The 85,272-nt window shown below is 73.4% G+C and carries 78 protein-coding genes; 68 read left to right on the top strand and 10 right to left on the bottom strand.

Annotated features, from left to right (window positions below):
- Window positions 1-2,768: hypothetical protein (locus VG276_08325; protein HEV8649397.1), on the bottom strand; the 2,768-nt coding region annotated here is incomplete at its 3' end.
- Between the two features lie 332 nt (window positions 2,769-3,100).
- Here VG276_08325 and VG276_08330 point away from each other — a divergent pair.
- The 8 genes from VG276_08330 to ruvB all read left to right on the top strand — a co-directional run bounded on the left by VG276_08330 (window position 3,101) and on the right by ruvB (window position 9,465).
- The gene (locus VG276_08330; protein ID HEV8649398.1) at window positions 3,101-3,553 is read left to right on the top strand and encodes a hypothetical protein; all 453 of its coding nucleotides are present in this window, start codon (window positions 3,101-3,103) and stop codon (window positions 3,551-3,553) included.
- On the top strand, window positions 3,553-4,416 hold the full coding sequence (locus VG276_08335; protein HEV8649399.1) for a M48 family metalloprotease: 864 nt from the start codon (window positions 3,553-3,555) through the stop codon (window positions 4,414-4,416). The genes VG276_08330 and VG276_08335 overlap by 1 nt, the downstream gene beginning before the upstream one ends.
- A 127-nt stretch (window positions 4,417-4,543) precedes the next feature.
- Window positions 4,544-5,434 (top strand): pyridoxal 5'-phosphate synthase lyase subunit PdxS, encoded by an 891-nt coding sequence (gene pdxS, locus VG276_08340; GenBank protein HEV8649400.1) that lies wholly within the window; start codon window positions 4,544-4,546, stop codon window positions 5,432-5,434.
- A gap of 3 nt (window positions 5,435-5,437) precedes the next feature.
- The gene (pdxT, locus tag VG276_08345; protein ID HEV8649401.1) at window positions 5,438-6,028 is read left to right on the top strand and encodes a pyridoxal 5'-phosphate synthase glutaminase subunit PdxT; all 591 of its coding nucleotides are present in this window, start codon (window positions 5,438-5,440) and stop codon (window positions 6,026-6,028) included.
- Between the two features lie 50 nt (window positions 6,029-6,078).
- Entirely contained in the window at window positions 6,079-6,822 is a 744-nt protein-coding gene (locus tag VG276_08350) for a YebC/PmpR family DNA-binding transcriptional regulator (GenBank protein HEV8649402.1), read from the top strand.
- Between the two features lie 271 nt (window positions 6,823-7,093).
- Entirely contained in the window at window positions 7,094-7,771 is a 678-nt protein-coding gene (gene ruvC, locus VG276_08355; protein ID HEV8649403.1) for a crossover junction endodeoxyribonuclease RuvC, read from the top strand.
- Window positions 7,768-8,364, top strand: coding sequence for a Holliday junction branch migration protein RuvA (ruvA, locus tag VG276_08360; GenBank protein ID HEV8649404.1), 597 nt, complete (start codon window positions 7,768-7,770; stop codon window positions 8,362-8,364). The genes ruvC and ruvA overlap by 4 nt, the downstream gene beginning before the upstream one ends.
- A 45-nt stretch (window positions 8,365-8,409) precedes the next feature.
- Window positions 8,410-9,465, top strand: a complete 1,056-nt coding sequence (ruvB, locus tag VG276_08365) for a Holliday junction branch migration DNA helicase RuvB (GenBank protein HEV8649405.1) — start codon at window positions 8,410-8,412, stop codon at window positions 9,463-9,465.
- A 115-nt stretch (window positions 9,466-9,580) separates the two neighbouring features.
- Here ruvB and VG276_08370 read toward each other — a convergent pair whose 3' ends face one another.
- Entirely contained in the window at window positions 9,581-9,727 is a 147-nt protein-coding gene (locus tag VG276_08370; protein HEV8649406.1) for a hypothetical protein, read from the bottom strand.
- A 325-nt stretch (window positions 9,728-10,052) separates the two neighbouring features.
- Between VG276_08370 and yajC the strand changes: the two genes are divergently transcribed.
- The 7 genes from yajC (at window position 10,053) to VG276_08405 (ending at window position 18,880) form a co-directional block, all read left to right on the top strand.
- Complete coding sequence (yajC, locus tag VG276_08375) at window positions 10,053-10,430, top strand: preprotein translocase subunit YajC (GenBank protein HEV8649407.1); 378 nt, start codon at window positions 10,053-10,055, stop codon at window positions 10,428-10,430.
- 28 nt (window positions 10,431-10,458) lie between these two features.
- Window positions 10,459-11,154: an HD domain-containing protein gene (locus VG276_08380; GenBank protein HEV8649408.1), complete on the top strand. Its 696-nt coding sequence runs from the start codon at window positions 10,459-10,461 to the stop codon at window positions 11,152-11,154.
- Between the two features lie 125 nt (window positions 11,155-11,279).
- A complete protein-coding gene (gene secD, locus VG276_08385) occupies window positions 11,280-12,731 on the top strand; it encodes a protein translocase subunit SecD (protein ID HEV8649409.1) in 1,452 nt (483 codons plus the stop codon).
- A 16-nt stretch (window positions 12,732-12,747) separates the two neighbouring features.
- Window positions 12,748-14,007: a protein translocase subunit SecF gene (secF, locus tag VG276_08390; protein ID HEV8649410.1), complete on the top strand. Its 1,260-nt coding sequence runs from the start codon at window positions 12,748-12,750 to the stop codon at window positions 14,005-14,007.
- Between the two features lie 173 nt (window positions 14,008-14,180).
- On the top strand, window positions 14,181-14,702 hold the full coding sequence (locus tag VG276_08395) for an adenine phosphoribosyltransferase (protein ID HEV8649411.1): 522 nt from the start codon (window positions 14,181-14,183) through the stop codon (window positions 14,700-14,702).
- A 580-nt stretch (window positions 14,703-15,282) separates the two neighbouring features.
- On the top strand, window positions 15,283-16,818 hold the full coding sequence (locus tag VG276_08400) for an ATP-binding protein (GenBank protein HEV8649412.1): 1,536 nt from the start codon (window positions 15,283-15,285) through the stop codon (window positions 16,816-16,818).
- An 88-nt stretch (window positions 16,819-16,906) separates the two neighbouring features.
- The gene (locus VG276_08405) at window positions 16,907-18,880 is read left to right on the top strand and encodes an APC family permease (GenBank protein ID HEV8649413.1); all 1,974 of its coding nucleotides are present in this window, start codon (window positions 16,907-16,909) and stop codon (window positions 18,878-18,880) included.
- A gap of 93 nt (window positions 18,881-18,973) precedes the next feature.
- Here the strand turns inward: VG276_08405 and VG276_08410 are convergent, their stop codons facing one another.
- On the bottom strand, window positions 18,974-19,465 hold the full coding sequence (locus tag VG276_08410; GenBank protein ID HEV8649414.1) for an inorganic diphosphatase: 492 nt from the start codon (window positions 19,463-19,465) through the stop codon (window positions 18,974-18,976).
- A gap of 328 nt (window positions 19,466-19,793) precedes the next feature.
- Here VG276_08410 and VG276_08415 point away from each other — a divergent pair, with 328 nt between their 5' ends.
- The 3 genes from VG276_08415 (at window position 19,794) to VG276_08425 (ending at window position 23,457) form a co-directional block, all read left to right on the top strand.
- Window positions 19,794-22,121 carry a bifunctional (p)ppGpp synthetase/guanosine-3',5'-bis(diphosphate) 3'-pyrophosphohydrolase gene (locus VG276_08415; GenBank protein HEV8649415.1) on the top strand — a complete coding sequence of 776 codons (2,328 nt, stop codon included), beginning with the start codon at window positions 19,794-19,796 and terminating at the stop codon, window positions 22,119-22,121.
- A gap of 1 nt (window position 22,122) precedes the next feature.
- The gene (gene dtd / locus VG276_08420; protein ID HEV8649416.1) at window positions 22,123-22,572 is read left to right on the top strand and encodes a D-aminoacyl-tRNA deacylase; all 450 of its coding nucleotides are present in this window, start codon (window positions 22,123-22,125) and stop codon (window positions 22,570-22,572) included.
- A gap of 105 nt (window positions 22,573-22,677) precedes the next feature.
- A complete protein-coding gene (locus VG276_08425; protein HEV8649417.1) occupies window positions 22,678-23,457 on the top strand; it encodes a class I SAM-dependent methyltransferase in 780 nt (259 codons plus the stop codon).
- On the opposite strand, the gene VG276_08430 is transcribed toward VG276_08425, so the two are convergent.
- On the bottom strand, window positions 23,450-24,247 hold the full coding sequence (locus tag VG276_08430) for a peptidylprolyl isomerase (GenBank protein HEV8649418.1): 798 nt from the start codon (window positions 24,245-24,247) through the stop codon (window positions 23,450-23,452). The genes VG276_08425 and VG276_08430 overlap by 8 nt on opposite strands.
- A gap of 423 nt (window positions 24,248-24,670) precedes the next feature.
- Between VG276_08430 and VG276_08435 the strand changes: the two genes are divergently transcribed.
- Both VG276_08435 and aspS read left to right on the top strand, forming a co-directional pair.
- Entirely contained in the window at window positions 24,671-25,342 is a 672-nt protein-coding gene (locus tag VG276_08435) for an MBL fold metallo-hydrolase (GenBank protein HEV8649419.1), read from the top strand.
- 336 nt (window positions 25,343-25,678) lie between these two features.
- Window positions 25,679-27,439, top strand: a complete 1,761-nt coding sequence (gene aspS / locus VG276_08440; GenBank protein HEV8649420.1) for an aspartate--tRNA ligase — start codon at window positions 25,679-25,681, stop codon at window positions 27,437-27,439.
- Between the two features lie 360 nt (window positions 27,440-27,799).
- On the opposite strand, the gene VG276_08445 is transcribed toward aspS, so the two are convergent.
- Entirely contained in the window at window positions 27,800-28,078 is a 279-nt protein-coding gene (locus tag VG276_08445) for a hypothetical protein (protein ID HEV8649421.1), read from the bottom strand.
- A 106-nt stretch (window positions 28,079-28,184) separates the two neighbouring features.
- Between VG276_08445 and VG276_08450 the strand changes: the two genes are divergently transcribed.
- From VG276_08450 to VG276_08505, 12 genes are all read left to right on the top strand, one after another.
- The gene (locus VG276_08450; protein ID HEV8649422.1) at window positions 28,185-29,624 is read left to right on the top strand and encodes a replication-associated recombination protein A; all 1,440 of its coding nucleotides are present in this window, start codon (window positions 28,185-28,187) and stop codon (window positions 29,622-29,624) included.
- Window positions 29,621-30,013 (top strand): DUF948 domain-containing protein, encoded by a 393-nt coding sequence (locus tag VG276_08455; protein ID HEV8649423.1) that lies wholly within the window; start codon window positions 29,621-29,623, stop codon window positions 30,011-30,013. Before VG276_08450 ends, VG276_08455 begins: the two co-directional genes overlap by 4 nt.
- Before the next feature lie 169 nt (window positions 30,014-30,182).
- Entirely contained in the window at window positions 30,183-30,431 is a 249-nt protein-coding gene (locus tag VG276_08460) for a hypothetical protein (protein HEV8649424.1), read from the top strand.
- Window positions 30,432-30,492: 61 nt separating this feature from the next.
- Entirely contained in the window at window positions 30,493-33,165 is a 2,673-nt protein-coding gene (gene alaS / locus VG276_08465) for an alanine--tRNA ligase (protein HEV8649425.1), read from the top strand.
- Between the two features lie 22 nt (window positions 33,166-33,187).
- Window positions 33,188-33,658, top strand: a complete 471-nt coding sequence (ruvX, locus tag VG276_08470) for a Holliday junction resolvase RuvX (GenBank protein ID HEV8649426.1) — start codon at window positions 33,188-33,190, stop codon at window positions 33,656-33,658.
- Complete coding sequence (gene mltG, locus VG276_08475; protein ID HEV8649427.1) at window positions 33,655-34,713, top strand: endolytic transglycosylase MltG; 1,059 nt, start codon at window positions 33,655-33,657, stop codon at window positions 34,711-34,713. The genes ruvX and mltG overlap by 4 nt, the downstream gene beginning before the upstream one ends.
- 2 nt (window positions 34,714-34,715) lie before the next feature.
- Window positions 34,716-35,699 carry a hypothetical protein gene (locus tag VG276_08480; protein ID HEV8649428.1) on the top strand — a complete coding sequence of 328 codons (984 nt, stop codon included), beginning with the start codon at window positions 34,716-34,718 and terminating at the stop codon, window positions 35,697-35,699.
- A 230-nt stretch (window positions 35,700-35,929) separates the two neighbouring features.
- Complete coding sequence (locus VG276_08485; protein HEV8649429.1) at window positions 35,930-37,009, top strand: NYN domain-containing protein; 1,080 nt, start codon at window positions 35,930-35,932, stop codon at window positions 37,007-37,009.
- Window positions 37,000-39,672 carry a DUF1156 domain-containing protein gene (locus VG276_08490; protein HEV8649430.1) on the top strand — a complete coding sequence of 891 codons (2,673 nt, stop codon included), beginning with the start codon at window positions 37,000-37,002 and terminating at the stop codon, window positions 39,670-39,672. The genes VG276_08485 and VG276_08490 overlap by 10 nt, the downstream gene beginning before the upstream one ends.
- A 132-nt stretch (window positions 39,673-39,804) precedes the next feature.
- The gene (locus VG276_08495) at window positions 39,805-42,612 is read left to right on the top strand and encodes a DUF499 domain-containing protein (GenBank protein HEV8649431.1); all 2,808 of its coding nucleotides are present in this window, start codon (window positions 39,805-39,807) and stop codon (window positions 42,610-42,612) included.
- 337 nt (window positions 42,613-42,949) lie between these two features.
- Window positions 42,950-44,401, top strand: a complete 1,452-nt coding sequence (locus VG276_08500; protein HEV8649432.1) for a PilT/PilU family type 4a pilus ATPase — start codon at window positions 42,950-42,952, stop codon at window positions 44,399-44,401.
- 10 nt (window positions 44,402-44,411) lie between these two features.
- Window positions 44,412-45,632 carry a type II secretion system F family protein gene (locus tag VG276_08505; protein ID HEV8649433.1) on the top strand — a complete coding sequence of 407 codons (1,221 nt, stop codon included), beginning with the start codon at window positions 44,412-44,414 and terminating at the stop codon, window positions 45,630-45,632.
- A 210-nt stretch (window positions 45,633-45,842) separates the two neighbouring features.
- On the opposite strand, the gene VG276_08510 is transcribed toward VG276_08505, so the two are convergent.
- Genes VG276_08510 through VG276_08525 form a run of 4 tightly spaced genes read right to left on the bottom strand, consistent with a single transcriptional unit; the run spans window position 45,843 to window position 49,539 of the window.
- Window positions 45,843-46,751, bottom strand: coding sequence for an ABC transporter permease subunit (locus VG276_08510; protein ID HEV8649434.1), 909 nt, complete (start codon window positions 46,749-46,751; stop codon window positions 45,843-45,845).
- Window positions 46,748-47,716 carry an ABC transporter ATP-binding protein gene (locus VG276_08515; protein ID HEV8649435.1) on the bottom strand — a complete coding sequence of 323 codons (969 nt, stop codon included), beginning with the start codon at window positions 47,714-47,716 and terminating at the stop codon, window positions 46,748-46,750. Before VG276_08515 ends, VG276_08510 begins: the two co-directional genes overlap by 4 nt.
- On the bottom strand, window positions 47,694-48,971 hold the full coding sequence (locus VG276_08520; protein HEV8649436.1) for a hypothetical protein: 1,278 nt from the start codon (window positions 48,969-48,971) through the stop codon (window positions 47,694-47,696). The genes VG276_08515 and VG276_08520 overlap by 23 nt, the downstream gene beginning before the upstream one ends.
- Window positions 48,958-49,539 carry a sigma-70 family RNA polymerase sigma factor gene (locus VG276_08525; protein HEV8649437.1) on the bottom strand — a complete coding sequence of 194 codons (582 nt, stop codon included), beginning with the start codon at window positions 49,537-49,539 and terminating at the stop codon, window positions 48,958-48,960. Before VG276_08525 ends, VG276_08520 begins: the two co-directional genes overlap by 14 nt.
- Before the next feature lie 491 nt (window positions 49,540-50,030).
- Between VG276_08525 and VG276_08530 the strand changes: the two genes are divergently transcribed.
- The 18 genes from VG276_08530 (at window position 50,031) to VG276_08615 (ending at window position 66,148) form a co-directional block, all read left to right on the top strand.
- Window positions 50,031-50,522 (top strand): prepilin-type N-terminal cleavage/methylation domain-containing protein, encoded by a 492-nt coding sequence (locus VG276_08530; protein ID HEV8649438.1) that lies wholly within the window; start codon window positions 50,031-50,033, stop codon window positions 50,520-50,522.
- Between the two features lie 167 nt (window positions 50,523-50,689).
- Window positions 50,690-52,075, top strand: coding sequence for a fibronectin type III domain-containing protein (locus VG276_08535; GenBank protein ID HEV8649439.1), 1,386 nt, complete (start codon window positions 50,690-50,692; stop codon window positions 52,073-52,075).
- A 1-nt stretch (window position 52,076) separates the two neighbouring features.
- Window positions 52,077-52,712, top strand: a complete 636-nt coding sequence (locus tag VG276_08540) for a hypothetical protein (GenBank protein ID HEV8649440.1) — start codon at window positions 52,077-52,079, stop codon at window positions 52,710-52,712.
- A 67-nt stretch (window positions 52,713-52,779) separates the two neighbouring features.
- Window positions 52,780-54,306: a pilus assembly PilX N-terminal domain-containing protein gene (locus VG276_08545; protein ID HEV8649441.1), complete on the top strand. Its 1,527-nt coding sequence runs from the start codon at window positions 52,780-52,782 to the stop codon at window positions 54,304-54,306.
- Window positions 54,307-54,348: 42 nt separating this feature from the next.
- On the top strand, window positions 54,349-55,146 hold the full coding sequence (locus VG276_08550; GenBank protein ID HEV8649442.1) for a prepilin peptidase: 798 nt from the start codon (window positions 54,349-54,351) through the stop codon (window positions 55,144-55,146).
- 177 nt (window positions 55,147-55,323) lie between these two features.
- Window positions 55,324-56,373, top strand: a complete 1,050-nt coding sequence (gene pilM / locus VG276_08555) for a type IV pilus assembly protein PilM (GenBank protein HEV8649443.1) — start codon at window positions 55,324-55,326, stop codon at window positions 56,371-56,373.
- Window positions 56,374-57,132, top strand: a complete 759-nt coding sequence (locus VG276_08560; GenBank protein ID HEV8649444.1) for a hypothetical protein — start codon at window positions 56,374-56,376, stop codon at window positions 57,130-57,132.
- A 1-nt stretch (window position 57,133) separates the two neighbouring features.
- Entirely contained in the window at window positions 57,134-57,877 is a 744-nt protein-coding gene (pilO, locus tag VG276_08565) for a type 4a pilus biogenesis protein PilO (GenBank protein HEV8649445.1), read from the top strand.
- Between the two features lie 6 nt (window positions 57,878-57,883).
- Window positions 57,884-58,552 (top strand): hypothetical protein, encoded by a 669-nt coding sequence (locus VG276_08570; protein ID HEV8649446.1) that lies wholly within the window; start codon window positions 57,884-57,886, stop codon window positions 58,550-58,552.
- 131 nt (window positions 58,553-58,683) lie between these two features.
- Window positions 58,684-59,883, top strand: coding sequence for a chorismate synthase (gene aroC / locus VG276_08575; protein HEV8649447.1), 1,200 nt, complete (start codon window positions 58,684-58,686; stop codon window positions 59,881-59,883).
- A 186-nt stretch (window positions 59,884-60,069) separates the two neighbouring features.
- A complete protein-coding gene (locus VG276_08580; protein HEV8649448.1) occupies window positions 60,070-60,615 on the top strand; it encodes a shikimate kinase in 546 nt (181 codons plus the stop codon).
- Window positions 60,616-60,692: 77 nt separating this feature from the next.
- Complete coding sequence (aroB, locus tag VG276_08585) at window positions 60,693-61,913, top strand: 3-dehydroquinate synthase (protein HEV8649449.1); 1,221 nt, start codon at window positions 60,693-60,695, stop codon at window positions 61,911-61,913.
- Window positions 61,914-62,006: 93 nt separating this feature from the next.
- Window positions 62,007-62,480, top strand: a complete 474-nt coding sequence (locus VG276_08590) for a type II 3-dehydroquinate dehydratase (GenBank protein HEV8649450.1) — start codon at window positions 62,007-62,009, stop codon at window positions 62,478-62,480.
- 54 nt (window positions 62,481-62,534) lie between these two features.
- Window positions 62,535-63,662, top strand: a complete 1,128-nt coding sequence (locus tag VG276_08595) for an aminopeptidase P family protein (protein HEV8649451.1) — start codon at window positions 62,535-62,537, stop codon at window positions 63,660-63,662.
- Window positions 63,663-63,717: 55 nt separating this feature from the next.
- Entirely contained in the window at window positions 63,718-64,278 is a 561-nt protein-coding gene (efp, locus tag VG276_08600; protein HEV8649452.1) for an elongation factor P, read from the top strand.
- A gap of 23 nt (window positions 64,279-64,301) precedes the next feature.
- Window positions 64,302-64,715 carry a transcription antitermination factor NusB gene (gene nusB / locus VG276_08605; GenBank protein ID HEV8649453.1) on the top strand — a complete coding sequence of 138 codons (414 nt, stop codon included), beginning with the start codon at window positions 64,302-64,304 and terminating at the stop codon, window positions 64,713-64,715.
- A gap of 190 nt (window positions 64,716-64,905) precedes the next feature.
- A complete protein-coding gene (locus tag VG276_08610) occupies window positions 64,906-65,412 on the top strand; it encodes a hypothetical protein (GenBank protein ID HEV8649454.1) in 507 nt (168 codons plus the stop codon).
- Window positions 65,413-65,425: 13 nt separating this feature from the next.
- Window positions 65,426-66,148, top strand: a complete 723-nt coding sequence (locus VG276_08615) for a hypothetical protein (protein HEV8649455.1) — start codon at window positions 65,426-65,428, stop codon at window positions 66,146-66,148.
- A 94-nt stretch (window positions 66,149-66,242) separates the two neighbouring features.
- Here the strand turns inward: VG276_08615 and VG276_08620 are convergent, their stop codons facing one another.
- A complete protein-coding gene (locus tag VG276_08620) occupies window positions 66,243-66,599 on the bottom strand; it encodes a hypothetical protein (GenBank protein HEV8649456.1) in 357 nt (118 codons plus the stop codon).
- Window positions 66,600-66,741: 142 nt separating this feature from the next.
- On the opposite strand from VG276_08620, the gene VG276_08625 reads away from it, so the two are divergent.
- The 18 genes from VG276_08625 to metK all read left to right on the top strand — a co-directional run.
- Window positions 66,742-67,587: a ThuA domain-containing protein gene (locus VG276_08625; GenBank protein HEV8649457.1), complete on the top strand. Its 846-nt coding sequence runs from the start codon at window positions 66,742-66,744 to the stop codon at window positions 67,585-67,587.
- Window positions 67,588-67,940: 353 nt separating this feature from the next.
- Complete coding sequence (locus VG276_08630; GenBank protein HEV8649458.1) at window positions 67,941-68,570, top strand: LysE family translocator; 630 nt, start codon at window positions 67,941-67,943, stop codon at window positions 68,568-68,570.
- Between the two features lie 170 nt (window positions 68,571-68,740).
- The gene (gene pyrR, locus VG276_08635) at window positions 68,741-69,388 is read left to right on the top strand and encodes a bifunctional pyr operon transcriptional regulator/uracil phosphoribosyltransferase PyrR (GenBank protein ID HEV8649459.1); all 648 of its coding nucleotides are present in this window, start codon (window positions 68,741-68,743) and stop codon (window positions 69,386-69,388) included.
- Window positions 69,385-70,323 carry an aspartate carbamoyltransferase catalytic subunit gene (locus tag VG276_08640; protein HEV8649460.1) on the top strand — a complete coding sequence of 313 codons (939 nt, stop codon included), beginning with the start codon at window positions 69,385-69,387 and terminating at the stop codon, window positions 70,321-70,323. The genes pyrR and VG276_08640 overlap by 4 nt, the downstream gene beginning before the upstream one ends.
- 95 nt (window positions 70,324-70,418) lie before the next feature.
- On the top strand, window positions 70,419-71,693 hold the full coding sequence (locus tag VG276_08645) for a dihydroorotase (protein ID HEV8649461.1): 1,275 nt from the start codon (window positions 70,419-70,421) through the stop codon (window positions 71,691-71,693).
- Between the two features lie 28 nt (window positions 71,694-71,721).
- Entirely contained in the window at window positions 71,722-72,321 is a 600-nt protein-coding gene (locus VG276_08650) for a hypothetical protein (GenBank protein HEV8649462.1), read from the top strand.
- Window positions 72,318-73,469, top strand: a complete 1,152-nt coding sequence (gene carA / locus VG276_08655) for a glutamine-hydrolyzing carbamoyl-phosphate synthase small subunit (GenBank protein ID HEV8649463.1) — start codon at window positions 72,318-72,320, stop codon at window positions 73,467-73,469. Before VG276_08650 ends, carA begins: the two co-directional genes overlap by 4 nt.
- 14 nt (window positions 73,470-73,483) lie before the next feature.
- A complete protein-coding gene (locus VG276_08660) occupies window positions 73,484-73,966 on the top strand; it encodes a hypothetical protein (protein ID HEV8649464.1) in 483 nt (160 codons plus the stop codon).
- The gene (gene carB / locus VG276_08665; GenBank protein ID HEV8649465.1) at window positions 73,966-77,652 is read left to right on the top strand and encodes a carbamoyl-phosphate synthase large subunit; all 3,687 of its coding nucleotides are present in this window, start codon (window positions 73,966-73,968) and stop codon (window positions 77,650-77,652) included. The genes VG276_08660 and carB overlap by 1 nt, the downstream gene beginning before the upstream one ends.
- The gene (locus VG276_08670; GenBank protein HEV8649466.1) at window positions 77,649-78,692 is read left to right on the top strand and encodes a dihydroorotate dehydrogenase electron transfer subunit; all 1,044 of its coding nucleotides are present in this window, start codon (window positions 77,649-77,651) and stop codon (window positions 78,690-78,692) included. Before carB ends, VG276_08670 begins: the two co-directional genes overlap by 4 nt.
- Window positions 78,689-79,651 carry a dihydroorotate dehydrogenase gene (locus VG276_08675; GenBank protein HEV8649467.1) on the top strand — a complete coding sequence of 321 codons (963 nt, stop codon included), beginning with the start codon at window positions 78,689-78,691 and terminating at the stop codon, window positions 79,649-79,651. Before VG276_08670 ends, VG276_08675 begins: the two co-directional genes overlap by 4 nt.
- 2 nt (window positions 79,652-79,653) lie before the next feature.
- A complete protein-coding gene (pyrF, locus tag VG276_08680; GenBank protein ID HEV8649468.1) occupies window positions 79,654-80,424 on the top strand; it encodes an orotidine-5'-phosphate decarboxylase in 771 nt (256 codons plus the stop codon).
- Entirely contained in the window at window positions 80,421-81,071 is a 651-nt protein-coding gene (pyrE, locus tag VG276_08685; GenBank protein HEV8649469.1) for an orotate phosphoribosyltransferase, read from the top strand. The genes pyrF and pyrE overlap by 4 nt, the downstream gene beginning before the upstream one ends.
- A 180-nt stretch (window positions 81,072-81,251) precedes the next feature.
- On the top strand, window positions 81,252-81,569 hold the full coding sequence (gene mihF / locus VG276_08690) for an integration host factor, actinobacterial type (GenBank protein ID HEV8649470.1): 318 nt from the start codon (window positions 81,252-81,254) through the stop codon (window positions 81,567-81,569).
- Window positions 81,570-81,625: 56 nt separating this feature from the next.
- Window positions 81,626-82,177, top strand: a complete 552-nt coding sequence (gene gmk, locus VG276_08695) for a guanylate kinase (GenBank protein ID HEV8649471.1) — start codon at window positions 81,626-81,628, stop codon at window positions 82,175-82,177.
- Window positions 82,178-82,231: 54 nt separating this feature from the next.
- On the top strand, window positions 82,232-82,510 hold the full coding sequence (gene rpoZ, locus VG276_08700; GenBank protein ID HEV8649472.1) for a DNA-directed RNA polymerase subunit omega: 279 nt from the start codon (window positions 82,232-82,234) through the stop codon (window positions 82,508-82,510).
- Between the two features lie 90 nt (window positions 82,511-82,600).
- The gene (locus tag VG276_08705; GenBank protein ID HEV8649473.1) at window positions 82,601-83,926 is read left to right on the top strand and encodes a bifunctional phosphopantothenoylcysteine decarboxylase/phosphopantothenate synthase; all 1,326 of its coding nucleotides are present in this window, start codon (window positions 82,601-82,603) and stop codon (window positions 83,924-83,926) included.
- A gap of 265 nt (window positions 83,927-84,191) precedes the next feature.
- Window positions 84,192-85,272, top strand: a 1,081-nt coding sequence (metK, locus tag VG276_08710) for a methionine adenosyltransferase (GenBank protein ID HEV8649474.1), incomplete at its 3' end; no start/stop codon positions are given.

An 85,272-nucleotide genomic window follows, 5' to 3' on the forward strand; every position in this document is an offset into this window, starting at 1 on the left:
AGGACGACTCCCAGCACGCCTTCGTCGCGAAGCAGCCCTCGGTACCGCTGGCAGAAGAACTTGTAGAGGTCGGGATCCCCGGGCATAGGCTCGTACTCCCCGGTCGGAAAGTACTGCCGTTCGAGCACGGCGCGGGCCTGCTCGATGGTCAAACGGTCGACGAGGTCGGGTCGTTCCCGGATCAGCCGGTCGGTCGCCACAGTTCGCTCCGACTCGGGAAGGCTGCGCAGCCCTGGGGCGAACAGGCCGTAGAAGCCGAGGGCTTCGACCGTCACCTCCTCCCAGGGTGGGTTGCCGATGACCGCGTCGAACCCGGGACGGGCCCGCGCGAAGACCTTGGGGAAGGCCAGCGGCCAGTGCAGGAAGCTGTGCTGCCGGCGGGCGGCGGTCGCGCTCCCTACGAGCCCGTTCGTCCTTCCTTCGAGAACCTCCGGGCCGTGTAGCTCGACCTCGTTGCGGGCTCCTGGGACACCGAGCGGCTCGGCGGTCCACAGGTCGAACAGGCGCTCCAGGGCAGCCGTCACCCGGTGCCCCTCGGTGTCGGCGGCCTCGCTCGCATCGACTTCGTCGGGCGTGCGGTCGTCGCTCTCTGCAACGCGGGCGACGGCCTCGGCGGCGTCGGCCAGTCCCTCGGCCAGCGCTTCGTCCAGATAGGACACCTGACCGGTCGTGCCCGAGCGACGAAGGGCCTCCGGCCGCATGACGCCCACCAACGAGTTGCCCACGACCACGTTGCGGCCCAGGTAGGCGAGTGACAGGCCGGGGACGAAGGAGGCGAGCCACAGCGAGAGCTTGGCGACCTCCGCGCCCATGGCGCTCACGTCCACCCCGAACACGCAGCGCTTGAGCACCAGCCGGCGCAGCAGCGCGGCGTCCTCGATGGGCACGCCACGGGTCGCGCCGGCGCGGAGCCGCTCGATCGCCGCCCGAACCGCGGGAAGGGGGGTGTCGGCCAGGAAGCGGATCACGAGGTCGGCCAGCTCGTTCACCACCACGACGAGGAAGTGCGCGCTGCCGCAGGCCGGGTCCAGCACGGCGAAGTCGAACAGCTCGGCTGCCGCCGCAAGGGGGTCGGTCGCCGCCGTCCGTCTCACCTGGTTCAGGTGTGCCTGGTAGGCGGGCACGACGGTCTGGCGGACCAGGTGGCGGACCAGCTCGGAGCGGGTGTAGTAGACGCCGCCGCCCTTGCGCCCGCCCTCGTGCGTCTGCCAGAGCAGGTCGCCTGCTTCGACGTCGACCGTCTCCCCCTCGGCTGCTCTGACGTAGCGGTCGGTTCGCGGGTCGTAGCGGAGCGGTGCGTCGGCCAGCGAGAGTCGGAGCGAGAGCAGGCCCTCGTAGATGTGACCGAGATGCCCGATGTCCAGCGTCGAGTAGTCGACGCCCGTGCCGGACTCCGGCTCGAGCCCGATCCCGGTCAGGACCGCGCTCGTGTCGGGATCGGCGAGCGCCGCCCGCTCGAGGGTGGCCGCGCCGTCAAGCCCGTCGGCGGCGAAGAGCGCGCCGTTGTAGGCCGGGACGCCCCACGCCGGGTTCCCGTTCCGCATGGCCTTGATCAGCAGCGTGAACTGGTCCCACAGCGCCGTGGAGCGGCCACTGAGGCGGTCTCGTGTCTCGGCCGCCTCCTCGACGAGGTGGGAGAGCGACGCCAGCCGGTAGGAGCGGTTGTCCATGGGGAGATAGCCGGCACCCTCCGCGTACAACAGGAAGAGCGCCCGGAACACGGCCGTCAGCGCGGCATGCTCCAGCTCTTGTCGGGTGTCGTCGTCCGCCAGGTCCTGGCCTTGCCGCACCGCCCAGCGCCCGAGCGCGCGTCCCAGCGTCGGCAGCACGCTCTGCCGGATCGTCTCGTCGAGGCGGCGCCGGAGCCGGGCGCCGAAGGCCCGAGCCTCCTCCTGCAGGGCGGCGAAACCGTCTTCGGCGAGGAACTCGGGCCCGAGCAGGGCCAGGAAGGGCCGGTCCTCCTCCCGAAGGGCCCCGGCGTCGACATCGAGGTAGCGGGCGACGGCGGAGCCCAGCGCGGGATCAGCCTCGAAGAGCCGGAGCCGGCCTCCGCTCCCGTGGGCAAGGACTCCGAACGGTGCGCCGTCGGACCGGCAGTCGTTGAGCAGCAGGCCTTCGGGAGGACGTCCGTCCTCGTCCAAACGGCCGAACTCGGCCGGATCTGCCTTGAGGTGAACGACGATGACCGGCCGTCCCTCGAACCGGGCGAGATAGCCTCGATGCCGACGGCGCTCCAGGTCGTACCCGAGGCTGGTCAGTACTGTCCTCCAGTCGGCGTCCCGGCCGATCGCCTTGGTGGTCTCGGTGGCTCGGGCCCAGCGGGCAGGGTCGCGGCGTAGGCGGACGTCGAGGGTGTGCAGCGTGAGCAGCTCGCGGAGCTTGAGCCCGGGAATGCCGCCCTGGTCGAGCCGGTCCAGCGCGGTGGCCAGCTCGCGGATCGCCTCGAGGCGGGGGCGGGTGGAGATGCGCTGGACGACGTCGGCCAGCGCGCTCGTCTCGATGGACCGGACCGGCCCGGTGGCGTCGACCACGCCGAGCGCGAGCAGGGAGTCCGGACGTTCGGGATCTGCGGCGACGAGGAGCAACGGGGTCGCGCCGGTTCCGCGGCGCGCACGCCACGTCCTTCGCAACGCCTGCTCCGATGTGGTTCCTGTCGCCGCCATCTCGATGCCGGCGACCATCGCAGCGCTGGTCAGAGGCGGGTTGGCTGGAAGAGGACGGGCGCCGGGTAGTGCGGCGACGAACGAGAGCAGCTCATCGACGGTCATGGGTACCAGGATGGGTCGCGCATGCTGGCACCATAGCAGCGGCGGGCGGTGAGATACGAGCATGCAGAGACGCTCCTGCGAGCGGTAGCGGTCGAGTCGAGGTTCGGCCAGCGAACACCTGGCCGGGCAAACTTGACAGAGATGGAGGGCTCGGCGCCTGGGCTGTCCACAGCCCTCCGGTTGCCGTGAGGTCGCGCCGGCCGGAGGCGGTTGGTCCGGTACACTCGCGGGCGGCGTGACGGGGTGGGTGCGGGTGGCTCGAGGCGGGCTCCCCGGTTCAGGAGTGGAGAGGCGTGCGGCCGGCCCGGGCTGCACCTGTGAGGAGGCAAGTGGTGGACGTGGCAACGGCCCTGTGGGGTGGGATCGCCGGGGCGATCGTGATGGTCACCGTGTACGCCGGGTTCCTCGGCCTGCGGCTGACCAGGCTGGACCTGCTCCGGTTCGAGGGAGGCCTGCTGGTGCAGGACCGCTCCCCGATGGTCTACATCTACGGCGTCGCGGTCCAGGTGGCCCTCGGCGCGCTGCTCGCCCTGGCCTACCGGCTGGTGTTCCAGCAGATCGAGTCGGCCACCTTCGTCGGCTGGGGCGCGCTGCTCGGCCTGGTCCAGGGCGTCCTGTTCCTGTTCCTGCTGCCACTGCTCGGGCTGGTGAACCGTAACGTGCGGGCCGAGCACGAGCCGCGGCCGGGCCTGGCCGGCCTCGGCTACGGACGCTTCACCCCCCTCGCCCTCCTCGTCGCCTCCGTGGTGTTCGGGGTCTGGGTCGGCATCTTCCTCATCCCTTGATGGCCGGCACGTACGTCCCGTCGACCGGGCTGCCCCTGAGCGAGCAGATCCGGCGCAACCGGCGCGCCTACCGCCAGGTGGTCGCCGCCTTCACCGCCGCCCTGGGCCTGCTCGGCCTGGTCCTGGGCCTGCTCGCCGGCCAGCCTGGCCTCGGCCTCGGCCTTGGGCTCGCCCTCGCCGTGCTCCTGGTCGGGTTCGCGCCCGGGCTCGGCGAGCGCATCGCCCTCTCCCGGTCGCGTGCGGTGCCAGCCGACCCCGACCGCGACCCCCGCTACCACAACCTGGTGCAAGGGCTGTCCGAGACGGCCGGCCTGCCCGTGCCCCGGCTCTATGTGGTCGACGCGCGGGCCGCCAACGCCTTCGCGGTCGGGCGCGGCCCCGCCCACAGCGCCCTCGTGGTCACCCGCGGGCTCCTGGCCACGCTGAACCGGGTCGAGCTGGAAGGGGTGCTCGCCCACGAGCTCGCGCACGTCCACAGCGGCGCGGCCAGGCTCGGCACGGTGGCGGTCGTGCTCGGCGGGGCGCCCGGCCTGCTGCGGGAGTCGCGCCGGCGCGGGGGCAGCCCCCTGCTCGGGGCCGCCGCCGTCGCGCTCGCCCCGCTCGCCCTGCTCATGCGGCTGGCCGCCCCGGCCCGGCGCGAGCTCGACGCCGACGAGACCGGCGCCTACCTCACCCGCTACCCGCCCGGCCTGATCGGCGCCCTGGGCAAGCTGGGCTCGGGGCCGGACCGGCCCGGCACCCAGCCGGGCCTGGACCACCTGTGGATCGTGGCGCCCGAGCCGGCCGGCGACCAGTGGCTCCAGCGCATGTACCGGACCCACCCGCCGGTCGAGGAGCGCGTCGCGGCCCTCCGCGAGCTGTAGCCACCAGGGTCCCGCCGCCGGCGCGTTGATGAGCCCGGCGCCCTTGGCGTAGCCTGGACCGACGGCCCCCCTGAGCAGAGAAAACAGCCCTGCCCGCCCGGCGGCGGCACCGAAGGAGCGCCCCAGCATGGACTCGACGAACCACGTCACCGGGACCGCCCGGGTCAAGCGCGGCCTGGCCGAGATGCTGAAGGGCGGCGTCATCATGGACGTCGTCACCGCCGACCACGCGAGGATCGCCGAGGACGCTGGAGCCGTCGCCGTCATGGCGCTGGAACGGGTGCCGGCCGACATCCGGGCCCAGGGCGGCGTCGCCCGCATGAGCGACCCCGAGCTGATCGACCAGATCATGCGGGCGGTCACGGTCCCGGTGATGGCCAAGGCCCGCATCGGCCACTTCGTCGAGGCCCAGGTCCTGCAGGCGCTCGGGGTCGACTACGTCGACGAGTCGGAGGTGCTCTCCCCGGCCGACGAGGCCCACCACGTGGACAAGTGGGGCTTCAAGGTGCCGTTCGTGTGCGGCGCGACCAACCTGGGCGAGGCGCTGCGCCGGCTCGCCGAGGGGGCGGCCATGATCCGCTCCAAGGGGGAGGCGGGCACCGGCAACGTCATCGAGGCGGTGCGGCACATGCGCGCCATCACCGGCGGCATCCGCCGCCTGGCCGGCCTTGCAGCTGAGGAGCTGTACGCCGCCGCCAAGGAGCTGCAGGCCCCCTACGAGCTGGTCGCCGAGGTCGCCCGCGAGGGCCGGCTGCCGGTGGTGCTGTTCACCGCAGGGGGGATCGCCACCCCGGCCGACGCCGCGCTGATGATGCAGCTCGGTGCGGACGGCGTGTTCGTCGGCTCGGGCATCTTCAAGTCCGGCGACCCGGCCAGGCGCGCCCGGGCGATCGTGGAGGCCACCACCTTCTTCAACGACCCGGAGGTCGTCGCCAAGGTGTCGCGCGGGCTGGGGGAGCCGATGGTGGGCATCTCGAGCCTGTCCGAGGGCGAGCGGCTGGCCGGCCGCGGCTGGTAGGCCATGGCGCGGCGGCCCGTGATCGGCGTCCTGGCCTTCCAGGGCGACGTCCGCGAGCACCTCGCCGCCCTGGCCGCGGTCGGGGCCGCGGCGCGCGAGGTCCGCACGCCGGACGAGCTGGAGCAGGTCGACGGGCTGGTCGTGCCCGGGGGCGAGTCCACCGTGATCGGCAAGCTGGCCCGCCGCTACGGGCTGCTCGAGCCGCTGCGGGAGCGGGCCCGGGCCGGCTTCCCGGTGTTCGGCACCTGCGCCGGCATGATCTTCCTGGCCCGCGAGGTCGAGGGGCCGCCCCAGCACCTGCTCGGGGTGATGGACGTGCGCGTGCGCCGCAACGCGTTCGGGCGCCAGGTCGCCTCGTTCGAGACCGAGTTCGACGTCAAGGGCCTGGACGGTGGCCCGGTGGCGGCCGTGTTCATCCGTGCGCCCTGGATCTCCGAGCTAGGCCCGGAGGTGGAGGTGCTGGCCGAGGTGGACGGCCGTGTCGTCGCTGCGCGCCAGGGCAACCTGCTGGTGACCGCGTTCCATCCCGAGCTGGCCGGCGAACACCGGTTCCACCGCTGGTTCGCCGAGCTGGTCAGGGGCGCGCAGGAATAGCTGCCGGCCCGATCCACGGCCAGGCGCTGGACGATCTGAAGGGAGCGGGCATGTCCGGGCACTCGAAGTGGTCGACGATCAAGCACCAGAAGGGTGCCAAGGACGCCAAGCGGGGCAGGCTGTTCGCGAGGCTGATCCGCGGCATCGAGGTGGCCGCCCGCAGCGGCGGCGCCAGCCCTGACGGCAACCCGACCCTGGCCGATGCCATCCAGAAGGCCAAGGACAGCTCGGTGCCCAACGACACCATCGACCGGGCGGTCAAGCGGGGCGCCGGCGAGCTTGAGGGCCCACCCCCCGACCTGGTCACCTACGAGGGCTACGCCGCAGGCGGGGTGGCGGTGCTGGTGGAGGCGCTCACCGACAACCGCAACCGCACCGCGGCCGACGTCCGCCACGTCTTCTCCAAGGCCGGCGGCAACCTCGCGGAGGCAGGCAGCGTGGCCTACCTGTTCACCCGCAAGGGGGAGCTGTACGTGCCCGGCGACGTGGGCGAGGAGCGGGTCATGGAGGTCGCCCTCGAGTCCGGGGCCGAGGACGTGGAGTCAAGCGAGGACGGGTTCAGGGTGATCACCGCCGCCGGGGACCTCCGCGGCGTGCGCGCCGCCTTCGACCAGGCCGGGATCGCTTACGACTCGGCCGAGGTCACGATGGTGCCGAGTGTGTCGGTGCCCCTCGAGCGCGACGCGGCAGTGAAGGTGCTGCGGCTGCTGGACGCGCTCGAGGACCTCGACGACGTGCAGGACGTGTACGCGAACTTCGACATCCCCGACGCCGTCATGGCCGAGGTGAGCTGACCGCGGCGGAGGGGCTGCTCCCTGGTGCTCAGGTGCGGCGGCGGCCCAGGATGAACATCACCAGGGCGATGATGGCGAGCACGATCAGGACGAGGATCAGAGTCCTCACAGGTGCCTCCCTTCGCGGGTCGGGGGGTCATGCCATACCCGAGCACGATACCCGACGACGGCGACGCGTAACGGTCGCTTCGCTGGCAGATGGCCGCTGGTTGAGCCCGGTCCCGGGAACCGGTAGGCTGCCGCCAAACACCTGTTCGAGGAGGCCTGCCGGATGCGGGTGGTCGGGGTCGACCCTGGGCTCGGCCGCTGCGGGTACGCCGTGCTCGAGCGGGGCGCCGGCCCGCTCGCGGCGGTCGCCTACGGCACCATCGCCACCCGCGGCACCGAGGTCGCGCCGAGGCTCGCCCACCTGGCCGAGCGGCTCCGGGCCGTGGTGGCCGAGACGCGTCCCGACTGCCTGGCCATCGAGCGCCTGTTCGTCAACGCCAACGTGCGCACGGCGATGACCGTGGGCCAGGCGTCGGGCGTGGTGCTGCTGGTGGCCGCCGAGCACGGACTTCCGGTCGCCTCCTATACCCCGTCGCAGGTGAAGCGGGCCGTCACCGGCATCGGCTCGGCCCCCAAGGAGCAGGTCGGCTACATGGTCCGGGTCACCCTGGGGCTGGCGACCACGCCCACGCCGGCCGACACCGCCGACGCGCTCGCGGTCGCCCTCTGCCACCTCCAGCACCTGGGCGTGGCCGGCCACCTGGGTGCGGCCGGCCAGTCGGGCGACCGGGCCAGCGGCACGATCGGCTCGGCGCCGGCCGCCGCGTGGCTCGCCCGGGCCGCACCCACCTCCCCCGGGCTCCGGAGTGGCCCGGGGAACCCCGAGGGGCGGCCCCGCTCGACAGGGCTGGGGGGCGCGCAAGGGCTGCCCCGCTCGACAGGGCTGGGGGGTGCGCGGTGATCGCGAGCCTGCGCGGGCGGCTGGCCGAGCTGCTGCCCGACGGCGCGGTGGTCGAGGTCGGGGGCGTCGGCTACAAGGTCTTCCTCACCCCCAAGGCGCTCGCTTCGATGCCCCGGGGCGCCGAGGTGCTGGTGCACACCGTCACCTACGTGCGCGAGGACACCCTCGCCCTCTACGGGTTCACCAGCGCCGACGAGCGGCGCGCGTTCGAGCAGCTCCTGGGGGCCAGCGGGGTCGGCCCCAAGCTGGCCCTGGCGATCTTGTCGGTGCACTCCCCGGACGCGCTCCGCCGCGCGGTCAGCGCCGGGGACGCCGACGCCCTCACCCTGGTGTCGGGGGTCGGCCGCAAGGGCGCCGCCCGGCTCATCCTCGAGCTCAAGGACAAGCTCGGCGGCGGCGGCAGCGAGGTCGGGCTCCCGGCCGACGAGGGTACCCGGCCCGCCTATGCCGAGGTCCGCGAGGCGCTCGGCACCCTGGGCTACGGGCCCGCCGAGGTCAAGGTCGCCCTCGAGTCGCTGCCCGAGGACGCCGGCGAGCTGCCCACCGAGGAGCTGCTCCGCCAGGCGCTGCGCGCCCTGGCCGGGCCACGATGACCACGGCGGGCGCCACCCCGCGGCCCCGCGGGCGGGAGCGCGCCGATGACCGACATCCTCGCGCCGCAGGCCATGCCTGGGGAGGGGGCCGGCGAGGGCAGCCTGCGGCCGCGCCGGCTGGCCGAGTTCGTCGGCCAGGCCCGTACCCGCGAGCAGCTCGGGGTGGTGCTGGAGTCGGCCCGCCGACGTGGGCTCCCCCCCGACCACCTGCTGTTCTCGGGACCGCCCGGGCTCGGCAAGACGAGCCTGGCCGCGATCGTGGCCGCCGAGCTGGAGGTCGGCTTCCGCATCACCTCCGGCCCGGCCCTGGAGCGGGCAGGCGACCTCGCCGCCATCCTCACCGGGCTGGAAGCGGGCGACGTGCTCTTCGTCGACGAGATCCACCGGCTGCCGCGCGCGGTCGAGGAGGTCCTCTACCCGGCCATGGAGGACTTCCAGATCGACGTCGTGCTCGGCAAGGGCCCCGGGGCGCGCAGCCTCCGCCTGGACCTTCCCAGGTTCACGCTGGTCGGGGCGACCACCAGGACCGGGCTGATCACCTCGCCGCTGCGGGACCGGTTCGGCTTCTCCGCCCGCCTCGACCTCTACCGGCCGGAGGAGCTGCAGGCCATCGTGACCCGCTCGGCCGGCATCCTCGGGGTCCGGATCGACCCGGTGGGCGCCGCCGTGCTGGCCCGCCGTTCGCGGGGCACCCCCCGGATCGCCAACCGGCTGCTGCGCCGGGTCCGCGACTTCGCCGAGGTGAAGGGGGACGGTCACGTCGACGAGGAGATCGCGACCCGGGCCCTCGAGCTGTTCGAGGTCGACCCGCTCGGGCTGGACAAGCTCGACCTGGCGCTGCTGCGCATGCTGTGCGAGCGCTTCACGGGCACGCCGGTCGGCCTGGCCACCCTGGCCGTGTCGGTGGGGGAGGAGCCGGACACGATCGAGGACGTGGCCGAGCCGTTCCTGCTGCAGCTCGGGTTCCTACAGCGGACGCCGCGGGGCAGGCTGGCCACGGCGGCCGCGTTCGCCCACCTCGGCCTGGCCGCGCCGACCGGCGCCCAGCCGGCCCCCTCCGGCTCGCTGTTCGACGAGGACGGCGGCACGCCGGGGGAGTGAGCCCCGGCCGCACGCCGGGGGAGTGAGCCCCGGCGGCACGCCGGGGGAGTGAGCCCCGGCCGTGCGGTGAGGGGTGAGCCCCGGCGCCAGTTCCGGCCTGGCAAACCGTGACCGTCTAGCCCAGTACCCCGTCGATCTCGGCGAGCATGGCCTCCGCGCACTCGAGCAGGCACGACTCGTCGCTGATGGTCGCGGTGACGTCCGGGTTCTCGGGTCTTGTGGCGCGCCGACGGCGAGCCGTGAGCTGGATCCGCACCGCCATCGTGACCCTCCCGTTCTCGGTCCGTCCGCCTCGCCCTCTGTTCGGCGAAAGCCTCCGGACGTAAAGGAAGTCAAGGGACCATCTTGGACATAGTTCTATCGGGCTAGACCCGGTGAATGCAAGAGGAAGCTGAACAGGCAGCGAAGTGCCTGCTCAGACCGGCTGTCCTCGAGTCTCGGTCAGTTGACCGCTGCCAGGGGCGCGCCTAGGATGGCCGCTGTACCGCGGCCTGGATGGCTGCGGCATGTTGTCGTGCCGCGCCACGAGCTCAGCCGGCGGCGCGTCGGCCCGGGAACGGCCCGGGCTCTCCGGAGGTCCTCACGCTATGGGAAACGGTAGTGCGCAGTTCATCATCCTTGCGTTGATGTTCGCGTTCTTCTACTTCGTCATCATCCGGCCCCAGCGCAGGCGGCTCCAGGCCCAGCAGAGCCTGCAGCGCTCGCTCCAGCTCGGGGACGAGATCGTCACGATCGGCGGCTTCCACGGGGTCATCCGGCGCTTCGACGGCGACGTCATCACCATCGAGCTGTCACCCGGTGCCGAGGCGCGGATCAACCGAGGCGCGGTCGCCCGGCGGGTCGAGCCGGACCTGCCCGAAGCGATCGACGAGCCCGACGAGGACGAGATCGAGTCCATCGACGAGATTGAGGCCGTGGAGGCCGACAGGGCGGACGACGGGCGCGACGGGCGCCCGGAGCGATGAGCACCGCGGGCGCGGGAAAGGCCCGCCGGTGAGCGTAGCCGACCGCCGACCGGCGAGCGTCGAACTGCCGCTCCTCGACCAGGTGGCCGGCAACAAGGTCATCCAGACCTACATCGCGCTGGCCGACCAGTTCACCGGCCAGCTCGGCTTCACCGAGCACGGCTTCCGCCACGCCAACCTGGTCGCCCGCATCGCCCACAACATCCTGGCCCGGCTCGGCTTCGACCCGCACCTGGCCGAGCTGGCCGCGGTCGCGGGCTACCTCCACGACGTCGGCAACGTGATCAGCCGCCACAACCACCCGCAGACCTCCGCCCTGATCGCCATGCCCGTGCTCGCCGAGATGGGCATGGCGACCGAGGACATCGGCCTGGTGATCAGCGCGATCGGCAACCACGAGGAGGAGCTCGGCCACGCCGTCTCGCCGGTGTCGGCCGCGGTCAACATCGCCGACAAGTCCGACGTGCACCGCTCCCGTGTGCGCAAGGACGCGCAGGTCGAGTTCGACATCCACGACCGTGTCAACTTCTCGGCCCGGCACTCGTTCGTCCGGGCCGACGCCGCTCAGAAGACGGTGACGCTGGAGCTTGACATCGACACCGGGGTATCCGACATCCTCGAGTACTTCGAGATCTTCCTGACCCGCATGATGATGTGCCGGCGGGCCGCGGAGGGTCTCGGCTGCAAGTTCCGCATGACCGTCAACGGCAGCTCGTTGCTCTAGGGTTGCTCTAGGCTGGAGCGTGCGTCCCGCCGGCGCCCACCGAAGCCAGGGCGCCCGGGCGCGCGAGTCCCAGCTACCGGCGTGAAGGCGCCGCCCACAGGCTTGAAAAGGAGAACCGCTCCCCAATGTCAGGAACCCGTCGACTGGTGCTCCCCCTCGTCATCGTGATCGTGCTGGCCGCCGCGATCTGGGGCGTGGTCGCCGCCCAGGACATCCGTCCCCGCCTCGGGCTCGACCTTCGCGGCGGCACGAGCGTGACCTTCAAGCCGGTCAGCCCCAACGGCAGCACGCCCACCAAGGAGCAGCTCGACACCACGATCGACATCGTCCGCAACCGGGTGAACTCCAAGGGCGTGGCCGAGTCCGAGGTCAACCTCGAGGCCGGCAACATCGTCGTGTCGATCCCGGACGTGCAGAACCCCGACGAGGTCATCAAGGCGGTCGGCACCACCGCCCAGCTCCGGTTCCGGCCCGTGCTCGAGGTGGTCGGCTCCAGCCAGCCCGAGTACAAGCAGGGGCCCTTCGCCTCGGTGGACTGCGCCAAGCCGCAGACCTGGGTCGACCAGATCGACAAGGACGCCGTGCTCTGCCTGCGCGACCCCGGCCAGGACGCGCCCGAGCCCACCGCGGCCAAGCTGCGCATGGGCCCGGTCGCGCTCGGCGGCACCGACATCTCCTCGGCCCGGGCCGAGCTTGAGACCTCCGGGCAGAACGGCGTCACCACCGGCCAGTGGCAGACCGCGCTCAAGCTGTCGGGCGCCGGCGGCAAGAAGTTCGCCGCCATCACCGGCAAGCTCGCCTGCAACCCGCAGGGCGACCCCAAGCGGCAGCTCGGCATCACCCTGGACGGGGTGGTCATCAACAACCCGCCGATGGCCGACAGCGTCCAGTGCAACGTCGGCATCCCCGGCGGCGAGGCGGTCATCTCGGGCCAGACCGAGGCCGAGGCCAAGGCGCTCGCCCCGCTGATCTCCACCGGCGCCCTGCCGCTCTCCCTGACCGTGCTCACCCGCGACACCGTGAGCGCCACGCTCGGGGCCGACTCGCTGCATGCCGGCCTGGTCGCCGGCGGGCTCGGGCTCGCCGCCGTCCTGCTCTACGTGCTGCTGTTCTACCGCGGGCTGGGGCTCGTGGCCTGGGTCGGCCTGGGCCTGGCCGCCGCCCTGAACGTCGGCATCGTGTTCCTCATGGGCAAGATGATCGGCTTCACCCTGACCCTGGCCGGGATCGCCGGCCTGATCGTGGCCGTCGGCATCTCCGCCGACTCCTACGTGGTCTTCTTCGAGCGCCTCAAGGACGAGGTGCGCGAGGGCAAGACCCTGCGCGCGTCGGTCGACCGCGGCTGGCAGCGGTCGTTCCACACGCTGGTCTCGGCCAACACGGTCTCGTTCGCCGCCGCGGTCGTGCTCTACCTGCTCGCCATCGGCCCGGTGCGGGGGTTCGCGTTCACCCTCGGCCTGGCCACCGCCGTCGACTTCTTCTGCGCCTGGATGTTCGGCCGGCCGGCGGTGAGCCTGCTCGCCCGGACCCGGCTGTTCCGGGAAGGGCGGTTCCTCGGCATCCGAGCCGCCGTCTAAAGGAGGATCCGTTCCCGTGTCGTCCCTTGCCAGTCGCCTGTACCACGGCGAGACCAGCATCGACTTCGTCGGCCAGTGGCGCCGCTGGCTCCTCGTCTCGAGCGTGGCCATGCTGGTCTCGGTCGTCGCCCTGTTCGTCCCCGGCCTGAAGTTCGGCATCGACTTCAAGGGCGGCGCGGTGTTCCGGGCCCGGGCGGCCAAGCCGGTGACCGTCGCCCAGGTGCGCGAGGCGGTCGGCCCGTCGGTGGCCAAGGTCGTCCAGGTCACCAGGGACAACCCGCGGCAGGTCATCGTGCAGACCGAGTCGCTGCCCCAGGACCACGTGGCCAAGGTCCGCAGCGACCTCTCCCGGGTGACCGGCGACCCGCAGGTCTCGGCCGCCGTGGTCGGCTCCAAGTGGGGGAGCACCGTCTCCACCAAGGCGCTCATCGCCCTGTTCGTGTTCCTCGGCGTGATCATCGTCTACGTGTCGTTCCGCTTCGAGTTCAAGATGGCGGTGGCCGCGCTCGTCGCGCTCGTCCACGACCTGGTGATCACCGCCGGGGTGTACGCCCTGGCCAGGTTCGAGGTCACCCCGGCCACGGTCATCGGCCTGCTCACCATCCTCGGGTACTCGCTCTACGACACCGTGGTGGTGTTCGACAAGGTGCGCGAGAACACCGGCGCGCTCACCTCGATGTCGCGGGTCACCTACTCCGACGCCGCCAACCGGGCGGTGAACCAGACCCTGATCCGCTCCCTCAACACGAGCCTGGCGACGCTGCTGCCGATCGCCGCCCTGCTGTTCGTGGGCGCGTTCCTGCTCGGCGCCGAGACCATCAAGGACCTCGCGCTCGCCCTGTTCGTCGGGGTCGCCTGCGGGACCTACTCCTCCATCTTCGTGGCCACCCCCTTCCTGGCCGTCTGGAAGGAGACCGAGCCCCGCTACAGGCAGCTCAAGGCCAGGGTGGCCAGGCAGCCGGCCGCCGCGGCGGCCGCCGCGGGCGCGCTGGCCGACGGCGGGGGCAGGAGCAAGCCGGCCGCCGCCCGCCCGGCGGCGGGCGCCCGGCGCGCAGCCAAGCCCCGGGTCGCCGAGCCCGTGACCGAGCAGCGGCTGCCCGACCTCCCGCCCGACCCGGACGAGCCCGACGGGCTCGAGCCCGAGCTGGAGCCGGTCGACGACGAGGTGGCGCCGGTGGCCGCCGCCCCGCCCAAGCCACGTCCGGCCCAGAAGCCGAGGCCCTCGCAGCAGCGGCGCAAGCAGCCGTCCCGCCCGGCCAAGCGGCGCCGCCGCTAGCCACCCCGCCCGGCCAAGCGGCGCCGCCAGCCGTCCCGCCCGCCAAGCGCCGCCGCCAGCCGTCCCGCCCGCCAGGCGCCGCCGCCGCCCGCCACCTGCCCGCCAAGCCGCGCCGCCGCCAGCCACCCGCCCGCCGAGCCCAGAAGAAGCGCAGAAAGGGAGTCCCCGTGCCCATCGACATCGAACGCCTGCGCGCGCTCGTCCGCGACGTGCCCGACTTCCCCCAGGAAGGCATCGTCTTCAAGGACATCACCCCGCTGCTCGCCGACGAGGTCGCCTTCTCCTCGGTCATCGACGAGACCGTGGTCCACTTCGGCCGCGGCAACATCGACAAGGTCGTCGGCATCGAGGCGCGCGGGTTCATCCTCGCCTCCCCGGTCGCCTACCACTTCGGCGCCGGCTTCGTGCCCGTGCGCAAGGCCGGGAAGCTGCCCTACCGGGTCGAGGCCGAGGAGTACGTGCTCGAGTACGGCACGGCAACCCTTGAGCTGCATGCGGACGCCATCACCCCGGGGGAGCGGGTGCTCATCGTCGACGACGTCCTGGCCACCGGCGGCACCGCCCGGGCCGCCGCCCGGCTCGTCGAGCGCCTCGGCGGCAAGCTGGCCGGCATCGCCACCCTCATCGAGCTCAGCTTCCTGAACGGCCGCAAGGCGATCGAGGGCTACGACTTCTTCAGCCTCATCCGCTACTGACGGCTCGGCTCGGGGCCTCGTGGGCGCCAGCCGACCGGCCAGGGCGGGACCACGGTGGCAGAAGGCTCCGCGGTGGCAGAAGGCTCCGCCTGGGCCGGCGTGGCCGGCCGAGCCTGACCGCCGGCCCCTGCCGGTCGGCCCGGAACCGGGCCCAGGCGTCGTCCCGCTGCCGCTCGACGGCGGGGTCGTAGGCGTCCTGGTCCTCGGCCATGTGCCAGTGGGGGCTGAAGGTCAGCGTGGTGGCCCGCGCGGCGAGCTCGGTCCACAGGCCGGCCTCGATCAGCTCGTGACAGGGCTGGCAGGCCTGCCAGCCCTGTTGCGGGGGCGAGGACCCCTGAGGCGCGCCAGGCGGGGCGGTCGGGTACCACCACCGCGGGTCGACCCCCGCGCAGAAGTCGCATTCGCCCAACATCGCTGCTTCCCGTCGAGATGGGCCCTGGCCGGCAGGGTGCCCGTCCACCATCTCGGCCGGGCGCAAAGGCGCCCGCAAAGACCGGCCGCCCGCATGCAAAGATTTCGTTAAGGCGTTCTCGGGCAGGGGGTTGCCGCCTGGGCCTCGGCAGTGCCTATGCTGGCGGGTATGCAGGCGACCAGGCCGGGGCGGCGCAGCGTCCGAGGATCTCGAACCGGGCTCGGCTACGGCATCGCCGTGGCCGGCACGCTCCTGGCCACCGTGGGCCTGCTGCTGGTCCGGGGCCAGGTCTCCACCACCAACGTGGTGCTCGTCTACCTCATCGTGGTGGTCACGGCAGCCGCCGTCGGTGGTCGCGGCCCCGGCGTGGTCGCGGCCGTCCTCGGCTTCCTCGCCTTCGACCTGCTGTTCATCCCGCCGTACTACCACCTCGTCGCCCACGACAAGCAGAACTACCTGTCGCTCGGGGTGTACCTGCTCATCGCGCTGGTGGTGAGCGCGCTGGTGGCGGCCCGCGAGCAGCGGCGCATCCAGGCCGAGCGCCGGGAGCAGGAGGCCCAGACCCTCTACGAGCTGTCCTCCAGCCTGGTCACCCAGGGCGGCCTGGGCCAGATGCTGGCCAGCGTGGCACGGACCGTCCGCGCCCTGTTCGACCTGGCCGGCTGCGCCATCGTGCTGCGGGCCGAGGACGGCTCGGCCCGCATCGCGGCCGCTGACGGCGACGTGCCCGAAGGGCTGCGCCGGGCCGCGGGCGGGGCCGACGTCCTGGTCGACCCGCCAGCCGAGGAGCTCGCGCCCGCGGGCCCGCTCGTGCCCGGCCAGAGCATGACACTGCCCCTGGGTGGCCCCAGCCGGGCGGTCGGGGCCCTGGTGGTGGTGGCCGGCGGCCCGGGCGCGGCCACCTTCGGCGAGACCGAGCAGCGGCTGCTTGCGACCTTCGCCAACCAGGCCGCCCTGGCCGTGCACAAGGCCGAGCAGGACGAGCAGAACGCCCGGACCCGCGCGCTGGAGGCCACCGACCGGCTGCGCACCGCCCTGCTCAACTCGGTCTCCCACGACCTGCGCACGCCGCTGGCCTCGGTCATGGCCTCGGTGGCGAGCCTGCTCGACCCCGAGGTGCGCTGGCCCGAGGACCAGCGGCACGAGTTCCTGTGCACCATCGACCGGGAAGCCGGGCGCCTCAACCACCTGGTCGCCAACCTGCTCGACATGTCCCGCATCGAAGCCGGCGCCGTGGACCCCAAGCTGGTCGACACCTGGCTGTCGGAGGTGGTCGGCCCGGTGGTGCGCCGGGCCCGAGCCGTCCCGTCGCGCCAGGTGATCGACATCGACGTACCCGAGTCGCTGCCGTCGGTGCTGGTCGACCCCGTCCGCCTTGACCAGGTCCTGACCAACCTGCTGGACAACGCCCGCCGCTACGCCGGCAACGGGCTGATCAAGGTCGTGGGCCGCCACGTCGGGAGCGACGTGGAGCTCCGCGTGATGGACCATGGCCCTGGGATCCCCGTCGCCGAGCGCGAGCGCATCTTCAGCCAGTTCTACCGGATGGAGCGCACCGGCCAGCCCGGCAACGGCACCGGCCTCGGCCTCTCCATCTGCCGTGGGCTGGTCGAGGCGATGGGCGGCAGGCTGTGGGCGGAGACCGCGCCGGGTGGCGGTGCCGCCTTCGTGATCCGCCTGCCTGCCGTCCAGGCGGGGTCGTGACCGTCCAGCCGGCCCGTGCGGGTTACCCTACGACCGGGCAGACCGGATGGTGCCGGCCCGGCAGATGCGCCTCAGGAGGATGCGTGCGGTGAGCAGTACGGAGAGCAAGCCTGCCCTGCGGCCGGTGCCGCCAGCACCCGAGGAGCCGAGGCGGTACGAGTCGCTGGGCTACCGGGCCAAGCGGGTCCTGCTCGGCCCGCCGTTCAAGACCGCCCAGCTCGCCCACGAGCGCATCAGCAAGCGGGTGGCCCTGGCGGTGTTCTCCTCCGACCCGATCTCCTCGACCGCCTACGCCACCGAGGAGATGCTGATCGTGCTGACCGCCGCTGGCACGGCGGCGATCGGCCTGGCCCTGCCGCTGGCCGCCGGGGTCGTGGTGCTGCTGGGCATCCTGGTGCTGAGCTACCGGGAGGTGATCGCCGCCTACCCGCGGGGCGGCGGCGCCTACATGGTGACCCGGGACAACCTGGGCAACCTGTTCGCGGCGGTCTGCGGCGCCGCGCTGCTGATCGACTACGTCCTGACCGTGGCGGTGAGCGTCTCGGCCGGCACGGCCGCGCTCGCCTCGGCGATCGAGCCGCTGCGGCACTACCGGGTCGAGATCTCGGTGGCGTTCGTGCTGCTGCTGATGTGGGGCAACCTGCGCGGCATCCGCGAGTCCGGCCGGATCTTTGCGATCCCGACCTACGTCTACATCGCCGCCCTGGGCGGCGTCATCCTGTACGGCGTGTTCAAGACCGTGCTCGGCGAGCTCGAGCCGATCGTCTACCAGCCCGACGAGGCCGCCCAGCTCGCCAACGCCGGGACGTCGCTGGCCGCGGTGTCGCTCTTCCTGCTCCTCCACGCCTACGCGGCCGGCACCACCGCGCTGACCGGGGTGGAGGCGATCGCCGACGGGGTCCCGGCGTTCCGCAAGCCGGAGGCCCGCAACGCCCAGAAGACCCTCACCGCGATGGCGTTCATCATGGGGTCCCTGTTCCTCGGGGTCACCTTCCTGGCCATCCGCCTGCGGGCCCTACCGTTCGAGGACGGCCATCCGACCCTGGTCGCCCAGATCACCCGGCAGGTGCTCGGCAGCGGAACCGGCCAGCTGCTGTTCGTCTTCGTGCAGGTCGCCACGCTGTTCATCCTGGTCCTGGCGGCCAACACCGCGTTCAACGGCTTCCCGGTGCTGGCCTCGTTCGCCGCCGAGGACGCCCTGATGCCCCGCCAGCTCCGCAAGCGCGGCCACCGGCTGGTCTACTCCAACGGCATCATCATGCTCGCCGGGGGCGCGATCTTCCTGGTGGTCGCGTTCAAGGCCGACGTCCACGGGCTCATCCCGCTGTACGCCATCGGGGTGGTGACCTCGTTCACCCTGGCCCAGGCGGGCATGACCCTGCGCCACCTGAGGCGGCGGCAGCCGGGCTGGCGCAAGGGGCTGGCCATCAACGGGTTCGGCGCCGCGGTGACCCTGGTCGTCCTGGTCGTGATCACGGTGACCAAGTTCACCCACGGCGCCTGGATGGTGGTGGTGGCCATCCCCGTGATCGTCTGGCTGCTGCGTCGCACCCAGCGGGCCTACGGCGCGGAGGTGGCCGAGCTGAAGGTCGAGGCGACCCATCGGCTGGCGCCGCCCAAGCCCCGCCACGAGGTCGTCGTGCTCGTCGAGGGCCTGGACCAGGCCGTGCTCGGCGCGCTGCAGTACGCCCGCCAGCTCAACCCCCTGCACATCACCGCGATGCACGTCGCCACCGACCCCGACCGGGCCCGCGAGCTCGGCAGGCTCTGGGCCAAGATCAGGATCCCGGTCCCGCTGGAGATCATCGACGCCCCCGAGCGGAACCTGCTGGCCAGCGCGCGGGAGGCCATCGGCGAGCTGGTCGGGCCCGACACCGAGGTCACCATCGTGCTGCCCAAGCGCAGCTTCGCCGGGTTCTGGAAGCGCGTGCTGCACGACAACTCCTCGGCCGGGCTGTTCCGCGCCCTGGGCAGCATGGACGGGGTGAACGTGACGATCGTGCCGTTCCGGCTCGGCCGGCGTCCCCTCCTCCGCGCCGTCGCCGGCCCACCCCCCAGCTGAGGCAGCGCCACCGCTGGGCTGGGCGGCCGGTGCTGCTCGCCGGCCCGTCCTCCAGCTGAGGCAGCGCCACCGCTGGGCTGGGCGGCCGGCGGGTCAGCGCTGCTCGCCGGCCCGCGCGATCGCGTCCCGGATCTCCTTGCGGGCGGCATCCACGCCCTCGAAGCCGGCCGTGGACGACGACTTCCCCGGTTCGAGGTCCTTGTAGACGTTGAAGAAGTGCTCGATCTCGTTGAGCAGGTGCCTGGGGAGGTTGCCGAGCTCGCGGACCTGCTCGTACTCCGGGTCGCCGGCGACGACGCTGATGATCTTCGCGTCGGGGCCCTTCTCGTCCTCCATCCAGAACACGCCGATCGGCCGCACCGTGACGTGGCAGCCGGGGAAGGTCGGCTCGGAGATCAGGACCAGCACGTCGAGCGGGTCGCCGTCCTCGGCCAGGGTGTCGGGCACGAAGCCGTAGTCGGCCGGGTACATGGTGGCGGTGAACAGCCGGCGGTCCAGCCGCATGACGTGCCGCTCGTGGTCGAACTCGTACTTGTTGCGGCTCCCCTTGGGGATCTCGACCACGACCTCGATCGCGTCGTCCATGGCTGCCTCCTGCGTCACCGGGCTCCGGGCCATGATGAACCGCGGGTCTCCCGTCCGGCATCTTGCCACCCGCACGTGGTGACGAGTTTACGAAAGGGTGGTGGTGACGAGTTTACGAAAGGGGTGAAGGAACGCGAAACCAGGGGTGAAGGAACGCGAAGCCGGGGGCTCGCCCCGCACCCCGGCAGGTGCCCGACCGGCTGGCCGGGGGACCTGCCGGGGAACTGGCGACACTCGGTGTACCGTGGTTTCCTAGGAGTGAACAGCGGCGGAGTGAACAGCGGCACGGTGAACGGGTGGGGCCCCGATGGCGCAGCAGCACGGTCCGGTGAACGAAGGGCTGGCGATCGATCGCGAGCCCCACGGTATCACGGGCCTGCCTGGGCAGAACGGCGCCCCCGACACCACCGGGCTGGCCGCCGCGCTCACCCGCCCCTACGACACCGCGCCCCCGCCCGAGCCGGACATCGACTCGCTGCTGCGGCGCATGAAGCACCGCAACCCCCGGGCCGACCTGGCCCTGGTCCGGCGTGCGTTCGAGGTGGCCAGGCAGAAGCACGACGGGCAGGTTCGCGACTCGGGCGAGCCCTTCATCGCCCACCCCTTCGGGGTGGCCAACATCGTGGCCGACCTCGGCCTGGACGCCACCAGCGTGATCGCCGCGCTGCTCCACGACACCGTGGAGGACACCTCGATGACCCTGGAGGAGGTCGAGGCGCTGTTCGGGCCGGACGTGGCCAGGATCACCGACGGGCTCACCAAGCTCGAGCGGATGGACTTCGAGACCAGGGAGGCGGCTCAGGCCGAGACCATCCGCAAGATGGTCATCGCCATGGCCCGTGACATCCGGGTGCTGCTCATCAAGCTCGCCGACCGCCTGCACAACATGCGCGACCTGGGCTACACCTCCCGGGAGAAGCAGGAGCGCAAGGCGCGCGAGACCCTCGACATCTACGCGCCGCTGGCCAACCGGCTCGGCATCCACCAGGTCAAGTGGGAGCTCGAGGACCTCGCCTTCGCGACCCTGTACCCCAAGCGGTACGAGGAGATCGTGCGCATGACCGCCGAGCGCCAGCCGGCCCGCGAGACCTACCTGGCCGACGTCATCGAGCAGGTGACCGCCCAGCTCAAGGCGGTCAGGGTGCGGGCCGAGGTGACCGGCCGGCCCAAGCACTACTACTCGATCTACGAGAAGATGGTGCTGCGGGGCAAGGAGTTCTCCGACATCTTCGACCTCGTCGGCGTCCGGGTCCTGGTCGAGTCGATCAAGGACTGCTACGCGGCCCTCGGCCAGATCCACGCGCTCTGGAAGCCGGTGCCCGGACGCTTCAAGGACTACATCGCGATGCCGAAGTTCAACCTCTACCAGTCGTTGCACACCACGGTGGTAGGGCCGGGCGGCAAGCCGCTCGAGGTGCAGATCCGGACCAAGGCGATGCACCGGACGGGCGAGTACGGCATCGCGGCCCACTGGCGCTACAAGGACAAGGGCAGGGACGGCAAGGGCGCCACCGACGACATGGGCTGGCTGCGGCAGCTCATCGACTGGCAGCGGGAGCTGTCGGACCCCAAGGACTTCATCGAGAACCTGAAGACCGACCTGTACGTCGACGAGGTCTTCGTGTTCACCCCCAAGGGCGACGTGATCCAGCTCCCGGCCGGCGCGACCCCGATCGACTTCGCCTACGCGGTGCACACCGAGGTCGGGCACCGGTGCGTGGGCGCCCGGGTCAACAAGCGGCTGGTGCCGCTCGAGTACGCCCTGCAGAACGGCGACACGGTCGAGATCTTCACCTCCAAGGCCCAGGACGCCGGGCCGTCGCGGGACTGGCTGTCGATCGTGAAGACGCCCCGGGCCCGCAACAAGATCCGCCAGTGGTTCTCCAAGGAGCGGCGCGAGGACGCCATCGAGGCGGGCAAGGAGGCCCTGGTCCGGTCGTTGCGCAAGGCGGGCCTGCCGCTGCAGAAGCTGACCCAGGGGGGCAGCCTGGCCGCGCTCGCCTCGGAGATGCGCTTCGCGAGCCTGGACGCCTTCTACGCCGCGGTCGGGTCGGGGCAGACCTCGGCAGCCTCCGTGGTCACCCGGCTCCAGGCCGACCTCGGCGTCGACGAGCAGGAGGACGACGATGACTTCACCCTGGAGCGGGCGGTCCGCCCGGCCCGGCCCCTGCCCGCCAGCCGGGGCGTGGTGGTCAAGGGCGTGGACGACGTCTGGGTGAAGCTGGCCCGCTGCTGCACGCCGGTGCCCCGGGACCCGATCATCGGCTTCGTGACCCGCGGCCACGGGGTCAGCGTGCACCGGGCCGACTGCCCCAACGCCGACGACCTGCGGCGCGACTCGGCCCGCCTGCTCGAGGTCGAGTGGGACACCTCCGGGCCGTCGGTGTTCGCGGTCACCATCCAGGTCGAGGCACTCGACCGGACCAAGCTGCTGCGCGACATCACCGAGGTGCTCTCCGACCACCACGTCAACATCGTGTCGGCCACGGTCGCGACCGGCCGCGACCGGGTCGCGACGCTGCGGTTCACCTTCGAGCTGGCCGAGATCTCCCACCTCGCCCACGTGCTGTCGACGGTGAAGAAGGTGGACGGCGTGTTCGACGCCTTCCGCGTGGTGCCCCACGGCCAGCACGCCCCCTCCCCGCCCGGGGGCTAGGCTGCGCGCCGTGGTGTCCCGGGTCGACTGGGCCCGGGTGGTGGTCGGCGGCGAGGTGGCCGGGGAGATCGGCCCGGGCCTGCTGGTGCTGGTCGGGGTCGGCCACGACGACGGCCCGGCCGAGGCCGGCTGGCTGGCCGGGAAGGTCGCCGCGCTGCGCGTGTTCGACGACGAGGCGGGGCAGATGAACCGCTCGCTGACCGAGGCCGGCGGCGGGGCGCTCGTGGTCAGCCAGTTCACCCTCTACGGCGACGCCCGCAGGGGACGCCGCCCGTCGTACGTGGCCGCCGCCCGGCCGGAGCAGGCCGCGCCGCTGGTCGACGCCGTGGCCGCCGCACTCGCCGGGTCCGGGGTGCCGGTCGCCCAGGGCCGCTTCGGGGCCCACATGCGGGTCGAGTCGGCCGGCGACGGCCCGGTAACGATCCTGCTCGACAGCGCCAGGCAGTTCTGACCCCCGGCCCGGCCGTGATCGGCCTCCCCGGCCTGCGGCAAGGTTCGTGCCGCAGGCCGGTGCCGAGCACGTCGGCGGCGGGACCTGCGTGGTAGGGTCGGCTCGATGGCGACCGACGACCCTGGCGGCCTCACCGCCCACGCCCGCAAGAACCTGGCCGGCTGGGAGGCCCGGAGCGACGACTACCAGCAGGCCCACGGCGGCGCGCTGGACCGTGAACCGCTCGCCTGGGGCGTGTGGCGGGTTCCCGAGGCCGAGCTGCGGGTGCTCGGGGACGTGCACGGCCTCGACCTGCTCGAGCTCGGCTGCGGCGCCGCGCAGTGGTCGATCGCGCTCGTGCCGCTCGGGGCGCGTCCCGTCGGCCTCGACCTGTCCGCCCGCCAGCTCGACCACGCCCGGCGCCGGCAGCGCGCGGCCGGGGTGCAGGTGCCGCTGGTCCGCGCCAGCGGCGAGCGGGTCCCCTTCGCCGACTCGAGCTTCGACGTGGTGTTCTGCGACCACGGCGCGATGAGCTTCGCGGACCCGGAGCGGACCGTGCCAGAGGCGGCCCGCGTGCTGCGGCCAGGCGGGCTGCTCGCCTTCGCCGCCTTCAGCCCCTGGCACGAGGTCTGCTACGACGACGAGGCGGACCGGGTCGGCGCGGTGCTGCGGCACGACTACTTCGGCCTGGACCGCTACGAGGGCGACGACGAGGTCGTGTTCAACCGCACCTACGGCGACTGGGTCCGGCTGTTCGCCGCCAACGGCCTGGCCGTCGAGGACCTGATCGAGCCCCGCCCGGGCCCCGACGCGACCCTCACCTACCGCGACGCCGCCACCCGTGCCTGGGCCCGCCGCTTCCCCCTGGAGGCCATCTGGAAGGCCCGCCGGCTCGGGGTCAGGTGATCTGGACCGTCAGCTTCTCGATCCAGACCGACTCGGTCGGCTTGTCGTTGTTCACCGGGACCTTGGCGATCCGGTCGACCACCGACTGGCCCTCGATCACCTTGCCGAACACCGTGTAGTCGGGCGGCAGCTTGGGGTTGTCGGCGGTGGAGATGAAGAACTGGCTGCTGCCCGAGTTGGGCGTGCCGTTGTTGGCCATGGCGATGGTGTACTTCTTGTACGGGGCCTTGCCCTTGGGCAGCTCGTCCCGGATGCTGTACCCGGGCCCGCCCATCCCGGTGCCCTCCGGGTCGCCGCCCTGGATGACATGGAGGCCGCCCTGGCCAGGCACGATGCGGTGGAACCAGGTCGAGTCGTAGAAGCCCCGCTGGGTCAGGAACACGAAGTTGAACGTGGTGATCGGCGCGGCCTTGGGGTCGAGCAGGGCCTTGAACTCCCCGCACGAGGTCTGGAACACCGCCTCGTAGCGCTGGTTGGCCTGCGCCCTCGCCTTGGGCGCGCGGTTGAGCTTCTGGCGCTGCTTCCTGGGCGGGACCGTGCCGTCGCAGGCCACGGTGGCCGGGGCCGAGGGCGCGTCCGTCCGCGCGTCGGGGCCGGCCGCGCTGGCCGGCTTGGCGGCCGGGCGCGAGGTGAGCAGATAGCCGCCGACCCCGACCACGAGCAGGGCGATCACGCCGAGGGAGCCGTACAGCCACACGGCCCGGCGTCGCTGCGCCCGGCGGCGCTCGGCGTCCCGCCGCGCCTTCAGGCGCGCCAGCTCACGTCTGCGGGTCTGACTCGGACTCGGCATGCGGACTTCCTCCAGCGGTGACCAGCGGTGACGCAAAGACTGGTGGCGTGGCCGCGGCCACGCCGGCCAGCGGGCCACGACGTTCGCCGCGCGTCCTTGAGTCTAGTCGACGCCGCCACAGGGCGTGGACCCCAGACCCGCACAGGGCGTGGGGCCCCGCACAGGGCGTAGGGCCCAGCACAGGGCGTCGGCCCCACACAGCGTGTCGGGCACAAGATCCGCACAGGACGTGGGACCTCAAGACCCGCACAGGACGTGGGACCCCAGACCCACACAGGACGTGGGACCCCAAGCTCCGCACAGGGCGTGGGGCCCCAGACCCGCAGGGTGTGGGGCCCGCGAAACCCAGCGGGCTGGTGCGGGTGGATCCGGTAGACTCGGCTCCGCCGCCCGCCAACCCCTACAGACCGAGACCGCTTCGCCATGCTCGTCGCCGGATTCCCAGCCGGGACCTTCCAGACCAACTGCTACCTCGTTGCCGCCTCGGCGGGCGCCGAGGCGCTCGTCGTCGACCCCGGGCAGGATGCGCTGCCCGGGGTCGAGGAGGTGTGCGCCAGGCACCACCTGCAGCCGGTGGCCGTGCTCCTCACCCACGGCCACCTCGACCACGTCTGGTCGGTGGCCCCGCTGGCCGGGGCGCGCGGCATCCCGGCCTGGATCCACCCGGACGACCGGCACCTGCTCACCGACCCCCTGGCCGGCCTCGCCCCGGAGACGCGCGGCTTCTTCGCCGGGCTCCGGCTCGGGGAGCCCGACGACGTCCGCCCCCTGGCCGACGGCGACGTGCTCGAACTGGCCGGCCTCCGGGTCACCGTCGACCACACCCCCGGCCACACCCGGGGCCACGTCACCTTCCGCGCGGCTGACACCCTGTTCGCCGGCGACCTGGTCTTTGCCGGCTCGATCGGCCGCACCGACCTCCCCGGGGGCTCGATGACCCAGATGCTCGCCTCGCTCGCCGGCCGGTTCCTCACCCTGCCCGACGAGACCGTGGTGCTGCCCGGGCACGGGCCGCGGACCACGGTGGGGCGCGAGCGAGCCGCCAACCCGTTCCTGGCCGACCTCGTCCCCGGCCAACCCCACCGTCCCGTCTAAGGCCTGTCCGATGGATCCGCCGAGTACCCCGACCATGGCACCGGCGCGCTTGGAGGGCCGTGGGGGACCGGCCCGACCATGGCACCGGCGCTGTTGGGGGGCCGTGGCGGCGGGATCGGCCGACCATGGCACCGGCGCTCTTGGGGGGCCGTGGCGGGAGCGTGTCCTGGTGCACCCGCGGCTCCCCCGTCCCCATGGCACCGGCGCTGTTGGGGGGCCGTGGGGGGAGCGAGCTCCCCCCACATCGAATGAGGACTCCGGTCAGCTGAGCTGCCGGCAACATCTTTCAGACACCCGTGAGAAGGAGCCAGTCACGTGAAACCCCTGCTGGGCGCCATGCGCTCGCACGCCTGCGGCGGCCTGCGGGTCACCCACACCGGCCAGGAGGTGCGCCTGGCCGGCTGGGTCGCCCGCCGCCGCGACCACGGTGGGCTCATCTTCCTCGACCTGCGGGACGCGTCCGGCGTCGTCCAGGTCGTCGTGCACCCCGAGCAGGCGCCCGCGGCCGCGGCAGCCGCCCACGAGGTGCGGACCGAGGACTGCGTCCGGGTGACCGGGATGGTGATGCCGCGGCCGGCCGGCAACGAGAACCCGGACCTGCCCACCGGCGAGGTCGAGGTCCTGGCCAGCGACCTGGAGGTGCTCGCCCGCTCGGCCACGCCCCCGTTCCCGGTCGAGGACCGGGTCGAGGTCGACGAGGTCCTGCGGCTGCGCCACCGGTACCTGGACCTGCGCCGCCCGGCCGGGCGGCGGGCGCTCGCGGCCCGGGCCAGGACCAACTCGGTGCTGCGCCGGGTCCTCGAGGAGCGCGGCTTCCTGGAGGTGGAGACCCCTTATCTGACCCGCTCCACGCCGGAGGGGGCGCGCGACTTCCTGGTCCCCACCCACCTGCAGCCGGGCCAGTTCTACGCTCTGCCCCAGTCACCGCAGCTGTTCAAGCAGCTGCTGATGGTGGCCGGCGTCGAGCGCTACTACCAGATCGTGCGCTGCTTCCGGGACGAGGCGCTGCGGGCCGAGCGGCAGCCCGAGTTCACCCAGCTCGACATCGAGTTGTCCTTCATGGACGAGGAGGACGTCTATGGGCTGAGCGAGGAGCTGATGGCCGCGGTGTGGCGCGAGGTCCTGGGCGTCGAGGTGCCGACACCGTTCCCGCGCATGCCCTACGCCGAGGCCATGCGCCGGTTCGGCTCCGACAAGCCGGACCTACGCTACGGCATGGAGCTGGTCGACCTCGGCGAGGTGTTCGCCGGCTCCGGGGTCGGCGTGCTGGCCGGGGCGCTCGAGGCGGGCGGCTCGGTGCTCGGGATCGTCGTGCCCGGCGGCGCGGACCTGACCCGCAAGCAGGTCGACGCCCTGTCGGGCTGGGCCAGGGGCCGGGGCGCCAAGGGCCTGGCCTGGGTGGCGGTCGAGCAGGACGGGCTGCGGTCGCCGCTGGACAAGTTCTTCTCCGAGCCCGAGCGGGCCGGGCTGCGCCGGGCGACCGGCGCGAGCCCCGGGGACCTGGTGCTCATCGTCGCCGACCGGACCCTGCTGGCCCAGACGGTCCTCGGCGAGCTGCGGACCCGGCTGGCGGCCGAGCGCGGGCTGGTGCCCGAGGGCCAGTGGGCGTTCCTGTGGGTCACCGACTTCCCGATGTTCGAGTGGGACGAGCAGGCAGGGCGCTGGGACGCGACCCACCACCCGTTCACCTCGCCCGCGCAGAAGTGGGAGGAGACCTTCCCCGACACCCCGGCCGAGGCCACCGCCCGCGCCTACGACCTGGTCCTCAACGGCGTCGAGCTGGGCGGCGGGAGCATCCGTATCCACCGGGCCGAGGTGCAGCGCAAGGTGTTCGAGCTGCTCGGCATCGACCCGGACGAGGCCGAGCGGAAGTTCGGCTTCCTGCTGCGGGGGCTGTCGTTCGGCGCCCCGCCCCACGGCGGGATCGCTTTCGGCCTTGACCGGGTGGTGAGCGTGGCCCTCGGGGCCGACTCGATCCGCGAGGTGATCGCCTTCCCCAAGACCCAGTCCGGCTCCGACCCGCTGACCGGCGCACCCAGCGAGGTGGCGGACGAGCAGCTGGCTGAGGTCCTGCTGAAGCATCTGGCGAAGCCGTGAGCGCACACCCGGGTGGGTGGGACGTTTGGCGCATCCGCGAGTACTAGGGAAAGCTAGGGTGAACTGACTAGCCTCGGCTTGCCCAGACCGGCTGACGGTGATTGAATACCGCTCGCGGCAGCGCCCGACGGTGTACGTGACCTGGCATTTCGTTTGCGCCAACACTTCGACGTCGGGGACCGTGCTCACGGTCGCGGCAGGCACCCCTACCCGGGGTACCGGAAACGGCCGGGGCGGTCCCCACCCTGTTTTCTTCGTGAGAGCAGGTGCAAACGTCGACCAGGGACGGCACCGTGGAGCGCTGCCGCGCCACGTCCACCGGGGAGCGGTCGCCCCTGGGGTCACCGGTCCTCGGGCTGGTCACCGGTCCTCGGGCTGGGCCGCCTCCAGGTAGGCGGCGGCATGCAGCGTGAACAGCTCGGCGTAGGTCTGCCCGCGCCGTAGCAGCTCCTCGTGCGTGACCGTCTCCAGGACGCGGCCGTCGCCGAGCACGTAGATGCGGTCGGCCGACAGGATCCGCAGCCCGTGCCGGACGAGCTGGGGGAGCCGCCTGACGTCGACCTTGGCCTCGGGGTCGGGCTGGGTGTCGTAGATCGTCGCGGTCGGCTCCTCGACCGCCGGCTGGTCAGCAGGTTCCACATGCACCACCGATCGCTTCGTCGCGGGCCAAGGCCAGGCCGGCCCCGTTGCGGTACCCCATTCTCCCCGATGCACCCGACCCCGGCGGACGTAGGATGGGCCGGTCATGGATCTGTTCAGTGCCCGGGCGGACGAGGAGGCGCGCGGCAGCGCTCCGCTCGCCGCCCGCATGCGCCCGCGCACCCTGGACGAGTTCGTCGGCCAGCGGCACGTGCTCGGCCCAGGCAGCGCGCTCCGCTCGCTGGTCGAGGCCGACGAGCTCCGCTCGGTGGTGCTCTGGGGGCCGGCCGGTACCGGCAAGACCTCGCTCGCCCACATCATCGCCGGCGCCACCCGCTCGAAGTTCGAGGAGCTGTCGGCCACCAGCGCCGGGGTCAAGGACGTGCGGGCCGTGCTCGCCGCGGCCCGGGAGCGGCTCGGCGCCCTCGGGCGGCGCACCATCCTGTTCATCGACGAGATCCACCGCTTCAACAAGGCCCAGCAGGACGCGCTCCTGCCCGGGGTCGAGGACCGCACCGTGGTCCTGGTCGGGGCGACCACCGAGAACCCGTTCTTCACCGTCAACGCCCCGCTGATGAGCCGCTCGCTGCTGTTCCGGCTCGAGCCCCTGGACGCCCGGGACCTCGAGACGATCCTGCGCCGCGCCCTGGCCGACCCCGAGCGCGGCCTGGGCGGCAGCGGCCTCGCCCTGGACGACGACGCCCTCGCCCACCTGGTCGACCGGGCCGACGGCGACGCCCGCCACGGGCTGAACGCGCTGGAGGCGGCCGCCCTGGTGGTCGCCTCGCGAGGCGACCGGCGCATCGCCCTGGCCGACATCGAGGACGCCCTGCAGCGCCCCCGGGTGGTCTACGACCGCGCCGGCGACCAGCACTACGACGTCGCCAGCGCCTTCATCAAGAGCATCCGCGGCTCCGACCCCGACGCCGCCCTGCACTACCTGGCCCGTATGCTGGCCGCAGGCGAGGACCCCCGGTTCATCGCCCGCCGCCTGGTCATCTCGGCCAGCGAGGACGTCGGCCTGGCCGACCCGGCCGCGCTGGGGGTGGCGGTGGCCGCCTTCCAGGCGCTCGAGCTCATCGGGCTCCCCGAGGCCCGCCTCAACCTGGCAGAGGCGGTGGTCTACCTCGCCCTCGCGCCCAAGTCCAACAGCGCCTACCTCGCCCTGGCGGCCGCCCAGGCCGAGCTCGAGTCGGGCCGGCCCGGGCGGGTCCCCGGCCACCTGCAGTCCGCCAGCCACCCGGGCGAGAAGGCCTTCGGCATCGGCGCCGGCTACGTCTACCCCCACGACCGGCCGGGCCACTGGGTGGAGCAGCGTTACCTGCCCGAGGGACTCCGGGGCGGCTACTACACCCCGTCGGACCAGGGGCGGGAGCCGCAGTTGGCCGACGCCTGGCAGCGACGAGGTAGACTGCGCGCTGCCGTACCGCCCAGCGATTCCGGGAAGCACCGGGCGGGCGGTCGCACGCCGCCCGAGCCGCCGGTCCGCCGGGAGGTGAGGCGCGCCCGACCGGACCCGCCCGACCCCGAGGAGCCGACCCCGTGAGCATGCTCGACTACGCCTGGTTCGCCGTTGCCGTGCTGGTCGGCGTGGCCGTGATCTTCCTGTGCGCGGTGCTCTGGAACGTGTTCCGGGTCATCGACTCCACCAAGGACCTGATCGACGGGGTGACCAGGCAGACCGTGCCGCTGCTCGGCGAGGTCAACACCACCGTCGGCCTGGTCAACCAGGAGCTCGCCCGGGTCGACGGCATCCTGTCCACCGCCGAGACGGTGGCGGCGTCGGTCGGCGGCATGGTCAACGTCGTCTCCTCCACGATCTCCAGCCCCCTGGTCAAGCTGAGCGCGTTCGCCTACGGGCTGCGCAAGGCGGTGGGCAAGGCGACCGAGGAGGGGCAGCCCACCAAGCGGCGGCGCAGGCGGTTCCGGCGATGACGTGCCGGCGGGTTCGGGCAGCCCCAGGGGGGTGCCCCGGTGAGGCGCCGGAAGGGCCTGGGAACCCCAGAGGATGCCCTGGTGAAGCGCCGGAGGGGTTCGGGCAGCCCCGCGGGGGTGCCCCGGTGACGTGCCGGAGGGGTTCGGGGAGCCCCGCGGGGGTGCCCCGGTGAAGCGACTGTTCTGGGCGACGCTCGGCGTCGGCGCCGGTGCGGCGCTTGGCGTCGGGGCGGTACGCTGGGCATCCAGGACGGCCGAGCGGCTCGCGCCCTCGTCCCTCGGGCGGCGCACGCTGGAGGCGGCCGGCGAGTGGCGGGTCAGGCTGGCCGAGGCGCTCGAGGAGGGCCGCTCGGCCATGGCTGACCGCGAGGCGGAGCTGCGAGCTCAGCACGCCGGACCGGGGAACGAGGCGACCTGACGCCTCGGCCTGGTTCGGCGGGGAGTCCAAGGCTTCCGTCTAGCGAACGAGGTCCAAGCTCATGAACTCGATGGAGATCAGACGCCGGTTCACCGACTACTTCGTCGAGCGCGGGCACCGGCTGGTGCCCTCCAGCTCGCTCATCCCGAACGACCCCACCCTGCTGCTGACCAACGCGGGGATGAACCAGTTCAAGCCCTACTTCCTGGGCGAGGTGCTGCCCGAGTTCACCCGGGCCACCAGCGTGCAGAAGTGCGCCCGCACCGGCGACATCGAGAACGTCGGCCTCACCAGCAGGCACCTGACGTTCTTCGAGATGCTCGGCAACTTCTCGTTCGGCGACTACTTCAAGGCCGAGGCCATCGCCTACGCCCACGAGCTGGTCACCGAGCGCTTCGGCCTCGAGCCCGACCGCCTCTGGGCCACCGTCTACCTCGACGACGACAAGGCCGTCGGCTACTGGCAGGAGGTCGGCATCCCGCTCGAGCGCATCCAGCGGCTCGGCAAGGAGGACAACTTCTGGTCGATGGGCGTGGCCGGCCCGTGCGGCCCGTGCTCGGAGATCCACTACGACCGCGGCCCCGCCTATGGCACGGAGGGCGGCCCTGCGGTCGACCCGGAGCGCTACCTCGAGATCTGGAACCTCGTGTTCATGCAGAACATCCGCGATGACGACTACAACATCGTCGGCGAGCTGCCCAAGAAGAACATCGACACGGGCCTGGGCCTCGAGCGGACGGCGATGGTCCTGCAGGGGGTCCCCAACCTGTTCGAGACCGACGTCTACACCCCCATCCTGCACGTGGTCCAGGACGTCGCCAAGCGGCCGTACGGCCGCGACCACCGCACCGACGTGTCGATCCGGGTCGTCACCGAGCACTCCCGCACCGCCAGCTTCCTGATCGCCGACGGGGTCCTGCCCTCCAACGAGGGCCGCGGCTACGTGCTGCGCCGGCTGCTGCGACGGGCGGTGCGCCACGCCCGCCTGCTGGGCGTGGACGACCTCGCCCTGCCCGCGGTGACCGCGCAGGTGGTCGACACCCTGGGCGAGGCCTGGCCGGAGCTGGTCGAGCAGCGCTCGCTCATCACCCAGGTGGTGGCAAGCGAGGAGGAGTCGTTCTCGCGCACCCTGCGCCAGGGCTCGACCCTGCTCGACTCGGCCATCGCCACCGCCAGGGAGCGGGGCGGCACGGTCCTGGACGGCGAGACCGCGTTCCGGCTCCACGACACCTACGGGTTCCCGCTGGAGCTCACCCTGGAGGCGGCCGAGGAGGCCGGGCTCTCAGTCGACCGGGACAGCTTCGCCGTGCTCATGGAGGACCAGCGGCGCCGGGCCAAGGAGGCCCGCAAGCAGCTCGCGGGCGCCCAGCGCAAGGTCGAGGCGTACCGGGACCTGGCCGCGCGCTTCGGGCCGACCACCTTCGTCGGCTACGAGCGCACCGACGCCGAGGCGCGCATCCTCGGGCTGCTGCACGACGGCGAGGAGCTGACTGCCGCGGCAAAGGGCGACCAGGTCGAGCTGGTCCTGGACCGCTCGCCGTTCTATGCCGAGGGCGGCGGCCAGGTGGGGGACACCGGCACCGTCCGCACCGTCGACGGGGCCGTGCTCGAGGTCACCGACACCCGGCCCGGGCTGCAGGGCTTCCACGTCCACAGCGCCCGGGTGGCCAGCGGCAAGGTGCGTCCCGGCGAGGAGGTCCTGGCCGAGGTCGACGTGCCCCGGCGGGAGGCCGTGGCGCGCAGCCACTCGGCCACCCACGTGCTGCACGCGGCCCTGCGCCGGGTGCTGGGCGAGCACGCCAGGCAGCAGGGGTCGCTGGTCGACGCCGGGCGCCTGCGCTTCGACTTCGCCCACTTCTCGGCTGTGGCCCCCGACGAGCTGGCCGAGGTCGAGTCGTTGGTGAACCGCCACCTGATCGAGGACCCGGAGGTCCGGGTCTGGCACGCGACCCAGCCCGAGGCGGTCGCGGCCGGGGCGATCGCCATGTTCGGGGAGAAGTACGGTGAGGTCGTGCGGATCGTGGACATCGGCGACTTCTCCCGCGAGCTGTGCGGCGGCACCCACGTCGGCCACGGCAGCCAGGTCGGACCCGTCCGCATCCTGGGGGAGTCGTCCATCGGGTCGAACCTGCGCCGGGTCGAGGCGCTCACCGGCTTCGACGCGCTCCGCTACGCCGACCTCGAGCGGCGCCTGCTCGCCGAGGTGACCGCGCTGCTGCGCGCGGGCCGGCCCGAGGACGCGCCCGAGCAGCTCCGGCGCAAGCTCGAGCAGCTCGCCGAGGCCCAGCGGGAGCTCGAGCGGGTGAAGGCGGCCGGCCTGGAGGCCCGGGCGGCCGAGCTGGCCGGCCGGGCGGGCGGCGGTGCCGGCCCCTTCTACGTCGTGGAGCAGGTGGGGGAGGCCAACGCCGACGAGCTGCGCCGGATGGCCACGGCCGTGCGCGACCGGCTCGCCGGCCGGCCGGGCGCGGTGGTCCTCGGCGCGACCACCAGCGGCAAGGCGGCGCTGGTGGCCGTGGTCACCAGGGACCTGGCCGACCGCGGCCTGGCCGCCCGCGACGTGCTGACGCCGGCCGCGCGCGCGGTCGGCGGGGGCGCGGGCGGCAAGGGCGACCTGGCCAGCGCCGGCGGCCGGGACCCGTCGCGGCTGGCCGAGGCGCTGGCTGTGGCCGGGGCCGAGGCGCGCCGGCGCATCGAGCCGCTCCACGCCGGGGGCTCTGGGCAGGCGCTCCAGTGACTCCCCTCCGCCAGGGTCGCCACTGGCCCGGATGACCGGTCGCGTCCTCGGCCTGGACGTCGGCAGCCGCCGGCTCGGCGTCGCCGTGTCCGACCCGAGCGGCACGGTCGCCTCGCCCCTGGCCACGCTGCAGCGGCGCGGCCCGGCCGAGGACGCGAGCGCCCTCGGCCGGCTCGCGGCCGAGCAGGAGGCGGCCACGGTGGTGGTCGGGCTCCCGCTCACCCTGGCCGGCCGGGAGGGCCCGGCCGCCGCCGCGGTGCGCGCCTACGTCGGCGAGCTCCGGCCGCTCCTGCCCGGCCTGGTCTTCGACCTGGTCGACGAGCGGCTCTCGACCGCCGCGGCGGAGCGGGCGCTGATCTCGGGGGGCGTCCGCCGCCAGGGCCGGCGGGCCGTGGTCGACCAGGTCGCCGCCAGCCTCTTCCTGCAGACTTGGCTCGACAGGGCGCGGTCGGGGGAGGATGCGCCCGGTCGGCAGCTAGGAGGTCGCGGGTGACCACGAGGGTGGAACGGCGGGTGCGGAGGCGCCGCCGCAGCCGCGGCCTGGTCGTCGTCCTTGCCTTCCTGGTGCTGGTCAGCGGCGTGCTGTACGGGGCGTTCACGCTCACCAGGGGCCGGGACGGGCCGAAGGTGGCGGCCGGCAAGCCGGTCACGCTGACCGTGCTCGCCGGCCAGGGCACCCGGGAGATCGCCACCGAGCTCGAGCGGCTCGGGGTGGTGGACAGTGCCGGGCGCTTCCGCCGGGTGGCCGCCGACCGCGGCCTGGACAGCGCGCTCCGGCCCGGCAGCTACTCGCTCGCCACCGGGATGCCGGTCGACCAGGTGCTCGACATCATGGCCAAAGGGCCGGGGGGCATCGCGCTGACCATCCCGGAGGGTTTCACCCAGAACCAGATTGTCGAGAAGCTGGTGACGGTGGGCCGCTTCAAGCGGGCCGAGGTCCTCGCCGCCATGCGCGGCCAGAAGCTGATCGCGCCCCACCGGCCCAAGGGCAAGCCGCTCGAAGGCCTGCTGTTCCCCCAGACCTACGAGATCAAGAAGGACGACACCCCGGCAACGGTCGTCCAGGCCATGCTCGACCAGCTCCAGGCCGTGCTCGCCAACTACGACCTGAGCGCGCGCCCGGGCGGCGTGAAGCTGACTCCCTACGAGATCCTCATCGTGGCCAGCATGATCGAGCGGGAGGCGAAGCTGCCCGGCGACCGGCCCAAGGTGGCCGCCGTCATCTACAACCGGCTCCGGCGCGACATGCCGCTCCAGGTCGACGCGACCATCCAGTACGCCTGGCGACTGCGGGGCAAGGTCAAGACCCGGCTCAGCCTCGAGGACCTCAAGATCGGCTCGCCGTACAACACCTACCGCAACGTCGGCCTGCCCCCGACCCCGATCGCCTCGCCCGGCGAGGAGTCCATCCAGGCCGCGCTGCAGCCGTCCAACGCCAACTGGCTCTACTACGTAGTCGTGGCGGCCGACGGCCGCAGCGCCTTCACGGCCGACTACCAGCAGTTCCTCAAGCTCAAGGAGCAGGCCAAGGCCGACGGGGTGGCGTGAGCATGCCCGTTGCCGCTGTGCTCGGCTGGCCGCTCGCGCACACCCTCTCCCCCCGGCTCCACCAGGCCGCCTACCAGGCCGCCGGTCTCCACGGCTGGCGCTACGAGGCCCGCCCGACCCGGCCCGAGGAGCTGCCCGCGGGGCTCGGGCTGGTCCGCTCGGGGGAGCTGGCCGGGGTCAACCTCACCACCCCCCACAAGGAGGCGGCGGCGGCCCTGGTCGACCGGCTGGAGCCCCCCGCCGACGCGCTCGCCGCGGTGAACACGGTGTGGCCGGCGTACGGCGGCCTGGTCGGCGGCAACACCGACGTGGCCGGCGTGCTCTGGGCCCTCGACCGCCAGCTCGGACTGGCGCGCGGCGGCGACCCGGCCGTGCCACCCGGCGGTGGCTGGGACGGTGCCGGCTGGGACAGTGCCGGCTGGGACAGTGCCGGCTGGGACAGCGGCGGCTGGGACAGTGCCGACCCGGCCGTGCCACCCGGTGGTGGCTGGGACGGCGGCGGTCCGGCCGTGCTGCTCGGCACCGGCGGGGCCGCGCTGGCCGTCGCGCTCGCGTGGGCCCGCCTGGCCGAGGCTCGTGCCGGCCGCGCCCTGCCGACCAGCCCGCTCACCGTGGTCGGGCGCGACCCGGCCCGGGTGACGCTCGTCGCCCGCCTGGCCGGCCCCGGCGCGGCCAGGCTCGGCTGGGACGCGGCCGCGGACCTGGTCGGCCGGGCAAGGGTGGTCGTCCAGGCGACCACCCTGACCGCCCGGGGCGAGCCCGTGCCCGGCCAGGACAAGCTCGTCCCAGGCGTCCGCCTGCTCGACCTGAACTACGGGCTGCACGCCCAGGGCCTGGTCGCCGCGGCCCGGGCCGCCGGGGCCCGCGCCGCCGTGGACGGGCTCGGCATGCTCTGCGCCCAGGCCGCCGAGGCGATGACCCGCCACACCGGCGCCCGCGCCGACCTCGCGGCCATGGCCGCCGCGGTCGGCCTCGCCCTGCGGTAGGCCCTCCGGGTAGAGCCTGGGCGGTGCCTGATCGACATCCAATTGAACGACGAGCAGGTAGACGCTCTTGGTGCAGGTAGTTCGAGCGGGGGAGGAGCGAATGACCATCCACAGGCTGGCCCTTCGCTAGGCTCGCCCTAATCGCGATGGTAGGTTCCACGCTCGCTCAAGCGGCCACGAACCCGGAGGTGTGAGCCTGTCATGGAGCGCCGTCCACGTGCGGGCACGTGATGGCCGACCTCTGTGGGCAGGCCCGCAATCGTCAGGTCGAACTGCGTGGGCACTTCCCTGCTCCGGTGCGCATCGAGGTCGCCGAGCTGATCGGTGAGGACCTGTACCTCTTGCGAGTGCGCACCGTGGCCGGCGTGCCGGACGAGACCACGCTCACCGGCACCGAGCTCGCCGAGGCGCTCGACCAAGCCCCCGTCGCGATCTCCGTGGTCGCAGCTCAGGATCTCTTCCGCTGGGTCGAGAGCCATCGCATCCGGCTCGCGTTCGCCCACGACCCCTGCTTCGCGGTCTCCCTCAGCGGCATCCGCGGGCTGCCCCACCAGATCGAGGCGGGCTTGACAGGGACGCCAGGGTCGCTACCATTGCCGTATCAACCTCCCGCAGCGGAGTCAGCTTCGCTGCGTATTCGACCCCCGGGGAGCCCGCTGGCGGCTCCCCGTATCTTTTGCCGCCTGGCGGGTCGAGGGAGGGGGGTGCGCGTGAACCGGGTCCGGGTCTTCATCGACTACTGGAACTTCCAGCTTGCCTGGAACCGGACCATCGGCAAGGGTTGCGACTGGCGAGAGTTGCCCCGCGCGCTCGTACGACACACCGGTGAACTCTTCGAGACGGTGGGTGCCGACGCGAATCTCACCCTTGAGCGGACGACCCTCTACGCATCGGTGGACCCGGACGCCGACGCCAACCTGCGTCGGTGGCTGACAGCAACCATCAGTCGCTTCCCCAGCTACACGGTCAGGGTGTATGACCGCCGCGCCCGCCGCGACTCGATCCACTGCCGGCTCTGCAAGGTCGCCACCGGCGCCTGCCCGAACTGCGGCGAGCCCTACGTCCGCCGACCTGAGAAAGGTGTGGACAGTGCCATCGTCACCGACCTCCTCTCCCTGGCCTGGGAGGACGCGTACGACGTGGCGATCCTCGTCACCAGCGACGCCGACTTCGTCCCGGCGGTCGAGCGCGTGCAGGAGCGCGGGGTCAAGGTGGTCAACGCCGCCTGGCGCCACCGCGGGCACGAGCTGCAGCGCACATGCTGGGCGAGCTTTGCCATCGACGAGATCGAGGAGGAGCTGTGCCGCTGAACGGCCGCCGGCTGATCGAGGACGTGCTCCCGATCGAGGCGATCAACCAGGTCGCCCAGCGGGAGAAGATCGGACACGCCGCCCACCACCCCCGGAAGCTCCACCTGTGGTGGGCCCGGCGCCCGCTGGCCGCCGCGCGGGCCGCCGTGTACGCCGCGCTCGTGCCTGCCGAGGGGCGGGGTCGCACCCCGGCCGAGGAGGCGGCGTTCTTCACCGCCCTGTGCCGCTGGGGTGGCCCTGAGCGCACCATCGACCAGGCCCGGCAAGAGGTGCTCGCCGCCAACGGCGGCGTCCCCCCGAAGGTGCTCGACATGTTCGCAGGGGGTGGCGCGATACCGCTGGAAGCCGCCCGCCTGGGCTGCGAGGCCACCGCGGTCGAGCTGAACCCGGTCGCGCACCTGATCGAGCGCTGCATGCTCGAGTTCCCCCAGCGCTTCCCCGGCCTCGCCGACGACGTCCGCCGCTGGGGCCGCGTCTGGGTCGCACGCGCCTGGGAGCAGCTCGCCGACCTCTATCCGCCGGTCGGTCCGGGGAGCGGGCAGCAGCGGCTCGACAACGGCGCCGACGGGGGTGCCCGCCGTCCGCTCGCCTACCTGTGGACACGCACGGTGCGCTGCCCCAACCCCGCTCTTGCCGAGCACCGTGTGCCCCTGGTGCGCCAAACCTGGCTCGCCCGCAAGCGCGGGCGTGCCGTCGCCCTGCGCACGGTCATCGACCGGGCCAGCCTGTCGGTGCGCTACGAATTGGCCGAGGCGGCGTCGGAGTCGGGCCTCGGCTTCAACCCCGCCGCCGGGTCCAGCCGCGGCCAGGCCACCTGCCCGATCTGCGGCGCCACGGTCGATGCCGACCACGTCAAGGCCGAGGGCGTGGCCGGCCGCATGGACGTCGTCCCTCTAGCTGCGGCGGTCCTCAAGCCGTCTGGCCGCGGCCGGGATTACCTGCCCGCCGGGTCCTACCCCCTCCCCGACGACGCCGAGTGCGACCGCCGGCTCAAGGCGCTCGATGTCATGCCGCTGGACGAGCTACTGCCGGCGAAGGATACGAAGAACTTTTGGGTGCCACAGTATGGCTTAACTCGCTTCCGTGACCTATTCACCTCGCGCCAGCTTCTTACCCTCAGCACGCTCGCCGCAGGAGTCCGCCAGACGCACGAGGAGATGGTCGCGTCGGGGGTGGACGCGGAGCGCGCGGATGCGGTGGCGTGTTGCCTTGGCCTGACGTTGGATCGTCTTGCCGACCGGGGCGGCACGCTGTGTCGGTGGGACGTGGGAAACGAGACTGCGATGAATACGTTCGCACGCCAAGCCTTGCCCATGGTGTGGGACTTCGTCGAACCTGCACCGTTTGGTGGGGCTGCGGGCGATGCGAGCAGCAACGTAGACATCACTGCCGAGATCATGCAGGGGTTGGCCAACGTTCCGCGTCGGAGTGTGGTGATCCGTTCTTCTGCCACCTCACTGCCGCTTCCGGAAGCATCCCAGGACGCTGTCATCACCGACCCGCCCTATTACGACAACATCAGCTACGCTGACCTCTCGGACTTCTTCTACGTCTGGCTCAAGCGCTCGGTCGGATTCCTCTATCCCGACGATCTCGGCGGCGAGCTGGCGCCAAAGCGGAACGAGGCAGTGGTCGCGCCCTACCGCCACCACGGCGATCGGGGGGAAGCCCGCAGGTTCTACGAGCAAATGATGGCGCGGTCGTTCGCAGAGGCCCACCGCGTGCTCAAGCCGGGCGCGCCGCTGGTCTGCATCTACGCCCACAAGACGACGCTCGGCTGGTCGACGCTGGTGGATGCGCTGCGGCAGGCTGGGTTTGAGATCACCGAGGCGTGGCCGCTGGACACCGAGATGCCCGCACGGTCGATCGGGCAGGGGACTGCAAGCCTTGCCTCCTCCATCTTCCTGGTCGCCCGGAAGCGGGCCCCCGGCGTCGCCCCCGGCGTCGAGGCAGAGGTCCTGGCGGAGCTGGACGAGGTTATCCGCGAGCGGCTGGATCGCCTTACCGAAGCGGGGATCTCCGGGTCAGACCTCGTCATCGCGACGGTCGGGGCGGGGCTGCGGCCGTTCACGCGCTACGAGCGAGTGGAGCGGGAGAACGGCGAGCCGCTCGACGCGGAGCGGTTCCTGGTGCTGGTGCAGAACCGCGTGCTCGATGCCATCTTCGGCGGGCTCGCGGGCGCCGACCCCGCCACCCGCTTCTACATCGCGGGCCAGTTCAGCTACGGCTATGGATCGGTGCCATTCGCCGAGGCCAATAACCTCGCCTACATGACCGGGGTGGAGCTGGACGAGCCGCGCGGCCTGACCGCGGGCCGCAACCCGCTGGTTGCCAAGAAGGGATCCACCGTCGCCCTGCGCGACTTCGAGGAGCGCGGCTCCGACGCGCACCTCGGCGTCCCGGACGAGCTTGGACCGGGTCGCCCGCCGCTGATCGACGTCGCCCACGGCATCCTCTGGCGGGCCGAGTACCACTCCGGGGAGCTCAAGGACTACCTGGCTGGTACCCGGCCAGACGTGGACCTGCTGCGCACCGTGATCCAGGCGCTCGCTGGCAAGGCGCTCCGCTCCAAGCTCGACAACGGCAAGGCGCCCGAGGCGGCCGCCGCAGAGCGCCTGCTGGTGTCCTGGCGCCGGCTGATCGACGACAACCTGTTCCGCTAGCCTCACCCAGCAACCCAACCAAGCGAGTATCGCGTCTGCCGCTTCGCTTGCGCGCCAAGTGCCATCCTTCCAGGTCGTCCGAGTTCCCGGGTAGGCTTGCCCGCATCCGTCGTGACCCTGGAGGCTGCACCGATGCCGAGCACCGCCTACCGCCTGGTTCCCTGGACCGACGTCGCGCAGCCCAACCAGGACGTGGCCGGCGGCGCGCTGGACATGGGGACCTACGCCGTCAACCTCGCGCGGGTGTTCCGGCGCAGGCCAGGCGTGCCGGACGTGTACGGCCGGCCGGACCGGTTCTTCGCCGCGACCTACTTCACCGAGAAGCTGCGCGAGCTGCTGACCGACGTGCTCGAGGTGCTCGCGGGCGGTCCGGGCGACCAGGTGCTGCAGCTCCGCACCCCGTTCGGCGGGGGCAAGACCCACACGCTGGTCGCGCTGCTGCACCTGGCTCGCGACCGGGACGCGGCGGCGGGGATCGCCGAGCTGGCGGGCCTGGCCGATCCTGGTCGCGTGCGGGTCGCCGTCCTCTCCGGCGAGGAGCTGGATCCTCTGGACCCGTTCCGGTCGGACGACGGGCAGGAGACGCATACCCTCTGGGGGGAGCTGGCTGCCCAGCTCGGCAGCTACGACCTGGTCGCCGAGCACGACCGGACGGGCGTGGCGCCTGGCGGGGACCTGCTGCATCGCGTGCTCGGCGAGGGGCCGGTGCTGCTGCTGCTCGACGAGGTGCTGGTCTATGTCGAGAAGGCCATGGCGGTCGTCCGTGGGGACTCCACGCTGGGGCGGCAGGCGATGCTGTTCGTCCAGGCGCTGACCGAGGTGGTCAACACCCGGCCGTGCACCGCCATGGTCTACAGCTTGCAGGCCAGCGTCGGCGAGGCGGTCGGGGCGGAGGGCCTGCTCAGCCAGCTCGACCACCTGGTCAGCCGGATCGACGCCAAGAGGGAGCCGGTCTCCGGCGACGAGGTCATGCGGGTGGTGCAGCGGCGCCTGTTCGCCGACCCGGGCGACCCGGCCGTGCGCCGTGAGGTCGCCACGGCCTATGCCGACCTGATCGAGCGCCAACTCCAGGCGCAGGCCGAGACCGACGAGGGCAGGCGGGAGGCAGCGGTCGAGGCTCGGAGGCTCGAGGAGCGCATCCTCGCCTCGTACCCGTTCCACCCGGCGCTGCTCGACCTGATGTACCACCGCTGGGGCACGCTCCCGAGCTACCAGCGGACCCGGGGCGCTCTCCAGTTCCTGGCGAGCGTCATCCACGGTCTGTGGCAGCGAGGGAGCGACAGCGCGCTCATCGGCCCCGGTGAGGTGGACCTCAGCTACGAGCCGGCCCGGGGGGCGTTCTTCAGCCAGGTCGGCGAGCGCGAGCGCTACACCGCCGTCCTCGACGGCGACGTCGTCGCCGACGGCTCCGGCGCTGCCGTGGTCGACAGGCGCATCGGCGCGGACGCCCCGGCGCTGGCGCAGCTCCGAGTTGGCACGCGCATGGCCACCGCGATCATGCTCTACAGCTTCGGCACGCGCGAGGGCGAGGAGAAGGGCGTGCTCGAGAGCGACCTCGTCACGGCGACGCTCGTACCCGGGCTGGACCGCAACGTCGTCGTTGCGGCCCTGCACGACCTGCGCGAGGAGGAGCTGTTCCTCCACTACACCGGCCGGCGGTACCGCTTCGAGCCGGTCCCGAACCTGACCAAGCTCGTGCGCGACGAGGCCAACAAGTTTCTGGCCCTGGAGGTCCTCGAGCGGGTCCGCGCCGCACTCGAGGAGGAGTTGGGCGACGCCCGGAATGCGCTCGTATGGCCGGACAGTCCCGAGAAGGTGCGCGACAAGGTGCCCGCGTTCACGCTCGCCTACCTGCACCCGGACTGGAGCCAAGGCGAGCAGCCACTTACCCGCTTCGTGGAAGGCACCCCCGGCCGGAGCCGTGACTACCGCAACGCGGTCGGCTTCGTCCTGCCCGATGGCGCCCAGTTCGACCGCGCCCGGGCGTCCGCGCGCCTGCTGCTCGCGGCTGAGTCCCTGCTCAAGCGTCGGGCGCAGCTCGGTTTCAGCCCGGAGCAGGTCGCCGAGCTGAAGGAGAAGCTCGAGGGCGCCGAGCGCGACCTCGGCGCCACGCTCGCCCGGGCCTACGGCCGCGCCGTCGTGCCGGTGCGGGCGTCGAGCGGGTCAGGACCGTACCGGCTCGACGAGGTCGACCTCCGCTCCCTGCTTGCCGCCGGCCGCTCCCTCGACCAGCGGGTCCGCGCCGCGCTCGAGCACCGAGTGTTCGACCACCTTACCGTCGACAAGCTGGTCGCGCTGGCCGGGCTGGGCCCGGACCGCCCGGTGGTCCGCTGCGCCGACCTGGTGGACTGGTTCTTCAGCTACTTCGAGTTCACCAAGCTGTGGAGCACCGCGGCGATCGCCGATGCCATCTTCCGGGGTGTCGGGGACGGCCGGTTTGCGTATGCCACCGGACTCGAGGTCGTGTACGGTACCGCCAAGGTACGTGACCCGAAGCTCGTGCGCTTCCGGGAGCTGCTGCCGGTGGGGGAAATCGATCTGAGCGGCGACGCCGCGATCCTCACCGCCGAACTCGCCGAGTCCCTGGTCGCACCCCCACCCGTCGCCGGCGACGCCGGGCCGCCAGAACCGGATGGCGACGGCTCTCAGCCGGGCGGCGACCTGTTCACGCCGCCAGCGCCGCCACCTCGCCCGGTCGGTCCGACCGACCGGATCACAACTCTTGCGTTGCGGGTACGGCTGGAGGGACGCGCGCTGTACGGCCTCACCCGAGCGCTCTCGTGGCTCCGCGAACACTCGAGCACGATGGACATCGAGCTCACGGTCCGCGTGCTCGCAAGGGACGAGGGCTTTCTGCGTAGTCAGCTCACCAACGGGGTCATCGAGCCGCTCGAGGAAGGTGGCGTCGACGACACCGACATCCACCTGGAACTCTCGTGAAGCTCACCGCAGACCCTCAACCGTCGGCACGTAGAAGCCTGGATCGAACTGCTCGTCCTGATCAGGCAGCGAATGGGGCTTGCATAGTCACTCGCCTGATTGGTGACAGCTACGGTAGCTCGACCTCGCGGTCCTGAGCTCGAGCCGTCCTCGCCGTCCTCGCCGCCAGCATGCCGGGGCCGCGTCGCGTCAGGAGACCAGGCGATGACGAAACGGCCGCGATTCTCCGGGCGGTCTCGTTCAAGGCCCTCCGGCCAGCGGCCGACATGAGGTACGGCGGCCGGCGACCCGGGCTGCCCACCGGACCGGCCAGGCGACCCGAGGGGTAGGCATACCGATGGACGCGCTCTTGGAGCATCTGCTCGCCAACGGCCCGGTCCCCGCGGAGGACCTGCGCCGAGCAGCCCGCCACGCCGAGGCCGCCGGCAAACCGCTCGCCCAGGCCCTGCTCGACCTCGGCCTGCTCGACGAGCAGGCACTCGCCGCGACCGGCGGCTCGCCCCCGGCCGCCACCGGCGTGCGCCAGAGTCCACCCCAGGGACCGCCGGGCTCGGGCAGCGCTCCGTCCTCTGGGCCGCCGACCCCGGGGAGTGCCCCGCCCCACGAATCCCCCCCGACCCCGGGGAGTGCCCCGCCCTACGCGTCCCCCCCGCCGCCTGGCCCGAGGAGTGCCCGGCCGGCCGGGACCGGGGCACGGGGCCGGGGCGAGGAGCCCGAGGTGCGGGTCACCATCACCGAGCTGCTCGAGGCGATGCTCGACGCGGGCGCGTCCGACCTGCACCTGACGGCCGGGGCCAGACCGGCCGTGCGCGTCCACGGGCGTCTCGACCAGCTCGAGCGCTACCCGGTGCTGGTGCCCGGCGAGATCCGGACGATGGTCTACTCGATCCTCACCCAGCGCCAGCGCGAGAAGCTCGAGAGCGACCTCGAGCTGGACTGCGCCCACAACCTGCCCGGCCGGGCCCGCTTCCGGCTCAACGTGTACTTCCAGAGGGACTCCGTCGGGGCCGCGTTCCGGCTCATCCCGGTGGAGATCAAACCGCTCGAAGCCCTCGGCATCCCTCCCCAGGTGGCCAACCTGTCCCGCCTGCCCCGCGGGTTCGTGCTGGTCACCGGGCCGACCGGGTCGGGCAAGTCGACCACCCTGGCCTCCCTGGTCGACCTGGCCAACCGCGAGCGGACCGACCACATCATGACCGTGGAGGACCCCATCGAGTTCCTCCACACCCACAAGCGCTGCCTGGTCAACCAGCGCGAGGTGGGCGAGGACACCAAGTCGTTCGCGTCCGCGCTCAAGCACGTCCTGCGCCAGGACCCCGACATCATCCTGGTCGGCGAGATGCGCGACCTGGAGACCATCTCGATCGCGCTCACCGCGGCCGAGACCGGCCACCTCGTGTTCGCCACCCTGCACACCCAGGACGCCCCCCAGACCGTCGACCGGGTGATCGACGTGTTCCCGACCAACCAGCAGCAGCAGGTCAGGGTGCAGCTCGCCGGGGCCATCCAAGGCGTGGTCTGCCAGCAGCTGGTCCCGACCGCCGACGGCTCCGGGCGGGCGGTCGCGGTCGAGGTGATGGTGGCCACCCCGGCCATCCGCAACCTCGTCCGCGAGGGCAAGACCCACCAGATCTACTCGGCCATGCAGGCGGGTGGCCGACACGGCATGCAGACGATGGACCAGTCCCTGGCCGACCTGGTCGGCAGGTACCGCATCAGCTACGACCTCGGGCTCGAACGCTGCCACCACGTGGAGGACTTCAACCGCCTCTGCGGGCGGGCGGGATAAGGAGGCCGCCGTGGCCCAGACGACCTTCGTCTACAAGGTCCGCGACCAGCAGGGCAAGATGCTCGACGGCACGCTCGAGGCTGACAGCCAGGGCGCGGTCGCCTCCCGCCTGCGCCAGATGGGCTACGCGCCCGTGTCCATCGAGGTCGCCAGGCAGAACGGCCTGAAGATGGAGATCAGGCTCCCCGGGTCCAGCCGGGTGAAGCCGAAGGAGCTGGCGGTGTTCTCGCGCCAGTTCGCCACCATGATCAACTCCGGCCTGTCGCTGCTGCGGGCGCTGTCGATCCTCGCCGAGCAGACCCAGAACAAGGGCCTGGCCAGGGTCATCGGTGAGGTCCGCAACGAGATCGAGCAGGGCAGCGCGCTCTCGGTCGCCCTCGGCCAGCACCCGAAGGTGTTCAACCGGCTCTACGTCTCGATGATCCGCGCCGGGGAGGTCGGCGGCTTCCTCGACCAGGTGCTCCTCAAGGTCGCCGAGACCCTCGAGAAGGAGGTGGAGCTGCGCGGCAAGGTCAAGTCGGCCATGACCTACCCGGTCGTGGTGTTCGCGATGGTGCTGCTCATCGTGAGCGCGATGCTCATCTTCATCGTGCCGATGTTCAAGAACCTGTACGCGCAGCTCGGCGGCACCCTGCCGCTGCCCACAAGGATGCTGGTCGGCATCTCCGACGTGGTCAAGCGCTTCTTCGTCTTCGTGCTCGTCGGCATCGCGCTGGGCACGTTCGGCTTCAAGCGCTGGCTCACCACCCCGTCCGGCCGCTACCGGATGGACGCGTTCAAGCTCAAGGCGCCGGTGTTCGGCCCGCTGTTCCACAAGACCGCGCTGTCGCGCTTCTCGCGCACCTTGGCCACCCTGTTCCGGTCGGGCGTGCCGATCCTGCAGGCGCTCGAGATCGTCTCCGACACCGTCAACAACGGTGTCATGGCCAAGGCCATCAAGGACGTGCAGGACTCGGTCCGGGAGGGCGAGAGCCTGGCCGCCCCGCTCGAGAAGCACACGGTGTTCCCGCCCATGGTCGTGCAGATGATGGCGGTCGGGGAGGAGACCGGCGCCCTCGACACGATGCTCGCCAAGGTGGCCGACTTCTACGACCAGGAGGTCGAGGCGACCGTCAACGCTCTCACCAGCCTCATCGAGCCGATCCTGATCGCGGTCATGGGCGCCGCCGTCGGCGGCATGGTGATTGCCCTGTACCTACCGATGTTCCAGATCGTGAACCTTGTGAAGTAAGGGCCTGCGGGCCGATGACCTGGTCGTTCCAGCGCCGGCACAGCGAGGCAAGCGGGACTCGGGCAAGCGGGACTCGGGTAAGCGGGGGCTCGAGCTGGCCAGGTCATTGGGCGGCGAGCCCTACTTCCGGGCAACCCATGCCGGGTCGTCACGAGCGCTCCCGCCTCGACGCTCCCGGCGGTCCGCCAGGCCGAGGTGCCTGGCGGCCGGTCACAGGTCCCGGCGCCGGAACGAGGCCACGGCGAGGCCGATGCAGGCTGCCGGGTACGCGAGCGCCCAGGCCAGCATGGTCGGTGCCATCGGCGCGGTGGACGCGAACGGCAGCCCCGCGCCGCCCTGGTCCACGAACGAGCTGGCGACCAGGAGGCTCGGCGGCATCACGTGGTAGGAGGCCCCGCGCCAGACCGCGTCGGCCGGCAGCAGCAGGCTCACGGCGGTGCCCAGGTTGACCATCAGGTCGTTGCCCGGAGGGACCGTGCCGATGAACTCGATGATCCCCCCGAGCCACGCCAGCCCGAACAGCGCCAGCATGACCACCCCGTTGGCGAGCGTCGGCAGGACGATGCTGCCGAGCAGGCTCACGGCGAGCAGGACGAGCACCTGGAGGATCATGAGGCCCACCGCCCGGGTGGTGTCTCCGGCCTCGTAGCCGGCGACGATCCGGGCGGTCAGCAGCAGCGAGCCGCTCATCACCACGACGTAGGCCGTGAGCATGCCCGCGAGGGCGAGGAAGCGGCCAAGGAGGTAGTCGAGGCGGCTGAGCGGGCGGGCGAGCACGGCGTGGAGCGCGCCGGAGTCGACCTCCGGCGAGACCGAGGCGACCCCGAGGAACAGGCCCAGCAGCGCGGCGAGGAACTGGACTCCGTAGAGCCCGAGGATCACAAGGGCACTCGACAGGACCAGGAGCTGCTCGCGCGCGCCGACCATGCCGCCCATGCTGGTCGGGTCGGTGACCTGGGCTTGGGCGTTGACCAGGCCTCGCTCCTCGAGGTGGTAGAACAGGGTGAACCCGAGCGCGAACAGGACGACGAAGGCGGCGCTGAGCACGACGCCGGCAAGGAGCAGCTTGCGGCGCCGGGCCTCCAGCACGGTCCAGCGGGCGACGACCAGCACGTTCACCGCTCCCGCACCTCCCCGACCAGGTCCACGAAGACGTCCTCCAGCGACCGCTGCACCGGGACCAGCCCGTACAGCCGGTAGCCCGACCCGACCAGCACCGTGGCCAGGTCGGGCGCGACGTCGAGGGTCTCGACGGCGAGGGTGACGGCGGTGCCCTCGACCCGTGCGACGTCACCGTACCGGCCCACGAGCGCGAGCAGGTCCCGGTCGACGCGGTCGAGCAGGAGCCGGAGCTGGGTCGCGGCCCCGGCGAGGTCGTCGAGCGGCCCGCTCGCGATCACCCGGCCCTGGTTGACGATGGCCACCCGGTCGCACACCGCCTCGACCTCGGTGAGCAGGTGGGAGTTGAGGAACACCGTGACCCCGCCGGCGGCCAGCTCCCGGACCAGCTCCCGCACGTCGCGGCGGCCGACCGGGTCCAGTGCGGAGGTCGGCTCGTCGAGCAGGACGAGGTCGGGCCGGTGCATGATCGCGAGGGCGAGGCCGAGCCGCTGGGTCATCCCCTTGGAGTAGCGGCGGACGCGCTCGCCGCCCCGCCCGGCGAGCCCGACCCGCTCCAGCACCTCGGGGATGCGCTCGGCCCGCTCGGCGGCGCCCAGCCCACTCAGGCGGCCGTGGAAGTGGAGCAGCTCCTCGCCCGTCGCCCACTCCTGGAAGCGGAAGTGCTCGGGGAGGTAGCCGAGGCGGCGGCGGGCGGCCGGGTCGGTCGGCGGACGGCCGAACACCAGCGCGTGGCCGCCGGTGGGATGGACCAGCCCCAGCAGGATCTTCATGGCGGTGGTCTTGCCGGCGCCGTTGGGGCCGAGGAAGCCGAAGACCTCCCCGGCGCCGACCTGAAGGGTCAGGTCGTGGAGGGCGACCCGGCGGCCGAAGGCCTTGTGCAAGGCGGACGCGGCGACCGCCGGGACCGGCTGCCCGGTCCCGGCGGTCGGCTCCGCCTGCTCAGCCGAGGCTGTCCGCGACACCGAGTGCCTCGTCAGCGCCGATCACGCCGGCGACACCCCAGATGTGCCCGCCGCGCTGCCAGAGCAGGGCGTGCAGCTTCCCGGTCGGGTCCGCGAAGCTGAGTGCCTCGGCGCCGTCGACGGTCGCCCGCTGCCACCGCACCTCGTCGGTGGGGACCGGGAGCGGCAAGGTGGTGCGCCAGTCGCTGATGTTGCGGAGCTGCTCGACGGTCTCCTTCGGCACGCCGGGCAGGCTCAGCACCACCTCGCGAAGCTCCTCGAGGCTGGCGCCGCCATCGGCGTCCAGGCCGATCGTGCCGGCCTTGCCGACGAGCAGCCGCGGCGCACCGTCACGACCCGCATACTCCTGCACCACGACCGCGGGGACCCGGACGATGAGCTGGGCGCCGTCGAACCGCTCGGGAATCTGGACGTCCGGCCGGCCGTTGCGCTGGAAGTAGGCGATGGCCTGGTCACGGTCGAAGGTGATGCGGGCGGTGTGGGGACGGGTCGCAAGGATCCGCTCCGGCACGGCGCCGACGCCACGCGGCAGCGCGGAGCGGCTGACCGCCTTGACCTGGAACCCGGCGAGCCGGCTCGCCTCGGCGAGGTCGCGCGCGACCGCCGGCTCGGTCATCCGGTACAGCTCGCTGTGGTCGCCGGTGAACACGCCGGTCTCCACGAGCTGGGACATGACCGCGCTGAGCTGCATCGACTGGCTGCTGTTGAGCTTGAGGACCTCGAAGCGCTCGCTGCGGAACTGGGCAAGGAAGCCCGCGGCGGCGGCCCTGCCGCCAGGCGTGGCGACCAGCCCGGTCACGACGACGGCCGCGACCAGCGCCGCCGCCACCCCGCGCGCCCTGGTGCTCAGCCTGGCGAGGCGGCCGCGGCGGCGCAGCGCGACCACCACCGCCGGCGCGTCCCCGGCGGGCCCGCCGACGTCGTCGCCGGCCGTTGCGCCGAGGGCGGTGGCCGTTGCGCTGACGGCGCTGGCCGTGGCGCCGACGGCGCCGGCGGTGGCCGTCCGGGCCGCGAGCAGGCGGGCGCGTCGCTGCTCCAGCCGGGCGAGCGCGGCCTCGACCGCGGCGGGGGGCAGGGGGTCGTCCGGCCCGGTCATGGCGATCGCCGGCGCGGCAAGCTCGGCGTTGCGCCGCAGCCCGGCGAGGGTGTCAAGGCAGAAGGCGCAGGCCTGCACGTGGTCGTGCAGCGGCGCCGGGGTACCGCCGGGGGCGTCGTCAAGGGACGCGCGCAGGGCACCGAGGTCAGGGCATGGCATCGTAGGCTCCCGGATCGGCGTCGTCACGGTCCAGATAGGCGTCACGGAAGGCCCGCTCCCCGCGGGCGAGCAGGACCCCGACCGAGCCGACGGCCAGGTCGAGCGTTGCGGCGATCTCTGCGTAGGAGAAGCCGGCGTGGCGCAGCAGCAGGCAGGCGCGCTGCCGCTCCGGCAGGGCGGCGAGGGCCTGGCGCACGGCCCGCTGCTGCTCGGCGCGCAGCACGTCCAGCAGCGGGCCACCATCGTCGCCCGCCTCGTCGTCCACCCGCTCCAGCCGGCCGGCGCGGTCCAGCCGCGCCGTCGCGCGGCGCTGGCCACGCAGCCGGTTGTAGGTGGCGTTCAGGCAGACGCGGCGCAGCCACGCCGCGACCTCCTCGTCCGGCCGGTCGAGCACCGGATGCCCGTCGAGCTTCAGGAACGTCTCCTGGACGACGTCCTCCCCCTCGCCGTGGTCGCCGAGCAGCCGGTAGCAGAGGGCGTACAGCTCGCCGTAGCGAGCCCTGAACACCGCCTCGAACCGGTCCTGCGCGCCGACGCCAGCCCCGACCTCATCCCGCACGGCTCTCACCGGCCGCTCCTCGTGTGGTTGCGCGTGGCCAAGGTACCTCTCGCCTTGTCCGAGACCGCGCGTCGCCTTGTCCAACACCGCGCGTCGCCTTGTCCAACACCGCGCGTCGCCTTGTCCAACACCGCGCGCCGCCGGCCTCTTACACGGCGGCGCCATGCGCAGCGTTCGACCTGTCCGCCCCGGCCCTCCGCGCGGCTCGACCGCTACGCCGTGGTCGTGGCAGCCCGCGACGGGCGGTGGTTCCCGCCGCCTCGGCGACCTGGCCGGCATCGCTGGCGCCTGCCGGGCCGCCAGGCCCGCCCCTGGGCCGGACGCCTGAACGTCCGACCTGCCGCGCGCGCGTTCTGCCACTTTCTGCCACTCAAGTGCGCCCTGACGCCATCCGATTCTCGGGGGTGCAGGCCCGAACGGATGAGCCCCCGGCCCGGGGGCGGCCAGGATCGCTGCACGAACGCCGGGGCGACGGCCTGCCAGCCCCCAGGAAAGGGAGGATGTCCATGCTGAAGGCCATGCAGCGCAGGCTGCAGGGGCAGCGGGAAGCGGGTTTCACGCTGATTGAGCTGATGGTCGTGGTGCTGATCATCGCGATCCTCATCGCGATCGCGATCCCGACGTTCCTCGGCGCCCGCCAGCGAGCCCAGAACCGAGCCGCCCAGTCGAGCCTCCGCAACTCGTTGACGGCGGCCAAGACGGTCTACACCGACGGGCAGGACTACAACGACGCCACCGCCGCCGCCCTGCAGGCCGTGGAGCCGAGCCTTGTGTTCGTGGCGGCCGGCACCGCCTCCACCGGGCAGAACAACGTCTCGGTGGGCAGCTCGCCGGCGGCCCCGGCGGCGGGGACCACCTTCGCCGCGGCAGCCCTGTCCGCGAGCGGCACCTGCTACTTCATCAGGGACGCGATCGCCGGCGGCACGGTGTACGGCAGCACGGCGACCTGTACCGGCACGAACGCGCTCACGGCGGCCGCCAACGGCTGGTAGCCACCCGGCTGCGCGGCTCGGCAAGGAGGCGGGCCCTCGGGCCCGCCTCCTTCGCCTTCCGGGCGGGCTGTAGCACCAGCAACCGTTCAACCTCCGGCGGGTCCGGCCGATCAACCGACTGAGCCGTCGGGAGCGGCCGGCGACCGTCGCTGCTTGGAGGAGCGCCTTTGTCAAGGATCATCCTGGGCCTGCGCGAGCGTGGCGCCGAGCGCGGCATGACCGTCCTCGAGGTGGTGATCGCCGCCTTCATCCTGCTGGTCGCCGCCACCGCCGTCTTCACCGCCATGTACAGCGGGCTCCGGCTCCAGGCGACCTCCAAGCAGCGGGCCACGGCCACGTACTGGGCCGACCACCTGCTGGAGCTGGCGCGCAACCAGCGCTACGACTCCATCGGGCTGTCGGACTCCACCGCGGCGATCACCGCGGTGACCGGCAGCGTGCCGGCCGGCGACGTCGACAACCCCGACCGGCGCCTGCGGAGGGACACGGCGACCGGCTGCCTCGAGTTCAACACGGGGACCGCCGCGAGCCCGGTCTGGGAGCGGCTGATCCTGTCGGACTCCTACACGCCTCCCAGCGCCGCGGCCACCTGCGCGACCCAGACGGCGACGAGCGACTTCCACCTGCGCCACTCGGGCGGGAGCAACGACTACGTCGCGGCCGGCTCGCCCGCGGTCACCTACCCCGGCTGGGTGTTCGCGACCTGGGCGCCCGTGGCCGGCAAGGCGAACCTGTACTACAAGCGGGTCACGGTGGTGGTCCGCTACCCGTCGCCCACCGGCGGCATCTCACGGCTGGTGCAGACCTCGTCGCTGTTCAGCCTCGGCTACGTGCCCGCCGTGGCACCGCCGACCACCCTGGCGCCGACGACCACCGTCGCACCCAGCACGACGGCGGCGACGTCGCCGAGCACGACCCTGCCGCCCGGGTGTGCCCCCGTGGCCGGTGACGCGCAGGCCCCGAGCGGACACATCGACCTCGCCGGCGGCAACAGCTACACGAACCAGCTCACGGTCGACATCAACAACTCGGTCGTCGACCTGCCCCACGGGGCCGGGGGGTCGGGGCTCGCCACGATGGCGTACTCGAACCTGAGCGCCACCGCCGGGTTCCAGCCCTCCCCGCCGGCCGGGTACGGCGCGGTCTACAGCGCCTGGCCGATCACGGCCGGCGACGGGATGAAGAGCGTCTGGGGCAGCATCACCGACTGCAACGGCAACCAGGCCGTGTTCGTCGACACCATCAGGCTGGACCAGACACGCCCGCCAGCCCCGGTGCTGAGCGGCTCGGCCGGCAAGAAGCAGCTCAGCCTGAGCTGGACCGCAACCACCGACCCAGGCGCGGCCGACGCCTCCGGGGTCGCCTCCTACCGGGTCTACCGCTCCGACAAGGGCCCGACGAGCCCGCTCGCCACCGTCCCGGCGGGCACGCTCGGCTACCACGACACGCCGCTCACGAGCGGCGTCGCCTACACCTACTGGGTCACGGCGGTGGACGCGGCCGGGAACGAGAGCCAGCCGGAGTCCAACCACTACACCGGGAGCCCGACCTGAGATGCTCACGCCCGACGGCGGCGCCCGCGCCGAGTCCGGCTTCACCATCGCCGAGCTGATGGTGACCTCGGCCATCCTGCTCCTGATCGTCACCGCCGCACTGTCGATCCTGGTCGCCGCCCAGCGGTCGGCCGGCTTCTCCTCCCGGCGCGGGCAGACCCAGGACGACGTGCGGCTGGCGATGGACCGGCTGACCAAGGACATGCGCCAGCTCACCGGGTTCACCACGTCGTTCGCGAGCAGCTCCGGGTGCAACGTGGTCGACACCTCGGGGTCGGGGGACTCGTGGACAGGGTGCGACCTGGACTTCCACGCCTACACCGTCGCCAACCCCGACACGCCGGTGCGGGTGCACTGGTGGGTCGCGGGCAACGCCCTGTACCGGGAGGAGTTCAGGCCCGACGGGAGCAGCGCGGGCACGGCGACCGTCCTGGGGGACCTGACCACGCCGGGCGGCAGCGTCCCCGCAGTCTTCTCCTGCGACGTGCTGCAGGGCTCTGACGCCGTCACCGGGGCTCCGGTGCCCTGGCAGATGACGGTCACGCTGACCATCGACCTCAGCGACCCGGGGACGACGTACTCCGTCCGGTCGCAGGTGCAGATGCGGAACCTCCAGATCCCGCAACCGCCCGCATGACCCCTGATCCCGCAACCCCCGCATGACCCCTGATCCCGCAACCGCCCGCATGACCAGAGGAGCTGCGATGGCCCGGCGCCAGCAGGCACCCACGAGACTCGCCCGGGGCGAGGACGGCTACGCCATGGTGGTGACCGTGCTCATCGTCATGATCCTCACCATGCTGCTCACCGTCGTGCTCGCGCAGGGGCTGCACAACAACACCGCCACCACGCGTGGCTACCGGCGCGCCCAGGCCCTGGGAGTCGCAGAGGCAGGGGTCAACTGGGCGATTGCCGCGCTCCAGGCCGACAAGGCCACCGCCGTGGTCACCAACCAGGCCGTGCCGGTCGCCGACGGCACCGGCGGCAACGGCACCGCGACGGTCACGGTCCGTGCCGGCACGCCGGACAACCCGGGGAAGCTCGGCTCCTACACGGTGTACTCGACCGGGCAGCCGGCGCAGCCTGGCGCGCCGACCCGGACGGTGCGGGTGGTGCTCGGGGCGGCCCCGAGCTTCCTGTATGCCCTGTACGCGGACTCGAGCCTCACCCTCGAGCAGAACGCCTGCATCGTCGGCCCGGTGTTCTCAAAGGGCGACGTCTACTTCAACCAGAACAGCACCATCGCCGGCACGAGCAAGACGCGCGGCTCGCTCATCAGCCAGAACGGGGTCATCAAGCAGTTCAGCGGGGGCAACAACGCCAAGTGCCCGAGCGCCGTCGACGGCGAGCCGGTCGACGCCTCCCGCGACATCCACGGCGACGTCCTGGCCGGGGGCGGGACCCTGTCGCCCTGCCTGGAGGCTCCCGCCGGCGCGGTCGACAGCGCGGCCCAGGGCTACAACCTGAACGGCGCGACGGTGGGCGGCCGGGTCTGCAACACCCCGCCCCCGTACAACATGCCCGCCTACACCTTCGACCCGCTACTGTACGCCAGCATCCAGTACTACGGCCAGCCACCGGGCTACGGGTCGCCCTCCTTGACCGCCGTGACCCAGTTCAACACCGCCTTCGCCACCGGCACCCTGCCCGTCGGGGCAGGAGGGGGCCTGGACCGGACCTACGTGGTCTGGGAGGACCTGTCCCTCTACACCGCCACCAACACCACCCCGCCCGCGCTCAAGCTGGATGCCAGCACCTTGCCGATCGCCAAGGACACGGTGATCTACACCAACGTCCCGGTGGACTTCGGCAACACCACCACCGTGAGCGCCGCCCAGTCCTGCTCGACGGCCTCCCCGCCGCCGTCCGGGACCCCGGCCTGCCCGACGTTCCAGGTGATCAGCGCCTACCCGGGGAACCCGTGCACCGGTGGCGTTGGCAACTGCCCGTCGATCTACGGCGGCAACAAGATCCAGTTCCGGCCCGAGGTGGCGGTCCTGCTCTACAGCCAGGACGGCACCGTCGTGCTCAAGAACGACTGCAACGCGCCGGGCTGCGACGACAGCAACAACGGCGCCATCTACGCCAGCAGCATCAACGGCAAGAACAACTTGAACGTGAGCTACACGCCCCGCATCGCCAGCGCGCTCGGCTTCGGCAAGGCAGCGCTGCTGCAGCAGTCCTGGGAAGAGCTGGCGCCCTGTCCCCCCGGCCAGACCCCGCCCTGTTGACGAGCTGCCACGCCGAATGCGTCGACAGGTAGGCTCCCGTCCATGAGCCCACTCGCCGCCGCCGTGCTCGCCGGCCTGCTCGGCCTGGTGTTCGGATCGTTCGCGAACGTCGTGATCCACCGGGTGCCCCGCAAGGAGTCGCTGGTGCGCCCGGCCTCGGGCTGCCCCTCGTGCGGCAGCCCGATCGCGCCGCGGGACAACATCCCGCTTGCGAGCTGGGTCCTGCTGCGCGGTCGCTGCCGCCACTGCCGGGCGCCCATCTCGATCCGCTACCCTGCGGTCGAGCTGGCCATGGCCGTGCTCTGGGCGCTGGTGGCCCACCGGCTCTGGTCCGACGGCCTTGCCTGGGCGGTGCCCGCCTACCTGGCCGTCACCTTCGTCTGCGTGGTGCTGACGGTGATCGACGCCTCGTCGAAGCTGCTGCCGAACCGGATCACCTACCCCGCGTTCCCCGTGGTCGCCGTGCTGCTGCTCGCGGCCAGCGCCGCCCTGGGCGACCTGGGCCGGATGCAGCGTGGCCTGCTCGCGGCGCTGGCCGTGGCCGGCCTGTTCTTCCTGCTGTTCCTCATCTCCCCCCGGGGGATGGGACTGGGCGACGTCAAGTTCGTGCCCACGCTCGGTCTGGCCCTCGGCTGGCTGTCCTGGTCGGCGGTTGCGGTCGGCATCTTCGGCGCCTTCCTCCTCGGCGGCGTGAGCGGCCTGGTGGCGATGGCCGTGCTCCGCCTGGGCCGGAAGGCCCTGATGCCCTTCGGGCCGTGGCTGGCCGCGGGGGCGGTGCTGGCCGTGCTGGCCGGCGGCCCGATCGCGACCTGGTACGCCCGGGCCCTGCTCAGCACCTGACCGCTGCGGGCGCCGGCTCGCGGACGCTACCGCCCCCACGCTCAAGCTTGCCCGGCGGGACGACGATGACTGTCAGGGCCCCGGGCCGGTCAGCGGCCGTGCTGGCCTCGTCCAGCATCGCCCCGCCGGAGCCCCACATCGAACGGCACGCCGAGCACGCGCAACGGAGGGCGACAGTTGGGTCGGAACGTCGTTGGTCTGGACATCGGCACGACGGCCGTGCGTGCGGCCGAGCTGTCCACGCGCCGCGGGAGGACCGTGCTCGAACGCTTCGGGGAGGTGGCGCTCCCGGTCGGCGCGGTGGTCGACGGTGAGGTGGTCGCCCCGGACGTGGTCGCCGTCGCGATCAGGCAGCTGTGGCGTCGGGTGCGGTTCGGGTCCCGGCAGGTGGTCATGGGCGTCGCCAACCAGCGGGTCGTGGTCCGGCTGGTCGACCTGCCCTCGATGGACGCCGAGGAGCTGCGCGGCTCGCTGCGGTTCCAGGTCCAGGAGCACATCCCGATCCCGGTGGAGGACGCCGAGCTCGACTTCAACGTCCTCGGCGAGCACGAGGGCGGCACGGGCCAGCGGCTCATGCGGGTGCTCCTGGTCGCCGCCCAGAAGGACATGATCGCCGGCCATCTGCGGGCCAGTGCGAAGGCCGGGCTGAAGCCGGTGAGCATCGACCTGATCCCGTTCGCGCTGGTCCGGTCGCTCGCCCCCGAGGGATCGGCGCCCCTCGCCGAGGCCGGCGAGGCCCTGATCGACGTGGGGTCCGCGGTCACCAACATCGTCGTCCACGAGAACGGCACCCCGCGCTTCGTCCGCATCCTGCTGATGGGGGGCGGCGACATCACCGACGCACTGCGGAAGGGACTCGCCCTCGACCACGAGGGCGCCGAGCACGCCAAGCTCGCGGTCGCAGCCGACACCTCCCGGGACAAGGCGGTGGACCGCATCGTGGAGCAGCGGGTGGCCGAGTTCGTCCAGGAGGTCCAAGGGTCGCTCGACTTCTACTGGGCCCAGGCCGGCGCCGTGCCGATCCGCCGGGTGCTGCTGACCGGTGGCGGCTCGCGGCTGCCGTCCCTCGGCGAGCGCCTGCGGGACGTGCTGCGCCTGCCGGTCGAGCCCGGCCGGACCCTGGAGGCGGTACGCCTCGGGCGTCTCCGCCGCCAGTCGGGCCAGCTCGCCGACATCGAGCCGGTGACCGCCGTACCGGTCGGGCTGGCCCTCGGAGGGGTGTCCTAGATGCAGCAGGACCTCGAGCTGGCCCGGCGCAGCGGAGCTGCGCCCCGGGTCAACCTGCTCCCCCCGGCGATCGTCGAGCGCCGGCTGGTCAAGCGGCAGCGCGTCGCCTGCGGCACCGGGTTCGTGCTCCTGCTGTCGCTGCTCGCCCTTGTCCACCTCGCGGCCAGCGGCCGTGCCGGGCGTGCCGAGCGGGCGGCCTCCAGGGAGCGGGCGGTCACCGCCGCCCTCGAGACCGAGAAGGCGAGGCTGCAGCCCTGGGCGACCCTCCAGGCTGAGGTCGCCGAGTCGGAGAAGCTGCGGGCGGGCGTGTACGCCAAGGAGATCCGGTTCTCAGACGTCCTGCAGGACGTCGCGACGGTCATGCCTGACAACGCCTGGCTGACCCAGGTGACCGCCTCGGTGAGCAGCGCCGGTGCCGGTGGCCAGGCGACCACGGGCACCGCGGCGACAACCCGGGCGGGAGCCGGCCAGGCGGCGGCCACACCCCCTGGCGCGCCCGGGTACGGGTCGCCGGTGGCGTCCATCGCCTTCTCGGGCACGGCGTTCGGTCATGTCGACGTGGGCAGGGTCGTCCGTGCGCTTGACGGCACGGTCAAGCGGAACGGCCAGGCGGTCTACCTCAACCCGTTCTTCACCTCGTCGCAGAGGCAGTCGCAGTCTGGCCAGCGCCCCACGGTGACGTTCTCGGCCAGCGTCGACCTCGGGCCGGCGGCGCTCTCGGGCCGCTTCCAGCGGCCCGGCGAACCGGGAGGGCGCTGACATGACCCGCCGTCGGGAGCTGATCCTCGTCGCCGTGGTGGCGCTGCTGGCCGTCGCCACCGGGTACCTGCTGCTCGTCCGGCCGGTGCTGGGCCGGACGGCCGCCGCCCGGGCGGACGAGCAGCGCGCGGCCAGCCAGGGTCAGGTCCTGCGGAGCCAGATCGGCGCGCTCCAGGACGTCAAGGCCAACGCGGCGCCGCTGCAGGCGCGGGCGAAGGCGGCGCGAGGCATGTTCCCGCCTCGCCCCGCCCTGCCCGACCTGGTCGACGCGTTGCAGAAGGTCGCCGACCAGTCGGGCGTCGAGCTCGTCTCGGTCCAGCCGGCTGCCCCGGCGCTGTCCACCGCCAACCCCGCCCTGGCCGAGATCACCACCGGCGTGGTCGTGACCGGGGGGTACTTCCAGGTCGAGGACTTCCTGGCGCGGCTCGAGGGGCTGGTCAAGGGCTCCGGGGCCGGCCCGGGGATCCCGCCCCGCTCGGTCCTGGTGCGCTCGGTCAGCCTCTCGAGCACAGGCTCCGGGGCCGCCGGCGCCGGCGCCGCGAGCCAGCCGCCGGCAACCAGTGGGACCGACTCCGACCAGCTCACCGGCAACATCAGCCTGGTCGCCTTCCAGGCGGTGACGTCGCCGGCCACGCCGGCCGCCGCGACCTCGGCGCCGACGTCCACCCCGCCGTCGACCGTCGCCGCCGGCCAGGCACCCCGGCCGTCCGGGCCGGCGCCGGCCGGCGGCGCCCAGAGGAGGTAGCCGGACGTGGCCATGCAACCGGAGCCAGCACCGACGAGCGCCCGGCAGCGCGCGCTGATCCTCGCTGCGGCAGGGGTGGGGCTGCTCGGGCTGGTGCTCTACGTCCTCGCACCCCAGCTCTCCGGCCGCGACGAGCTGGCCGCGCCACCGGGGCTGCCGGGCAGCGCCGCCGGCCCGACCGCCGGGACCGGCCGGTCACCCGAGACGGGCGCGCCGGGTGCGGTCCCGAGCGGGAGCGAGCCGAGCGTGTCCACCCCGCCCGCGACCAGCCAGCCGCCGATCGTGGCCCCGGCGACGGCCAAGGATCCGTTCCACCCGCTCGTCGGGCCGCCGTCCGGCGAGGGCGTCACCGCCGTGCCCGGAACACCTGCCGGCGTGGCGGCGCCGACGGGCGGCTCGTCGACCCCGTCGACCGTGCCCGGCGCGGCCGGCGGCACCGCCACGACGCCTGGTGGGGGGAGCACGACGGGCCGCAAGGTCACGCTGGTCGACGTGCTCCGCCGCGGTGGCGTCGCGTACGCCGACGTCGAGGTGGACGAGAAGCCGTACCGGGTCAGGAAGGGGCAGGTCTTCGCCGGGTCCTACAAGACGGTCGACATCGGCACGAGCTGCGCCGAGTTCCTCAGCGGCGTCACCGCGTTCACCCTGTGCGAAGGCGAGGCGGTGCTCAAGTAGCGGCCAGCCGGCTCACGCGCTCGAGTAGCGGCCAGCCCGCTCGCGGAGCTCGAGTAGCGGCCAGCCCGCTCGCGGAACCCTCGGTCCGGTAGGATCGGCCCACCCCACCGCCTCCGAACGGGACGCGCATCATGCTCCGCTACCTGACCGCAGGCGAGTCCCACGGCCAGGCGCTCGTTGCCATCCTCGAGGGCATGCCGGCCGGCGTCCCCGTCACCACCAAGGCCATCGCCGCCGAGCTGGCCCGGCGCCGGCTCGGCTACGGCCGGGGCGCGCGCATGCGCTTCGAGCAGGACCGTCTGGAGGTCCTCGGCGGCCTGCGGCACGGTCGCACCATCGGCTCCCCGGTGGCGGTGCTGATCGGCAACACCGAGTGGCCCAAGTGGACCGAGGTGATGGCGCCCGACCCGGTCGCCGACCCGGAGGCGGCCGCGACCGGCCGCGGAGTGCCGCTCACCCGGCCCCGGCCCGGCCACGCCGACCTGGCCGGCATGCAGAAGTACGGCTTCGGCGAGGCCCGCCCGGTGCTCGAGCGGGCCAGCGCCCGCGAGACCGCCGCCCGGGTGGCGGTCGGCGCGGTCGCCCGCGCCCTGCTGGCCGAGGTGGGCATGGACGTGCTCTCCCACGTGGTCCGGCTCGGCCCGGTCGAGGCCGACCCGGCCGCGCTGCCTGTCCCGGGCGACGCCGAGCGGGTCGACGCCAGCGAGGTGCGCTGCCTCGACCCGGCCGCCTCCGAGCAGATGACGGCCGCGGTCGACGCGGCCAAGGCGGCCGGCGACACCCTGGGCGGGGTCTTCGAGGTGGTGGCCTACGGGCTGCCGCCCGGGCTCGGCTCCTACGTGCACTGGGACCGCAAGCTCGACGCCCGGCTGGCCGCCGCGCTCATGAGCGTGCAGGCCATCAAGGGGGTCGAAGTGGGCGACGGCTTCGCGACCGCCGCCCGGCCCGGCTCCGCCGCCCACGACGAGATCGTCCCCGGTCCGTGGCGGCCGGCGCGCCGGACCGGGCGCAGCGGCGGGATCGAGGGCGGCATGTCGACCGGGGGGACGCTGCGCCTGCGCGCGGCCATGAAGCCGCTGTCGACCCTGGTCCGCGCGCTCGACACCGTCGACGTGGCCACCGGCGCGCCGGCCCGGGCGGTGGTGCAGCGCTCGGACGTGACCGCGGTGCCGGCCGCCGCGGTCGTCGGTGAGGCGGTGGTCGCCCTCGTGCTGGCCGACGCCCTGCTCGAGAAGACCGGTGGCGACTCCCTCGACGAGGTGCGCCGCAACCTCGACACCTACCTGGCTGGGCTGGCGCGGGGCGACGCCCCGGGCGGCGAGCATCGCTGAGGCCGGGCCGCGGCCGCACGCCCGGCGTACCCGGGGGCCGGCCGGGTCCCGCCCCGCGACCGCGGGCGGGCACCTCGGCCGCGGGCGGGCACCCCGGCCGGGCTCCCCGTTCAAGACAAGCACGGAGGTCGGCTGCTACCCTGCTGCGCCAGGCCAGCGCGCCACCGACCAAGGAGGCCCTCGCGCGTGCGACCGGTTCTGCCCACGATCGTCCTCATCGGGTTCATGGGGGCTGGCAAGTCGACGGTCGGGCAGCTCGTCGCGCGGGCGCTCGGGCGCGAGTTCGTCGACACCGACGTGGTGATCCAGCGCAACGCGCGCATGGACGTGAGCGAGATCTTCCGCCGGGAGGGTGAGGAGGGCTTCCGGCGCCGGGAGGTGGTCGTGATCGACCGCGCCATCTCGGCTCCCGGCCGGGTCGTCGCGGTCGGCGGCGGGGCGGTCCTCTCGGCCGACAACCGCACCGCGCTCAAGCAGGCCGGGCTCCTCGTCTACCTGCGGGCCACCCCCGAGACGCTCGCCGCCCGGCTGGTGGGGACGACCGACCGGCCGCTGCTCAACAACGCCGCCGACCGGGTCGGCAGGATCCGCGACCTGCTGGTCGCGCGCGGGCCGATCTACGAGACCGCGGGCGACGCGGCGATCGACACCGACCGGCAGACCCCCGAGCAGACCGCCGCCGAGCTGCTCGACTGGTACCGCTGCCGCATCGACGAGCTGGCCGGCCGATGACGCCGGTGGGCGCAGCCCCCGGTCCGCCCGGCCGGCAAGGGGCACCGACCCTCACAGCGTGCACGCCCGAGCCGGCCGTGCGTACGGCCGCGGTGGGCACACCCGAGCCGGCGGCGCACACGGCCGCGGTGGGCACACCCGAGCCGGCCGTGCGTACGGCCGAGGTGCGCTCGGCCGAGGTGCGCTCAGCCGAGGTGCGTACGGTCGAGGTGCGCATGGCTGGCGGCGCGTACCCGGTGCACATCGGGCCCGGCCTGCTCGACCGCCTCGGCGAGCTGCTGCCCGCCCTCCCGGGCGCCGAGGCAGCCGCGGTGGTGTTCGCCGAGCCGGTCCGGGGGTTCGCCGAGCGGGCCGCAGCCGCCCTGGCCAGGCGCGGCCTCGTTCCCCACCTGCTCGACGTGCCGGCCGGGGAGGCGGCCAAGCGGCTTGCGGTGGTCGAGACGCTCTACCACCGGCTGGCCGCCGTCCCGACCCACCGGGCCGACCCGGTGGTGGCCGTGGGCGGGGGCGCCACCACCGACGTGGCCGGCTTCGCGGCCGCCACTTGGCTGCGCGGGGTACCGCTGGTCAACGTCCCGACCACCGTGCTCGGCATGGTCGACGCGGCCCTCGGGGGCAAGACCGGGGTCGACCTCGCGGCTGGCAAGAACCTGGTCGGCGCCTTCCACCAGCCGGCGGCGGTCGTCGCCGACACCGGCACGCTCGCCAGCCTGGACCGCGCCGAGGTCCGCTCCGGCCTCGCCGAGGTGGTCAAGGCCGGCCTGGTCGGGGACCCGGCGCTGGCCGCCGCCTGCCTGGCTCTGGCCGGTCCGGCCGCGGCCGGCGACCCCGAGGCGCTGGCGCCCCTGCTCGATGCGGCCGTGCGGGTCAAGGCCGAGGTGGTCGCGGCCGACGAGCGCGAGGGCGGCCTGCGGGCGGTGCTCAACTACGGCCACACCCTGGGGCACGCCCTGGAGCGCATGGCCGGGTTCCAGGGCCTGCGCCACGGCGAGGCGGTCGCCCTGGGGATGGTCTTCGCCGCCCGGGTGGCCGAGGAGACCGGCCTGGCCGAGGAGGGCCTGGTCGCCGGCCACGTCCAGGTGCTCGACGCGCTCGGCCTGCCCACCGGCGGGGTGGTGCTCGATCCCGAGGCGGTGCTGGCTGCCATGGCGACCGACAAGAAGCACCTCGGCGGCCTCCGGCTGGTGCTGCTGCGCGCCCCCGGACAGCCGCAGGTCGTGCCCGCGCCCGACGCGAGCGTGCTCGCCGCCGCGATCCGCACCCTCGCCGACGACCCCGGACGAACAGGGCGCCGGTGACGCGGGCGGGCGCGCCGGAGGCGGCGCGGGCAGGAGGGCGCCGGTGACATGGGCGGGCGCGCCAGAGGCGGCGCGCGGGCAGGAGGGGCGCAGGTGACGCGGGCGTTTCCGACCGCTGGGGACGGGCCGCGGGTGCTCGTGCTGCACGGACCCAACCTGGGGGCGCTCGGCCGCCGCGACCCGGCCCAGTACGGGACCCTCGACCTCGACGCGATCACGGCCCGGCTCGGCGCGCTCGCCGCCGAGCTGGGCGTCGCCGTCGAGGGCCTGCAGTCCGACCACGAGGGCGAGCTGGTCGAGGCGCTCCTGGGCGCCCGCGCGGGCGGGGTCGCCGCCGTCGTGATCAACCCGGGCGCCCTCGCCCACACCTCCTACGCGGTGCGGGACGCGGTCGAGGCGTGCGGCATCCCGGTGGTCGAGGTCCACCTGTCCAACGTGCACGCGCGCGAGCGGTTCCGCCACCACCTGGCCATCGCCCCGGTCGCGGCCGGCGTGGTGGCCGGGCTCGGGCCGGCCAGCTACGAGCTGGGGCTGCGCGCGGTCGCCGGCCTGATCGCCCGCGGGTAGAACCTCTTGCGGGCGGGAACGAATGCCGGTGAGGCCGAGATGCGAGGAGTCGACGTGTCCGTCCAGCCCGCCCGCCCCGACCGCCGCCCCGGAGGCCGGGCGCACCAGATCAGGACCACCCTGGCCCGCCGGGGCGCCCTTCGTGCCCTGCTGCCACCCGCCGACCTGGTCGCCATGCTGGTCACCAAGCCGGTCAACGTCCGTTACCTCACCGGCTTCTCGGGCAGCTACGGCGCGCTGCTGCTCTTCCACGACCGCACGATCTTCCTCACCGACCGCCGCTACGAGGCGCAGGCGGCGGCCGAGGTGGCCGGCGCCGAGATCGTGATGGCCGGCGGCGACCTGATCGCCGGGGTCGTGACCGTGCTCGGCAACGACGGCGAAGGGCTGGGGTTCGAGCCGAACGGGCTCACCTGGGGGATGGGGCAGCGGCTGCGCACCTCGCTGCCCGGGCGGGCCGTGGTGCCCGCCCCCGAGCTGGTCGAGGAGCTGCGCGTGGTCAAGGACGAGGAGGAGGTCGCGTCCATGCGCGAGGCGGCCCGGATCGGCACCACCGCCCTCGCCGGGCTGCTCGACACCTTGCGGGCCGGGATGACCGAGCGCGAGGTCGCGCTCGACCTCGAGCTGTCGATGCGCCGGCTCGGCGGGGACGGCCTGGCCTTCGACCCGATCGTCGCCTTCGGGGAGCAGGCGGCTGAGCCGCACCACCGGCCGAACGACCGGGAGCTCGCCGCCGGCGACTTCGTCAAGCTCGACTTCGGCGCCCGGGTCGACGGCTACTGCTCCGACATGACCCGCACAGTGGCCTTCGGCCGTACCTCCGAGCGCCAGCGCGAGGTCTACCAGCTGGTCCTCCGGGCCCAGGCGGCCGGGCTGGCCGCGCTGCGTCCCAGGGTCGTCGCGGGCGAGGTCGACCGCGCCTGCCGGGAGGTCATCGCCGACGCGGGCCTGGGCGACGCGTTCGTCCACCCCACCGGGCACGGCGTCGGGCTCCAGATCCACGAGGCGCCGTGGGTGCGCCCCGGAGCCGGTGGTAGCATCGCCAGCGGGACGCCAGTGACCGTCGAGCCAGGTGTCTACCTTCCCGGCTTCGGCGGCGTGCGGATCGAGGACCTTGCGGTCGTCCGTCCGGGCGGCCACGAGCTCCTCACCACTGCACCCAGGGAGCTCATCGAACTCTGACGGACGGACGGCCCGGCGCGCGGCGGAGCCGCTGGCAAGGCTTGAGGAGGCACCGATGCCAACCACGAACGACCTGAAGAACGGGATGACCCTGAACATCGACGGCAACCTGATGAACGTGGTGGAGTTCCAGCACGTCAAGCCGGGCAAGGGTGGCGCCTTCGTGCGCACCAAGCTGAAGAACGTGCGCACCGGGCGGGTGCTCGACAAGACCTTCCGGGCCGCCGAGCCGGTCGAGGTGGCCATCCTGGAGAAGCGCGCGATGCAGTATCTCTACCGGGACGAGACCGGCTTCCACTTCATGGACACCGAGACCTACGAGCAGTCGGCGGTCGAGGCCGGAGCGGTCGGCGACGCCGCCAACTGGATGGTCGACGGCTCCACCCCCTACGTGACCTTCTACGAGGGCAGCGCGATCGGCGTGGAGCTGCCGGCCAGCGTCGAGCTGGCCGTGACCGGGACCGAGCCCGGCATCAAGGGCGACCGGGTCTCCGGGGCGACCAAGCCGGCCACGGTCGAGACCGGCTCGGTCGTGCAGGTGCCGCTGTTCGTCGAGACCGGCGACCGCATCAAGGTGGACACCCGCAGCGGCGCCTACCTGACCCGGGTGCAGTGACCGACCCGCTCGCCCCGTCCGGGATGCGGTCGGCCGCCCGCCGGCGGGCCCTCGACATCCTCTACGAGGCCGACGTGCTCGAGCAGCCCATCCCCACCGTGCTCGCCCGCCACCTCGACCACCCCGAGGCCGAGCGCCTCGACCCCTACACAGTCGAGCTGGTCGCCGGGGTGGACCGCCGCCGCGGCGAGCTTGACGGTCGCATCGGGCGGGCCGCCGAGCACTGGACGGTCGAGCGGATGCCGCTGGTGGACCGCAACCTCCTCCGGCTCGCCATCTATGAGCTGGTGGCCCGGCCCGAGGTCCCGACCGCGGTGGTGCTGGACGAGGCAATCGAGCTGGCCAAGCTGCTGTCGACCGCCGACTCGGGCCGCTTCGTCAACGGCGTGCTCGGTCGCGTGGCCCGCGAGGTCCGCAACGCTCAAGCGCCTGGTTAGGTTCGAGGCGGTTGCTTGGCGGTCCCATCTCGCCAATAGTGGCGGGCGAGCTTGACACGGCAAGCTTCGATCCGGTCGAGGCACCCCAAGGCGCGCACCAGCGCCGATCGGGCCGGAGGGGTGCCCGGACGCCGTCGCCTGCCGCCGGGTACCAAAGAGACCGGGGTACCAAGGAGAGAAGGGGAGGCGCATGCGGTCGTCCAGGCTCCTGCTGGTCGGGGGCGCGCTGGCCGTGCTGCTCCTGCGCCCGTCCGCCGCTGCTGCCGCCGCCGATGCCCAGGTCTACCTCGAGGACATGAGCTGCACCGGCATCGGCGCCGAGGGCGAGGGGCTCACGAAGGGCGTCGAGCTGGCGCTCACCCTCGTGAACAAGGACAACGGCACCGTGCTGTCGAAGCAGATGGTGACCACCTCGCCCGAGGGCGGGTTCAAGACCAGGCTCAAGGCCGACCTCAACCAGGTCCTCGGGGTCCGCTTGGTGGTCGCGACCCCGGAGGGCAGCCGGCTGGTGTTCACCGAGCACGTCATGCGCGACGGGCACGCTATGTGCAGCCTGCCCGCCGGGGGCGCCCTGCCCTACACCGGGTCGCCCAACCGCGCCCCAGTCGTGCTCGCGGTGGCGGCCGTGCTCGTCGCCTTCGGGTCCTTCCTGGTCGCCGCCTTCGCCTACCGGGGGCGCCGGGTTCTGGCCCGGTAGCGCTCGTTCCGCCATGACTCCGACCGACCCGAAGCACCTGGCAGACCCGCGAGGGCCCTCGCCGCCGGTCCGCAACCCCGTCCTGATGGTCGCCGCGGGCAGCCTGCTCGTGGTCGTGCTCGCGGTGGCGATCGCTTGGGCGGTGCGTACCTCCGGGTCCCGTCCCGACCGCTCGCCTGCCGGCTCGCAGGCGGCCACCGCGACATCGGTGGCCACGGCCCCGCCCACGACCGCGGCCAAGGCCGGGCAGCAGCCGGGCAAGGAAGCAGAGGAGCACCTGATCGCCAATCCGAGCTTCGAGGCCAGCGTCGCCGGCTGGCGCCCGATCGGTACGGCGGTCCTCGAGCGCATCCCGACCGCCAAGGACGGCAAATGGTCGGTGAAGCTGGTCGGCGGCCAGGGGTCGGCAGCGGCGACCAGGGCCGGTATCGAGCACGCGGCCGTGCCGGTCGAGCCGGACGTCAAGGTGAACCAGCTCTATGAGGCGGTCGTGTGGGTCCGCACCAGCAAGCCGGGCACCCTCGTCCAGGTCAACGTGGTCGAGTACGTCGACGGCCGCCGCTTCGCGGTCGACTCGGCAGGCACCGACCTCCGCAACACCGACTGGCGCCAGATCGAGGTCTACCATTACCTGCACCGGCCCGGCTCGCACCTGGTCGTGGAGGTGGTCGCCCCCGCCCTCCCGCGAGGCGAGAGCGTGCTCGTCGACAGCGTCAAGATGGAGCTGGAGCACTGAGCAGCAGCGCAGAGGTCCGCACGGTACGTCGACGCGGCGACCAGAAAGGACTTGCGAGGCGACGGGGTGAGCCTTCTGGTGCCGTTTCAGGCCCTCAGGCGTGCTGGTGGTCGCCCGAGCCGTGGAGCAGGGCGCGCATCGCGTCGCGCAGGCCGTCGAGCGCACCGGCCGGCACCGTCACGTCGGCCCCGGCGACCTCGCCGATCCCCACGACGAACGCGTTCGGGCTGGTCGAGCGGAGCCGGCGGGCGATCGCCTCGGGGCGCGGGCCGGCCGCGCTCTCGTCCATGACCAGGAAGCGTGCCCGCCGCTCGACCGCCTCCCGGTAGGCGCCCTCGGGATCGGCCGCCTCGCCGACCACCTCCCACTCGGCGGCCACGGACGCCCGGCGCAGCTCGAGGCGGCGCTCCCGCTGGGCGGCGGCGACAACGATGCGGACGGCGGTGCACACGTGGCAGGCTCCTGGCTCGTCGGGTCCGGTCGGCGCTCGTCAGGTCTGGTCGACAGCGGGCCACGGCCCGCCCCGCAGGGCGGACGGCCCGCGCGGTGACTATCCTACGGCGGGTCGGGAGCCCGGCGGGGAGGTGAGCGGGATGGGAGCTGGACCGAGGCGACGCGCGGCGGCCGCGCTGGCAGCCCTCACGCTGGCCCTCGCCGGGACCGGCTGCGGGGAAGGCTCCCGCCCGCCGGACCGCACGGCGCCGCCGGAGACGGCCGCTCCGGCCGCCACCGGCGGCGGGCCGTTCCGGGTGCTCGTGTTCACCAGGACGGCCGGCTTCCGGCACCGGTCCATCGAGGACGGGGTCGCGGCGATCCGGCGCCTGGGGCAGCAGCACGGGTTCGGGGTCGACGACACCGCCGACGCCACCCGGATCGGCCAGGGCCTCGCCGCGTACCGGGCCGTCGTGTTCCTGTCCACCACCGGCGAGGTGCTCGACGGCGGCCAGCAGGCCGCCCTCCAGCGCTACCTCCGAGGCGGGGGCGGCTGGGTCGGCGTCCATGCCGCCGCCGACGCGGAGTACCACTGGCCCTGGTACGGCGGGCTGGTCGGCGCCTGGTTCCGGCGCCACCCGGCCGTCCAGCGCGCCGTGGTCCTCACCGAGCCGGCCGCCGGCGCCACCGAGCCGGCCGCCGGCGCCCCGGCCGGGGCGTTGCCCCGGCGCTGGGAGCGCACCGACGAGTGGTACGACTTCAGGACCAACCCCCGCGGCCGGGTCCGGGTGCTCGCCACCCTCGACGAGTCGACCTACTCTGGCGGCGGGATGGGCGGCGACCACCCGATCGCCTGGTGCCACCGGTACGACGGCGGCCGGGCCTGGTACACGGCCATGGGCCACACCAGCGAGAGCTTCCAGGAGCCGCTCTACCTCGTCCACCTGCTCGCCGGCATCCGCTACGCGGCCGGGGCCGGCGGGACCCGCTGCGGTCCGGGCGGGTAGCCGGGCGACGGGAGGCCGGGCCGGCGATGGGGTCGGCCTCGGCCGCTTCCTGCTCCGGATGCTCCTCGGCAACCTCACCTGCGGCCTGTACACAACGCTCACGCTGGTGGCCGACGCGGGACGGCAACCGGCAAACGCTCGACGACAAGATCTTCTGGACGGTCGTCGTCAGGGCCCGGTAGCTGCCCACCAACGGGTTCGTAACCTTACGGACGTAACCCCGTATGCTAGTGACGAGTTGACAGTTCAGCGGTATTCCATCACTGCCTAAACTAATATAATGGTTATAGGCGGCGGATGTGGGTAGAACCTCTGGAGGCAGGCGGAGACCGGGGGAGACCATGGAGGAGACCATGTCGATCGTGGACGGTTCCTTGTTGGTCGCCTACCTGCTCATGATCACGGTGCTGATGCTCACACCAGGCCCGGACATGCTGTTCGTGCTCGCGACCGGGATCCGCGGAGGGTCCCGGGCCGGCTTCGTCGCCGCGCTCGGCGTCGCCCTGGGCGAGACCGTCCACCTGCTCGCCGCCGCGGCCGGCCTGGCCGCGGTGTTCCGCGCCGCCCCGGTGCTCTACGACGCCGTGCGGCTGGCCGGGGGGGCCTACCTGGTGTGGCTCGGCGTGCGGACCCTGCTGGCCCGGGGCGGCGCCCTCGTCGGCGGCGGGCACGGGGCACGCAGCCCGCGCTGGGCGTTGTGGCGCGGCACGGTGACCAACCTGCTGAACCCGAAGATGGCACTGTTCACCGTCGCGCTCCTGCCCCAGTTCGTGGACCCGGCCCGCGGCCGGGTCCCGCTGCAGCTGCTGGTGCTGGGCACCTGCTTCCTGGTGGTGGAGATCGCCGTCGACGGGACCGTCGGGCTGGCCGCTGGCCGCCTCAACCGGTTCCTGACCCGCCGCCGCAACCTGGCCCGCGGGCTCGACGTGGTCGGCGGCTCGATCTTCCTCGGCCTGGGGGCCAAGGTCGCCCTCACCCGCTGAGCGCGGCGGGCGCCCGACCGGCGGGTTTGCCGCGCGGCGGCCGGGGGCCTAGCATTCGGGGACAACCGAACACCGAGCGCCCTTTAAGGGCTGGTCCTGAGAGGCCAGGAAGGGAGCCAAACGATGCTGCCGCATGCCGCCTCCACCCCGAGTGGGCTGGAGGCTTCTTGATGTCCGGGAGCTCCGTGGCGGTCATGGACGCCGCCGACGTGGGGCGGGCCCTCACCCGCATCGCCCACGAGGTGGTCGAGCGCAACAAGGGCACCGGGGACGTGGTGCTGGTGGGCATCCACACCCGGGGCGTGCCGCTGGCCGGACGGCTCGCGGCCAGGCTGGGCGAGATCGAGGGCCGGCCGGTCCCGGCCGGCGCGCTCGACGTGACCATGTACCGCGACGACATCGGCCTGCGCCCGCCGGGCGCCACCCACGCCACCCACCTGCCCTTCGACCTCGGCGGCAAGGTGGTCGTGCTGGTGGACGACGTGCTCTACACCGGCCGCACGATCCGGGCCGCGCTCGACGCGCTGGTCGACTTCGGGCGCCCGCGCGCCATCCAGCTCGCCGTCCTGGTCGACCGCGGCCACCGGGAGCTGCCGCTGCGCGCCGACTACGTGGGCAAGAACGTGCCCACCGCAGCCGACGAGGCCGTCCGGGTCCGCCTGGCCGAGACCGACGGCGCCGACGGCGTCGTCATCCACCGGGGGGCTGGCCTTGAGCCCCCCGGAACCGCCGGCCCCCCTGCCCGGCCCGGCGGGGGTCCGCCGCCCGCGCGGAGCGGGGGTCCGCCGCCCGCCGCCCGGAGGGGGACGCGCGCATGAACAAGCACCTGCTGTCGGCCGCCGACCTGTCGGCCGCGGACGTGACCCGCGTGCTCGACACCGCCGCCCACCTCGCCGCGGTCACCGACCGGGCCATCAAGAAGCTCCCCACCCTGCGCGGCCGGACCGTCTGCAACCTGTTCTTCGAGGACTCGACCCGCACCCGGATCTCGTTCGAGCTGGCCGCGAAGCGGCTCTCGGCCGACGTCATCAACTTCTCGGCCAAAGGCTCGAGCGTGTCCAAGGGCGAGAGCCTGAAGGACACCGCGATCACCCTCGAGGCCATGGGGGTGGACGCGATCGTGATCCGCCACGGCGCCTCGGGCGCGCCCTGGCGCCTGGCCGAGTGGGTCGACGCCGTGGTCGTCAACGCCGGCGACGGCACCCACGAGCACCCCACCCAGGCCCTGCTCGACCTGTACACGATGCGCCAGCGCTTCCCGAGCTTCGACGGGCTCCGGGTCGCGATCGTCGGGGACGTGCTCCACTCCCGGGTCGCCCGGTCCAACGTGCTCGCCCTCACCACCATGGGCGCCGAGGTGACCCTGGTCGCCCCGCCGACCCTGCTGCCGGCCCGGGTCGAGACCTGGGGGGTGACCGTCTCCTACGACCTGGACGCCGTGCTGCCCAAGCAGGACGTGGTCATGCTGCTGCGCATGCAGCTCGAGCGGCAGCGGGCAGGCTTCTTTCCGTCGCTGCGGGAGTACGCCCGCCTCTACGGGCTGGACGCCCGGCGGCTGGACGCGATGCCCCCCCACGCGATCGTGATGCACCCGGGGCCGATGAACCGGGGGGTCGAGATCGCCGCCGACGTGGCCGACTCGATCGAGCGCTCGGTGATCGCAAGCCAGGTGAGCAACGGCATCAGCGTGCGCATGGGCCTGCTCTACCTGCTGCTCGGCGGCCCGGCGGTGGCCGGGGAGGTGCCCAGGTGACCCGGCCGGAGGGTGGCCGGGGAGGTGCCCAGGTGACCCGGCCCAGTGGTCGCCAGACGCGGCGGGGTGGGGCGGTGCTGCTCCGCGGCGGGCGGCTGGTCGACCCGGCCGGTGGCCACGACGGCCAGCACGACGTCCTGGTCCGGGACGGCCTCGTCGCCGAGGTGGGGGAGGGCCTGGACGCGGCCGGCGCCAGCATCGTCGACTGCGGCGGGCTGGTGGTCAGCCCCGGCTTCTGCGACCTGCACGTCCACTTCCGGGAGCCGGGCCGGGAGGACGCCGAGACGATCGAGACCGGCTCGCGGGCGGCCGCGCTGGGCGGCTTCACTGCCGTGTGCCCGATGCCCAACACCGACCCGGTGGCCGACAACGCCGGGGTGGTGGAGATGGTCGCCGCCCGCGGGCGCGAGGTCGGCCTGGTCGACGTGTTCCCGGTCGGAGCGGTCACCGTGGGCCAGCGCGGCGCTGAGCTGGCCGAGCTGGGGGCGATGGCCCGGTCCGCAGCCGCGGTCGACTGCTTCTCCGACGACGGCCGGCCGATCCGGGAGGCCCGCCTGCTGCGGCTGGCCCTCGAGTACGTGCGCGCCTTCGACGCGGTCGTCGCCGACCACGCCGAGGACGCCTCGCTGACCGACGGCGCCCAGATGCACGAGGGGGAGGTCTCGGCCATCCTCGGGCTGCAGGGCTGGCCGGCCGCTGCCGAGGAGATGGTGGTCGCCCGCGACCTGCTGCTCGCCGAGCTGACCGGCGGCCGCCTGCACCTGTGCCATGTCTCGACCGCCAACGCGGTCGAGCTGATCCGGGCGGCCAAGGCCCGCGGGGTGCGAGTGACCGCCGAGGCGACGCCTCACCATTTCACCCTCACCGACGAGGCGGCCCGCTCCTACGACCCGGTGTTCAAGGTCAACCCGCCCCTGCGCGAGAAGACCGACGTCGAGGCGGTCCGCGTCGGCCTGGCCGACGGCACCCTGGACGCGATCGCCACCGACCACGCCCCCCACGCCCGCGAGGACAAGGAGGTCGAGTGGGCGGCCGCCCCGCCCGGGATGCTCGGGCTCGAGACCGCCCTCGCGCTCGCCCTCACCGAGCTGGTCGAGCCCGGCTTCCTCACCCTGGCCCAGATGGTCGAGCGCCTCACCGCCGGCCCGGCCCGCTGCCGGCGCCTGCCCGGCCACGGCGGCCCGCTGGCGGCCGGGGCCCCGGCCAACCTGGCCGTGTTCGACCCGGCGGCACGCTGGACGGTGGACGCGGGGAGGCTGGCCAGCCGCGCCCGCAACACGCCCTACCACGGGCGCGAGCTGACCGGCCGGGTTGTCCACGTCCTGCTGCGGGGCAGGTTCACCGTCCGCGACGGGCAGGTGACCCGGTGAGGGTGCACCACCCGCTGAGGGTGCACCGATGAGCTGGGCGTTCAGCCTGCTCGTGGTCGCGGCCCTGGCCGGGCTGGCCACCTGGCTGGTGCTGGGCGCGGTGCGGCGGACCGCTCGGCGGCAGCAGCAGGGCCTGCCGCCCCTGCCCGAGTGCCCACCGGCTGCCGGCGCGCCCGGGTCCGCCGCCGGTATGCCCGGGTCTGGCTCCGCCGCGGGTGTACCCGGGTCTGGGTCCGCCGCCGGCGCGCACGGGTCAGCGTCTCCCGCTGGCGCGCCCGGCGTGCTGCTCGAGGCGGCCGGCGCCCGCTACCTGGGCACCACCTACGCGCCCTCGACCGTGCGCCGCTTCTCTGGCTACGGCCTGCTCGGCCGCACGGTCGTCGGCCTCGCCCTGGATCCGTCCGGGCTCCGCGTGGACCGGGGTGCCGCCGGCGCCTGGTGCATTCCGGCCGAAGTCCTGCAGGGCGCCGAGGTCGCCACCCACCACGCCGGCAAGGCGGTGTACGCGCCCCGGGTGCTGGTGGTCGACTGGCGGCTCGGCGGCACCGGCCTCCGCTCCGGCTTCGTCCTCGACGAGGCTACCGCCGCCGACTGGGCCTCGCGCCTTGACGCCCTGGTGGTCCGATGATGCGGGCGGGCGCACCCCAGACGGTGCCCGGGCCGGAGGGGCGCCAGGCGCGGGCCGCGCTGCTGGTGCTCGAGGACGGGACCGCGTTCCGGGGGGAGGCGTTCGCGGGCGGCGGGACGGTAGCCGGGGAGGTGGTGTTCAACACGGCCATGAGCGGCTACCAGGAGGTGCTCACCGACCCGTCCTACCACGGGCAGCTGGTGTGCATGGCCGCCCCCGAGGTGGGCAACTACGGCACCACCGCGGCCGACGCCGAGTCCGACCGGGTGCAGGTGGCGGCGTTCCTTGTCCGCCAGGCGGCCAGGCGCCCGTCGAGCTGGCGGGCCGAGCGCAGCCTGGCCGAGGAGCTGGAGGCGGCCAGGGTGCCCGGGGTCGAGGGCCTGGACACGCGGCGGCTGGTCCGCCACCTGCGCACCGCCGGGGCGATGCGGGGCGCGCTGTCCACCGAGACCGGCGACGCCGAGGCCCTGCGCCGGCTCGCCCTGGACGCACCCGACCCGACCGGCCTCGCCCTGGTCGACAGGGTGACGCGCGCCGACCCCGTGGAGCTGCCCGCCGACGGGGAGGAGCGCTACCGGGTCGTGCTCTACGACTTCGGGGCCAAGGCCAACATCGGCCGGCGGCTGCGCCGGCTCGGCGCCCGGGTGCGGGTGGTGCCCGCGTCGACGCCGGCCGCCGACGTGCTTGCCTGGAAGCCGGACGGCGTGATGCTGTCCAACGGCCCGGGCGACCCGGCCACCGTCGTGGGTGGTGTGGCGGCGACCGCCGGGCTGCTCGGGCGGGTGCCGCTCTTCGGCATCTGCCTCGGCCACCAGCTCCTCGGCCTCGCCGTGGGCGGGCGGACCATGCGCCTGCCCTTCGGGCACCGGGGCGTGAACCAGCCGGTCGTCGAGGTGGTCACCGGCCGGGTCGCGGTCACCAGCCACAACCACGGGTTCGCGGTCGACGCCCAGAGCCTGCCGGCCAGCGTCCGGATCACCTACCGCAACGCCAACGACGGAGTGGTCGAGGGCCTGGAATGCCTCGACGCGCCCGCCTTCTCGGTCCAGTACCACCCGGAGGCCGCCCCCGGCCCCCACGACGCCCACCCGCTGTTCCAGCGCTTCGCCATCACGATGGACGCCGGCCGGCTCCATCGCTCCGGGTAGAGAGGGAGCACGCCATGGCAGACGAGCAGCGCACGTTCCGAGCCCTCGGCGGGGTCGACGAGGGGACCCTGCCCCCGGCCGGCGAGGTCGCCGACGCCCTGCGGGCCGAGTTCGACCGCGCCCTGGTGCTCAAGGCGAGCCTGCGGGGCGAGGCCGAGGCGCCCGTCTCGCCCACTGGGCGGCGCACCACCGCCGCCGACGAGGCCAAGCTGCGCACGCTCGTAGCCAGCGTCGAGGGGGCGAGCCGGTTCGCGATCCGGCTCCGCCTGCTCGCCCCCGCCCAGGTGCGCGCCCTCTGGGCCGAGGCCATCCGCAAGGGCCTGTACGACGGCTGGGATGCCGGCCAGTCCGCCTACACCCATGCAGCCGCCGAGGCGGCGGGCGGGGAGCCGGGAGCCACTGGCCGGGCGGGCGGGGAGCCGGATCCGGCGGCTGACCGGCTGGGGCCGCCGGCCGCCCGCGAGGCGCGCGACCCCGTGCTCGGACCGGAGGGCTGATGCCGCTCCGCAGCGACCTCCGCTCCGTCCTGGTCGTCGGGTCAGGGCCGATCGTGATCGGCCAGGCGGCCGAGTTCGACTACTCGGGCACCCAGGCATGCCGGGCACTGCGCGCCCTCGGCCTGCGCGTGGTCCTGGTCAACTCCAACCCGGCCACGATCATGACCGACCCCGAGGTGGCCGACGCCACCTACCTCGAGCCGCTCACCGCCGAGCGGGTCGGAGCGGTGCTCGACGCCGAGCGGCCGGACGCGCTGCTGCCCACCCTCGGCGGCCAGACCGCCCTCAACCTGGCCGTCGAGCTGACTGAGAGCGGCGCCCTGGAACGGGCCGGGACCCGGCTCGTCGGCGCCACCGTCGAGGCGGTCAGGCGGGCCGAGTCCCGCCGGGCGTTCACCGAGGTCTGCAGGGCGAGCGGACTCGAGCTGCCCCGCGGGATCGAGGTGGGGTCGGTCGACGACGGCCTCGCCGCCGTCGCCGAGCTCGGTCTGCCCGTGGTCCTGCGGCCCTCGTTCACGCTGGGGGGCTGGGGCGGGGGCGTGGCCCACCGCCAGGACCAGCTCGCCGAGCTGCTCGGCCAGGGGCTCGCTGCCAGCCCGGTCCACCGGGTGCTGCTCGAGGAGGCGGTGCTCGGCTGGAAGGAGTTCGAGCTCGAGGTGATGCGTGACCGGGCCGACAACGCGGTGGTCGTCTGCTCGATCGAGAACCTCGACCCGATGGGGGTGCACACCGGCGACTCGATCACGGTCGCGCCCCAGATGACCCTGTCCGACGTCGAGTATCAGGCGATGCGGGACGACGCGATCACGGTGCTGCGGGCCGTCGGGGTCGAGACGGGCGGCGCGAACGTGCAGTTCGCGGTCGACCCGGCCAGCGGCCGCCGGGTGGTGATCGAGATGAACCCCAGGGTCTCCCGGTCCTCCGCGCTGGCCTCCAAGGCGACCGGGTTCCCGATCGCGAAGGTCGCCGCCCTGCTCGCGGTCGGCTTCACCCTCGACGAGATCCGCAACGAGGTGACCGGCAAGACCGCCGCCGCCTTCGAGCCGACCATCGACTACGTCGTGTGCAAGGTGCCCAGGTTCGCGTTCGAGAAGTTCCCGGGCGCCGACCCGGCGCTGACCACCAGGATGAAGTCGGTCGGGGAGGTCATGGCGATCGGCCGCACGTTCCCGGAGGCGCTGCAGAAGGCCTTTCGGTCGCTCGAGACCGGTTCCGAGGGTGTCTGGGAGGCACAACCCGAGGCAGGATCGTCGTTGCCGCTCGATGCCGGCCAGGACGGCGGCCGGGAGGCACAACCCGAGGCAGGATCGTCCCATCGGGGGGGCAACAAGCGCCCCCCCGAACCCCCCCGGGCTCCCGCTTCGGAATCGGGCCCCCGGGCTTCCGGTCTTGCTCTGGCCTCCGGTCCCGTGCAGCTCCTCGCCGACGTGGCGGTGCCGACCGAGCAGCGCCTGCACCACGTCATGCGGGCGCTGCGGGACGGCTGCACGGTCGAGGAGGTGGCCGCGGCCTCGTCGATCGACCCGTGGTTCGTGGACGGGATCGCCCGCGTCGTCGAGGTCGGGGCCGAGGTGGAGGCGGCCGGCAGCATCGACGCGCTCGGCCGGGACCTGCTCTGGCGGGCCAAGCGGCACGGCTTCTCCGACCGCCAGCTCGCCGCGGCGGTCGGGTCGACCGAGGGCGAGGTGCGGACCAGGCGCCGCGCCCTCGGGGTGGAGCCGGTCTACCGCTCGGTCGACACCTGCGCGGGCGAGTTCGAGGCGTCCACCCCCTACTTCTACTCGACCTACGAGGAGGAGACGGAGGTGCCGGCCACCGCCCAGCCCCGGGTGGTGGTGCTCGGGTCGGGACCCAACCGCATCGGCCAGGGGGTCGAGTTCGACACCGCCTGCGTGCACGCCGTCCAGGCGCTGCGCGAGGCCGGCTACGAGACGGTCATGGTGAACTGCAACCCGGAGACCGTCTCGACCGACTACGACGTCGCCGACCGCCTCTACATCGAGCCGCTCACCTGCGAGGACGTGCTCGAGGTGTGCCGGGCCGAGGCGCGCTCGGGGCCGCTTGTCGGCGTGATCGTCACCATGGGCGGCCAGACCCCCCTGCAGCTCGCCCACGGGCTGGCCGCCGCCCGGGTGCCCCTGCTCGGCACCCCGAGCGAGGCGATCGACCTGGCCGAGGACCGGGGTCGCTTCGGCGCGGTGCTGGCCCGCTGCGGGCTCGACGCCCCGCCATGGGGCCAGGCCGCCACCGCCGAGGAGGCATGGGCGGTGGCCGAGCGGGTCGGCTACCCGGTCCTGGTCCGACCTTCCTACGTGCTCGGCGGCCGCTCGATGGAGGTCTGCTACGACGCCGACGCCCTGGCCCGGTCGCCCGCGCTGGCCAGCGTGCGCCTGTCAGGCCGGCCCGTGCTGGTCGACCGCTTCCTCGAGGACGCGGTCGAGGTCGACGTCGACGCGCTCGCCGACGCCACTGGGGAGGTGCTTGTCTGCGGGGTGATGGAGCACATCGAAGAGGCCGGCGTGCACTCCGGCGACTCCGCCTGCGTGCTGCCGCCCATCACCCTGGGAACCGACCAGGTGGCGGCGATCGGCGAGGCCACCGCGAGGCTCGCCCGCGAGCTCGGGGTGGTCGGCATCCTCAACGTGCAGTTCGCGGTCAAGGGCGACCGGCTGTATGTGATCGAGGCCAACCCGCGCGCGAGCCGGTCGGTCCCGTTCGTGGAGAAGGTCACCGGCCTGCCGGTCGCCAAGGCGGCCGCGCTGCTCGGCATCGGAGCGACCCTGGCGAGCCTGCGCGAGGCCGGCATGCTGCCGCCCGGGCGGGGGGTGCTCGCGCCCGAGCCGGCCCATGTCGGGGTCAAGGAGGCGGTCCTGCCCTTCGCCCGCTTCCCGGGCGCCGATTCGCTGCTGGGACCCGAGATGCGCTCGACCGGCGAGGTCCTCGGCCTGGACCGGGCCTTCGGGGCCGCCTTCGCCAAGAGCCAGGAGGCCGCCTACGGCGCCCTGCCGACCAAGGGGGTGGCGTTCCTGTCGGTGCGCAACGCCGACAAGCGGGCGATCGTGCTGCCCGCCAAGCGCCTCGTCGACCTCGGCTTCGAGCTGGTGGCCACGGCCGGCACGGCCGGCGTGCTGGCCCGCAACGGGGTGCCGGCCGCGGTCGTCCGCAAGGTGGGCGAGGGCCCCGACAACGTGGCCGACCGCATCCGGGCCGGGGAGATCGACGTGGTCGTCAACACCCCCCAGGGCTCGGGTCCGCGCAGCGACGGCTACGAGATCCGCGCTGCCGCTGTGGCCGCCGACATCCCGATCGTCACCACCCTGTCCGGCCTGACCGCCATGGTCCAGGGCGTAGAGGCGCGCCTGGCCGGCCAGTTCACGGTCCGCTCGATCCAGGCCTGGCACGCCCAGGGCGAGGAGGGCCTAGCCGGGCCCATCCGGCCCGGCGCCGGCCTTGGGGCCGGGGCCGGGGATGCCGGGCCCGGGAAGGCCGGGCCAGGGGAGACTAGAGCGGCCAGGGAGGCCGGGCCAGAGAAAGCCGAGGCCGAAAAGGCCAGGGAGGCCAGGGCCGGGGAGGCCGGGCCTAGGGAGGCCGGGGCCGAGAGGGCCGGGGCCGAGAGGGCCGGGGCCGAGAGGGCCAGGGCCGAGAGGGCCAGGGCCGGGGAGGCCGGGACGAGGGTGGCCGGGTGACCGGGCCGGCCGGGGAGCGCTGCCTGGTGGTGGCCCGCGGGCGGGCCGGCGTCTACCACCGGCTCACCGTGGCCGCCCCGGCGGTCGCGGCCACCGCCCGGGCCGGGCAGTTCGTCGAGGTGCGGCCCGCGGCCGACCAGTCGCTCCTGCTCAGGCGTGCCTTCTCGGTCCACGCGGCCGACGCCGCCGCGGGCACCGTCGAGGTCGTGTTCGACGTGGTCGGCCCGGGCACCCGCGCCCTGGCCGGCGTCGGCCCGGGTGACACGGTCGACGTGCTCGGGCCGTTCGGCCGCCCGTTCGCCCCGCCCACTCCCCCGGCCGGCAACGGTGGCGGGCCGCCCGCCCCCCAGACCGGCAGCCGCGGCGGGCCGCCCGCCTGCCTGCTCGTCGGGGGCGGCTACGGCACCGCGCCGCTGTTCCTGCTCGCCGGGGACCTGCGCGCGCGCGGCTGCCCGGTGGACGTGCTGATCGGCGCGTCGACCGCGGCCCGCCTGCTCGAGCCGGAGGCGTGCGCCCGCCTCGGCCGCTCGCTCACGGTCACCACCGACGACGGCTCGACCGGGCGCCGCGGGGTGGTCACCGACCCAATGCCCGAGCTGCTCGCCCGGGCCCGCACCAGGCAGGTCTACGCCTGCGGCCCCATGCCGATGCTGGCCGCGGTGAGCCGCACCGCCGCCGCGGCCGGGGTGCCCTGCCAGGTCGCGGTCGAGGAGCGGATGGCGTGTGGGACCGGCATCTGCTTCTCCTGCGTGGTCCCGGTGCTGGACGGCCCGGGGGAGCCGGGCGGGCCGTCCAGCACCGGGACCACGCGCATGGCCAGGTCATGCATTGAGGGGCCGGTCTTCGACGGCGCCGCCGTCGCCTGGGCCGAGCTGGGCCTCGCCCCGACCGGGGCTGGAGTGGGCCTCGCCCCGGCCGCCCCGGGCCTGGCCCGCTCCGTGCCGGCCGCGCGCATCCCGGGTCCAAGCGGCGGGTCGACGCCGGGCCGGGAGCCCGACCCCGCCCCGGATCGGGCCGGGGTGGGGGAGCGGGCGCCGTGAGCAGCACCGCGCCCGGCCCCCGGACCCGCCCCGGGGCCGGCACGGACCTCTCGGTCGACCTGTGCGGGGTCCGGCTGGCCACGCCGGTGCTGGCCGCGTCGGGCTGCTTCGGGTTCGGCCGCGAGATGGCCCGCTTCCTCGACCTGCGCGAGGTCGGCGCGGTGGTCACCAAGTCGGTCAGCCTCGAGCCGCGCCGCGGGCGGCCCACGCCCCGCGTGGCCGAGACCCCCTCGGGGATGCTGAACGCGATCGGCCTGCAGAACCCGGGCGTCGAGGCGTTCTGCGCCACCGACCTGCCGTTCCTGGCCAGTGCGGGCGCGCGGGTGGTGGCCAGCGTGGTCGGCCGCAGCGCGGCCGAGTTCGCGCGGGTCGCCGGGCGCCTGGCCCGCGAGGACGCGGTCGACCTGATCGAGGTGAACCTCTCCTGCCCCAACGTCGAGCACCGTGGCGAGGTGTTCGCCACCGACCCGGACGCCGCAGCCGCGGTGGTGGCGGCCGTGAAGGCCGCCACCGGGCAGCCCGTGCTGGCCAAGCTGACCGCCGACGTGACCGATCTCGTCGCGGTGGCCAGGGCCGTGGTGGAGGCGGGCGCCGACGGCCTCACCCTGATCAACACGCTGCTGGGCATGGCGGTCGACGTCCACCGCCGGCGCCCGCTGCTGGCCGCCGGCACCGGCGGCCTGTCCGGCCCGGCCATCAGGCCGGTGGCCGTGCGCTGCACCTGGCAGGTCGCCACCGCCCTGCCCGGGGTACCCATCGTGGGCACCGGGGGCATCCTGACCGCCGAGGACGCAGCCGAGTTCCTGCTGGTCGGGGCCAGGGCGGTCGCGGTCGGCAGCGCCAGCTTCGTCGACCCTCGAGCCGCGGTCGAGGTCGCCGACGGGCTCGCCGCCTACCTCGAGACCCAGGGCGTCGGGTCCGTGGCCGAGCTGCCCGCACTGTTCCAGCCCGAGAGGTGAGCATGACCAGCATCGTCTTCAAGAGGAAGGGACCGGAAGAGGGCCCTGGGGGGCTCGGCTCGCCCGTGATCCTGGCGCTCGACACCGCCGACCTCGACCTCGCCCTCGACTGGGCCGAGCTGGCCGCGCCTGCGATCGGCATGGTCAAGGTGGGGCTCGAGCTGTTCTGCGCCCACGGCGCCGGCGCGGTGCGCGCCCTGCGCGGCGAGGGCCACCGGGTGATGCTCGACCTCAAGCTCCACGACATCCCGGTCACGGTCGGCCGCGCGGTGGAGGCCGCGGCCGAGCTCGACGTCAGGATGGTCACCGTCCACGCCGCGGGCGGCCGGGCAATGCTGGAGGCGGCGGTGGAGGCCGCCGCCGGGCGGGTGGACGTGGCCGCGGTCACCGTGCTGACCAGCCTCTCCCCGCCTGACCTGGCGGGGCTCGGCCTCGGCGACGCCGCCGCCACAGCCGAGCGGCTGGCCCGGCTCGCAGCCCTGGCCGGCTGCCCGGCCCTCGTCTGCTCCCCGCTCGAGGCCCGGCGCCTGCGCGCCGCGACCAGCCCTGGAGCCTCGGGCGCTGCGGGCGAGCGGGTCCAGCTTGTCTGCCCCGGCGTCCGGCTGGACACCGGTGGCCAGGGTGGCCTGGACGACCAGGCCCGGGTGGCCACGCCGGCCGAGACGGTGCGGGCCGGGGCCGACTGGCTCGTGGTCGGGCGCCCGATCACCCGGGCGCCGGACCCGGCCGCGGCCGCCCGGGCCGTGCGGGACGAGGCGGTGGCGGCCCGGTGACCCCGGGCGGCCCGCTGACCCCGGGCGGCCGCCTGGTCGAGCCGCCGCTGCCCGGCGGGCGGCTCGACCAGCCCGGGGTGCTCGAACTGTACCGGCGGGCGGGGGCGCTGCGCACCGGGCACTTCGTGCTCTCGTCGGGCCGCCACTCCGACACCTACCTCCAGTCCGCGCTGGTCCTGCAGTGGCCGCGGGTGGCCGAGGCGCTCGGGCGGGCGCTCGCCGAGCCCTTCCAGGGGCTGGTCGACGTCGTGGTCGGGCCGGCCCTCGGCGGGGTGGTGATCGGGCACGAGACCGCCAGGGCGCTCGACGCCCGCATGCTCTTCACCGAGCGCGTGCAGGGCGCCGCCGCCCTGCGGAGATCGTTCCAGATCGCTCCGGGGGAGCGTGTGCTGGTCAGCGAGAACGTCGTCACCACGGGTGGCTCCGCCCTGGAAGTGTGCGACCTGCTCGAAGCGGCCGGGGCCGAGGTGGTCGTGCTGGCCACGATCATCGACCGCCTGCCCGAATCCGTGCAGCTCGCGGTCCCCTTCATGGCCCTGGCCAGGGTCGCCGCGGGGGCCTGGGAGGCGGCCGAGTGCCCCTCCTGCCTAGCCGGCTCGACAGCCGAGTCGCCGGGCTCGAGACGCCTCGACGGCCACGAGCAGTGACCGGGAACCAGCCGGTTACCAGGCCGATATGTCGGGAAATCTACAGAGAAGGTGTTCTGACCTGCGCCGATAGATTGTGGCCACCCCCAAGGTGTGCGTAGAATCCGGCGCGTTCTTTGCAACCGGCACCCGGGGGGCGTGCGGGTCGTCCGCCCAGGCCACCCCGAACGAGGAGGCACCATGCCACTGCCCACCCTGACGCCCGAGCAGCGCCAGCAGGCCTTGGAGAAGGCGGCCGAGGCGCGGCGCAAGCGGGCCGAGCTCAAGGCGCAGCTGAAGAGCGGCAACCTGACCCTGGCCACCGTGCTGGACAAGGAAGGCGACGAGACGGTGGGCAAGATGAAAGTTGCCAGCGTGCTCGAGAGCCTGCCAGGCGTCGGCAAGGTGCGCGCCCGCAAGATCATGGAGAAGCTCGACATCTCGGCGTCACGCCGCGTGCGGGGCCTCGGCTCCAAGCAGAAGGACGCCCTGCTGTCCGAGTTCAGCACCAAGAAGTAACCCCGCTGGGCGCTGCGTCAGGCAGAGGATCGTCCGACCACCGCGGTCGCTTGATCGTGCTTGCCGGCCCCTCGGGGGTTGGCAAGGGGGCCATCGTGGCCAGGCTCCTGGCTGCACTGCCGGACCTCGAGCTGTCGGTCTCGGCCACCACCCGGCATCCCCGGCCAGCCGAGGACGAGGGCAGGCACTACTATTTCGTGGACCCCGACCTGTTCGCGAAGCTGGTCGCCTCGGGTGGCTTCCTGGAGTGGGCCGAGATCTTCGGCCATCGCTACGGCACGCCACGCGAGCCGGTCGAGCGGGCGCTGGAGCAGGGGCGGGACGTGATCGTCGAGATCGACGTCCAAGGCGCCCGCCAGGTGCGGGCGAACACGCCGGACGCGTCCATGGTGTTCATCAAGCCGCCAAGCCTTGCCGAGCTCGAGCGGCGGCTGCGGACCCGGGGCACCGAGAGCGAGGCGCAGATCCGGCGGCGGCTGGCCAAGGCGTCCGACGAGCTGGCCGCCGAGCCCGAGTTCGACGCCACGGTGGTCAACGACGATCTTGAGACGGCCGCCCGCGAGGTGATCGACATCGTCAACCGCTTGCGGCGTACCATCGCCAGGTAGGCATCCGCAGTCCCGATGCCAGATACGCATCCGTAGTCCCGACGCCAGGTAGGCATCCGCAGTCCCGAGGAGCGACAGCACGTGATCGAACCGAAGATCGACGACCTGCTGGCGCGGGTCGACTCCAAGTACACCCTGGTCATCCTGGCCGCCAAGCGGGCCAGGCAGATCAACGGCTACTACTCCCAGCTCGGCGAGGGCATCGGCGAGTTCGTGCCGCCCATGGTCGACGCCGGCCCCAACCGCAAGGCCCTCTCCGTGGCCCTGCAGGAGCTCGGCGAGGACAAGCTCAACTGGGAGCGTCCCGCCGACCTGGCCGAGTCCATCAAGTAGCTGCTCGGGGGCCCAGGCCCCCGAGTTCCCCCGAAGCGGAGCGGGCCCCGCCCGCAGCCTCACAGCTCTCCAGACAAGCCCAGGACGACGATGCCTGACCGTGGATCTTCGGTTCCGCCGAGCCCTGGCGAGCTCGGCGGGGTCCGGGTGCTGCTCGTGGTCACCGGGGGCATCGCCGCCTACAAGGCCGCGGAGCTGGCCCGCGAGTTGCTGCGCGCCGGGGCCGAGGTGCAGCCGCTGCTCACCGAGGCCGCCGAGGCGTTCGTGACCCGGGCCACCTTCGCCGCCCTGACCGGCCGCCGGGTCCCCTCGTCGATCTGGGACGAGCCGGGCGAGGTCGAGCACGTCGCGCTCGCCCGCTGGGGCCACGTCCTGGTGGTCGCCCCGGCCACCGCCCACACCCTGGCCCGGCTCGCCGCCGGGCTCGCCGACGACCTGGTCACCAACGTCGCCCTGGCCTTCGGCGGGCCGGTGGTGGTCGCCCCCGCGATGCACACCGAGATGTGGGAGCACCCGGCCACCCGCCGCAACCTCGAGGTGCTCGCCGCCCGCGGCGTGCGGGTCGTCCCCCCGGCATCCGGCCCGCTCACCTCCGGCGACGTCGGCCCCGGCCGCCTCGCCGACCTCCCCGACCTGGTTGCAGGCGTCGTCGCCGCGCTCGCGCCCGGCCAGCGGTCCCACCCCGGCGCCGGGTCGCCCGCCTCCGGGGTGGGCTCCTCGGGCACGGGCGAGGGGGTGGGCTCCTCGGGCACGGGCGAGACCGCCCGCGGGCTGGCCGGGGTGCGGGTGCTGGTCAGCCTCGGCGGCACCCGCGAGCCGATCGACCCGGTCCGTTACCTCGGCAACCGGTCCTCCGGGCGCATGGGCGCCGCGATCGTGGCCGAGGCCCTGCGGCGGGGCGCCGAGGTCACCGCGGTCGCCGCGGCCACCAGCGTCGACCTGCCCGCCGGCGCGCGCGAGGTGCGGGTGGAGACCGCGCAGCAGCTCTACGACGCCGTGCTCGCCGAGGCGGCCGGCCACGACGTGATCGTGATGGCTGCCGCGGTCGCCGACTTCCGGCCGAAGGCGGCCGCCGAGCGCAAGCTCAAGAAGGAGCGGGGCGTGCCCGAGGTCGTGCTCGAGCCCACCCCCGACACCCTGGCCGAGCTCGGCCGGGTCCGCCGCCCGGGCCAGGTCCTGGTCGGCTTCGCCGCCGAGACCGACGACCACGTCGAGGGGGGGCGGCGCAAGCTCGAGCGCAAGCGCCTCGACCTCGTGGTCGTCAACCACGTCGAGGGGTCCGGGTCAGCCTTCGGGGCCGACGCGGCCACCGCCTACCTGGTGGACGCCGAGGGCGTCGAGCCCCTGCCCGGCGCCCCCAAGGCCGAGATCGCCCGCCGCCTGCTCGACCGGGTCGAGGCCCTCCGGGCCGGCTGACCAGCCGCCCCCTGTCCGCGCCGTCCCGCACATTCCCTTGCCCTGCTGGCCTTTCCCGGCACGGGAGCCGATACGGTATGGTTCCCCTGCCGGACCGTGCCGACGCCGGGGGAGCGGGGCCGTTTGCTCCTGGCGTGGGGCGCCGTCTACCCTTCCCGCAGCCCGCGCTCGGGCCCGGGTCGTGACACGAAATCCTGGAGGCTTGCTCGTGGCAAACCGCTACCTGTTCACGTCGGAGTCGGTGACCGAGGGTCACCCGGACAAGATGGCCGACCAGATCTCGGACGCCGTGCTCGACGAGATCCTGCGTTCCGACCCGGCCGGACGGGTGGCCTGCGAGACGCTGATCACCACCGGGCTGGTGGTGGTGGCCGGGGAGATCTCGACCTCGACCTACGTCGACATCCCGTCGACGGTCCGGCGCACGATCCTCGAGATCGGCTACGACCGGGCCAAGTACGGCTTCGACGGGGCGACCTGCGGGGTCACCGTGGCCATCGACGAGCAGTCGCCCGACATCGCCCAGGGCGTGGACCACGCCTACGAGGAGCGCGCCGGCGACACCGACCCGCTCGACACCCAGGGCGCCGGCGACCAGGGGATGATGGTCGGCTACGCCTGCGACGAGACCCCGGAGCTGATGCCCCTGCCGATCTCACTGGCGCACCGCCTGTCGCGCCGGCTGGCCGAGGTGCGCAAGACCGGGCTCATCCCCTACCTGCGTCCGGACGGCAAGACCCAGGTCACCATCGAGTACGGGGCGGGCCGCCCGGTGCGGCTGGACACGGTGGTGGTGTCCACCCAGCACGGCCCCGACATCGACCTCGACACGCTGCTGACCCCCGACGTGCGCGAGCACGTGATCGACGCGAGCCTGCCCGAGGGCCTCGCCGCCGAGGGGCTGCGGGTCTTCGTCAACCCGACCGGCCGGTTCGAGCTTGGCGGGCCCAGCGCCGACACCGGGGTGACCGGCCGCAAGATCATCGTCGACACCTACGGCGGCATGGCCCGCCACGGTGGCGGCGCGTTCTCCGGCAAGGACCCGTCCAAGGTGGACCGCTCGGCCGCCTACGCCATGCGGTGGGTCGCCAAGAACGTCGTGGCTGCCGGCCTGGCCCGCCGCTGCGAGGCGCAGGTCGCCTACGCCATCGGCAAGTCGCACCCGGTCGGTGTCTTCATCGAGACCTTCGGCACCGGCACCGTCTCGGACGAGAAGATCCAGGAGGCCGTGCTCGAGGTCTTCGACCTGCGTCCGGCCGCGATCATCCGCGACCTCGACCTGTTGCGTCCGATCTACGCCAAGACGGCCGCCTATGGTCACTTCGGCCGCGAGCTCCCCGAGTTCA

Source organism: Actinomycetes bacterium, from assembly GCA_036000965.1.
Taxonomy (GTDB): Bacteria; Actinomycetota; CALGFH01; order CALGFH01; family CALGFH01; genus DASYUT01.

Bases quoted from the DNA above. Each gene is read 5' to 3' on its own strand.
- VG276_08450 (HEV8649422.1), top strand. From the start codon at position 28,185: ATGGATCTGTTCAGTGCCCGGGCGGACGAGGAGGCGCGCGGCAGCGCT.
- VG276_08520 (HEV8649436.1), bottom strand. From the start codon at position 48,971: ATGCCATGCCCTGACCTCGGTGCCCTGCGCGCGTCCCTTGACGACGCC.
- aroC (HEV8649447.1), top strand. From the start codon at position 58,684: ATGCTCCGCTACCTGACCGCAGGCGAGTCCCACGGCCAGGCGCTCGTT.
- VG276_08410 (HEV8649414.1), bottom strand. From the start codon at position 19,465: ATGGACGACGCGATCGAGGTCGTGGTCGAGATCCCCAAGGGGAGCCGC.
- VG276_08630 (HEV8649458.1), top strand. From the start codon at position 67,941: ATGTCGATCGTGGACGGTTCCTTGTTGGTCGCCTACCTGCTCATGATC.
- VG276_08560 (HEV8649444.1), top strand. From the start codon at position 56,374: ATGCAGCAGGACCTCGAGCTGGCCCGGCGCAGCGGAGCTGCGCCCCGG.
- VG276_08435 (HEV8649419.1), top strand. From the start codon at position 24,671: ATGCTCGTCGCCGGATTCCCAGCCGGGACCTTCCAGACCAACTGCTAC.
- VG276_08400 (HEV8649412.1), top strand. From the start codon at position 15,283: ATGCAGGCGACCAGGCCGGGGCGGCGCAGCGTCCGAGGATCTCGAACC.
- VG276_08335 (HEV8649399.1), top strand. From the start codon at position 3,553: ATGGCCGGCACGTACGTCCCGTCGACCGGGCTGCCCCTGAGCGAGCAG.
- VG276_08705 (HEV8649473.1), top strand. From the start codon at position 82,601: ATGCCTGACCGTGGATCTTCGGTTCCGCCGAGCCCTGGCGAGCTCGGC.
- VG276_08485 (HEV8649429.1), top strand. From the start codon at position 35,930: ATGGCCGACCTCTGTGGGCAGGCCCGCAATCGTCAGGTCGAACTGCGT.
- carA (HEV8649463.1), top strand. From the start codon at position 72,318: ATGATGCGGGCGGGCGCACCCCAGACGGTGCCCGGGCCGGAGGGGCGC.
- VG276_08425 (HEV8649417.1), top strand. From the start codon at position 22,678: ATGGCGACCGACGACCCTGGCGGCCTCACCGCCCACGCCCGCAAGAAC.
- pyrR (HEV8649459.1), top strand. From the start codon at position 68,741: ATGTCCGGGAGCTCCGTGGCGGTCATGGACGCCGCCGACGTGGGGCGG.
- ruvB (HEV8649405.1), top strand. From the start codon at position 8,410: ATGACCGACATCCTCGCGCCGCAGGCCATGCCTGGGGAGGGGGCCGGC.
- pdxT (HEV8649401.1), top strand. From the start codon at position 5,438: ATGGCGCGGCGGCCCGTGATCGGCGTCCTGGCCTTCCAGGGCGACGTC.
- aspS (HEV8649420.1), top strand. From the start codon at position 25,679: ATGCGCTCGCACGCCTGCGGCGGCCTGCGGGTCACCCACACCGGCCAG.
- ruvC (HEV8649403.1), top strand. From the start codon at position 7,094: ATGCGGGTGGTCGGGGTCGACCCTGGGCTCGGCCGCTGCGGGTACGCC.
- VG276_08495 (HEV8649431.1), top strand. From the start codon at position 39,805: ATGCCGAGCACCGCCTACCGCCTGGTTCCCTGGACCGACGTCGCGCAG.
- VG276_08430 (HEV8649418.1), bottom strand. From the start codon at position 24,247: ATGCCGAGTCCGAGTCAGACCCGCAGACGTGAGCTGGCGCGCCTGAAG.
- VG276_08540 (HEV8649440.1), top strand. From the start codon at position 52,077: ATGCTCACGCCCGACGGCGGCGCCCGCGCCGAGTCCGGCTTCACCATC.
- nusB (HEV8649453.1), top strand. From the start codon at position 64,302: ATGCGGTCGGCCGCCCGCCGGCGGGCCCTCGACATCCTCTACGAGGCC.
- pyrF (HEV8649468.1), top strand. From the start codon at position 79,654: ATGACCAGCATCGTCTTCAAGAGGAAGGGACCGGAAGAGGGCCCTGGG.
- VG276_08625 (HEV8649457.1), top strand. From the start codon at position 66,742: ATGGGAGCTGGACCGAGGCGACGCGCGGCGGCCGCGCTGGCAGCCCTC.
- efp (HEV8649452.1), top strand. From the start codon at position 63,718: ATGCCAACCACGAACGACCTGAAGAACGGGATGACCCTGAACATCGAC.
- VG276_08350 (HEV8649402.1), top strand. From the start codon at position 6,079: ATGTCCGGGCACTCGAAGTGGTCGACGATCAAGCACCAGAAGGGTGCC.
- VG276_08610 (HEV8649454.1), top strand. From the start codon at position 64,906: ATGCGGTCGTCCAGGCTCCTGCTGGTCGGGGGCGCGCTGGCCGTGCTG.
- alaS (HEV8649425.1), top strand. From the start codon at position 30,493: ATGAACTCGATGGAGATCAGACGCCGGTTCACCGACTACTTCGTCGAG.
- yajC (HEV8649407.1), top strand. From the start codon at position 10,053: ATGGGAAACGGTAGTGCGCAGTTCATCATCCTTGCGTTGATGTTCGCG.
- VG276_08545 (HEV8649441.1), top strand. From the start codon at position 52,780: ATGGCCCGGCGCCAGCAGGCACCCACGAGACTCGCCCGGGGCGAGGAC.
- secD (HEV8649409.1), top strand. From the start codon at position 11,280: ATGTCAGGAACCCGTCGACTGGTGCTCCCCCTCGTCATCGTGATCGTG.
- VG276_08370 (HEV8649406.1), bottom strand. From the start codon at position 9,727: ATGGCGGTGCGGATCCAGCTCACGGCTCGCCGTCGGCGCGCCACAAGA.
- mihF (HEV8649470.1), top strand. From the start codon at position 81,252: ATGCCACTGCCCACCCTGACGCCCGAGCAGCGCCAGCAGGCCTTGGAG.
- VG276_08640 (HEV8649460.1), top strand. From the start codon at position 69,385: ATGAACAAGCACCTGCTGTCGGCCGCCGACCTGTCGGCCGCGGACGTG.
- VG276_08530 (HEV8649438.1), top strand. From the start codon at position 50,031: ATGTCCATGCTGAAGGCCATGCAGCGCAGGCTGCAGGGGCAGCGGGAA.
- VG276_08480 (HEV8649428.1), top strand. From the start codon at position 34,716: ATGCCCGTTGCCGCTGTGCTCGGCTGGCCGCTCGCGCACACCCTCTCC.
- pilO (HEV8649445.1), top strand. From the start codon at position 57,134: ATGACCCGCCGTCGGGAGCTGATCCTCGTCGCCGTGGTGGCGCTGCTG.
- VG276_08650 (HEV8649462.1), top strand. From the start codon at position 71,722: ATGAGCTGGGCGTTCAGCCTGCTCGTGGTCGCGGCCCTGGCCGGGCTG.
- VG276_08500 (HEV8649432.1), top strand. From the start codon at position 42,950: ATGGACGCGCTCTTGGAGCATCTGCTCGCCAACGGCCCGGTCCCCGCG.
- VG276_08615 (HEV8649455.1), top strand. From the start codon at position 65,426: ATGACTCCGACCGACCCGAAGCACCTGGCAGACCCGCGAGGGCCCTCG.
- pdxS (HEV8649400.1), top strand. From the start codon at position 4,544: ATGGACTCGACGAACCACGTCACCGGGACCGCCCGGGTCAAGCGCGGC.
- VG276_08660 (HEV8649464.1), top strand. From the start codon at position 73,484: ATGGCAGACGAGCAGCGCACGTTCCGAGCCCTCGGCGGGGTCGACGAG.
- VG276_08550 (HEV8649442.1), top strand. From the start codon at position 54,349: ATGAGCCCACTCGCCGCCGCCGTGCTCGCCGGCCTGCTCGGCCTGGTG.
- carB (HEV8649465.1), top strand. From the start codon at position 73,966: ATGCCGCTCCGCAGCGACCTCCGCTCCGTCCTGGTCGTCGGGTCAGGG.